Annotated in this window: 111 protein-coding genes, 1 pseudogene and 1 riboswitch (1 of these 113 running past the window's edge); of the genes and pseudogenes, 75 read left to right on the forward strand and 37 right to left on the reverse strand. The window is 39.1% G+C overall.

From position 1 onward, the window contains the following. Window positions 1-130: 130 nt before the first annotated feature. Both ade and ACFO3P_RS17160 read right to left on the reverse strand, forming a co-directional pair. On the reverse strand, window positions 131-1,906 hold the full coding sequence (gene ade / locus ACFO3P_RS17155; RefSeq protein WP_289584940.1) for an adenine deaminase: 1,776 nt from the start codon (window positions 1,904-1,906) through the stop codon (window positions 131-133). Window positions 1,907-1,927: 21 nt separating this feature from the next. Beyond that, window positions 1,928-3,244 carry an NCS2 family permease gene (locus ACFO3P_RS17160; protein WP_193063239.1) on the reverse strand — a complete coding sequence of 439 codons (1,317 nt, stop codon included), beginning with the start codon at window positions 3,242-3,244 and terminating at the stop codon, window positions 1,928-1,930. A gap of 155 nt (window positions 3,245-3,399) precedes the next feature. Continuing rightward, a riboswitch (purine riboswitch) is annotated at window positions 3,400-3,503 on the reverse strand. Window positions 3,504-3,685: 182 nt separating this feature from the next. Here ACFO3P_RS17160 and ACFO3P_RS17165 point away from each other — a divergent pair. Both ACFO3P_RS17165 and ACFO3P_RS17170 read left to right on the forward strand, forming a co-directional pair. Next, a complete protein-coding gene (locus ACFO3P_RS17165; RefSeq protein ID WP_193063241.1) occupies window positions 3,686-4,678 on the forward strand; it encodes a class I SAM-dependent methyltransferase in 993 nt (330 codons plus the stop codon). Window positions 4,679-4,699: 21 nt separating this feature from the next. Then, complete coding sequence (locus ACFO3P_RS17170; RefSeq protein ID WP_042535370.1) at window positions 4,700-5,884, forward strand: acetate kinase; 1,185 nt, start codon at window positions 4,700-4,702, stop codon at window positions 5,882-5,884. Between the two features lie 101 nt (window positions 5,885-5,985). Here the strand turns inward: ACFO3P_RS17170 and ACFO3P_RS17175 are convergent, their stop codons facing one another. Both ACFO3P_RS17175 and ACFO3P_RS17180 read right to left on the reverse strand, forming a co-directional pair. Next, on the reverse strand, window positions 5,986-6,417 hold the full coding sequence (locus tag ACFO3P_RS17175) for a universal stress protein (RefSeq protein ID WP_042535369.1): 432 nt from the start codon (window positions 6,415-6,417) through the stop codon (window positions 5,986-5,988). A gap of 211 nt (window positions 6,418-6,628) precedes the next feature. Further along, on the reverse strand, window positions 6,629-7,726 hold the full coding sequence (locus ACFO3P_RS17180; protein ID WP_379542562.1) for a M24 family metallopeptidase: 1,098 nt from the start codon (window positions 7,724-7,726) through the stop codon (window positions 6,629-6,631). 186 nt (window positions 7,727-7,912) lie between these two features. Between ACFO3P_RS17180 and ACFO3P_RS17185 the strand changes: the two genes are divergently transcribed. The 4 genes from ACFO3P_RS17185 (at window position 7,913) to ACFO3P_RS17200 (ending at window position 11,090) form a co-directional block, all read left to right on the forward strand. Continuing rightward, the gene (locus ACFO3P_RS17185) at window positions 7,913-8,581 is read left to right on the forward strand and encodes a PspA/IM30 family protein (protein WP_379542563.1); all 669 of its coding nucleotides are present in this window, start codon (window positions 7,913-7,915) and stop codon (window positions 8,579-8,581) included. 92 nt (window positions 8,582-8,673) lie between these two features. Beyond that, on the forward strand, window positions 8,674-9,360 hold the full coding sequence (locus ACFO3P_RS17190; RefSeq protein ID WP_042535366.1) for a metal-dependent hydrolase: 687 nt from the start codon (window positions 8,674-8,676) through the stop codon (window positions 9,358-9,360). A 122-nt stretch (window positions 9,361-9,482) separates the two neighbouring features. Beyond that, window positions 9,483-9,710, forward strand: a complete 228-nt coding sequence (locus tag ACFO3P_RS17195; RefSeq protein WP_042535365.1) for a hypothetical protein — start codon at window positions 9,483-9,485, stop codon at window positions 9,708-9,710. A gap of 72 nt (window positions 9,711-9,782) precedes the next feature. Next, on the forward strand, window positions 9,783-11,090 hold the full coding sequence (locus ACFO3P_RS17200) for a DRTGG domain-containing protein (protein WP_042535362.1): 1,308 nt from the start codon (window positions 9,783-9,785) through the stop codon (window positions 11,088-11,090). Between the two features lie 132 nt (window positions 11,091-11,222). Here the strand turns inward: ACFO3P_RS17200 and ACFO3P_RS17205 are convergent, their stop codons facing one another. Continuing rightward, window positions 11,223-11,516 (reverse strand): YtpI family protein, encoded by a 294-nt coding sequence (locus tag ACFO3P_RS17205; RefSeq protein WP_042535359.1) that lies wholly within the window; start codon window positions 11,514-11,516, stop codon window positions 11,223-11,225. 116 nt (window positions 11,517-11,632) lie between these two features. Here ACFO3P_RS17205 and ACFO3P_RS17210 point away from each other — a divergent pair, with 116 nt between their 5' ends. Next, window positions 11,633-12,577, forward strand: a complete 945-nt coding sequence (locus ACFO3P_RS17210) for a DHH family phosphoesterase (RefSeq protein WP_193063247.1) — start codon at window positions 11,633-11,635, stop codon at window positions 12,575-12,577. A gap of 134 nt (window positions 12,578-12,711) precedes the next feature. Here ACFO3P_RS17210 and ytrI read toward each other — a convergent pair whose 3' ends face one another. Together ytrI and ytrH are read right to left on the reverse strand one after the other, a co-directional pair. Then, complete coding sequence (gene ytrI / locus ACFO3P_RS17215; RefSeq protein WP_042535356.1) at window positions 12,712-13,215, reverse strand: sporulation membrane protein YtrI; 504 nt, start codon at window positions 13,213-13,215, stop codon at window positions 12,712-12,714. Then, complete coding sequence (gene ytrH, locus ACFO3P_RS17220) at window positions 13,215-13,547, reverse strand: sporulation membrane protein YtrH (RefSeq protein ID WP_042535354.1); 333 nt, start codon at window positions 13,545-13,547, stop codon at window positions 13,215-13,217. The genes ytrI and ytrH overlap by 1 nt, the downstream gene beginning before the upstream one ends. A gap of 235 nt (window positions 13,548-13,782) precedes the next feature. Between ytrH and dnaE the strand changes: the two genes are divergently transcribed. The 7 genes from dnaE (at window position 13,783) to ACFO3P_RS17255 (ending at window position 24,695) form a co-directional block, all read left to right on the forward strand. After that, complete coding sequence (gene dnaE, locus ACFO3P_RS17225) at window positions 13,783-17,100, forward strand: DNA polymerase III subunit alpha (RefSeq protein WP_193063249.1); 3,318 nt, start codon at window positions 13,783-13,785, stop codon at window positions 17,098-17,100. Window positions 17,101-17,393: 293 nt separating this feature from the next. Then, window positions 17,394-18,632: an NADP-dependent malic enzyme gene (gene ystJ / locus ACFO3P_RS17230; RefSeq protein WP_368900615.1), complete on the forward strand. Its 1,239-nt coding sequence runs from the start codon at window positions 17,394-17,396 to the stop codon at window positions 18,630-18,632. Window positions 18,633-19,292: 660 nt separating this feature from the next. Continuing rightward, complete coding sequence (accD, locus tag ACFO3P_RS17235) at window positions 19,293-20,147, forward strand: acetyl-CoA carboxylase, carboxyltransferase subunit beta (protein WP_368900616.1); 855 nt, start codon at window positions 19,293-19,295, stop codon at window positions 20,145-20,147. 6 nt (window positions 20,148-20,153) lie between these two features. Beyond that, window positions 20,154-21,107: an acetyl-CoA carboxylase carboxyl transferase subunit alpha gene (accA, locus tag ACFO3P_RS17240; protein ID WP_368900617.1), complete on the forward strand. Its 954-nt coding sequence runs from the start codon at window positions 20,154-20,156 to the stop codon at window positions 21,105-21,107. Between the two features lie 342 nt (window positions 21,108-21,449). Continuing rightward, window positions 21,450-22,409, forward strand: a complete 960-nt coding sequence (gene pfkA, locus ACFO3P_RS17245; protein WP_256704893.1) for a 6-phosphofructokinase — start codon at window positions 21,450-21,452, stop codon at window positions 22,407-22,409. 36 nt (window positions 22,410-22,445) lie between these two features. Further along, window positions 22,446-24,206, forward strand: a complete 1,761-nt coding sequence (gene pyk, locus ACFO3P_RS17250; RefSeq protein ID WP_212928478.1) for a pyruvate kinase — start codon at window positions 22,446-22,448, stop codon at window positions 24,204-24,206. Between the two features lie 93 nt (window positions 24,207-24,299). Continuing rightward, window positions 24,300-24,695: an FxsA family protein gene (locus tag ACFO3P_RS17255; RefSeq protein ID WP_212928479.1), complete on the forward strand. Its 396-nt coding sequence runs from the start codon at window positions 24,300-24,302 to the stop codon at window positions 24,693-24,695. 86 nt (window positions 24,696-24,781) lie between these two features. On the opposite strand, the gene ytvI is transcribed toward ACFO3P_RS17255, so the two are convergent. Further along, window positions 24,782-25,888, reverse strand: a complete 1,107-nt coding sequence (ytvI, locus tag ACFO3P_RS17260) for a sporulation integral membrane protein YtvI (RefSeq protein ID WP_212928480.1) — start codon at window positions 25,886-25,888, stop codon at window positions 24,782-24,784. Window positions 25,889-26,384: 496 nt separating this feature from the next. On the opposite strand from ytvI, the gene citZ reads away from it, so the two are divergent. The 8 genes from citZ (at window position 26,385) to ACFO3P_RS17300 (ending at window position 36,623) form a co-directional block, all read left to right on the forward strand. Beyond that, window positions 26,385-27,506, forward strand: coding sequence for a citrate synthase (citZ, locus tag ACFO3P_RS17265; protein WP_212928481.1), 1,122 nt, complete (start codon window positions 26,385-26,387; stop codon window positions 27,504-27,506). Window positions 27,507-27,560: 54 nt separating this feature from the next. Next, on the forward strand, window positions 27,561-28,835 hold the full coding sequence (icd, locus tag ACFO3P_RS17270) for an NADP-dependent isocitrate dehydrogenase (protein ID WP_042535339.1): 1,275 nt from the start codon (window positions 27,561-27,563) through the stop codon (window positions 28,833-28,835). A 152-nt stretch (window positions 28,836-28,987) separates the two neighbouring features. After that, window positions 28,988-29,926 carry a malate dehydrogenase gene (gene mdh / locus ACFO3P_RS17275; protein ID WP_212928482.1) on the forward strand — a complete coding sequence of 313 codons (939 nt, stop codon included), beginning with the start codon at window positions 28,988-28,990 and terminating at the stop codon, window positions 29,924-29,926. A 1,034-nt stretch (window positions 29,927-30,960) separates the two neighbouring features. Continuing rightward, window positions 30,961-32,373, forward strand: a complete 1,413-nt coding sequence (locus ACFO3P_RS17280) for a hypothetical protein (RefSeq protein ID WP_042535334.1) — start codon at window positions 30,961-30,963, stop codon at window positions 32,371-32,373. A gap of 209 nt (window positions 32,374-32,582) precedes the next feature. Further along, the gene (locus ACFO3P_RS17285; protein ID WP_042535333.1) at window positions 32,583-34,316 is read left to right on the forward strand and encodes a carbon starvation CstA family protein; all 1,734 of its coding nucleotides are present in this window, start codon (window positions 32,583-32,585) and stop codon (window positions 34,314-34,316) included. Between the two features lie 80 nt (window positions 34,317-34,396). Next, window positions 34,397-34,657, forward strand: coding sequence for a cory-CC-star protein (locus ACFO3P_RS17290; protein WP_042535332.1), 261 nt, complete (start codon window positions 34,397-34,399; stop codon window positions 34,655-34,657). Between the two features lie 48 nt (window positions 34,658-34,705). Beyond that, complete coding sequence (locus ACFO3P_RS17295) at window positions 34,706-35,662, forward strand: ArsA family ATPase (RefSeq protein WP_379542564.1); 957 nt, start codon at window positions 34,706-34,708, stop codon at window positions 35,660-35,662. Further along, complete coding sequence (locus tag ACFO3P_RS17300; protein WP_379542565.1) at window positions 35,643-36,623, forward strand: quinone oxidoreductase family protein; 981 nt, start codon at window positions 35,643-35,645, stop codon at window positions 36,621-36,623. The genes ACFO3P_RS17295 and ACFO3P_RS17300 overlap by 20 nt, the downstream gene beginning before the upstream one ends. 155 nt (window positions 36,624-36,778) lie before the next feature. Here ACFO3P_RS17300 and ACFO3P_RS17305 read toward each other — a convergent pair whose 3' ends face one another. From ACFO3P_RS17305 to nfsA, 8 genes are all read right to left on the reverse strand, one after another. Further along, entirely contained in the window at window positions 36,779-37,639 is an 861-nt protein-coding gene (locus tag ACFO3P_RS17305) for a DUF421 domain-containing protein (protein WP_042535326.1), read from the reverse strand. A gap of 12 nt (window positions 37,640-37,651) precedes the next feature. Further along, a complete protein-coding gene (locus tag ACFO3P_RS17310; protein WP_042535324.1) occupies window positions 37,652-37,855 on the reverse strand; it encodes a DUF1657 domain-containing protein in 204 nt (67 codons plus the stop codon). An 11-nt stretch (window positions 37,856-37,866) separates the two neighbouring features. Beyond that, on the reverse strand, window positions 37,867-38,217 hold the full coding sequence (spoVAE, locus tag ACFO3P_RS17315; protein WP_042535322.1) for a stage V sporulation protein AE: 351 nt from the start codon (window positions 38,215-38,217) through the stop codon (window positions 37,867-37,869). Continuing rightward, on the reverse strand, window positions 38,214-39,230 hold the full coding sequence (spoVAD, locus tag ACFO3P_RS17320; RefSeq protein ID WP_042535321.1) for a stage V sporulation protein AD: 1,017 nt from the start codon (window positions 39,228-39,230) through the stop codon (window positions 38,214-38,216). Before spoVAD ends, spoVAE begins: the two co-directional genes overlap by 4 nt. Further along, on the reverse strand, window positions 39,230-39,709 hold the full coding sequence (gene spoVAC, locus ACFO3P_RS17325) for a stage V sporulation protein AC (protein ID WP_042535319.1): 480 nt from the start codon (window positions 39,707-39,709) through the stop codon (window positions 39,230-39,232). Before spoVAC ends, spoVAD begins: the two co-directional genes overlap by 1 nt. Before the next feature lie 60 nt (window positions 39,710-39,769). Continuing rightward, entirely contained in the window at window positions 39,770-40,216 is a 447-nt protein-coding gene (locus ACFO3P_RS17330) for a hypothetical protein (protein WP_256704889.1), read from the reverse strand. Window positions 40,217-40,302: 86 nt separating this feature from the next. Next, window positions 40,303-40,506 carry a DUF1657 domain-containing protein gene (locus ACFO3P_RS17335; RefSeq protein ID WP_042535315.1) on the reverse strand — a complete coding sequence of 68 codons (204 nt, stop codon included), beginning with the start codon at window positions 40,504-40,506 and terminating at the stop codon, window positions 40,303-40,305. A gap of 270 nt (window positions 40,507-40,776) precedes the next feature. Beyond that, window positions 40,777-41,511 carry an oxygen-insensitive NADPH nitroreductase gene (gene nfsA / locus ACFO3P_RS17340; RefSeq protein ID WP_256704888.1) on the reverse strand — a complete coding sequence of 245 codons (735 nt, stop codon included), beginning with the start codon at window positions 41,509-41,511 and terminating at the stop codon, window positions 40,777-40,779. Between the two features lie 258 nt (window positions 41,512-41,769). On the opposite strand from nfsA, the gene ACFO3P_RS17345 reads away from it, so the two are divergent. Both ACFO3P_RS17345 and ACFO3P_RS17350 read left to right on the forward strand, forming a co-directional pair. Continuing rightward, window positions 41,770-42,177, forward strand: a complete 408-nt coding sequence (locus tag ACFO3P_RS17345) for a YwpF-like family protein (protein WP_226894806.1) — start codon at window positions 41,770-41,772, stop codon at window positions 42,175-42,177. Between the two features lie 186 nt (window positions 42,178-42,363). Then, window positions 42,364-43,728 (forward strand): TrkH family potassium uptake protein, encoded by a 1,365-nt coding sequence (locus tag ACFO3P_RS17350; RefSeq protein WP_042535309.1) that lies wholly within the window; start codon window positions 42,364-42,366, stop codon window positions 43,726-43,728. Window positions 43,729-43,800: 72 nt separating this feature from the next. On the opposite strand, the gene ACFO3P_RS17355 is transcribed toward ACFO3P_RS17350, so the two are convergent. The 3 genes from ACFO3P_RS17355 to ACFO3P_RS17365 form a co-directional block, all read right to left on the reverse strand. Further along, a complete protein-coding gene (locus ACFO3P_RS17355; RefSeq protein ID WP_193063269.1) occupies window positions 43,801-43,923 on the reverse strand; it encodes a YjcZ family sporulation protein in 123 nt (40 codons plus the stop codon). A 444-nt stretch (window positions 43,924-44,367) separates the two neighbouring features. Next, the gene (gene lepB / locus ACFO3P_RS17360) at window positions 44,368-44,829 is read right to left on the reverse strand and encodes a signal peptidase I (RefSeq protein ID WP_084613052.1); all 462 of its coding nucleotides are present in this window, start codon (window positions 44,827-44,829) and stop codon (window positions 44,368-44,370) included. Window positions 44,830-45,010: 181 nt separating this feature from the next. Further along, window positions 45,011-46,168 carry an aminotransferase A gene (locus ACFO3P_RS17365; RefSeq protein WP_042535303.1) on the reverse strand — a complete coding sequence of 386 codons (1,158 nt, stop codon included), beginning with the start codon at window positions 46,166-46,168 and terminating at the stop codon, window positions 45,011-45,013. Between the two features lie 116 nt (window positions 46,169-46,284). Between ACFO3P_RS17365 and ACFO3P_RS17370 the strand changes: the two genes are divergently transcribed. Both ACFO3P_RS17370 and ACFO3P_RS17375 read left to right on the forward strand, forming a co-directional pair. Beyond that, window positions 46,285-46,449 carry an FbpB family small basic protein gene (locus ACFO3P_RS17370; protein ID WP_084613003.1) on the forward strand — a complete coding sequence of 55 codons (165 nt, stop codon included), beginning with the start codon at window positions 46,285-46,287 and terminating at the stop codon, window positions 46,447-46,449. A gap of 184 nt (window positions 46,450-46,633) precedes the next feature. Then, window positions 46,634-46,954 carry a hypothetical protein gene (locus tag ACFO3P_RS17375; RefSeq protein WP_139089158.1) on the forward strand — a complete coding sequence of 107 codons (321 nt, stop codon included), beginning with the start codon at window positions 46,634-46,636 and terminating at the stop codon, window positions 46,952-46,954. A gap of 85 nt (window positions 46,955-47,039) precedes the next feature. Here the strand turns inward: ACFO3P_RS17375 and ACFO3P_RS17380 are convergent, their stop codons facing one another. The 3 genes from ACFO3P_RS17380 to ACFO3P_RS17390 all read right to left on the reverse strand — a co-directional run bounded on the left by ACFO3P_RS17380 (window position 47,040) and on the right by ACFO3P_RS17390 (window position 49,534). After that, window positions 47,040-47,510 (reverse strand): YkyB family protein, encoded by a 471-nt coding sequence (locus ACFO3P_RS17380; RefSeq protein ID WP_042535299.1) that lies wholly within the window; start codon window positions 47,508-47,510, stop codon window positions 47,040-47,042. A gap of 345 nt (window positions 47,511-47,855) precedes the next feature. Next, complete coding sequence (locus tag ACFO3P_RS17385; RefSeq protein WP_042535297.1) at window positions 47,856-48,428, reverse strand: SCO family protein; 573 nt, start codon at window positions 48,426-48,428, stop codon at window positions 47,856-47,858. A 257-nt stretch (window positions 48,429-48,685) separates the two neighbouring features. Next, window positions 48,686-49,534 (reverse strand): metallophosphoesterase, encoded by an 849-nt coding sequence (locus tag ACFO3P_RS17390; RefSeq protein WP_042535295.1) that lies wholly within the window; start codon window positions 49,532-49,534, stop codon window positions 48,686-48,688. A 503-nt stretch (window positions 49,535-50,037) separates the two neighbouring features. Here ACFO3P_RS17390 and cbpB point away from each other — a divergent pair. From cbpB to ACFO3P_RS17425, 7 genes are all read left to right on the forward strand, one after another. Next, the gene (gene cbpB / locus ACFO3P_RS17395) at window positions 50,038-50,487 is read left to right on the forward strand and encodes a cyclic-di-AMP-binding protein CbpB (protein ID WP_042535293.1); all 450 of its coding nucleotides are present in this window, start codon (window positions 50,038-50,040) and stop codon (window positions 50,485-50,487) included. Between the two features lie 320 nt (window positions 50,488-50,807). Then, complete coding sequence (gene dapD, locus ACFO3P_RS17400; protein ID WP_175297074.1) at window positions 50,808-51,515, forward strand: 2,3,4,5-tetrahydropyridine-2,6-dicarboxylate N-acetyltransferase; 708 nt, start codon at window positions 50,808-50,810, stop codon at window positions 51,513-51,515. Between the two features lie 16 nt (window positions 51,516-51,531). After that, a complete protein-coding gene (locus ACFO3P_RS17405; protein WP_212928492.1) occupies window positions 51,532-52,650 on the forward strand; it encodes an N-acetyldiaminopimelate deacetylase in 1,119 nt (372 codons plus the stop codon). Between the two features lie 153 nt (window positions 52,651-52,803). Continuing rightward, the gene (locus tag ACFO3P_RS17410) at window positions 52,804-53,244 is read left to right on the forward strand and encodes a TlpA family protein disulfide reductase (protein ID WP_212928493.1); all 441 of its coding nucleotides are present in this window, start codon (window positions 52,804-52,806) and stop codon (window positions 53,242-53,244) included. Between the two features lie 222 nt (window positions 53,245-53,466). Then, window positions 53,467-55,215 (forward strand): ABC transporter ATP-binding protein, encoded by a 1,749-nt coding sequence (locus tag ACFO3P_RS17415; protein ID WP_212928494.1) that lies wholly within the window; start codon window positions 53,467-53,469, stop codon window positions 55,213-55,215. 114 nt (window positions 55,216-55,329) lie between these two features. Next, window positions 55,330-57,060 carry an ABC transporter ATP-binding protein gene (locus tag ACFO3P_RS17420; protein ID WP_379542569.1) on the forward strand — a complete coding sequence of 577 codons (1,731 nt, stop codon included), beginning with the start codon at window positions 55,330-55,332 and terminating at the stop codon, window positions 57,058-57,060. 138 nt (window positions 57,061-57,198) lie between these two features. Beyond that, window positions 57,199-57,861 (forward strand): potassium channel family protein, encoded by a 663-nt coding sequence (locus tag ACFO3P_RS17425; protein ID WP_042535283.1) that lies wholly within the window; start codon window positions 57,199-57,201, stop codon window positions 57,859-57,861. 73 nt (window positions 57,862-57,934) lie between these two features. On the opposite strand, the gene ACFO3P_RS17430 is transcribed toward ACFO3P_RS17425, so the two are convergent. From ACFO3P_RS17430 to def, 4 genes are all read right to left on the reverse strand, one after another. Beyond that, the gene (locus ACFO3P_RS17430; protein WP_042535281.1) at window positions 57,935-58,558 is read right to left on the reverse strand and encodes a class I SAM-dependent methyltransferase; all 624 of its coding nucleotides are present in this window, start codon (window positions 58,556-58,558) and stop codon (window positions 57,935-57,937) included. A gap of 96 nt (window positions 58,559-58,654) precedes the next feature. After that, window positions 58,655-60,322: a ribonuclease J1 gene (rnjA, locus tag ACFO3P_RS17435; protein ID WP_042535279.1), complete on the reverse strand. Its 1,668-nt coding sequence runs from the start codon at window positions 60,320-60,322 to the stop codon at window positions 58,655-58,657. Window positions 60,323-60,324: 2 nt separating this feature from the next. After that, complete coding sequence (locus ACFO3P_RS17440; RefSeq protein ID WP_042535278.1) at window positions 60,325-60,534, reverse strand: DNA-dependent RNA polymerase subunit epsilon; 210 nt, start codon at window positions 60,532-60,534, stop codon at window positions 60,325-60,327. 451 nt (window positions 60,535-60,985) lie between these two features. Further along, entirely contained in the window at window positions 60,986-61,537 is a 552-nt protein-coding gene (gene def / locus ACFO3P_RS17445; protein WP_042535276.1) for a peptide deformylase, read from the reverse strand. Between the two features lie 379 nt (window positions 61,538-61,916). On the opposite strand from def, the gene ACFO3P_RS17450 reads away from it, so the two are divergent. The 5 genes from ACFO3P_RS17450 (at window position 61,917) to lpdA (ending at window position 68,231) form a co-directional block, all read left to right on the forward strand. After that, window positions 61,917-62,600 carry a YkyA family protein gene (locus tag ACFO3P_RS17450; RefSeq protein WP_042535274.1) on the forward strand — a complete coding sequence of 228 codons (684 nt, stop codon included), beginning with the start codon at window positions 61,917-61,919 and terminating at the stop codon, window positions 62,598-62,600. A gap of 864 nt (window positions 62,601-63,464) precedes the next feature. Beyond that, complete coding sequence (pdhA, locus tag ACFO3P_RS17455; RefSeq protein ID WP_042535273.1) at window positions 63,465-64,547, forward strand: pyruvate dehydrogenase (acetyl-transferring) E1 component subunit alpha; 1,083 nt, start codon at window positions 63,465-63,467, stop codon at window positions 64,545-64,547. A 3-nt stretch (window positions 64,548-64,550) separates the two neighbouring features. After that, window positions 64,551-65,528, forward strand: coding sequence for an alpha-ketoacid dehydrogenase subunit beta (locus ACFO3P_RS17460; protein WP_212928495.1), 978 nt, complete (start codon window positions 64,551-64,553; stop codon window positions 65,526-65,528). Window positions 65,529-65,549: 21 nt separating this feature from the next. Then, window positions 65,550-66,821: a dihydrolipoamide acetyltransferase family protein gene (locus tag ACFO3P_RS17465; RefSeq protein ID WP_042535268.1), complete on the forward strand. Its 1,272-nt coding sequence runs from the start codon at window positions 65,550-65,552 to the stop codon at window positions 66,819-66,821. A 3-nt stretch (window positions 66,822-66,824) separates the two neighbouring features. Further along, a complete protein-coding gene (lpdA, locus tag ACFO3P_RS17470; protein ID WP_042535266.1) occupies window positions 66,825-68,231 on the forward strand; it encodes a dihydrolipoyl dehydrogenase in 1,407 nt (468 codons plus the stop codon). A 343-nt stretch (window positions 68,232-68,574) separates the two neighbouring features. Here lpdA and ACFO3P_RS17475 read toward each other — a convergent pair whose 3' ends face one another. Together ACFO3P_RS17475 and ACFO3P_RS17480 are read right to left on the reverse strand one after the other, a co-directional pair. Further along, entirely contained in the window at window positions 68,575-68,955 is a 381-nt protein-coding gene (locus ACFO3P_RS17475; RefSeq protein ID WP_042535264.1) for a hypothetical protein, read from the reverse strand. A 282-nt stretch (window positions 68,956-69,237) separates the two neighbouring features. Beyond that, window positions 69,238-70,872 (reverse strand): BCCT family transporter, encoded by a 1,635-nt coding sequence (locus ACFO3P_RS17480; protein ID WP_374705733.1) that lies wholly within the window; start codon window positions 70,870-70,872, stop codon window positions 69,238-69,240. 763 nt (window positions 70,873-71,635) lie between these two features. Between ACFO3P_RS17480 and ACFO3P_RS17485 the strand changes: the two genes are divergently transcribed. Genes ACFO3P_RS17485 through ACFO3P_RS17495 form a run of 3 tightly spaced genes read left to right on the forward strand, consistent with a single transcriptional unit; the run spans window position 71,636 to window position 73,781 of the window. Next, the gene (locus ACFO3P_RS17485; RefSeq protein WP_042535260.1) at window positions 71,636-72,526 is read left to right on the forward strand and encodes a polysaccharide deacetylase family protein; all 891 of its coding nucleotides are present in this window, start codon (window positions 71,636-71,638) and stop codon (window positions 72,524-72,526) included. Window positions 72,527-72,546: 20 nt separating this feature from the next. Continuing rightward, window positions 72,547-73,509, forward strand: coding sequence for an NAD(P)H-dependent flavin oxidoreductase (locus tag ACFO3P_RS17490; RefSeq protein WP_042535258.1), 963 nt, complete (start codon window positions 72,547-72,549; stop codon window positions 73,507-73,509). 2 nt (window positions 73,510-73,511) lie between these two features. Then, on the forward strand, window positions 73,512-73,781 hold the full coding sequence (locus ACFO3P_RS17495) for a UPF0223 family protein (protein WP_042535256.1): 270 nt from the start codon (window positions 73,512-73,514) through the stop codon (window positions 73,779-73,781). Window positions 73,782-73,821: 40 nt separating this feature from the next. Here the strand turns inward: ACFO3P_RS17495 and ACFO3P_RS17500 are convergent, their stop codons facing one another. Beyond that, window positions 73,822-74,445 (reverse strand): YktB family protein, encoded by a 624-nt coding sequence (locus ACFO3P_RS17500; protein WP_244882408.1) that lies wholly within the window; start codon window positions 74,443-74,445, stop codon window positions 73,822-73,824. Between the two features lie 304 nt (window positions 74,446-74,749). Between ACFO3P_RS17500 and ACFO3P_RS17505 the strand changes: the two genes are divergently transcribed. The 3 genes and pseudogenes from ACFO3P_RS17505 to ACFO3P_RS17515 all read left to right on the forward strand — a co-directional run bounded on the left by ACFO3P_RS17505 (window position 74,750) and on the right by ACFO3P_RS17515 (window position 77,393). Then, a complete protein-coding gene (locus ACFO3P_RS17505; protein WP_256704879.1) occupies window positions 74,750-74,938 on the forward strand; it encodes a hypothetical protein in 189 nt (62 codons plus the stop codon). 232 nt (window positions 74,939-75,170) lie between these two features. Then, a pseudogene (gene tnpB, locus ACFO3P_RS17510) lies at window positions 75,171-76,369 on the forward strand (IS200/IS605 family element RNA-guided endonuclease TnpB). Window positions 76,370-76,586: 217 nt separating this feature from the next. Then, window positions 76,587-77,393 carry an inositol monophosphatase family protein gene (locus ACFO3P_RS17515; RefSeq protein WP_289584879.1) on the forward strand — a complete coding sequence of 269 codons (807 nt, stop codon included), beginning with the start codon at window positions 76,587-76,589 and terminating at the stop codon, window positions 77,391-77,393. On the opposite strand, the gene ACFO3P_RS17520 is transcribed toward ACFO3P_RS17515, so the two are convergent. Continuing rightward, the gene (locus ACFO3P_RS17520; protein WP_175297073.1) at window positions 77,394-77,567 is read right to left on the reverse strand and encodes a DUF5325 family protein; all 174 of its coding nucleotides are present in this window, start codon (window positions 77,565-77,567) and stop codon (window positions 77,394-77,396) included. It abuts the gene before it with no gap. Window positions 77,568-77,739: 172 nt separating this feature from the next. Here ACFO3P_RS17520 and ACFO3P_RS17525 point away from each other — a divergent pair, with 172 nt between their 5' ends. Beyond that, window positions 77,740-78,048 carry a YlaH-like family protein gene (locus tag ACFO3P_RS17525; RefSeq protein ID WP_042535249.1) on the forward strand — a complete coding sequence of 103 codons (309 nt, stop codon included), beginning with the start codon at window positions 77,740-77,742 and terminating at the stop codon, window positions 78,046-78,048. A gap of 129 nt (window positions 78,049-78,177) precedes the next feature. On the opposite strand, the gene ACFO3P_RS17530 is transcribed toward ACFO3P_RS17525, so the two are convergent. Then, window positions 78,178-78,381 carry a YlaI family protein gene (locus ACFO3P_RS17530; RefSeq protein ID WP_042535247.1) on the reverse strand — a complete coding sequence of 68 codons (204 nt, stop codon included), beginning with the start codon at window positions 78,379-78,381 and terminating at the stop codon, window positions 78,178-78,180. Window positions 78,382-78,780: 399 nt separating this feature from the next. On the opposite strand from ACFO3P_RS17530, the gene ACFO3P_RS17535 reads away from it, so the two are divergent. Further along, window positions 78,781-79,062 (forward strand): hypothetical protein, encoded by a 282-nt coding sequence (locus ACFO3P_RS17535; RefSeq protein WP_256704877.1) that lies wholly within the window; start codon window positions 78,781-78,783, stop codon window positions 79,060-79,062. 54 nt (window positions 79,063-79,116) lie between these two features. On the opposite strand, the gene ACFO3P_RS17540 is transcribed toward ACFO3P_RS17535, so the two are convergent. Then, window positions 79,117-79,563: a hypothetical protein gene (locus tag ACFO3P_RS17540; protein WP_256704876.1), complete on the reverse strand. Its 447-nt coding sequence runs from the start codon at window positions 79,561-79,563 to the stop codon at window positions 79,117-79,119. Window positions 79,564-79,853: 290 nt separating this feature from the next. On the opposite strand from ACFO3P_RS17540, the gene ACFO3P_RS17545 reads away from it, so the two are divergent. From ACFO3P_RS17545 to pyc, 3 genes are all read left to right on the forward strand, one after another. Further along, window positions 79,854-80,135, forward strand: coding sequence for an Fpa/YlaN family protein (locus ACFO3P_RS17545; RefSeq protein WP_042535242.1), 282 nt, complete (start codon window positions 79,854-79,856; stop codon window positions 80,133-80,135). 768 nt (window positions 80,136-80,903) lie between these two features. Then, the gene (gene ftsW / locus ACFO3P_RS17550; RefSeq protein WP_289584878.1) at window positions 80,904-82,088 is read left to right on the forward strand and encodes a putative lipid II flippase FtsW; all 1,185 of its coding nucleotides are present in this window, start codon (window positions 80,904-80,906) and stop codon (window positions 82,086-82,088) included. Further along, window positions 82,085-85,525, forward strand: a complete 3,441-nt coding sequence (gene pyc, locus ACFO3P_RS17555; protein ID WP_289584877.1) for a pyruvate carboxylase — start codon at window positions 82,085-82,087, stop codon at window positions 85,523-85,525. Before ftsW ends, pyc begins: the two co-directional genes overlap by 4 nt. A 224-nt stretch (window positions 85,526-85,749) precedes the next feature. On the opposite strand, the gene ACFO3P_RS17560 is transcribed toward pyc, so the two are convergent. Further along, entirely contained in the window at window positions 85,750-86,664 is a 915-nt protein-coding gene (locus tag ACFO3P_RS17560; RefSeq protein WP_256704873.1) for a COX15/CtaA family protein, read from the reverse strand. 602 nt (window positions 86,665-87,266) lie between these two features. Between ACFO3P_RS17560 and cyoE the strand changes: the two genes are divergently transcribed. The 7 genes from cyoE to ACFO3P_RS17595 all read left to right on the forward strand — a co-directional run bounded on the left by cyoE (window position 87,267) and on the right by ACFO3P_RS17595 (window position 93,995). Further along, window positions 87,267-88,211: a heme o synthase gene (gene cyoE / locus ACFO3P_RS17565; RefSeq protein ID WP_289584875.1), complete on the forward strand. Its 945-nt coding sequence runs from the start codon at window positions 87,267-87,269 to the stop codon at window positions 88,209-88,211. Between the two features lie 65 nt (window positions 88,212-88,276). After that, window positions 88,277-89,359 carry a cytochrome c oxidase subunit II gene (gene coxB / locus ACFO3P_RS17570; protein ID WP_042535233.1) on the forward strand — a complete coding sequence of 361 codons (1,083 nt, stop codon included), beginning with the start codon at window positions 88,277-88,279 and terminating at the stop codon, window positions 89,357-89,359. Between the two features lie 42 nt (window positions 89,360-89,401). Continuing rightward, window positions 89,402-91,249, forward strand: a complete 1,848-nt coding sequence (gene ctaD, locus ACFO3P_RS17575) for a cytochrome c oxidase subunit I (protein ID WP_042536354.1) — start codon at window positions 89,402-89,404, stop codon at window positions 91,247-91,249. A 1-nt stretch (window position 91,250) separates the two neighbouring features. Further along, window positions 91,251-91,874 (forward strand): cytochrome (ubi)quinol oxidase subunit III, encoded by a 624-nt coding sequence (locus tag ACFO3P_RS17580; protein WP_042535231.1) that lies wholly within the window; start codon window positions 91,251-91,253, stop codon window positions 91,872-91,874. Window positions 91,875-91,877: 3 nt separating this feature from the next. Continuing rightward, complete coding sequence (gene ctaF, locus ACFO3P_RS17585) at window positions 91,878-92,198, forward strand: cytochrome c oxidase subunit IVB (RefSeq protein ID WP_042535229.1); 321 nt, start codon at window positions 91,878-91,880, stop codon at window positions 92,196-92,198. Between the two features lie 207 nt (window positions 92,199-92,405). Next, the gene (ctaG, locus tag ACFO3P_RS17590) at window positions 92,406-93,311 is read left to right on the forward strand and encodes a cytochrome c oxidase assembly factor CtaG (protein WP_042535228.1); all 906 of its coding nucleotides are present in this window, start codon (window positions 92,406-92,408) and stop codon (window positions 93,309-93,311) included. A gap of 228 nt (window positions 93,312-93,539) precedes the next feature. Then, window positions 93,540-93,995, forward strand: a complete 456-nt coding sequence (locus ACFO3P_RS17595; protein WP_256704869.1) for a DUF420 domain-containing protein — start codon at window positions 93,540-93,542, stop codon at window positions 93,993-93,995. An 826-nt stretch (window positions 93,996-94,821) separates the two neighbouring features. Here ACFO3P_RS17595 and ACFO3P_RS17600 read toward each other — a convergent pair. Continuing rightward, on the reverse strand, window positions 94,822-95,187 hold the full coding sequence (locus ACFO3P_RS17600; protein ID WP_042535224.1) for a YugN family protein: 366 nt from the start codon (window positions 95,185-95,187) through the stop codon (window positions 94,822-94,824). Window positions 95,188-95,498: 311 nt separating this feature from the next. Here ACFO3P_RS17600 and ACFO3P_RS17605 point away from each other — a divergent pair, with 311 nt between their 5' ends. The 7 genes from ACFO3P_RS17605 to coaD all read left to right on the forward strand — a co-directional run bounded on the left by ACFO3P_RS17605 (window position 95,499) and on the right by coaD (window position 99,953). Further along, on the forward strand, window positions 95,499-96,566 hold the full coding sequence (locus ACFO3P_RS17605; protein ID WP_289584873.1) for a CAP domain-containing protein: 1,068 nt from the start codon (window positions 95,499-95,501) through the stop codon (window positions 96,564-96,566). Window positions 96,567-96,935: 369 nt separating this feature from the next. Next, window positions 96,936-97,358, forward strand: coding sequence for a YlbD family protein (gene ylbD, locus ACFO3P_RS17610; RefSeq protein ID WP_193063300.1), 423 nt, complete (start codon window positions 96,936-96,938; stop codon window positions 97,356-97,358). Window positions 97,359-97,368: 10 nt separating this feature from the next. Further along, window positions 97,369-97,602, forward strand: coding sequence for a YlbE-like family protein (locus ACFO3P_RS17615; protein ID WP_193063302.1), 234 nt, complete (start codon window positions 97,369-97,371; stop codon window positions 97,600-97,602). Window positions 97,603-97,773: 171 nt separating this feature from the next. Further along, a complete protein-coding gene (locus tag ACFO3P_RS17620; protein ID WP_193063304.1) occupies window positions 97,774-98,211 on the forward strand; it encodes a YlbF/YmcA family competence regulator in 438 nt (145 codons plus the stop codon). Between the two features lie 117 nt (window positions 98,212-98,328). After that, window positions 98,329-98,601, forward strand: a complete 273-nt coding sequence (locus ACFO3P_RS17625) for a YlbG family protein (protein WP_289584872.1) — start codon at window positions 98,329-98,331, stop codon at window positions 98,599-98,601. Between the two features lie 296 nt (window positions 98,602-98,897). Next, a complete protein-coding gene (rsmD, locus tag ACFO3P_RS17630; RefSeq protein ID WP_042535217.1) occupies window positions 98,898-99,467 on the forward strand; it encodes a 16S rRNA (guanine(966)-N(2))-methyltransferase RsmD in 570 nt (189 codons plus the stop codon). A 3-nt stretch (window positions 99,468-99,470) separates the two neighbouring features. Next, on the forward strand, window positions 99,471-99,953 hold the full coding sequence (gene coaD, locus ACFO3P_RS17635) for a pantetheine-phosphate adenylyltransferase (RefSeq protein ID WP_042536352.1): 483 nt from the start codon (window positions 99,471-99,473) through the stop codon (window positions 99,951-99,953). A 96-nt stretch (window positions 99,954-100,049) separates the two neighbouring features. On the opposite strand, the gene ylbJ is transcribed toward coaD, so the two are convergent. Next, a complete protein-coding gene (gene ylbJ, locus ACFO3P_RS17640) occupies window positions 100,050-101,258 on the reverse strand; it encodes a sporulation integral membrane protein YlbJ (RefSeq protein WP_193063306.1) in 1,209 nt (402 codons plus the stop codon). 288 nt (window positions 101,259-101,546) lie between these two features. On the opposite strand from ylbJ, the gene ACFO3P_RS17645 reads away from it, so the two are divergent. Next, window positions 101,547-102,566: a SepM family pheromone-processing serine protease gene (locus tag ACFO3P_RS17645; protein WP_289584943.1), complete on the forward strand. Its 1,020-nt coding sequence runs from the start codon at window positions 101,547-101,549 to the stop codon at window positions 102,564-102,566. 94 nt (window positions 102,567-102,660) lie between these two features. Here the strand turns inward: ACFO3P_RS17645 and ACFO3P_RS17650 are convergent, their stop codons facing one another. After that, window positions 102,661-103,866 carry a nucleotidyltransferase gene (locus ACFO3P_RS17650; RefSeq protein WP_193063308.1) on the reverse strand — a complete coding sequence of 402 codons (1,206 nt, stop codon included), beginning with the start codon at window positions 103,864-103,866 and terminating at the stop codon, window positions 102,661-102,663. 291 nt (window positions 103,867-104,157) lie between these two features. On the opposite strand from ACFO3P_RS17650, the gene ACFO3P_RS17655 reads away from it, so the two are divergent. The 3 genes from ACFO3P_RS17655 to ACFO3P_RS17665 all read left to right on the forward strand — a co-directional run bounded on the left by ACFO3P_RS17655 (window position 104,158) and on the right by ACFO3P_RS17665 (window position 105,531). Continuing rightward, window positions 104,158-104,688, forward strand: coding sequence for a YceD family protein (locus ACFO3P_RS17655; RefSeq protein WP_042535211.1), 531 nt, complete (start codon window positions 104,158-104,160; stop codon window positions 104,686-104,688). 46 nt (window positions 104,689-104,734) lie between these two features. Continuing rightward, window positions 104,735-104,908 carry a 50S ribosomal protein L32 gene (gene rpmF / locus ACFO3P_RS17660; RefSeq protein ID WP_042535209.1) on the forward strand — a complete coding sequence of 58 codons (174 nt, stop codon included), beginning with the start codon at window positions 104,735-104,737 and terminating at the stop codon, window positions 104,906-104,908. A 161-nt stretch (window positions 104,909-105,069) separates the two neighbouring features. Next, complete coding sequence (locus ACFO3P_RS17665) at window positions 105,070-105,531, forward strand: RsfA family transcriptional regulator (protein WP_042535207.1); 462 nt, start codon at window positions 105,070-105,072, stop codon at window positions 105,529-105,531. 60 nt (window positions 105,532-105,591) lie between these two features. Here ACFO3P_RS17665 and ACFO3P_RS17670 read toward each other — a convergent pair whose 3' ends face one another. Further along, entirely contained in the window at window positions 105,592-106,074 is a 483-nt protein-coding gene (locus ACFO3P_RS17670) for an N-acetyltransferase (RefSeq protein ID WP_042535205.1), read from the reverse strand. 329 nt (window positions 106,075-106,403) lie between these two features. Here ACFO3P_RS17670 and ACFO3P_RS17675 point away from each other — a divergent pair, with 329 nt between their 5' ends. From ACFO3P_RS17675 to ACFO3P_RS17710, 8 genes are all read left to right on the forward strand, one after another. Continuing rightward, the gene (locus tag ACFO3P_RS17675) at window positions 106,404-106,784 is read left to right on the forward strand and encodes a DUF3397 domain-containing protein (RefSeq protein ID WP_193063310.1); all 381 of its coding nucleotides are present in this window, start codon (window positions 106,404-106,406) and stop codon (window positions 106,782-106,784) included. A 283-nt stretch (window positions 106,785-107,067) separates the two neighbouring features. Then, window positions 107,068-108,696, forward strand: coding sequence for a bacillithiol biosynthesis cysteine-adding enzyme BshC (bshC, locus tag ACFO3P_RS17680; RefSeq protein WP_042535201.1), 1,629 nt, complete (start codon window positions 107,068-107,070; stop codon window positions 108,694-108,696). Window positions 108,697-108,891: 195 nt separating this feature from the next. After that, window positions 108,892-109,323 (forward strand): division/cell wall cluster transcriptional repressor MraZ, encoded by a 432-nt coding sequence (gene mraZ / locus ACFO3P_RS17685; RefSeq protein WP_042535199.1) that lies wholly within the window; start codon window positions 108,892-108,894, stop codon window positions 109,321-109,323. Between the two features lie 41 nt (window positions 109,324-109,364). After that, a complete protein-coding gene (gene rsmH, locus ACFO3P_RS17690; RefSeq protein ID WP_289584942.1) occupies window positions 109,365-110,342 on the forward strand; it encodes a 16S rRNA (cytosine(1402)-N(4))-methyltransferase RsmH in 978 nt (325 codons plus the stop codon). Next, entirely contained in the window at window positions 110,342-110,716 is a 375-nt protein-coding gene (gene ftsL, locus ACFO3P_RS17695; RefSeq protein ID WP_042535197.1) for a cell division protein FtsL, read from the forward strand. The genes rsmH and ftsL overlap by 1 nt, the downstream gene beginning before the upstream one ends. A 17-nt stretch (window positions 110,717-110,733) precedes the next feature. After that, a complete protein-coding gene (locus ACFO3P_RS17700) occupies window positions 110,734-113,007 on the forward strand; it encodes a penicillin-binding protein (protein ID WP_289584871.1) in 2,274 nt (757 codons plus the stop codon). A 192-nt stretch (window positions 113,008-113,199) separates the two neighbouring features. Next, window positions 113,200-115,134 (forward strand): stage V sporulation protein D, encoded by a 1,935-nt coding sequence (locus tag ACFO3P_RS17705; protein WP_042535193.1) that lies wholly within the window; start codon window positions 113,200-113,202, stop codon window positions 115,132-115,134. A 152-nt stretch (window positions 115,135-115,286) separates the two neighbouring features. Further along, on the forward strand, window positions 115,287-115,343 hold the 5' end (the start) of the coding sequence (locus ACFO3P_RS17710) for a UDP-N-acetylmuramoyl-L-alanyl-D-glutamate--2,6-diaminopimelate ligase (protein ID WP_193063314.1). 1,425 nt of this gene lie beyond the right edge of the window; only the first 57 of its 1,482 coding nucleotides appear in the window; it begins with the start codon at window positions 115,287-115,289; the stop codon falls past the right edge of the window.

The following is a 115,343-nucleotide window of genomic DNA, read 5'->3' on the forward strand; positions in this document are numbered from 1 at the left end:
CTTCTAGCGTATGTTTGGTTATTCTTTTAGACATTAAAAATACTCCCTTCCTAGTAGGAGAGAATTTTTATTATTTCTCTGTCTACTATAAAGGGAGCATATCAGCTTGGAACCATGCTTTTTTTATTGGTTATTCTACGGATTCAAATAATGGAATCATCTTTTGTGTTGCTACATCCAATAATCCTAAATCAGTAATTCGTACTTCAGGGATGACAGTTAAGGTTAAAGAAGATAATGCCATCGAAGGAGAGCGTCTGCCAACCTTTACTCCCATGGAATCTGCTGTTTGATTAAAGGAATCAATTTTTGGTGCAAGCTCTTCCACAGGTTCCGCTGCCATTAATCCGGCAATCGGCAAGTTAACTTGTGCTTTGACTTCTTGATTAGATACAAGGCAAAGTCCGCCGCCGGAAGCTTCTAATTGCTTGGCAGCTAGAAGCATATCCTTTGTATTTTTTCCAACAACGACAAGGTTATGGCTGTCATGCGCAATCGTAGTAGCATAAGCTCCTTCTTTTAATCCAGCATTTTTCAATATACCTACAAATGGTTTTCTACCTTGCCCATGTCTTCCAGTTACTGAAACATATAGGCAATCCTCTGGGAGAGATGAAATAACCCCATTTACAGCTTCCAGTTCCACCGTTCTTTTCTGTGTAGTACCGATTGGAAGCATCTCCATCGTATTGATTCTTACTTTTCCGTTCTGTACGGGTGAAGTAATTTGAAAATCTTCTTCTGTTAATACAGGGATGGAAACTGTATTTTTTGTTAGTGGCGGTACTTCACTGGATAGGGTTTCTGTTAAATGCTTCTCCTCCACCAATTGTTTTCCTTCGACAAATACATCGTTGATATCCATCTCATCAAGGGAGTTGACAAGGGAGAAGCTGGCGATATAGCCGGAGGCAATCGCTCCCTGATCTCTCAATCCGAAACGGACCGCACCATTTAAACTTGCATAGCGAATTGCTAATGGTGCGGGAATTCCTTCTTCAATACAGCGGCGGACGACCCGGCTCATTTGTCCGTTTTTCAGCATATCACTAGGTTCCACATCATCTGTACACATGGCAATATTGGAAGCGTAAGGAAGAACCTTCCATGCTTCTGCAGCAATGTCAGCAAATTGGCTGACACTGGATTCCCGGATATAGATCAGCATGCCAGCCCTTAATTTCTCAATAATTTCATCTGATTTACGGCTTTCATGATCTGTATTTACTCCAGCAGCAAGGTAGGCGTGCAAATCTTTTCCTGATACTCTTGGCAGATGGCCTTCGTTCAGCTTATTTTTTTGCAGACCAGCTTCCACAATGCCTGCCATTCGATCATCTTGGTTAATGACACCGACATAATCCATGACTTCAGCAACACCGACTGCTTCCGGCAAGTCTAATAGTTCATTAATATCTTCCGGACCAAATGCTGCCCCAGCTGTCTCCACACCTGGGACCGCTGGTACGCAAGAAGGAATGGTAAGTAAGAATTGTACGGGCAGATTTCTGCTGGCGGCTGCCATGTATTCCACACCTTCTTTTCCAAGGACATTTCCGATTTCATGCGGGTCGATAACTGCTGTTGTGGTGCCATGACGTAAAACTTCGCGGGCAAACATGTCTGGTGTAACCATTGTGCTTTCGATATGCACATGACAGTCAATCAATCCTGGAATGGCATATTTTCCTTTTGCATCGATTTCTTTTTCACCCTCGATAGGAAAGGAAGGTTTGCCATTTTCATACGCAGCAATTGCACTAAAACGATTTTCTTTTATGCCGATATCGGCAGGATATACTTCTGCAGTAAATACGTTAACCAGCTGTGCATTCCGGATAACTAAATCCATTTTGATATCTCCGCGTGCTGCAGCTACGATTTGGTTGCGACTATATTTCATCATTTTTTTCCTCCTTGTGTTGCTTTATTCTGCTAAGGTTATAAAATAAATAATCAATGGGATAACAAGAACAAACAGTCCCGGATGAACTTCTTTTATCCGGCCAGACAAGCTTTTTACAACAACATACATAATAATACCGGCAGAAATTCCGTTTCCGAAATTAAAAGTGAAAATGGTGATTACGATGGTAATAAATGCCGGCAATGATTCCGTAACTTCTGTGAAATCAATGTTTTTAACAGAAGAAAGCATGGTTAACCCAACTAAAATCAAGGCTGGAGCTGTTGCTTCTGTAGGAATAATCATAATAATCGGCGTAACGAATAAGGTTGCTAAAAATAAAATTCCTGTAGAAACAGCAGTTAATCCAGTACGGCCGCCTGCTTCGACGCCAGCTGCAGATTCCACATAGGTTGTCATGACAGGGACAGAGAAGAAGGAGCCCAAGGTGGTACCGCCTGCATCCACTAAGAAAGGCTTATCAATATTCGGCAGGTTTCCATTCTTGTCCAGCATGTTCCCTTTTCCAGCAACACCCAGCATGGTGCCGAGGCTGGAGAAGAAGTCCGGTACGAAAAAGGCCAGCATAAATGGGAAATATGCCATTTTTAATGCATCCATGATATCTAATTGAAATAATACTGGTCCCGGACTTTCAGGTAATGAAAATATGGATTCAGGAAGCTGAGTTACTCCCATTGGAATACCAATAATGGTTACAAGCGCAATTCCGATTAATAAATGTCCGCGCACATTTCGTGCTAAAAGAACACTCATAATGAGAAATCCAATTAAAGCGAGTATAGCACTGGGGGAGCTGACATCGCCTAATTGCAGAGAATTTGCACCCTCATCAGCAACCACCAGCCCCGCATTTCGAAAACCGATGAGTGCAATAAATAAACCGACACCTGCACCAATAGACAATTTGATTGCCGGCGGAATAAGGCGAACTATCAATTTTCTTAAACCGAAGATGGTAAATAATACGAATAGGATACCTGAGATAAATACCATACCCATCGCGGTTTGCCAAGGAATTCCTTCAGCGAGAACCAAAGTGACTGCTAAAAAAGCAACAGAGCCCAGGCCGGGAGCAAGGGCAAACGGACGGTTACTGTATAACCCCATTAGTATAGTGACTATTCCTGTCATCAGGATGACGGAAACAGTAATAGGCCCTACAGGCATCCCCGCTTCCTCCAGCATTCCAGGAACAATGATAAGAACGTATAGCATGGTCATAAACACAGTTAATCCTGCTGTCAATTCTGTTCGTGTATCTGTTTTGTTTTCCGTTAAATGAAAGAATTGATTAAGTTTGTTAGAAAACTTCATAAGATGACGATCTCCTTCTAAATGAATTGTTGGATGTGTCTCGTAAAATAAACAAAGTTCGGAAAAAACAGGATATCCCTGTATTTCCGAACTTTGTAAGTTAAAGTTATGTGTAACAGAATTGTACCAATTCAAAACCCAAATAAATGCTATAGTTAACATAGACTTTAACTACGTAGTCCGGTTCTTTGACGGGAACCAGGTAGAAACGCTCAGACCATATTACTGAGAATATACGAGTTAAATACACTTAAGTTACTATAGCAGACAGTGGTTGAAATATCAACATAAAAAATGAACGTTTTGAGGAAAAATAGATTTATTGTTCGTGTTTTCTGGGTAAACTGCTAACATATAAGAATATGTAAGAGAAATTCCTTTTACATCTGTCTCAAGTATTGTTAAAATAGAAAGTTGTCAGCTTGGATAGGAGGACATGCCATGGAGCAATCAAATGTTGAGAAATTATTTAAATCTATAGATGAAGTTACTGAAATCATACAAAATGCAAAAAATGAAACCTATCTGGAAAGTTTGATTATCGCTTTAAATATCATCTTAGATGATGGAGCTCAAGATGAGTTAGACGATGTTACAAAGCACAAGGTTGCAAAACCGGTTCAAACAGTTAATGAAGAAGAATTTGATGCAGAAACGTATCGAAAAGCGTTAAGCCTGTCTATTTTAAAAGGGATGAAAGGGGCTTCGCAACAGCAGCATTTAATGACGCCTGATACAGTCGGCTTTTTAATCAGCTACCTGACAAATAAGCTGATTGATAAAAAAGGGCAAATAAGTCTTTTTGACCCGGCTGGCGGGACAGCTAATCTGCTTACCATCGTCTTGAATCAATTGGAAAATCCTTTTAAAGCATATGCTTCTGAAGTCGATCCCGCGTTGATAGAGCTGGCTGTGTTAAATGCCAATTTGCAGAAAAAAGAAATCAGCTTTTATCATCAAGACAGTTTACGGCCTTTCCTGATAGAGCCTGTAGATATGGTTGTCACAGATCTTCCAGTAGGGTATTATCCAGATGATGTGACAGCGGAAGAATATCAATTAAAGGCTGATAAAGGAAATTCTTACGCACATCATTTATTTATAGAGCAGAGTTTGAAATATTTAAAAGAGGGCGGCTTTTTTATCGGTGTTATCCCGGAATTTTTATTTGACAGTGATCAATCGGACAAGCTGCATGCGTTTTTCCAGGAAACTGCACATATTGTCGGAGTCATCCGCTTGCCGGAAACATCTTTCAAGTCAAAAAATCAGGCGAAAAGTGTATTAATCCTGCAGAAAAAAGGGTATGGTACAAAAGAACCGAAGCAGCCGTTACTTGTACAATTGCCTTCATTTAAGAATGCGCAAGCAATGGCAGATATTATCAAACAAATCAATGAATGGTTTACATCCTATCCAAATAGGATTAAATGAAAATATAGGAGTGGAATGAAAATGAGTAATGTATTAGCAATTAATGCGGGGAGTTCATCTTTAAAATTTCAATTGATAAAAATGCCTGAAGAGGAAGTAGCGGCAATCGGCCTAGTAGAAAGAATCGGATTACCAGAATCTGTTTTTAAAATGGAAGCAAATGGAGAAGAAGAAAAAACAGTTACAGATATTCCAGATCATAGTGTAGCAGTAAAAATGTTATTAGATGCTTTAATTTCTCAAGGAATTATTCAATCATTTGATGAGATTGATGCGGTAGGACACCGTGTTGTTCATGGAGGAGAGTATTTCTCTGATTCGGTTTTATTAGATGATGAAGCAATTCAAAAAATTGAGGAAGTATCTGAACTGGCTCCTTTGCATAACCCTGCTAACTTGACTGGAATCAATGCTTTTAAAGAAATTCTTCCAGATGTTCCAATGGTGGCAGTATTTGATACAGCGTTCCATCAGTCTATGCCGGCATCTTCTTATTTATATAGCTTGCCAAGAAACTATTATGAAGACTATGGAATTCGTAAATATGGATTCCACGGAACTTCTCATAAATATGTTTCTGAGCGTGCGGCGGAGCTTTTAGGAAGACCGTTGGAAAGTCTTCGTTTAATTTCTTGCCATATTGGTAATGGCGCCAGTGTTACAGCAATTAAAGATGGGAAATCAATGGATACTTCAATGGGCTTTACACCGCTAGCCGGAGTAACCATGGGGACAAGATCTGGAAATATTGACCCTGCCTTGATTCCTTATATTATGCAGCGTACTGGGAAAACAGTTGACGAGGTATTGCATGTATTAAATAAAGAAAGTGGAATGCTGGCATTATCTGGGTTCTCTAGTGATTTACGTGATATTCAGGATGAAGCAGATACGAATGAACGAGCTGAGCTTGCATTAAATGTGTTTGCTGGGCGTATTCATAAGTATATTGGATCGTATGCTGCTAAAATGAATGGCGTGGATGCAATTATATTCACTGCAGGTGTAGGGGAAAATAGCATTGCTATACGTGAAAAAATTCTTACCGGTTTAGAATTCATGGGCATTTATTGGGACCCAAAACTAAATGATGTTCGCGGGAAAGAACAATTCATCAACTACCCGCATTCTCCAGTAAAAGTAATGGTCATTCCGACAAATGAAGAAGTAATGATTGCCCGGGATACCGTTCGTTTAAGTCAATAACATATACAGCCCAAAAAGCCTTTTTACTCATGAAGCTTATCGAGTAAAAAGGCTTTTTCAATACATTTTTAATAGGAAAATAAAAAGATTCTTAAAAAGTTCTAGCGCGTAACAAGCACGTCGCAGCTGGCATATCTCGTAATGCTTTCAGATACACTTCCAATTAAGAAGCGCTCTACAGCATTCATCCCGGTTGCCCCGCACATGATTAAATCAGCTTCAAAATTAGCCGCTATTTCTTTAGCAATTTTGACTTTAGGAGACCCATATTCAATGCAGCGGACAATATCTGTTAATCCGGCAGCTTCAGCCTGTTTGACGTAATCATCCAATAATTCTTTCGCATACGTCTCTGCTCTTTCGGATAAAGAACGGTCATACGCTTCAGCTGTTGAGAAATTACGAGAGTCCACGACATGAGCAAGAATCAATCGAGCATTATTTCGTTTAGCAACAGCGAGCGACTTAGTAAAAGCCTTTTCAGCTGCTTTCGATCCATCTACTGCGACAACAATATTTTTATATTCCATCATGATTCATCTCCCCTTTCTACTATTATTATATACCTGATTTGTAAGCGTTACAAACGAATAAATGTAAATTACATAACATTTCGAAAAAAAGTCAAAAAAGCAAATGAAATGATTCTAAAATTCGAAAAATGCTTGACAGTCGAGCTTAAAACAATTTTAGAATCAATAAAACCCCGGTCTTCTGCAGACCGGGGTTTTCGTAATTTAAAAACTAAGAAATAATTTGTAATGTTTTTGGATATTTTGTCAGCTCTAAAGGCATATAATTGGTCGTAAACAGCATATCTTCAATTCTTACGCCGCCAATATTTGGAACATAGATTCCAGGTTCAATCGTAAAACACATTCCAGGTTCGATAGGAAGGGTGTTTTCGCTGTGCATGGAAGGATATTCATGTGTTTCAATTCCCAATCCATGCCCAAGCCGGTGTGTGAAATAGTCACCGTATCCTTGCTCTGTAATATAATTTCTTGCGATTTTATCTAATTCGCCGACTGCAGTGCCGGTTCTGCTTGCATCTATCGCTCTTTCTTGTGCTTCCAACACCGTGTCATATATCTGTTTCTGTTCATCTGAGATATTACCAAAGGCAACAGTCCTTGTAATATCAGAGCAATAACCTTGATAAATAACTCCTAAATCGAAGAGAACGAAACTATTTTTCTCTAACTGCGTTTTATCAGGATTTCCGTGAGGGGAGGCTGTTTTTGAACCGAATAAAGCCATGGTCTGAAAGGACATCTCGCGTATACCCTGTTTTTTTAAGGTGTGCTCAATGGTCGCAACTACCTCTAGTTCGGAGACACCTTCTTTTAAGGCTTCCACACCAGTTTTAACACCTAAATCTGCTAATTCAGCGGCTGTCCGTAATAAATCATGCTCTTTTTTGGTTTTAATTAAACGCAGATTTTGGATAACTGGCGTGGCATCTATATAGGCCGTATCCGGGAAGATTTCTTGAAGCTGGTTATAACGGTAAAGCGTCAGATGGTCTTTTTCCACTGCCATGACAGCTGGTTCTTTTTCTTGTTTCTTTAAGAACGCCTGTAAGGAATGCCAAGGATTTTCATGGTCATAATAGCTTACAATCAAATGCTCCCATCCGGCATTTCTTGCATCATCTTCTTCCATTTTAGGTAATAGAAATATCGGGTCGATTCCGTCCATAACAAGGATTCCGATAACTCTTTCATGCGGATCAGTATAGTATCCGCTTAAATAATATACATTTGCTTTGGAGCTGATAAAACAACTGTCCGCTTGCTGTTTTTTTAGCTCGGCAAATAAATGGTTAATTCTGTCTGACATTATTTTTTGCCTCCTAGTTGATTAGTATTACTGCTGTTTGACATGAATAAATAGTATGCTCTAAAAAAATTATAGCAGATAGAAAGAAAAAATCCGATAAAAATGAAACTTTTTGCGAAATCAATCGTATTTCATACTGTACACGGACCGTACATTACTATTACTTATTCCAAGAGGAGGATTTGTATGTTTCAATTTTTTAATCGAATGAAAACAATTGTCAGTTCAGAACTGAATGCAATGATTGATAAGGCGGAAGATCCGGTCAAGATGTTAGATCAGTACTTGCGGGATATGGGCAAGGATATTGAAGAGGTTGAAGCTGCTGTAGCAAAACAAATGGCCAATGAAAAAATGCTGAAGCGCAAAGCGAATGATGCGAAAGCGATGGTGGAAAAGCGCCAGGAACAGGCTGAAAAAGCAGTAGAAGCAGATAATGAAGAATTAGCGAGAAAAGCATTAGAAGATAAAAGACATCAGGAGAAATCGTATGAGTCTCTACAAGCTTCTTGGGAGCGCGCGGATGAGGATGTCCGAATCCTGAAAGAAAAACTATCTGAAATGAAAAAAGAATACCAAGAAATGAAATTGAAAAAAGACTCCTTAAAGGCACGTGCAGAATCTGCGAAAACAAGAACGAAAATGAACCGTACCATGTCTTCCATTGGCGGCGATCAATCTCGTCAAGGATTTGAAAGAATGGAAGAAAAAGTACTGCAATACGAAGCAGAAGCAGAAACCTCAGAAGATTTAAATGAAAGTGCGCGTACGCTGGATGATGAATTCAAAGAGCTTGAAAATAATAATGGTGTGGATGATGAATTAGCTGCTTTGAAAAAGAAATTTAATAAATAATTGCTGAAAAAGATGCATAGAAATACCTGATAGCGGGAAGACACACTACGAAATCAAAATAATAATCCAAATCGTCAAAGGAGAGATTTTCAGTGAAAGTATCTTTTCATGGACATTCTGTAGTAAAAGTAGATACAGGAAAGCATCGCATCATTATTGACCCGTTTATCAATGGAAATGAAGCATGTGATTTAGATCCGAGTACGGAAAAGGCTGACGTTATTTTGCTGACACATGCTCATAATGATCATGTCGGAGATACAGTGGAAATAGCTAAAAATAACGATGCCTTGGTTGTAGCGCCGAAAGAACTTGCCGATTATATAGCATCAAAAGGTGTGGAGGCACATCCAATGCATATCGGCGGTTCCCGTGAATTTGAATTTGGGAAAGTGCAGCTTACGCAAGCTTTTCACGGCTCATCCTATGAAGAAGAGGATGGAACAGTCATTTACGGAGGAATGCCTGCAGGAATACTTCTTACAGTAAATGGAAAGACAATGTATCACTTAGGAGATACGGCATTGTTTACAGATTTAAAAATGTACGGTGAATTAAATGATATTGATATTGCCTTTATTCCAATCGGTGATAATTTTACGATGGGGCCAAGTGATGCACTGCTTGCAGCTGAATGGGTAAATGCCAAGACAGTTGTTCCTGTGCATTATAATACCTTTCCGCCGATTGTTCAGGATCCGGAAGATTGGGCATCTAAAGTGAAGGCTGGTAATGCCCGCGCAATGAAAGTTGGAGAAACAATCGATTTAACTTCTTAACGTGCGTGTTCAAAAAGTATATATTTTGCTAGAAAACCACAGAGATAGATTATATTCTGTGGTTTTCTGCTGCATAGAAATCATCCTCGCTCATACAATTATAAAAAAGGAGGATGCCAGCCTTGAAAACAAATATTATTCTAAGGTTATTATTAGTTTGCTTTTTTATCTATATTGCATGGCCGATGGTTCCGCAGTCTTCCAGCTCTTTAGAATTCCTCTTTTGGGGGTGCTGGTTATTATTTGCCTTTGTATTTATCGGCGCAAATCTTGCAACACTATTAAAAATGTCCCGGCCCCCGGTTATGGAACAGGAGGGGATAAATAAGAAGAAACTGCGCAGCCATTGAGTTTCTCCTGTATCAATTGTATAATAAGACTAATATGTTTTATATAGTACAGTTGAAAGAGGGTGATGGCAGATGGCGACCAAGCATGAACAGATTTTACAGCATATTTTATCATTGCCAGTTGGAAGCAAGATATCTGTCCGTCAAATTGCGAAAGATTTAAATGTGAGTGATGGGACTGCTTACCGGGCGATTAAGGAAGCAGAAAATCAAGGAATCGTAAGTACGATTGAACGTGTAGGAACGATTCGGATCGAGAAGAAAAAGAAAGATAATTTTGAAGAGCTGACGTTTGCTGAGATTGTTAATATCATTGATGGACAAGTACTTGGAGGCAGAGACGGGCTTCATAAAACACTCAGTAAATTTGTGATTGGCGCCATGCAGTTAAATGCCATGATGCGCTATACGCAAGCTGATTCGCTGCTGATTGTCGGAAACCGTTTTGAAGCGCATAAGCTTGCTTTAGAAGCGGGAGCAGCTGTCCTGATTACAGGAGGCTTCGATACGGATGATTCTATAAAACAGCTTGCCAATGAAAAAAAATTGCCTATTATTTCGACAAGCTATGATACGTTTACAGTTGCGGCTATGATTAACCGCGCGATTTATGATCAATTGATTAAAAAGGAAATTATTTTTGTAGGAGATATTTCAACACCGTTTGAGTCCTCTTATTATTTAGCGGCGAAACAGCAGGTGAAGGATTGGTATATTAATAATGAAGTTTCCTCGCACACACGATTTCCGGTTGTGGACGACCGTATGAAAGTAGTAGGAATGGTTTCTTCGAGAGATATCGTCGGGAAAGACCAAACTACATTTATTGATCGTATCATGAGCCGGAAGCCGTTAGTTGTTCAGGAAAAAACATCTTTAGCCTCGGTTGCACATATGATGGTCTGGGAAGGTATCGAGCTCGTTCCTGTGGTGGATAGTTCGCATGTATTAAAAGGCGTTGTTTCCAGACAGGACGTATTAAAAGCCATGCAGCAGATCCAGAGACAGCCGCAGGTCGGAGAAACAATTGAAGATATTGTTGCTAACAATATGTCGCAGAATCCGAGTGAGGAAGGGTTGTTTGAAGCGCATGTTATTCCGCAAATGACAAACCATTTAGGAACATTATCACATGGTGTATTTACAGCTCTCATCACAGAAGCAAGTGAAAAAATGATGAAAATAGAGAAGAAAGCAGAAATTTCGATTGAGAATATTACGGTTTATTTCAGCAAGCCGGTACCAATCGACAGTATTTTACTTCTTAAGCCAACACTTTTAGATGTCGGCCGTTTATATGCAAAGATAGATGTAGAAGTAATGCATGGACAAACTACTGTCGGACGGTCATTGATTATGGCGCAGCTGATCAATCGGTAACAGCGTAATTGATTTTTCTTTTGAAGACGAAAAAAACAACTGGAATACGATAATTCCAGTTGTTTTAAGCTGAAATGAAGCAATTTATTCAAAATGTAACGATCTGATTTGAAAGCTGTGCTTCTATTTTACCTAGTTTGGATGCAATCTTCTCCACTCTTTTTGATAGTGCCGTGCTTCTTTGAATCCACGAATCAATTGCATTAATCCTAATGCAAAGATAACAAGGCCGATAAACAAGCTGAGCTGTGTCAGATAAAGGGAGTATTGATTAATGGAAAAAGCGATTAAAAATGCTCCCAGGCTGGATCTCGCCCGGCCATTAAAGTATTTTTGTGTTAACGTATTTTTCTCTTTGAGGATTGCTACTTTATAATAGATATAAAAGACAGCTGAAATTATAATTATTATTGGAAAGATAACCATTTTAAATGCTCCGCTCCTAATTACATATTGTTTAATGCTACGTTTATTGTACCGTTTTTTTATCAATTAATCTAGGAAAAATCATAACTATATCATCAACAAAAAGGGAGATTGTCATGGAAATTACAAAAATTATTGAAGCGATTGAAGCAAGCGAGAGAATCATTATACATCGGCATGTCCGCCCTGATCCGGATGCAATTGGATCTCAGATGGGGTTAAAAGCATTGATTAGACATTCCTTTCCGGAGAAAGAAGTCTACGCTGCAGGAGAAGATATCCCGTCCCTGACTTTTTTAGCGCAGATGGATGATGTATCAGACGAGCTTTATCAGGGAAGCTTAGTCATTGTCTGTGATACAGCAAACCAGCCGCGGATTGATGATGATCGTTATAATAAAGGAAAACAGCTGATAAAAATCGATCATCATCCGGTCACAGATTCTTATGGAGATATCGAATGGGTGTCTACCGATGCCAGTTCTACTTCTGAGATGATTGTTGGTCTTGCATTGGAAGCGCGTCCCCGGGGCTGGAATTTAAATAATGAAGCAGCCCGTCTCTTATATGCAGGAATCGTTGGGGACACAGGAAGATTTAAATTTCCAAGTACAACTGTGAAAACATTTCAATATGCCGGTGAATTAGTTCGTTATGATTTTGACCGGACAGCTATATATGATGGGTTATACGAGGCGGAGGAAAAAGTATTGCGGTTAAGCGGCCACATTTTACAGCATTTTAAGATGTCTGAGAATGGGCTGTGTGTCATTAAATTAACTGCTGAATTATTGAAAGCATTTGATGTTACTGTGGAGGAATCAAACCAGCTTGTCCAGACGGTAGCAGATGTCAAAGGGATTAAAGCATGGGTATTTTTTATTGAAGAGCCTGACCAAATTCGGGTGCGTATCCGTTCGAAAGGAATTGTAATTAATCAAATTGCTAAGAAATATAATGGTGGAGGACATCCGTTGGCCTCTGGTGCAACCGTATATAACTGGGAGGAAGCAAATCATTTAGCAGCTGATTTAGAAAAAGTGTGCAGGGACGAAGTTTAAAACAGATGTAATTGCTGAAATTGGAGAGATATGAAACAAAGCTAAGGCTGTTATGCGAGAGGCAAGATAAAATAATTTGTCTGCGTTATAACAGCCTTATTGATTTAAAGTGGATAATGAAACGAATCATACTATCATCTTACGGATTCAGGCAGGACCACAACTCTTAATTCTGAACCAAATGCAATTTGTCGGACACGGAATTGGTAGCTCATGCCATCAAGAGTGAAGGCTTTATTTTCGATTGTTGCGATTAATAGCTTATCTGAACGTGATACAAGCTCTACTTCCTCTCCGATGACGTGGTTGATTTCTTCGCGAATCAAAGCCCGCAGCTGATCCTGCATTAATAAATCGATACGCATCGATTCCGGGTCTTCTATCTCAATGTCGATTCTTGAGATGGTGAGCGGCTGTTTGGTCTGCTCGCTTAAATCTTCTTTATCCTTCAGCAGGGTCTGATTTGTTTGCTCCAGCTCGGTTACCTCATTCGACAGCTCCATATTCTCTTTTAACATTTCTTCATACATGGTTCCGTACATATAGGTGAAGACCATATAGGAAATAATGCTGCCGAAAAAGAAACCGACAAAAATGAGCTGCCAGCTTGTTTTTTTATGATAATGCGGGATGTGCATCAGGGAGCATCTCCTTGTGAAAACCATTGAATAATAATCAGGCCAACCTTTACTCCGCCCATTGCAGATAGAATCAACAGGATCTGTTTTACTAAATCCATTGGAGTTCCGTCGAATAACCCTCTTTCAAAGTTGGCGATTGCGTCAAAGGTGCCTCCGATTGCAGCGACAATCCCCCATATTCTTAAGCGTTCTGCGATTCGATTCATAGAGGTCAGGGCAGCATCTCCGGTGGCGAAATCACCTATGCTTCCTATAATCGATCCTCCGATGATGACTCCTAACGCAATAAAAAAACAATGAATAAATGCTGCAAAAAATCTTTCCTCCATACTGTGACACTCCTCGCATGATAGCTTGTCTGCTAATTGGCAATCCTTATAATTGGAGGTTGCTATATTCTAGCTTATGAATGAAACAGACAAGTTATGAAAACTAAAACGATAGGCACATATGTACTATCTTGTTATAATAGATATAGAAATGCGTGTTCAAGAAGCAGGAAGACATTCGATTTCTCATTTTAAGGAGTTTTTTGAACATCCTCTAGAAAGAAGGCAGGGTAGAATGACGTACACACATATATCGGTGAAAAGCGGCTATAGTTTAATGGAGAGCACCATTTCTATACCAAAGCTTGTTCAAAAAGCAAAATATTTACAGTATCAAAGCCTCTGTTTAACAGATGAGGCTGTTCTTTATGGTGCTGTTTCATTCTATAAAGCTTGTATGGATCAGGGGATTAAGCCGATTATTGGCATGCGGATTTCTGTTCAGATGGATGATAATGAACAGGAGATTCCATGTATCGTTCTCGCTAAAAATAAAACAGGCTACCAGCAGCTTCTACAGTTAAGCACCTATCTGCAAACAAATCAGCTTGATAAGCTTCCGGTTGAACAGCTTGGGGAATATACAGACGGTGTCATCGGTGTACTCTCTGGAAAGGCATTCCTGAGGGCTGGCAATGATTCCTCCGAAACAGAAAGCCAACTACTCTTTCAACAGCTTAAAAAGGCAGAAGCTTATTTTGAAGAAGGTGACTTTTATGTCGGCATCGATTCAGCTTCACATCAGCTGCAAATATGGAAAAAGGCGGACTTCGCTTATGTGGCGATGCAGAATGTAGTGTATTTAGACGAACAGGATGTATTGGCTTATGATTGCCTGCAATCGATGCGGTTCGGGGAGAAATGGGCTCCAAAACGAAAGGAACAGCTGCCTGAAGGTCATCATTTTACTTCTCCGGAGGAAATGAAGCAATTATTTCATACTTGGCCGGAGCTGCTGGATAAGACTGAAGAAATCGCAGGAAAATGTACTGCCTATTTACATTTTGATGAGCAGCATCTGCCTTCCTTCCCCACGCCGGATCAGGTAACCGCAGATACCTATTTGCGGGAGCGCTGTGAAGAGGGTTTGCAGGAGCGGTACCCGGTCGTTACAGAAGCTCATCGAAAACGGATGGAATATGAGCTGAATACGATTATCAATATGAACTACAGCGATTATTTTTTAATTGTTGCCGATTTTATTCAATTTGCGAAAGATAAACATATCATGGTCGGACCGGGAAGAGGATCATCAGCTGGTTCCATTGTTGCTTATATTTTAGGAATCACAGAAGTTGATCCATTAAAATATAATCTTCTGTTCGAACGTTTTTTAAATCCGGAACGGCTGACCATGCCGGATATTGATGTAGACTTTTCTGATATCCGCCGTGATGAAGTAATTGATTATGTAAGAGATAAATATGGCAGGGAGCATGTTGCACAGATTATTACTTTTGGCACCTTTGCGACACGCTCGATTCTCCGAGAACTGATGAAAACAATGGATGTCCATGATCAGGATGTTGCTTATATTTTGCGGGAAATGAAGCGGGCATCATCCAAAAGTATTCAACGGCTGCTGCAGGATTCAACGGAATTAGCATCCTATGTAAAGGCCTCTGAAAAATTAAAGGTTTTATTTACCATCGCGATTAAATTAGAAGGCTTGCCAAGAAACGTGTCTACTCATGCTGCGGGCGTTGTGATTAGTGAGCAGCCTTTAATGAGAGATGTTCCGTTGACAAGCGGCACAGGGGAAACGTACTTGACACAATATGCAATGAACGAATTGGAAGCCGCAGGTCTGTTGAAAATGGACTTCCTGGGGCTCCGAAATCTTTCGTTAATAGAAAGAGTCATGAAAGGTGTGGCATATACCCAAAACAAAGGAGAAATATTGACCCATATTCCAGAACAGGATGAAAAAACGTTTGCCATGCTGCGACAAGGGGAAACCAGCGGTGTTTTTCAGTTAGAATCAACAGGAATGCAGCGTGTTCTAAAAGAGCTGCAACCATCCTCGTTTGAAGATATTGTAGCGGTTAATGCGCTTTATCGTCCAGGTCCGATGGATTTTATCCCTGTGTATATCCGGCGTAAATTTAAGCAAGAAGCTGTAACCTATCCGCATCCAGATTTAGAACCGATTTTAAAATCAACCTATGGTGTTCTGATTTATCAGGAGCAGATCATGCAGATTGCGCACCGTATTGCCGGTTTCAGTCTTGGTGAGGCGGATATTTTAAGAAGAGCGGTAAGTAAGAAGAAAGACAATATGATGCAGCAGCAGGAGGCAGCCTTTATCAAAGGGTGCTTAAAGAATGGCTACTCTCAGGCTGTGGCTGCGGAAATTTTCAGCTGGATTGTCCGCTTTTCCAACTATGGATTTCCAAGAAGCCATGCTGTCGCCTATAGTAAAATATCCTATCAGCTCAGTTATCTGAAAGCACATTATCCAGAAGTATTTTTTTCATGCCTGCTAACGGATGCTAAAAATCAGCCCGAAAAGCTGTCTATGTACCAGGAGTCGTTAAAAGAGCTTGCAATTAAGATACTCCCGCCACATATTAATAGAAGCTATCAGCAATTTACAGTGGAGAAAAACATGATACGTACCGGGTTAGCTGCTATTAAGTCTATCAGTTATCAAGCGTTGGTTCATATTTTAGAAATCCGAAAAGAGGCTTCTTTCACCAGCTTTTTTGATTTTTGTATGCGAATCGATATAAAAAAAGTAAATCGGGCCGCTATTAAAAACCTGATTTTAGCTGGTGCATTTGATACGTTTCATCCCAATAGGGCAAGCTTGATTGAAACGATTAATCCAGCGCTGGAACAAAAGGAATTGTTTCAGGGGATGTATGAAGATGCCTCCTTATTTCAGGATGCGTTGGAATATACAGAAGCGGAAGACTACTCCAAAATACAAAAGCTCACTTTTGAGAAAGAATTGATGGGTATCTATATCTCAAATCACCCATTTGAAAGTTACCGGAATGTATTAAGAGCGAATGGAATACTTTCTTTTAAACAGGCAGAGGAGTTCATCGGGAAGAGAAAAGAAATCTATACCGTCGGAGTAGTAGAAGAGATAAAGATTATACGCACAAAAAACAGAGAAAGAATGGCATTTTTAACAGTGTCGGACGAAGATAAAAAGATGGATGCTGTTCTTTTTCCGGATTTATTTCGGCAAATTTCGAATCAGCTGGAAGAGGAACAGCTGGTTTGGATGCGTGTTACGGTCGAAGAGAGAAACCAGAAGCGTCAGTTTATTTTAAAGGAAATAGCAGCACTGGATTTGTCTGAAGTGGATATACCAGAAACGAATAAATTATTTATACGAATGACAAACCAAGATAAAAGCAGTGTTTTGAAATATTTGCAGCAAATAGCTGAACAGCATCCGGGGAAGACGCCGGTAATCGTATATGATCCTGTAAACAGAGAAACCTACCAGCTTGCAAACAGCTATTCTCTTCAAGTGACAGAGAAAGAAATGAGACAGCTGAAAAATTATTTTGGAAATGATAATGTGGTTGAGCGCTGATTTTATACGCTATTAGAAAACACCCGAAATATATTTTGAAAATAGAGGAGAAGCCGAATTTTTTACCAGAAACCGGCTTCTTCTTTATTATATATTTTGAAGAGGGGAAGGCAGCAATTTTTCATGTATTTCGAGTGATAATGGCACAATATAAAAAACTGAAATTTTACGACAGCAGCTACTTTACACAAGCATACCATCTGTTATAATAAAGGGGATAAAAATGGCTTGGCCTAATATGTAAGCGCAATAATTATACATATTACTTACTGTATTCAAAGGAGCGGAATTCAATGGCAAACCTACGAGACGAAGCATTACATTTACACGAACAAAAGCAAGGGAAGCTGGAAGTGAAGACAAAGGTGCCGGTGAGGAATAAAGAAGATCTAAGCTTAGCTTATTCTCCTGGTGTAGCAGAGCCTTGTAAAGAAATCTATGAACGAAAAGAAACCGTCTATGATTATACGATGAAAGGAAATATGGTTGCGGTAGTAAGCGACGGTTCTGCCGTTTTAGGACTTGGTAACATTGGTGCAGAAGCTTCTTTACCTGTGATGGAAGGAAAAGCAGTATTATTCAAAGGATTTGCAGGCGTGGATGCTTTTCCAATCTGCTTGGATACACAAGATGTCGATAAAATTGTAGAGACTGTTAAATTGATGGAGCCGACCTTTGGCGGGGTGAATTTGGAAGATATTGCAGCACCTAACTGCTTTATTATAGAAGATCGGTTAAAAAGCGAAACCAATATTCCCATTTTTCATGATGACCAGCATGGCACGGCAATTGTCACAGTGGCAGGCCTGATGAATGCTTTAAAACTGGTAAATAAAGATTTCTCTAATATCAAAGTCGTAGCAAATGGAGCCGGCGCAGCTGGAATCGCAATTATCCGCCTCTTAAAGAGTCTGGGGGTTCATGACATGATTATGTGTGATTCTCGCGGTGCAATTTATGAAGGACGTCCTAAAGGGATGAACAACGTAAAAGAAATGGTCGCAAAATATACCAATGCGCAGAAGATAGAAGGAAGTCTGGAAGATGTATTAGAAGGTGCAGATGTATTTATCGGTGTTTCAGTAGGTGGCGCTTTAACAAAAGAAATGGTTGAAAAAATGAATGATGATGCAATTATTTTTGCAATGGCGAACCCGGATCCAGAAATCCTGCCTGAGGATGCAAAAGCAGCTGGAGCAAAAGTAATCGGCACCGGCCGCTCCGACTTTGCGAACCAAGTCAATAATGTGCTTGCTTTTCCAGGGATATTCCGGGGAGCTTTGGATGTCAGAGCAACGCGTATTAATGAAGAAATGAAGATAGCTGCTGCAGAGGGGATTGCTTCTTTAATAGAAGACAGAGAGTTGAATGAAGACTATGTAATTCCTTCTCCTTTTGACGGACGAGTTGCACCGCTTGTAGCTAAGCACGTAGCGGAAGCAGCAATGAAATCCGGAGTTGCCCGCATCCACGTAGATCCGGAAGAAGTAGCAGAGAAGACAAGACGTCTGACAAAGGAAATCAATAAATAATTTGACATTGTAAATATCCCCTGAGACATTTTAATTTTTATTCAAAGTGTTTTAGGGGTATTTTATGTAAAAAAATAAAAACTTAAAATGAGATATTAGTTATCCTGTCTAATTTAAATTATTTTTTAATCTGTTTGTTGAATCATCTGAAAGAAGGCTTGATATAAGGTTATCAGGAAGCTTTTATATCCGTTTATTTGATATATAATGATACATTTATAATGACAATCTGATTGCGCGACTTGCAAACAGGTGGTAATCTATTTGTTGGGTTTCTATTTGATTTCTGTAGAAGAACAAGTAAGTACGTGTTCAAAAGTTGCCAAAGGTTTATAATGGGACGAGTGTTTACAAATGTTTTCAATGAGGTGACCGCACAAAAAAAGCGAACTTTTTCACCTGCGTTTATGGGGTTGCGATTACTTGCCCCGCCATAACTCGTCCGCAGCGGTCGCATTAACCTGAAAAATATACCAGCTTTATTTTTTTATCATCCATTTTAAAACGCACTACTATAACTTGGGAAAATAGTTTACAATGGTAAGATAGGAAAAACGTTCTTACCTGAAAGCTCTATTTGAATGCTGGTTAATAGATGCAATTTATTTAATATATATTTTATACACAGTTAACCTGGCAGCAGAAAAAGGGGGGATAAACTTGCCACTTAAAGATTTTTTCGGCAAGCGTAAGAAGTATGCATCAATCCCGAGCGAGAAAGCAAAAGTAGATGTTCCAGAGGGGTTAATGCAGAAGTGTGATAATTGTAAGCAAATCTATTATCGAAAAGAGATAGTTAAGTCTTTATATGTTTGTCCAAACTGCGGATATCACCATCCGATGACAGCATGGACAAGAATTGAGAGTTTATTTGACGAAGGAACATTTACAGAATGGGATGCGGGCCTGACCTCTGCTAACCCGCTTGATTTTCCTGATTATGAGACGAAGATCAAGAAGGACCGTCAAAAAACAGGTCTGAACGAAGGAATTGTTACTGGTATAGGTGCGATTGAAGGAAATCAGGTTGCATTTGCTGTCATGGATTCCAATTTTCGTATGGGAAGTATGGGCTCTGCCATAGGTGAAAAAATAGCGAGAGCGATTGAAAATGCCAGAGAAGAGTCGATTCCTTTCATTATATTTACAGCATCTGGCGGAGCTCGTATGCAAGAAGGGCTTTTAAGCTTAATGCAGATGGCAAAAACATCCTTTGCTGTGAAACGATTTAGAGACAGCGGCAATTTAATGATTTCTGTGATGACTCATCCGACTACTGGCGGTGTATCTGCAAGCTTTGCATCTATTGGAGATTATAATTTTGCAGAACCGGGAGCGCTTATTGGTTTTGCCGGGCGGAGAATTATTGAACAGACAATCCGGGAAAAGCTTCCAAATGATTTTCAAACAGCTGAATTTCAATTAGAGCATGGCCAAGTAGACAAGGTTATTCACCGTCATGATATGAAAACAACGCTTGGAAAGCTTCTTTGTATGCACACGGATGGGAGGTAATCAAAAATGCCAATATTAGAATTTGAAAAGCCGATTGTGAATTTGAAAGAAAAGATCAAAGAACTGAAATCTTTTACAGAGAATAGTGATATTGATTTAAGAGACGAAATCAATAATCTGGAGGAACGTTTAGCAAAGCTGGAAGAGGATATTTATGGCAACCTGAAACCCTGGAATCGTGTGCAGATGGCCAGACATCCTGAACGGCCGACCACGCTGGACTATGTCGATAGATTATTTGAAGATTTTATTGAATTTCATGGAGACCGCTTATTTGGTGAGGATGAAGCAATCGTTTCTGGAATTGCTTATTATAAAAAGCAGCCGGTGACAGTGATTGGACACCAGCGGGGGAAAGATACGAAAGAAAATATTAAACGTAATTTTGGCATGCCGCATCCGGAAGGTTACAGAAAAGCCTTACGCCATATGAAGCAGGCCGAAAAATTTAACCGCCCAATTATTACGTTTATCGATACCAAAGGGGCATACCCTGGGAAAGCTGCAGAAGAAAGAGGGCAAAGTGAAGCGATCGCCAAAAATTTAATGGAGATGGCCGGTTTAACGGTTCCCATTGTATGTATTGTGATAGGAGAAGGCGGCAGCGGGGGCGCCCTGGGAATCGGTGTTGGAAATCATGTGCATATGCTGGAGAATGCTACATATTCTGTTATTTCTCCGGAAGGTGCAGCTGCGATCCTTTGGAAAGATGCAGGAGAAGCACAGCGTGCCGCTGAAACGATGCAGATTACAGCTCCAGATTTAAAAAAATTAGGTGTTATTGATGAAATGATTCCTGAACCAAAAGGCGGCGCACATCGAGATATTGATACACAAGCCGGTCTTATTGATCAAGTGCTAGAAAAATCACTGAACGAGCTGAAAGCATTGTCACCAGAGGATATAGTTGAAGAAAGATGGCAAAAATATAAAAAGATAGGTTCATTTCAAACGATATAATTGTTTATAAAGGCTGAGAATGAATGTCAGCCTTTATTTTAGTTTGGATTATAATGAAAGAATCATGTAAAATAGAGAATGTAGTGGACGAAAGATAAGAAACCAAGCCTTTAATGATTTTGGTTTATCATTGCAGTCTCAGATGATTTTCTTTATCTTTTATTTATGTAGGGATATGTTCAGGTGTTTTAAAAATGTAATAGAGGGAATTGGACAAACTAGTACAACAGAGCGGAGTTGGCTTGTTGTTTGAGAAACAGGCTGTATGTTAGAGGTCAGCACTTGAATATATTTAAAATAAGTTGGACATTGCAATATTTTAACTATAAGGTGGGAAAATAAATGAAAAAAATTGGTGTTTTGACTAGTGGTGGAGATGCCCCCGGCATGAATGCTGCAATCAGAGCAGTTGTAAGAAAAGCAATCTATCATGACATGGAAGTGTTTGGAGTCAAAAATGGCTATCAGGGATTAATGGATGGTAATTTTGAAAAAATGCATCTTGGTTCTGTAGGTGATATTATTCATCGCGGCGGGACGATTTTATTTTCAGCTAGAAGTGAAGAATTTAAAACTGATGAAGGTCAGCAAAAAGCAGTCGAACAACTGAAGAAAGCCGGAATTGAAGGGTTAATCGTAATTGGCGGTGACGGCAGTTTTAAAGGAGCACAAAAACTGACGGCAAAGGGAATTCCTTGTATCGGTGTGCCGGGAACGATTGATAATGATATTGCAGGAACGGATTTCACAATTGGTTTTGATACATCTCTTAATACGATTATAGACGCTGTGGATAAGGTTCGTGATACGGCTACTTCCCATGAGCGTACATACGTCATAGAAGTAATGGGCCGCAATGCAGGAGATTTAGCATTATGGGCTGGCTTATCCGTTGGAGCTGAAAGTATCCTTATCCCTGAACAAAACGATGAATTCTCTCAAATCGTTGATCGGTTAAACCGCGGACATAAACGTGGGAAAAAGCACAGTATTATCCTGCTCGCAGAAGGCGTCGGCAATGGGTTTGACGTAGGGAAACAAATTGAAGAGGCTACTGACTTGGAAACAAGGGTAACTGTATTAGGACATATTCAAAGAGGTGGTTCTCCAACTGGCCAAGACAGGGTATTAGCAAGCCGTCTGGGTGCTGCAGCTGTAGAATTGCTCTTAAATAATAAAGGCGGTCGTATGGTCGGGATTCAAAACAACAAAATTGTCGATAATGATATTGATGACATTTTAAAATTGAAGCATCATATTGATAATGAAATGTTCCAGTTATCTAAAGAATTGTCTATTTAATGAAAGATTGGTATTGAATTGAAGGAGGAAATAATAATGAGAAATACAAAAATTGTTTGTACGATAGGGCCGGCATCAGAATCGGTTGAAAAATTGGAGCAGTTAATCGATGCAGGAATGAATGTAGCCAGATTAAACTTCTCCCATGGAGACTTTGACGAGCATGGTGCACGAATCAAAAATATTCGTGAAGCAGCTGCCCGGAAAAATAAAACGGTAGCGATTCTTCTCGATACAAAAGGTCCTGAAATTCGCACAGGTAATTTTAAAGAAGGAAGAGCAGATATTGTTCAAGGGAATGAAGTAATTGTTTCCATGAATGATGTAGAAGGTACTGCAGAGCGATTCTCCATTACGTATGATGGATTGATCAATGATGTTCACCCAGGATCTAAAATCCTTCTGGATGATGGTTTGATTGAATTAGAAGTAAAAGAAATCAAGCAAGAAAGCGGAGAAATTGTAACGGTAGCGTTGAACTCTGGAGAAATCAAAAACAAAAAAGGAGTTAACGTTCCGAACGTATCTGTTAATCTCCCAGGAATTACAGAAAAGGATACCAATGATATCATTTTTGGAGTGGAGCAAGGTGTAGACTTTATTGCAGCATCCTTTGTACGCCGTCCTTCAGATGTATTGGAAATCAAAGAAGTACTGGAGCAGCATCAGGCAGAGCATATTAAAATTATCCCTAAAATTGAAAACCAGGAAGGCGTAGACAATATTAACAGCATTCTGGAAGTAAGTGACGGTTTAATGGTTGCCCGTGGAGACTTAGGTGTCGAAATACCTGCAGAAGATGTACCTCTAGTTCAGAAAAAGCTTATTACGCAATGTAATACAGCTGGAAAACCAGTTATTACAGCGACACAAATGTTAGATTCCATGCAGCGTAATCCTCGTCCGACCCGCGCAGAGGCTTCTGACGTTGCAAATGCTATTTTTGATGGTACAGACGCTATCATGCTTTCTGGTGAAACAGCAGCTGGTAATTATCCGGTGGAATCTGTTCAAACCATGAGTAATATTGCATTAAAAGCAGAATCTGCATTAAATCATAAAGTAATTTTAGAAGAACGTTCTAAAAATGTAGATATGGAAATTAGAGAAGCGATTACGCAATCTGTTTCACATACGGCATATAACTTAGGTATTGGTACAATCATTACACCGACAGAAAGCGGATCGACGGCCCGCATGGTTTCCAAATATCGTCCGAAAGCAACGATTATTGCTGTAACCGTGGATGAAGTCGTAAATCGTCAGCTTTCTCTTGTGTGGGGTGTTCATGCAGTAATGGGAACTCCGACAAAATCTACAGATGAAATGCTGGAAGTGTCTGTCAAACAGGGGCTTGAAGCGGGAGTATGCAAACGCGGAGAAACTGTCCTTGTTGTTGCAGGAGTACCGGCTGGAGAAAAAGGTACAACAAATCTGATGAAAGTTCATGTCATTGGAGATGTAGTTGCAAAAGGACAAGGTATCGGAAGAAGTAAAGCATACGGACATGTGGTCTTTGCTAAAAACAATGAAGAAGCATTGACCCGTATGAATGAGGGAGATATCCTTGTAACACATGCTACGGAAAAAGAAATGATGCCGGCAATTGAAAAAGCTGCTGCCGTTATTACAGAAGAAGGCGGTTTGACTTCGCATGCTGCCGTAGTTGGTGTCAGCCTTGGAATCCCTGTTATTGTAGGTGTAGAGAATGTCTTTGATTTATTGGAAGACGGTCAGGACATTACAGTAGACAGCAGCCGCGGACAAGTTTACGCAGGTCACGCAGGTGTATTATAATAGGTAAGCAAGCAAACAGAACCTCCGATTGTATTCGGAGGTTCTGTTTATACATTCCAAAAGTATAGCTGCACGATAGAAAGGATGTTAACAATGAGAAATAAATACCTTCTTCTGGCATTTATCATTATACCGGCAATCGAAATTGGAGTATTTCTATGGCTAAGCCAGCTTATAGGTGTGCTATGGGTAGTCGGATTAATTATTACAACAGCTATATTAGGGATTTTTCTGGCCAGATATCAGGGAATGGAAGTATTCAGACGTGCGCAGCTGCAATTACAAAGAGGGACCCCTCCGACAGAAGAACTTCTTGATGGCCTGGCAACCATACTTGGAGCATTCCTTTTGATTATCCCGGGCTTTGTTTTAGATATTGCAGGATTATTATTATTAATACCCTGGACAAGAAATCAATTTAAAAATCAGCTTAAGAAAATTGCTATGCAGTTAATGGGGAGAAATACAATTATTTATCGTCGCTGGTAGAGAGAGTTCAAAAGGGGTCCAAACGAAAAGTGCTTTTCTCTTTTTTCTTCTAATTTAGCCTCTTTTTGAACACAGCTTAGCAGGAATCACCCTTTAATATAAAGGAATAATTGCTGAAACACCCCAGATTTTTTGATGGCGAGCATCACAACTAAACTGATCGGGGCAACGATTAACCCCAGCACACCAAACCATTGGACGCCTAAAAACATCCCGATCAGCATCATTAAAGGCGAGATGCCAATGGAAGTTGCCACGATTTTAGGCTCTATAAACTGTCTGATAATAATAATCAGGCCGTACAGCACAGATAAACCAATGGTTAAGGAATAATTAAAGGTTAAAAAGCTAAACAGAATCCAAGGTATTATAATAATGCCGATTCCTAAATAAGGAATAAAGTCTGCGATTGCAGCAAACAATACAATGGTAAATGCATGCTCCACCCGAAGGATGAGCAGACCAATCCACAAAATAACCGCAGAAATACAAACCAGTATTACCTGTGCTTTAAAGTAACCAATCACAGCTTCTTTTAAATGAGAGACTATTTTTTGATAAAGCGTGTACCAATTAGAAGGCATCATGTCATGGATGCGGATTTGAATATTTTGGAAGTCGTAGCTGATCATAAAAGTAGCCAGTACAATAAAAACAAGAACAGTAAAAGAATTTGGCAGTATAATTAGAAAATTTGCTGTCTGCTGCATCAGTATTTGAAAGAAATGAGTAAAAGCAGACGTCATCGAATCTGTAAAAGAATGAATATATTCATAGACTTCCAAACGATAATTGACATGCAGCGTCGTCAGCAGAGAAAGCAATTTATCGTATAATGGCAGGATGTGCATATCTAATAACTGCTGAAACTGTTCCATTATATGACGGAAATAAGCAGGAAGCCTGTCCGATAAATAGCTGATACCTTGATAAACTTCGCTTATTAAAAAGTATAGAGCAATCGTAAATAAACTGAGAAAAAGACTGAATGTGCTGATTAGAGCAAGCAGCCTCGGCATTTTAAGTGTGTTTACAAACCATCTGATCAGCGGCTGGAAGAGTAAAGAAAGCAGGAATGCTATCAGAATAGGATAGATATAAGGAAATAATATATAGAATAGGAAAAGACTGCTGCATAAAGTGCTGATAACAATAAAAGAACGGATAAGTTGTCCAAGGATTTTTGATTGCATCATATTTCCTCCAGAAAAAAAGACCTAATTTAATCTATGATTGGAAGCGGCAAAGTAGAAGTAATAAGGTCTTTGCATCATGGATAAGTAGTAAAACGCCAGCAGGAAATGGAGGAATCTAACAGTTATTTAACATAATTTAAACGGTTTCAATTCACATTCTGCTTTTTATCATTTATAATGAAAGATGGGCAGATAATAAATATTGCTATAATCAAACTGAAGGGTACAAATGGAAAGGTAAAGTATTTCTATGTTTGTTTAAAAGTAGAATAATAAATTCATTGATACGTAATGGTCAAAAGACTCTGGTTCCACGTTTACATTGTCCGCGAAGCGCACGTTCCATCACTTGAATGATACGAAGTGAATGTATAGTAATTGCTCAATTTTATTCCTACATAGATTTAAACAATCAAAAAAGTTTGTCACCCTTGTATTATTTTATTTGAAATGAATATCTAATACTTTGATTAACTGGAAAGGGAGAGGTAATATGTCAACATCAAAAAAAGGATTAGAAAATATTGTCGCAACACAATCAGCAATTAGTTCGATCATAGATGATCAATTATCCTATGTGGGTTATAAAATTGATGATTTAGCTGAAAATTCCAGCTTCGAAGAAATTATTTATTTACTTTGGAATCAAAAGCTGCCGACTCAATCAGAATTAAATGCGTTAAAGGCTGATTTAGCAAAGAATATGAATATTTCAGATGCTATTGTCAATCATTTGCGTTCCTATGATTTGAACAGTGTGCATCCAATGGCAGCTCTTCGGACAGCGGTTTCATTATTGGGGATTTACGATGAAGAGGCTGATGTCATGGACGAAGAAGCAAATAAAAGAAAAGCTGTTCGTATCCAGGCAAAAATTGCTGCTGTTGTAGCTGCATTTGCAAGGATTCGTGACGGAAAAGACCCTGTTCAGCCAAAAGAAAACTTAAGTTATTCTGCCAATTTCTTATATATGCTGAACGGAAAAGAGCCCGAAGATATTGAAGTAGAAGCAATCAATAAAGCACTCGTGCTCCATGCTGATCATGAATTAAATGCATCTACGTTTACAGCACGGGTTTGTGTAGCAACCCTTTCAGATATTTACTCTGGACTTGTAGCAGCGATTGGAGCGCTGAAAGGACCATTGCATGGCGGTGCAAATGAAAATGTAATGAAGATGCTTCTGGAAATCGGCGAAGAAGAAAATGCTATCCCTTATATTAAAGAGAAGCTGGAAAACAAAGAAAAAATTATGGGCATGGGCCACCGTGTGTATCGTGATGGAGACCCTAGAGCTAAATTCTTGAGAGAAATGTCCAAACAGCTTACCAAACTGACAGGACAGGAAAAATGGTATAATATGTCCATTGCTATTGAAGATTATGTAAAAGAGCATAAAGGACTTCCTGCAAATGTCGATTTTTACAGTGCATCGGTTTATCACAGCCTGGGAATTGAAGAGGATTTATTCACACCAATTTTCGCAGTAAGCAGAACTTCCGGCTGGATAGCGCATATTTTAGAACAATATGCAGACAATCGGTTAATTCGTCCGCGTGCCGAATATAATGGACCGGATTTACAAGAATATGTATCTATTGAACAAAGAGGATAATATCGTTAAAATGTAGTAGAATAGATTAGGAATCATTAATAGGAGGTTTTATCTATGACACAAGGTGAAAAAATTGTAGTAGAAAATGGCGAAATGAATGTACCAAACAAACCAATTATTCCATTTATTGAAGGGGACGGAACTGGTCCAGACATTTGGGCTGCTGCTCGCCGAGTAATCGAAGCGTCTGTTGAAAAAGCTTATAATGGAGAAAAAGGAATTGATTGGTTAGAAGTATATGCCGGCCAAAAAGCATTTGATAAAACAGGTGAATGGCTGCCGCAGGATACGTTAGATAAAATCAATGAATATAAAATTGCAATCAAAGGACCTTTAACTACACCAATCGGTGGCGGGATTCGCTCCCTTAACGTTGCTTTGCGTCAGGAATTAGATTTATTTACCTGCCTGCGTCCAGTACGTTATTTTGAAGGCGTTCCATCTCCGGTAAAACGCCCGGAAGATGTAGACATGGTTATTTTCCGTGAAAATACAGAAGATATTTATGCTGGTATTGAGTGGCAGGAAGGCACTGACGATGTGAAGAAAGTACTTGACTTCCTGAAAAATGAAATGGACGTAAAAAATGTACGTTTCCCTGAAACTTCAGGTATCGGTGTGAAACCAGTATCGGAAGAAGGAACAAAACGTATTGTCCGTGCAGCAATTAACTATGCATTAACCGAAGGACGCAAAAATGTTACTTTAGTACATAAAGGTAACATTATGAAATTTACTGAAGGAGCTTTCAAAAACTGGGGTTATGAAGTTGCTGAACAGGAATTCGGTGATAAAGTGTTCACTTGGGCTGAATATGACCGCATTGTAGAAGCAGAAGGCAAAGAAGCAGCAAATAAAGCAGAAGAAGATGCATTAGCTGCCGGTAAACTTCTAGTAAAAGATTCGATTGCAGATATTTTCTTACAACAAATCCTTACTCGTCCAAAAGAGTTTGATGTTGTTGCAACAATGAACTTAAACGGTGACTACATTTCTGATGCACTTGCTGCACAGGTAGGCGGTATCGGGATTGCACCAGGAGCAAACATCAACTATGATACTGGACATGCTATTTTTGAAGCAACGCATGGTACTGCACCAAAATATGCAGGTTTAGATAAAGTAAATCCATCTTCTGTTATTTTATCTGCTGTATTAATGCTAGAGCATTTAGAGTGGAGAGAAGCAGCTGATTTGATTACAAAATCAATGGATAAAACAATTGGTTCTAAAGTTGTAACTTATGACTTTGCACGTTTAATGGATGGCGCAACTGAAGTGAAATGCTCTGAGTTTGCTGATGAACTGATCAAGAACATGGAAGCATAAGCACCAAAATAAAAAAGTGTAAATATAGGAAGGGCAGTATAACTGACCTGACCTAAACAAAAGAAAATGTTTGTGGTGACGAGAGGTATCGGTGCTGCAAGCATTTTCTTTAAATGTATGTTATTTAAAAGCGACTAGGGGAGGTATGTAAAATGAGTTCTGCACGAAAAAAAATTTCCGTTATCGGTTCTGGCTTTACAGGAGCGACCACGGCATTAATGGTTGCACAAAAGGAATTAGGGGATGTTGTTCTTGTTGATATTCCTGATATGGAGAATCCGACAAAGGGAAAAGCGCTGGATATGGCAGAAGCAGCACCGGTTCAAGGTTTTGATGCGAAAGTGACGGGCACGTCTGATTATGCAGAAACAAAGGATTCTGACTTAGTTATCATCACTGCAGGAATTGCACGGAAACCGGGAATGTCCAGAGATGATCTGGTCAATACAAATGCCAAAATAATGAATACGATTACAAAGGAAATTGTTAGGTATTCAGCGGATGCAACGATTATTGTGCTGACCAATCCGGTAGATGCGATGACTTACAGTGTGTATAAAGCTTCCGGGCTTCCAAAAGAACGTGTTATCGGACAATCCGGGGTGTTGGACACAGCCCGTTTTAGAGCCTTTGTAGCGGAAGAATTGAATATTTCCGTGAAAGATATTACCGGTTTTGTTTTAGGCGGTCACGGTGATGACATGGTCCCGCTTATCCGTTATTCTTACGCAGGCGGCATCCCGCTTGAAAAGCTGATTTCGAAAGAACGGTTACAAGAGATTGTACAAAGAACCCGGACTGGCGGCGGTGAAATTGTAAATCTGTTAGGAAATGGAAGTGCTTACTATGCGCCGGCTGCTTCTTTAACCGTAATGGCAGAAGCAATACTAAAGGATCAACGCCGGATATTACCATCCATTGCTTATTTAGAAGGGGAATACGGCTATGATGGTATTTACTTAGGTGTACCGACTGTTCTTGGCGGCAAAGGGATTGAAGAAGTGATTGAGCTGGATTTAACAGAGGAAGAGAAGCAGCAATTAGATAAATCTGCAGAATCTGTAAAGAAAGTAATCGACATTCTGGAATGAATTTTAATAAAAGCGCAATGGTTTAAAAATAGACCATTGCGCTTTTATTAATGACTCAACTTTTGCACATTAAAAAGTAACTTCATTTCCATAGAAACAGGAGTTGATCGTTCCTTCGAAAACACCCTTGACAAAGAATAGAAGGTGAAGTGTAAAGCACCGCTGCGGCGGACCGTTTTGCTTTCCTAGGGGCACGTTCTTCAGCTAACTTTTGCCAAGAAGATCGCTTGGCAAAAGTGGATCTTCAGATGGTGCTGATCCCTCAGGAGTCAAAACGGTCCGCCTCCGCTAGTAAGACGTTCTATACGTGAAAAAACAACTCACCAAATAGATGTCTAATCAGATAGAACATCTTTTTCATGCTGCATGGTAAAATGTTACGCCAAGATTACTTTCTGTGTTCTGTGAATAAATGCTATTCCCTGTATTTCATATTCATGTTGTCATGATTGGTTGTTCAGACAAAAGCTGCTATTTTTTCAAGCTCATTAAAATGTTATTTTTTTCATTCGCTGTAGAATCTATCAGAGCGCAGGCCAACCACTAAGACTCCTATGGGAACAGGGCGAGCTGAAGATCCACTTGAAAAGCGGTTTTCTTTTCAAGTTAGCTGAAGCCGTCCCCATGGCAGACTAAGACCGCAACCTCCTGGGGTTGCGATTACTCACCCCACCGAAAACATTTGTACGTCGGAAAGCGAAGTGGTTGGCCGGAGCGGAGCTATGCACCATCACCAATTCCAAAAAGGCCGGACATGTAACCAGCAAGCATGCTAATGGAGAACATGTTCATCTTGGAATAGCAAGATAAATTTGCTTATTCTTAGGTGCGAAAGTTGAGTTAATGAATAAGAATGTTTTAAAAAATAGCTGAAAACAGCCGCTCTAGCAAGAACACCAAGTTTTAGAGACAAAGTGATCATCTTGGTTTTTATTATGAGTAAAAATACATTTTCGATTGGTTATTATTTTGTACCCGCTGCCTTCATTATTGCATAGGCTACTATACATAATGAAGGAGAGGATCTGAATGAAATGAGTTTAACTATCCCGCATTTATTGTATGGATTTTTTACTTTGCTTATTTTAATAACAATGATTTTCCGGAGAGGCATTGTTCTTCCAAGCCTACTAGGAACATTTGTTATTGCCTGCTTTTATAAAGGAAGTATAGTCAGCGGATTTATGGCTATTTTTAACGCTAATTTAGTCGCAGCACGTGAGCTTTTTAGTATCTTTTTGATTATTACTTTTATGCTTGCGCTATTAAATGCCTTAAAAGATTTGAAAGCGGATGTACTGATGATTCAGCCAATTCAGAAGGTCATGGTCAATGGACATTTATCTTATTTTGTTTTAATCGCTGTGACGTATGTGGTTTCTTTATTTTTCTGGCCGACACCAGCTGTCCCGCTTATTTGTGCTTTACTTGTCCCTGCAGCGATACGTTCTGGGCTGCCGGCGATTACAGCGGCAGTTGCGATTACAATAGCAGGCCAGGGGATGGCTTTATCCTCTGACTATATTGTTCAGGTTGCACCAGCTCTTTCTGCAGCTGCAGCGGGTGTAGAAACTTCAGCAGTTGCTGATCGGGCACTGGTTTTATCTATTATTACCGGTGTGATTGCTTCTGTATTAGCTTATTTATTTTACAGAAATTCGATTCGTTCAAAAGTAGACCCTAGAAATCAGACAGAAGCAGAACAAATTCAAGATTATGATTCCTCCGGCCATAAGGCAGCTTCGAAGCATTTGAACAAGTGGAGTCGCGCGTTTGCCTGGCTGGTGCCAATTGTTTTATTATCCGTCGTCGGATATATGCTGTACAGTAAATTTTTTGGATCCAGTGATTTGGTCGGTGGAGAAGGAGCTGCCTTCGTTGGCGGAGTGGCAGTGATTCTATTATTATTGGCTACGGCTGTATTTGGAAAGCAAAATGCGTTAGATTATGTGGGGAATCATATCACCAATGGATTTGTATTTGCCTTTAAGGCAATGGGACCAGTTATCCCGATTGCAGGATTTTTCTTCTTAGGAAACGCGGAATTTTCACGGGAAATATTACTTGTAGAAGAAGCGCCATCCTTTTTATTCGATATCATTTCATCCATCCAGGCCTTTCTTCCGGAAAGCACGGTGTTTGTTGCTTTTAGCTTATTAATTGTAGGGATTATCACAGGACTGGATGGATCTGGCTTTTCCGGCTTGCCATTAACGGGAGCATTAGCTGCATCCTTAGAATCTGCTTCCATCGATGCAAGTACATTAGCAGCAATAGGCCAGCTTGGAGCAATTTGGACTGGCGGAGGAGCATTAATTGCATGGTCATCCCTAATTGCTGTTGCAGGATTTTGTGGTGTTTCAGCAATGGAACTAGTCAGGAAAAACTTTTTTCCGGTCATACTGGGACTATTTATAGCGACGCTTGCTGCGTTAATCATATTTTAATGGAAGAGAAAATATAATTGTATGGGTTAGGGTTGTTCATTCTGGCTCATACAATTTTTTAGCTGTTTTCCAATGGTATTATTTGAAATTTTTTAAATATAATGTGAATATATGTTTGAATATGTTAAACTGTTAAAAAATCCATAAAGGGGGTTTTTAATAAAAAATAATTTAAGCGCTTACAAAAATAAAAGGAGGGGAAGTTTTACATGAATGCAATTTTAATAGCTTTCATAGGGATTGTTGTATTTATTTTAGGCTATCGGTATTATTCCAAGTTTGTTGCAGAGAAAATATTTCGATTAGACCCGAATTATGTTACTCCGGCACACCGTTTCAAGGATGGTGTGGACTATGTCCCAACCAATAAATTTGTTTTGTGGGGGCATCATTTTACATCTGTAGCAGGTGCTGCTCCTATCTTGGGACCGGCAATTGCTATTTATTGGGGCTGGCTTCCGGCTTTTTTGTGGGTTGTTTTAGGAACCATTTTTGCAGCTGGTGTCCATGATTTTGGCACATTGGCATTATCTGTCCGAAATAAAGGGTATTCTATTGGAACAATTGCAGATCGCTTGGTCGGGAGAAGGGCAAAGCTATTATTTTTATTCATTATTCTTATTCTCGTATTGATGGTAAATGCGGTGTTTGCATGGGTTATTTCCAATTTATTTATTAGTTATCCTGCAAGTGTATTTCCTGTTTTTATACAAATTCCGTTAGCTATTTGGATTGGTTATGCAGCATATAAACGGAATATAAAAATGCTTCTTCCCTCTGTTATTGCATTAGTTATCATGTATGCAGCGGCTATTATGGCAAGCAGGGTCGGGTTCCTTCAAATTGATTTAGTCAGGTATATGGGAGGAGAGAATGGCACTGGTTTGTTCGGACTGGGTACTGTTTCAACGGCGTTCCTGATATGGATTGTTATTTTGATGGTATATGTATATATTGCGTCTACACTCCCGGTATGGAAATTGCTGCAACCGAGAGATTTTATTAATTCGCATCAATTAGTTGTCGGACTGGCTATTCTTTACTTGGGATTGCTTTTCACGTCTCCAAGTATGACAGCTCCTGTAGTAAATGAAAGTCCGGATAGAAGCTTTCTGCCGCTGCTATTTATCACAATTGCCTGCGGTGCGATTTCCGGCTTTCATGGACTAGTATCCTCAGGGACATCTTCTAAACAGCTGGATAAAGAAACCGATGCGCGTTTTGTAGGTTACTTTGGAGCAGTAGGAGAAGGCATTCTGGCCCTGGTTTCCATCATTGCGGTAGGGACATTCTTTGCAAATACCGATGCGTTTTCACAAGCCTATACTTCTTTTAATGAAGCGAATGCCATTGGTCTTGGAACGTTTATCGAAGGAGCGGCAACATTAGCGCAGGGGCTGGGAATTCCAACAGATATAGCAACGACAATCGTATCGATTATCGTTGTCAGCTTTGCTGCGACGACATTAGATACCTCGGTACGCTTGATGCGGTACATTATTGCAGAATTAGGGATTGAATATAAAATCCAGCCATTAACGAAAACACATGTAGCGACAACGGTTGCTGTGCTTTCCAGTGCGGCACTTGTGTTAATACCTGAAGGTCCAAATGGTTTCGGGTCAGGCGGCTACCTCATCTGGCCACTATTTGGCACTGCCAATCAATTACTGGCTGCCATTAGTTTATTCTTAATTGCTATTTGGCTAAAACGAAAAGGAAGTAATTATATGGTTGCGCTCATCCCGATGATATTCCTGATCTTTATGACTTTGTTTGCGATGTTCCAGCAGGTGGTCTTTGAATGGTCGTGGATGGGAACAGGTTCCAATATGCTATTGTTTGTTCTGGGCTCTATTATCTTTGTATTTGCGATTTGGATAGCTCTGACCTCCTTTTCAGAACTGATGAAAAAAGTAGAAGATCCGTTAAATAAAGATTGATTTTGCTTCCATACATATCTTCTTCAAAAGATATGTATGGAGGTTCGATATAAATAAATTATAGCCGGGAGGGCGGGAAAATGTTCACAGACAGGTTAAAACAGTTGATCCACTATTATGAGGAAGTAATCAGCTTGCCGCATAAAACAGAAGTAGCCAGAGAATTAAGAAACGAAGATGATTTTTTCTTGCTGCTTCTATATTCTGAAATGGTAGGAATACCGAACCCGGTTTATTATTATACGTTGGAATTATACCCGTATATCATTGAATCCTTCCATGATTGGCATTTACGAATGGGGATGGATAAATCACCACTTAACGGGATTCGCTGCTGTTAAAAAATTGGATGGGCACGCTGGCCATACATTGGAAGGAGGAGAGAAAGGATGCTTGGAGATAATAACCGGATTATTTTTGTAGGAGGCAAAGGCGGCGTCGGGAAATCCAGCTCGGCTGCTGCTTTGGCAACGGGATATGCAGAAAAAGGCTATCGTACCTTACTCATTTCAACGGATCCAGCTCACAATATAAGCGATATTTTTCAGCGGCAGATCGGTGGAAATATCACCTATATTGAAAAAAATCTATATGCGCTGGAAATTGATTCTGAAAAAGAAACAGACGCGTATATTCAAAAGGTTAAAGAAAACATACAGGGGGTTGTTCATGTTCAGATGATGGAAGAGGTACACCGTCAATTAGACACAGCAAAAGCCTCGCCGGGAGCAGATGAAGCTGCCTTATTTGATAAACTCATATCAATTATTTTGGAAGAAGGGACCAGGTTTGATAAACTAGTATTTGATACGGCTCCAACAGGTCATACGATTCGGTTGTTATCTCTTCCGGAATTAATGGGAATTTGGATTGAAGGTCTATTAAATAAAAGGAAAAAAACGAATACACAATATTCGCAATTGCTAAACGATGGACAAGCCGTAGATGATCCTATTTACGATACATTACAAGAAAGAAAACAGCGGTTTACCAAGGCAAGAGAAATTCTATTGGATAAGCAGGCAACAACCTTTCTATTTGTTTTGAATCCGGAGAAATTACCAATATCGGAAACCAAAAAAGCAATTCATCTCCTGGAGAAATTTCAGATAGATGTTCCTTACATTATTGTCAATAAAGTGTTGCCAGAGGAGACCGGCGCCGGTTTTTTTGAAAAACGGAAACAAAATGAAAAAATCTATTTAGAACGTATCGCCGTGGACTTTTCTGCTCAAACGATTTTGTATATTCCCTTTTTTTCTGAAGACATCACAAACCGTAAACAATTGAAGCAAATGGGAGCTTATTTGAAGGAGGTATTAGCGGATGAGAGCACTAGTACATGAAAATGGAAGCTTGCATATGAAAGAGATGGAGCTCCAAAGTCCGGGAGGATCAGAAGTTGTTGTAAAATTGAAAGCAGCAGGGCTTAACCGGAGAGATTTAACTATTCCGAACCGTCGTAAAGAAACGGAAGAAGCATTGATTCTTGGCTCAGATGGAGCGGGAATCATTGAAGAGGTAGGAAAAAATGTCAACGATGTAAAAGTTGGCGATGAAGTGATTATCAATCCGGCTTTACGCTGGGTACGAAATAGTGAGGCGCCGCCGAAAGAGTTTGATATTTTAGGCATGCCAGACCATGGTACGTTTGCTGAAAAAATTGTGATTTCTGAAGATCAGGTAGAACCAAAACCGGCATATATGAGCTGGGAGGAAGCGGCAGCCTTTCCGTTAGCTGCATTAACAGCATATCGGGCAATGTTTACTAAAGGGGAACTCGAAAAAAGAGAAACGGTATTTATTCCCGGAGCAGGCGGCGGTGTTGCGACTTATTTGATTGCATTTGCAAAAAATATCGGTGCCCGGGTAATTACAACTTCAAGAAGTGAACAGAAAAGAGAAAAAGCACGAGAGCTCGGTGCGGATGTCGTGATAGATACGGCAGATGATTGGGAAGAGAAATTAAGCAATGAAACCATTGATATGGTAATTGATAGTAACGGCAAAGCAACCTTTCAACGTTCTTTAGCCATTTTGAAAAAAGGCGGTAAATTTGTTACATTCGGTGCGACAACAGAGGATGTTATTGATTTTGATTTACGTGCTTTCTTCTATGGACAATACAAATTGATTGGTTCTACAATGGGGTGCCGGGAAGAACTTATGGCTGCGTTAGCACATGCAGAGAAATACCAATTGCATCCTGTTGTTGACCGTGTCTTTTCCTTGGATCAAAGTGTAGAAGCACTTAGTTATTTGGATGAAGGAAAACAGTTTGGAAAGGTAATTATTCGTATTTCTTAAAGCGGATATTTAAAAAAGAATTCCTATAGGAAGAAGCGGCAGATTGATGAAGAATAAAAGCAGAGAGACTGACGAGCGCTGATGTGCTATAATAGTCTCTCTGCTTTATATTGTATTGGCACTGGTCAAAGGAAAAGCAAGCATTAGAACGATATTTATGATTTTAAATAGGGCTCCATCCGGTTGACCGCTTCTTGCATCCGTTTTTGGTTCCGGTCATATACTTCCTTGGATGCAGGGTTATCAGTAGCTAAAGCAAACAGCTCTAAATCTGCTTGGCATTTTTTCATGCTGGCTAATAACAGAGCAGATTGTGCCGGCTCAGGAACGGTGATATGGTCGTCATAGAGATCAAGAAATAATTGTCCCTGATGGTCTACTTGACCGAGAAACACATTATCTATGGTAACATTTTGTTTTTCTAACTCTGCTTCCAGCCACGTCGGGTTTAAGGAAGCATTAGCCAGAGGCTCCAGCAGTATATTGCCGTCAGCAATAACCGTTTGCGGTTCTTTTGCTGGTGCTGGAGTGATATTTAAGTCTTTTAAAGTGATGGGCTGGTTTTCCTTTTTAGGCAAAACATTTAATTCCCCAGTCGGCTCTAATACGGCAAATTCAACATCGGAAACGAGGAATTGATTATTGTTTCGAAGCTTTTCTAATAAATCATCAGTAGAATAGCCTTCTTTTTTTAAGTTTTCCTCCATAATTTTTCCATTTTGTATAAAAACAGTACTTTTCCCATCCGTGAAATCTCGCATCCGTTTGCTTTTTAACGATAACTTTTCAATGGTGAAGGCAGCAATAAACCAGACAAACATCGCTAATAATGCATAATAAAAGCTATTATACGGATCCACTGTATGGAAGGCGGCAATTCCTCCGAGTACGATTCCCGAAATGGTTTCAAATATATTGAGCTGTGATAATTGCTTTGCGCCCAGCCACTTTACAAAGAAAAATAAGACGGTGATTAAAATAATGGAGCGAATAATAATGGATATCCATTCAGGCATGATTTTCCCTCCTTATGACTTATATTGTGGTTCTTGTTTGTCGATATGAATAACCTGCTGGTGTATATCATGGCGTGTTTCTTTGATTAGCTGCGAAGCTTCTTCAATTGCGGCTTTTAAATCCTGTTCCATGGAGGCGGCGTATAATAAATCTAATCCTGCTTCAATGGATTTTAATGTAGCGTAGCACGTCTTTACCTGTGATCCTACTGTCATAAAACATCTTCCTATCCTTTTGGTTTGAATATCATGGCGCCGATGACACCGAATATAATGGCGGCTGAAATACCAGCACTTGTAACCTCAAACATTCCAGTTACGACACCGATTAATCCGTGTTTATCCGCTTCCTGCATAGCTCCATGAACTAAAGAGTTCCCAAAGCTTGTGATAGGAACGGTAGCGCCTGCTCCTGCAAAATCAATAAGCGGTTCATACCAGCCGAGTCCATCCAAAATCGCTCCAGCAATAACCAGAATAGATAATGTATGTGCAGGAGATAGCTTAAATACATCAAACATAATTTGTCCGATAACGCAGATAAGTCCTCCTATTACAAATGCCCAGAAAAAAATCATAGATGTTCACCTCTTGCTTCGATTGACACTGCATGTGCAATACATGGGATAGGAGCTTTCTGCTGAATGCTCAAGGTTGAATGCAAAGACCCGGTTGCCACCACAAGAATTCGCTGTAAATTCCCTTTGATGACTTCTTGAAGATAATGGCCATATGTCACGATAGCAGAGCATGCTGCACCACTGCCTCCAGCAAGAACTGGCTGGTCTTCGCGGTAAATTGTAATCCCGCAATCCACATATTTTTCTGATTCAATCGGAATATTTCTGTCACGCAATAAATCAAAAGAAACCTCTCTGCCGACATGCCCCAGGTCGCCAGTGATGATTAGATCATAATAAGACGGATCTATCTGCAGGTCCCGCAGATGTGCTTCAATCGTATCAGCAGCAGCGATAGCCATCGCGCCCCCCATATTAAATGGATCTGTCATCCCCATATCAGCTACTTTTCCAATCGTCGCCGAAGTAACAGCCGGTCCTGTTCCGTTCTGAGCAACAAGCGCACAGCCGGCTCCGGTAACTGTCCACTGGGAGGTTGGAGGTTTTTGTCCGCCGTATTCTGTCGGATAGCGAAATTGTTTTTCCGTCGCTGCATTATGACTGGAAGCAGCACAAAGAATATAATTTGCTCCCTTTGCATTTATAATAGAAGCTGCAAGTGCCAGGCTTTCCATTGAGGTAGCACAAGCGCTGAAAGCTCCCAAAAAAGGAATGCTGCTTGTACTTGCTGCAAAGCTGGTCGGTGTCATTTGATTGATTAAGTCGCCGGCAATCAAAAATTCAATATTTTCTTTTTCGATGCGGGCTTTTTTTAATGTAGTCTGTATCGCTTCCTCCAGCATTTTTTGCTGGGCTTTTTCCCAGGAATCCTGATTGAGCCACATATCCTCATGAAGCGTATCGAATGCCTCGGGGATGTTCCCCTTTGCTTCAAATGGTCCACCGATTGTTCCTGTAGAAAGAATAGCCGGCCGATTTTCAAAAATCCAGGATTGATGTCCTTTTAGCATTAGAATCCCCCCCATTGCGTAAGTATGGTTTTAATAATGGCTACGACAAATGCAGAAAAAACACCATAAACAATTACCGGGCCGGCGAGTTTAAGCATATTGCTGCCCACGCCGAGAATAAAGCCTTCAGAACGATATTCGATTGCTGAAGAAATAACGGCATTACCAAACCCTGTCACCGGCACTGCAGATCCCGCTCCGGCAACCTGTGCAATACGGTCATAGACCCCAAATCCGGTTAACAGCATTGTAATAAAAATTAATGTAGCAATTGTCGGATTTCCAGCTGTTTTCTCTGTGAAATTAAATTGATAAATATAGAAAGTAGAGATGAGCTGTCCGATGAAACAGATAAATCCGCCTATAAGAAAAGCTTTGATGCAGTTTTTAAAGACAGGCCGTTTGGTCTCCCGCTTTTGTTGAAAAGCCTGGTAGCGCTGTTGATTTGGCTGTAGCTTTTGTTTCTTTTTATCTCCCATGGAAAGCACTCCTTTTCAGGTTAATACACGAAAGAAATGAAGATAGCTCGTCATCAACTATCAAGTCTGTTCCTTGGACAGATGGATGATTTCCTTCATTTTTTTCTTAATTTCTTCTTTTGTTAATGTTTGATTATCCATTTTTTCTTCCAGCTTTGCTGTTTCCAGGATGATCTTTTTATCCGTCGATAATTCTATTGTAAAATCAGGAAAGGTCTGTTCGAGTTCTTTTTGATAGACTTCCGTTTTATCTTGCAGCGAAAAACGCTCATGATGTGGAACTTCGATGGTAACGAGCAATGTATCATCTGTATTTACTGCATGAACAGCGGTAATATCATCTTTATTAATCAGCAATTCCTTTGCCTGTGTTGCGGGATCCTGAGAGGAATTGGTGGATAAATGCTTTATATTTGGATTTTCTGAATAAGAAGATTCGTTCTGATGATTACAGCCGACTAAAAAAAGAATAAAGAGGAGCAGCAGGGCTATTTTTTTATTTCGCATATATTCACATCCTGTTCTGTAACGAAATATGTAGGGCGGAGGACTAGACAGTCCTCCTGTTTTCCTGTATTTGCTGACATATCTTATTACTGTTTGTATTGAGGCTCTTCCTGCGTAATTTGTTGCATCCTCGGTTCTAATTGATCTAAAATACCCTGTGTTTGTTGTGCTGCATTTTTATATAGCTGTTTTGCTTGTTTATTATCTGTTTGAAGAGCAAATTGCTCCAGACTCGCCTGAGCACTTTTTAAACCTGCTACAGTTTGTTGAACTTGTGTGCCTACTGTCATCTTTCTCACTCCTTTTCATATCTTGCACTTATTATTTTGATGAAATAATTATATTTTATGCTTGTAAACAATTTCCAAAACCTATATGAACAGGAAAGCAGAAAGCAATGAAGACGTGTAAAAGCAGGTGACGGGAGGGAAAGTAAATAACAGGAATCGTGTTGACGTTGGAAGGATAATGAACGTAAACATAAAAAAACGACAGAAGGTACCTGTCGTTTTTAACATATATCGCAATAGATGGAAGCTTATCCAAATGTTAAATTTTATTTATTGTTTATTTAAGTTTTTTGATTTTACAAAAGGTCCTACATCCATGCGTGTTGGTTTTTTATATTTTTGGCTCATTTGTTCTGTCCATGTTTCCTGTTTGTTATTCGAATTTCGCGATTCATAATAATCTTTCATAGTCTGATCGTATTCCTGAATAAAGTGTTTTTGTTTGTCAAAAGGAATATACTGATTTTCGTGATAAATTGCCGGAAACGGCAAACGTGGTTTGATATCTGGTATTTCTGCCGGGTAGCCAATCGCCAGGCCGAACAATGGAACCACATGATCCGGTAATTCCAGAACATCGTTGAAGGCCTGGATATCATTACGAAGGCTTCCTAAGAAACAGATTCCCAGCCCCAATGATTCAGCAGCAACAACAGCATTTTGAGCAGCTAAAGCGGCGTCGATCGTTCCTACTATAAATTGTTCGGTGCTTTCCAGATTTTCGGTATGTTCGATTCCATCCAGTTGTTCAAGACGATGCAGATCCGCGCAAAATATAAGCAGATGACCATTTTTCTTTACATGCTTATGCCCCGAAATGGCATAGAGTTTTTCCTTGAGAACCTGGTCTGATACACCGATGATACTGTAGGCCATCACATTGCTGGAGGTAGACGCGCGTTGTGCACTTTCTACAATTGTTCTTATTTGAACGTTGTTTAAGGCTTTATCTGAAAATTTTCGAATAGAGCGATGATTCATTAATGTTTCAATGACTTGATTCATACGGGGTTCCTCCTCTTCATCTATACTGTTCCATAAGTTATTATAATGATTTATTTTGAAGACAATACTCGATAGTAAGTGTATCATGGGATTTACATCGGTTCCAAGAAACTTGCTCTGTTACAATGAATGGTGTAAAGAAATTATGTTATTATAAAGGCAATATAAATCTTTATAATAACATGGGCAGCAGCTGATGGGCAGCAGCTGATGGGCTGAGAACAGTAAAATTCAAAAGTTACATATGCTGGAGGGGCGATGTGTGTGAAAACATTTAAACTGCGTAAACTGGTTGTTTTAGATTATGATAAAGGATTAGAAGGAACAGAAGTGGAGCTGATTGACGGTCTCATTATTAATCGGGAAGATGATTATGATACATGGTTGATTGAAGGATTTATTAATCGTAATTACTGGAATTATTTTGAGAATAAAAAACATGAGGAACTGATGGTGCAAGCAACCATTACAAAAGAGAGCAATGAACCTGCTTCATTTATAACAAAGATGACTGAGATGCATGAAATCGGACAACAAATGAATGTAATGCTGATGGGGAAAATTATTGATAAACAAAAGAAAGATGTGGAGCAGCTATTAACTGCGCTGGTAGAGGATGGATATGAGGGAGAAGAGTTAATTCAAAAATTTAAAGAAATCTATTAGAGGATGTTCACAAATCCAATAAAAAATGATATGTCAGGAAAAGGAGCCTCTCCCAAGAAGATCCGCGACGTGCGGGCAGCGCAGAAATCATCGGAACACGATGTGCTCTGATGCGACTGGTCCTTTTCAGCGTACTGTTTAAACATGTACAAACAGTATTCACATGATAAGAAGAAGGGAAAAACAATGAATAAAGAACGAAAAAAATTTGAGACGCCCACCCGGCGTTCTCCATTTCAAATGCTAATGATTTATTATATGGCTGCGATAGCGCTATCGACTATATTGCTATCTTTACCTGTTTCGCATAAGCCCGGTATTGATATTCCTTTTATTGATATTGTTTTTACGGCTGTCAGTGCGATTAGTGTAACAGGATTAAGTACTATTTCCATTGCGGATTCATTAAGTACCACGGGAATTATTTTTTTAGCTCTGATGATGCAGATTGGAGCAGTAGGGATTATGGCAATTGGTACGATACTCTGGGTGGTGTTAGGTAAACGGATAGGTTTTAAAGAAAGAAGCATGATTATGACTGACCAGAATCAAACGCATTTTAACGGCATGGTACAGCTAATCAAGAATATTATATTCTTGCTGCTGGCGGTTGAAGCAGCTTTCTTCATTATATTAGGCATCTATTTTATGGGGTATTATGATTCCGTAGGAGAAGCATTCCTGCAAGGTTTTTTCATGGTTATCAGTTCGGTGACAAATGGTGGTTTTGATATTACGGGGCAATCCATGATTCCATTTCAATCTGATTATTTTGTTCAAATAATCAGTATGGTGCTTATTATCATTGGCGCTATCGGCTATCCGGTCATCATAGAGATAAAGGAATATCTTTTGCATAAAAGAAAATTAAAAAAACAATTTCATTTTAGTTTGTTTACGAAGCTGACAACTGTAACTTTTTTTAGCTTGGTTTTGGTTGGTGCGTTCGGCATTTATCTGTTTGATATAAATGGATTTTTTAAAGGTGTTGTCTGGCATGAATCCTTTTTTTATGCGTTGTTTCAGTCTGTTACCACAAGAAGCGGGGGATTGGCGACAATGGACTTAACTTTATTATCAGATACCAACCATTTATTCATGTCTGCATGGATGTTTATCGGGGCATCTCCAAGCAGTGCCGGGGGAGGAATCCGGACAACGACCTTTGCGCTGGTTTTGATTTTTCTATTTACGTTTATCCGCGGCGGAAGAAGTGTTAAAATTTTTCACAGAGAGGTCTACGAGGTAGATTTAAATAAAGCGGTGACTGTAACCTTTTTTGCAATAATGGTTGTATTTTCTTCTGTTATTATCCTTAGTTATTTAGAGCCGTATTCATTAGATGCGCTTATTTTTGAAGTTACTTCTGCTTTCGGAACAGTGGGGTTATCCCTGGGGGTTACAGGTGACTTAACCACATTCAGTAAAATAATATTGATGATATTAATGTTTATTGGACGAGTCGGTATTCTCACATTCCTTTTAGTATTCCGTCGTAAAAAGGATCCAGCGAAATTTAATTACCCGAAGGAAAGAATGATTATTGGGTAAAGGGCGTTAAGAAAGGAATAGTTAGTATGTAAAATAAAATGGCCTGTGCCTTTAGCACAAGCCATTTTGTGTTTAGCAGTAAAATGCAGCTCCTACGATGATTAGTAAAATGAAAAGAACAACAATCAACGCAAAGCCGTTTCCGTAGCCGCCACAATAGCCGCCACCGTAGCCGCCACCATATCCATAGCCCATGCTTTTCACCTCCTGAACTTACAGTATTACTGTATGCAGATAGATAAAATGTGTATAGACGTTTGCCTAGTTTTTTAACAGCAGCGTTCTGATACTCCCTCTGTTATTGTTTCAGCAGGCTTTATAAAAGACAGGAGATTTATACAGCAAGTAATAAAGAATACAGGAATTACTCAGCAAACAGCATGCAATTACATTTTCTACTTTATTTTATGTAGAGATATTGATAAAATGGAATTATATAAGTGAAATGAGTAATCATATTTTGTACATAGGCGAAGGGAGTGCTTCATGATGGAAATGCTTTTCGGTGTGGTTTGTTTTGCGATTCTTGTTTTGAATATTGGTTATTGCGTTATGGATAGAGAGTAGTCTTTCCGCCATTATAAAAGCAGAATGCTGTTTCTATTTTCTTGAAGAAAATAAGAATCCAGTGTTCTGCTTTTAGTCTATCCAGCCAAATTCGTTGAAAGGATAAATAATTAATTCAGATTTGCCGATAATATCATCTCGTGGAATAAACCCAAGTCCATTGCGGCTGTCTTTACTAATCAGTCGATTGTCTCCCATGACAAAATAATTATTTTCAGGAATTTCTAACGGACCAAAATTATTAGTTTGTGCAATGACTTCATCGCTTAAAAAATGCTGCTGATAGGCCTGACCATCGATATATAATTGACTGTTTTCAATTTCTATCGTTTCTCCGGGCATCCCGATAATACGTTTTACATAGTTTTTTGGCGGCTGATGGATGATGACCACATCGCCCCTGCCAGGGTCATCTATCGTGTAAACAATTTTATTAAAAATGACACGCTCTCCATCCTGAAGAGTGGGATACATGCTTTCTCCTTCTACAATGGAAGTGGCAAAAATAAATGTCCTGAGAAAGAAAGCAAGCATTATCGTAATAATAATTGCCTTCAGCCAGCCTACCCATTCTTTTTTTTGATCGGTATTTTCCACTAACTCATCTCCAAAACGTGCATAGTCTCCTTTTATCGTAGCATGTTTACGCGATTTTGCGCAAACATGCCAGTGGAAACAATTGAAAAATATATTGCGGAAGAGAAATAATATCCATTTACTTTTTATTTAACAGGTATGCTTCTAATCGATCCAATCCTTCTTTTAAAATGTCCTCGTGATAGGCATAGCTTAGACGCATATAGCCTTCGCCGTCTTTAGAGAAGCTGCTGCCTGGAACAAGAGCGACTCTGGCATTCCGGACCAGGGAGAGCCCTAAATCAAATGAACTCATATCATTTAATGTCAGCTTTGGAAAAATATAAAATGCGCCCTGCGGCTGCTCAACCTCCAATCCCATGCCTGTCAAACGTTCATACACATAATCCCTTCGTTTTTTAAACACTTCTTTTATATATGCCGTGTGTTCCTGATAAGTAGTCATTGCTTCTAAAGCAGCGTATTGGCTGATGGAAGCAGCACAAGATACATTGTATTGGTGAACCTTTAACATTTGCTCTGATATCCATTCAGGAGCAAGGGTGTATCCGATACGAAAGCCTGTCATGGAGTGTGATTTAGATACACCGTTGATAACGATGGTTTGATTTTTTAAATCGGAAATCGAAGCAATCGATGTGTGGGCAAAATCAAAAACAATCTCACTGTAGATTTCATCGGATAAAATAAATATTTCTTTCCCTTTAATCACTCCGGCAAGAGCTTCTAATTCTTCTCTAGAATAGGCTGCACCAGTCGGGTTAGAAGGGGAAGGAAGAACAATACATTTGGTATTTTCATTGATAACATCTGCCAATGCTTCCGGAGTAAACTTAAACCCGGTATTAGTTGTATCTACATGAACCGGTTTGGCGCCAGCGAGCGTAATCAGCGGTTCATAGCCCGGATAAATAGGACTTGGCAAAATCACTTCATCCCCAGGTGTAAGGATGGTCCGGAAAGTAATATCAATTGCCTCAGATGCTCCAGAAGTAACAATAATTTCCGAATCCGGCTGATAAGCCAGCTCATAATTTGTCTTGTAATAGGTATGTATGGCTTTTCGTAACTCCCAGATTCCTTGATTCGGTGTGTACGTTGTGAAGTTATTCTCAATCGCCTGAATTCCTGCATTTTTTACATTATCCGGAGTATGGAAATCCGGCTGTCCGATTGTTAAAGAAACGACGTCCTTTTCATCAGAAACCAGATTAAAGAATTTACGTATTCCCGATATTTCAATATTTTTTACATTGTTATTTATTAAATGCTTCAACATAATCACCTACGCTTAAAAAGTAAAATTTTCATTAAATGTTCAAATAATTTGGATTAATACGAATGAAATTGGGTATAATAAAAATATAGAATAAAATAAAAGGAGAATACAATATGCGACCAAGATCTCTTAATTTCGAACAGCTTGTTGACATGAATAGACAAGAATTATTAAACGATGAGAAAAGTATATCACAAATTGAAGAGAAGTTAGACAAGAAACAAGAAGCTTTTTTATTGAATCATAAAAAGAATAAAAACGAATTAACCGCTGAGTAGGAGAAATCCTTGCTAAAGCGGTTTTTTATTGGAGAGAGGGAAGAGGAATAAAAAAACGATTTTGAAGCAGCCCTGTTCTTATTGTATCATCTTTATAAAATAAGGGATTTTACCGCCGTATAAAATCGTTTCAACATGACGAAACTGAATAGCAGCGAAATCAGAAAGAAAAGGTGAGAACATGTTGCTGTCAGGGATAGTATCTATCGGAAATGTTGGAATTAATATTACTTATATTTATGTCATTATGATGCTGTTATGCAGTACAGCTGTGTACTATCTGACGAAAAAAATATATCAATGGGCGGTTAGAAAGCAAATGATGCGGTTTCTGGCATATATCGGTGCAAGCATTATTGTGATTAGCTTAACGATTATAACAGCTGTCATCCAGGAAAGGGATGCTTGGCACTTTCTAAGAGCTGCTATGCAAAGCCTCGCTTTTTTAGGCATCTGCTTAGCTATTTTTCCATTATTGCATCAATTTTTATTGAAAAGAAAATAATCTTCGGCAAATGTTATTTTCTTTTTAATACGGCAATAAAATGTTTATATACGATGGGCCAAAGATTAATGTCTGGCCAGCTTCCTTATTTCTTTTTAGAGCGTGCAGGAGGCCAATCCATTTTTCCTAACGAAGAAGGTACGTAATAGCTGGAGCGATGTTTTTTGGCAGGGGTCGATTTTGGTTTTTCCTGCTTCCAGTTAATATACTGACAAATTAGCCGTTTTGCTTGAGATAAAGACATTTTTACAGGCGGGTTGCGATAGCTTTGGTCTAATGCACCCAGATGCTTCAGATGTTTTAAATCCTCTTTGGCAGGAGGGATATGGAAGCAATATTCTCCAACCTTAATAAGCACTGTAGAATGTTGATTGCTAAGCTTGGGATGGTCAGAAAAATGCAACCCTTTTTTAGAAGCTTTTTTCTCTTTTAATAATTTTTCGATGGCTTGTTTTTTTAATTGATACAGCTGCTTCGGGTCAGGAGCCGTTTTTGCATGCTTATTAATAACAAATAAAGCCTGCGCCAGCTTTTCAACCTCAACGTCATGTTTCATTTTTAGTCTCTCCCTTTAAAAAAGGATTCAATCAATCTATATTTAATTAATACTCTAACTTAAAATTTATGGAATTTCAATACTATATCGAAAAAATACGAACAAATGCACTTGTTTTGTGCCGGGTGAAAAATAAAAGCTTGAATAATGCTTGCGCCAGCAAGGATTACGCGCATAAGCACGTGCTGAGAAAAATATACTGTAGATTATTAGGAAGGCATGATAGTAATTTCCGAATTCAGAGAAGAAAAAAGACCCTCGCATGGCGGCTAAGGTCTTTTCAGATGAGCAAGAAGAAATATCATTTTAGTGCTGTGGGAATGCTTTGTTGAAATATCGTGCTGTCTAATTTACTTTTTTTAAGTCATCAAGAATTGCATCCATGTTATCAAATTCCACTCCATCATAATTTTTGACAACTTCACCTTCCGGGCTGACTAGAAAGAAAGATGTCCCGTGGAGAACCTGATCATCTCCCTCTGCGGGGGCTTGAACAAGGTTTTTAAAATGCTTAATGGAAAATTCGCGGATCGTTTCAAAATCATAACCAGTGACGAAAGACCAATTATCGAAATTCACATCATAGTTAGAGGCATAATCCTTTAATACCTCAGGGGTATCGAAATCTGGATCTACGCTAAAAGAAACAATCTGTGCATCGATGCCTTCCTCTTCCATCATGGATTGCAGGTGAGCCATATTATATGTCATCGGCATACAGACGGTGGTACAGTTTGTAAAGATAAAATCAGCAATCCACCATTCTCCTTTTAAATCTTCAAGGGAGAGCTGTTCTTCATCCTGTGTCGTATACTCAAATTCCGGGACTTGTTCTGACATGGTTGTTTCAATAGCGTAACCCTGTCCGCAGCCTGCTAATACGAAAAATAAACCAATAAGTAATAAATAATGTCTCATATCATTAAACCCTTTCCTACTGTATCTTATGTTCATTATAGCATTGGGGAAAATGTTGAAAAAGTCTCTCATATGAAGGAATTATGACATTTTAAACCGGGCTGCCCGGATATCTTTCTTTCGATAAAATTTTACTGCAATCCAATTCTTTCAAGCTGAAGGATAATCGAGCCCTTTAATAGTGATTCTCCAATCGCTGCTGCAGGCGAAAATCGAGGTTATCCCATGAAGAAACAAAAAATTCTGCAGGTAAAGCATTAATTTGGATGTAATGTAAATACATGCAGCTCCGGTTTGCAGAAGAATCGATAAGGTAAACGGGTGGTTCCAATCCCGCTGTTCACGTATAATGTCAATCTATCTGAAACAGTGTATTTCCCTTGTACATATTTTTCTGCGTACGCCGGCGTATATAAATCGCCAATAAAAGGTAATCGGACCTGCCCTCCATGGCTATGACCTGATAATTGAATATCCACAGGATAATCCTTCACCATATCGGCAAGGTCAGGCTCGTGCGCAAGAAGAATGGTGAAATCAGAAGCTGTCCGATCTCTTAACGATTGACTGACATCCGGATTCCCAAGCATTGCATCATCCAGTCCAGCCAGCAGAAAGGAAGCATTCTCACGATGGATACGGGAGGCATTGTTTTGGAGCAAGGTAAAATCAGCTGCTTCAAAGGTTTCGTATAAAATATCCGTTCCATAGCCCCCATGATCATGATTTCCATAAATCCAAAACTTTCCTTCAGGCGCCTCCAGCTGCTGTAATATACGGATGAGACTGTCGTCCCAGTGATAATTATTAGGTTCGTCTACTAAGTCCCCTGTAAATAAAATCAAGTCGGGTTCCAGATTATTAATTTTTGTAACAAGAGTTTCGAGCTGCTCTAAGCTATAATGGAAACCTAAATGGGTATCGGAAAATTGCACAATTTTAAACTGATTAAAAGCGTTGGGAATTTGTGGAGATGTAATTGATTCTTCTGTGATTTTCAGGAGAGAAGGTTCTATCTCACGAGCATAAAAATACGTTCCGCCGCTCAAACCAAATAATGTTAATAAGCTTCCTAAAGACCTTTTTAAAAATGTTCTGCGATTCATTGTATAATTTCCTTTCTGCATATAAACCAATACGAAAATTATAGCACGGATAGAAGCTTTTTTTCATTTGGCAAATAGGTAAAGTTTTATACTTTTTTATTTAAGATACAGTAAAATCATTCTTACTGCTTTTAAAGACCTGATTTATCGCGTTTTACTCGGACATAATTCTTCTGTAGAAATATGTGAAGGCACTTTTTTAGGAGCAATATTCTTCCAAATGAGGAATCTGCTGATACAATCACTGGGAGAGAACCGCAGAAGTATGTTAAACTAAAAGTGTGTGTATAACGAAAAATCAAGTAATATACTTTAAGGTGACCGTTTATGGGTAATTATCCTCGCAGATAACACCCGTGAACTTTTATGATGAAGATAGAGCAGGTCTCGCAGAAACGTTTTGGAAGAAGATGTATCTACCGGGTTACTTTCACAGCATTTCTAATAAGTTAAAAGCATCTTTGAATTTCAATCGTCTTTATATGAAGAAGGGGGTAAATAAGGTGAGTACAACGCAAGATAAACAATTGTCAGATATGAAAATCAGTGAAGTCCTTATACCTGCTGAAAAGGTAGCGCATGTCCAGCTCAATAATCCTTTAGAACATGCATTGCTGGTATTAATGAAATCCGGCTATGCAGCAGTGCCAGTACTTGATGCAACCTATAAATTTGCCGGGATTATCGGAAAAACCGTTATCCTGAATGAAGTACTCGGGATTGAAAGCTTTGAAATGGAACGCTTATCAGAAATTCGGGTAATGGACGCCATGGCTGCAAATGTACCGACCTTAACCAGAGAAAATAGTTTACTAGACGGGCTGAATGCTTCCATTGACCATCCATTTGTATGTATAGTAGATAAAGATGGTTATTTTGATGGTATTTTAACAAGAAGAGCAATATTGAAGCAAGTAAAAAAAGATATTTATATGAATGCATATAAAAAATAATAACAATGTCTCCATGACGTGGAAGAGCGATAGTTTATTCTGCTTCATGGGGATTTTTTTGCATGTTAGGAAATATATATGCTGAATTTAGCGCTTCAACATGTTCCATGGGGGAATAATCTTAGGCACCAGAAATACACTCCGCTTTCGTAGGCCCCGAGCTCATCTCCTTTGAAGAAGACTTAGCGATTGGCAAGAACATCGATATTTTAAATAACAAGTGGTTTTCTTGGTTTTTCTTACAGTAATATTAGTTGCCGATGAAGATGGCGTCTGCTAAAGTAAGAAGGAGATTATAGAAAATGGAGGAGTAGTTGATTATGGATGCAAATGAAATTATACAATTTATTTCTAATAGTAAGAAAAGCACACCTGTAAAAGTATACGTGAAGGGAGACTTGGACAAGCTTCCTGAACAGAACGAAATAAAGGCATTTGTTGATGCGAAAAGCGGTACATTATTTGGAGAATGGAAAGCAGTAGAGCAATTCTTAAAAGATAATGAAGCTGTTATCGAAGATTATGTTATTGAAAATGATCGCCGTAACTCTGCTATCCCAATGCTGGATTTAAAAAATATCAATGCGCGTATCGAGCCGGGTGCGATTATTCGTGACCAGGTAGAAATTGGCGATGGTGTTGTAATCATGATGGGTGCATCAATTAATATTGGTGCTGTTATCGGTGAAGGAACGATGATTGATATGAATGCAGTTCTTGGCGGAAGAGCTACTGTAGGAAAGAACTGTCATATTGGCGCAGGTACTGTCCTTGCCGGCGTAATTGAGCCGCCATCTGCTAAACCAGTTATCGTAGAAGATGATGTGGTAATTGGCGCAAATGTTGTTGTCCTTGAAGGGATTACGATTGGAAAGGGCTCTATTGTTGCAGCAGGATCTATTGTTACCAAGGACGTAGAACCAAACACATTAGTCGGCGGTACACCTGCCCGAGTTTTAAAAGAAATCGATGAGCAGACAAAATCGAAAACAGAAATCAAACAAGAGCTTCGTAAATTAGATAATTAAGGCAGATGAAAACTTTATGACAGCAATTGATTTGCAAACGATCCGCAGGGAACTGCATCAGATTCCTGAATTAGGTTTCAGGGAGGAAAAGACGCAGAAGTACCTGCTCGCAAAAATTCAAGAAATGGCGACAGATTGTGTTGAAGTGAGAACATGGCGGACCGGTATTTTAGTACATGTATCTGGAACCGATCCAACAAAGCGGATTGGTTTTCGGTCTGATATCGACGGACTCCCCATTTTGGAAGACACAGGCTTCGACTTTGCTTCAACGCATAGGGGACAAATGCATGCGTGCGGACACGATTTCCATATGACCATTGCTTTGGCAGCACTCAACAGGCTGATTGAACAGCCTGTAAAGGATGATGTGCTATTTATTTTTCAGCCAGCTGAAGAAGGCCCGGGCGGCGCAAAGCCGATGATTGCGTCAGAAGAATTTCTTGCATGGAAACCAGATACGATTTTTGCACTGCATATTGCTCCAGAGCTGCCAGTTGGTCAGGTATCCTCTAAACCTGGACTTTTATTTGCTAATACGAGTGAGCTGTTCCTGGATTTTAAAGGACTTGGCGGCCATGCTGCCTATCCGCATTTAGCGAAGGACATGACCGTAGCAGCGAGTAATTTTGTTGTGCAGGCTCAGCAAATTGTCTCCAGAAGGTTAAATCCGTTAGACGGTTCCGTCGTTACGATTGGAAAAATGGAGAGCGGATTTGTTCAGAATGCCATAGCGGAGACAGCTCGTTTGGAAGGAACGATTCGAACGACAGAAGCTTCCTCCATCATATTGGTGAAGGAAGAGCTGGAGAAGCTGATCAAAGGATTTGAAATAGCCTATGATTGCCAGATAAATGTCGATTATGGAGCGAATTATTACCAAGTAGTAAATGAAGAAAAATATGTGGAGCTCTTTAAAACGTCTCTGGAAAACACGGACATTACTTATGTCCAGGCTTCTGCAGCAATGACTGGAGAGGATTTTGGAGATATGCTAAAAGAGATTCCAGGATTTATGTTCTGGCTTGGGGTAAATTCTCCATATGGACTGCATCATGCGAAGCTAACCCCGGATGAAGCTGCGCTTTCTGTAGGCGCGGAAGCTGTAGAAACCTATATCCGCTCCATTGGTTAGTATTTGACAGGTATATTATGGTTTAATAAAAAAGATTTTCTCTTGTGATGGGAGAAAATCTTTTTTATATGCTCTATTCTTCTAAAATCAAATGTATACATCTTCCTTCTTCATCATATATCAGTTAAAGAGAAAATAGGAAGGAGTGACCTCATGCAGATTTATGATGCCCTCCCTGATTTATCTAAATTCAAACCATTGCCCGGAAGTAATCAATCCCTGTTATTTTCTAGCGGAAAGCCGATTCTTGTTATCTTTTGGTCTGTTAGCTGTTCATCCTGTGGTTATTTCTTGCAAAAGCTGGCTGCTATTCCTCCAATCAAATCCCAAAAAGTGATTACCATATTGATTCACACATATTTAGATAGTGAACAAATCAGCCTGCCTGAAATAAAAAATAAACTAAATCAGCTGCATGTTGATGCTGTATATTTAGATGATGTAACTGGACAATTGGATGATATATTTCAGTTCCGTTATGTACCTGCGTTATACTTATTTGATAAACAGGAAAAGCTGCGGTTCAAACAAATTGGAAAATCTTCTACAAGTTTGGTAGAACAGCGTTTGAGACGATTAATCAATACAAAATAAATTAAATATATAGACTCTATTCTTTCCGGGATGGAGTTTTTTTGTGCAATAGGAGCAGATTATGGATGGTTTCAAAATATTTCACGGATAGAAATCACGCAACAAAAGCTGTCTTAAAAAATTTATCAAAAATTTTCAAAAAAATTTCACAAAACAGTAGAAATTTATTTCGGAAACCGTTATATTAGTTATTACGGATTAGTGGAAAGGGGGGAATTAATTTTGAATACCTTTAAAAAACTGAAGCATTTCTATTGGCCTTATAAAAAGTATTTTATTTGGTCGATTATCTGTATGCTTATCGTTACCAGCATTACGGTTGTTTATCCGATTATCCTGCAAATTACAATCGATGAAGTAGTTGCTGAACAGAGATATGGACTGATTCCTTATATTTGTGGTGTATTCTTAGGGTTAATGATGATAAAGGGTATATCTACTTTTTTCTTTCAGTACCTGGGTGATTTATTTGGAATGACCTCTGTATATAAGCTGCGTGAATCATTATACGATAAGCTGCAAGCGCTGGCATTTAAATATTATGATAATGCCAAAACAGGGGATATTATGTCCCGGCTGACTGCAGATGTCGAAGGATTTCGTTTCTTTCTTTCGGTAGGTTTTGCAGAATTGATTCGCGTTGTGTCGTTGATGCTGATAAGTATTTCGGTTATGTTTTATTATTCTATTCCTCTAGCACTTATAACAATGGCGGCGATGCCGTTTCTGGCATTTGTTGTTTATAAATTTGATAAGCAGGTTCATCCGGCCTTTCGAAATATCAGACGCTCCTTTGGAAAGTTAAATACAAGAGTACAGGAAAATATAAGCGGGATGAATACGGTTAAATCATTATCAAGAGAAGACTTTGAGATTGGCAGGTTTTCTGAAAGTAATGATAATTACCGCCAAAAATATTTGTTTACATCAGGTTTGTGGGCAAAGTATTTTCCGGTGATGGAATTTATCGGAAATGTCAGCGCCGTTGTTTTATTAGCGTTTGGCGGTTTTTTTGTCATAAATGGATCCATGACGACCGGACAATTAATGGCCTTTTTCAGTTTAGTCTGGTTTATCATGGGACCGCTTATGAACTTAGGATTTATCATTAATCAATTTTCACAGGCAAAAGCATCTGGAGAGCGGCTGCTGGAGATCCTCGAAGCGCCTGAAGATATCGAAGAAAAGACTGGTGCGATGGATGCTGATATTCAAGGCCATGTCACCTTTAAGGATGTCACATTAACATATATCGAAGAAGATGATGAAGCATTAAAACATGTCAGCTTCGATGCTCCGCCGGGCAAAACAATCGGGTTAATCGGCGCAACGGGCGCAGGAAAAACAAGTATTACCCAGCTGCTTACACGGTTTTATGAACCGGAAGAGGGGGAAGTTTTAATCGATGGACGCCCTGTTTCGGACTATAAGCTGAAAAGTCTCCGCAGCCAAATTGGTTTTGTTCTGCAGGAGCCGTTCCTGTTTTCCACAACCATTAAAGAAAATATTTCTTATGGTACACCAGGAATTCAGGAAGAAGAAATTGTTGCAGCGGCAAAAATGGCGCAAGCGCATGATTTTATCATGGAGCTTCCAAAAGGATATGATACGCTTCTAGGAGAAAGAGGAATGGGGCTGTCCGGGGGACAGAAACAGCGGATAGCTATAGCCAGAGCCATTTGTATCGATCCGAGTATTCTTGTATTAGATGATGCAACGTCTGCTGTTGATATGCAGACGGAGCATAAGATTCAAAAGGCATTGCGTGAAGTGATGAAGAACAGAACATCCTTTATTATTGCGCACCGTATTTCCTCTTTAAAGCATGCGGATGAAATTTTAGTGCTGGAAGACGGGGAAATCGTTGAACGGGGCACCCATGACTTCTTGTTGAAAAATAAAGGTCCTTATGAACGTATTTATAATATCCAATATCAAGACCGCGAAGAGATTATGAGTGTGGTCAATTAAGGGAGGCGGCGTATATTGGCAAAAGCAAAAGAAGCTAAAAAGCAAAGTAATCATCTGGAGCGATTTCACTATACAATAGACCAGACAATTGAAAAGCCGTTTAACTGGGAACAGATGTGGAGATTGCTTCAGTTCTTAAAGCCTTATTCCAAAACATACTTGCCCGGTGCGATTATTGCAATGATGATTGCTACAGCTGTCCGATTATCTATACCGATTCTGATCGGAAAGGTAGCTGTGGATATTGCGATTGCCCAGAATGATGGAAATCTGTTAGTTTATCTTGTTGCAGGGATTGCTATTCTTTATATTATCAGTTTTATTGCCAATCGATTCCGGATCAAATGGGTAAATATTTTGGGGCAGAATGTAATCTATGATTTAAGGCAAAAGCTTTTTTCCCATGTACAGAGGCTGTCACATCGTTTTTTCGATAACCGCTCGGCAGGATCTATCCTAGTCCGGATTTTAAATGATATTAATTCCTTGCAGGAACTATTTACCAACGGAATTATTAATCTGTTGATGGATATTTTAATGTTGAGCGGCATTATTATTATCCTGTTTATAATGAGCCCGCCTCTGGCGTTGGCGGTGGTAATCGTCATTCCGCTGATGTTTATTATATCAACTGCGTTAAGAAGAAAAATTAGAAGAGCATGGCAGCTGGTCCGCCTGCAGCAATCGAGAATGAATTCACATTTAAATGAAGGACTGCAGGGAATGCGTATTACCCAATCCTTCTCTCAAGAAAAAGAGAATGCGGAATTCTTTGATGGTGTAAATTCAGGCTTCTTTAACAGCTCCCGTGATGCAGCGAAGAAAAGTGCTTTTTTCCGTCCGCTTGTAGATATCTGTGACGCAGCCGGGACCATTATATTAATCGCTTTTGGCTCTTACTTAATTTTGAACGGAACGATTGAATTAGGGACGTTTATTTCCTTTGCATTCTTCTTAGGGATGTTTTGGGAGCCGATTTCCAGGCTGGGTCAGATGTATAATCAGCTGCTGATGGCAATGGCCTCCTCCGAGCGTATTTTTGAATTTTTGGATGAACAGCCTAATGTGGAAGAAAAAGAAGGCGCATATCAATTTGAAAAGATGGATGGCCAGATTGAATTTGATGAAGTCGAATTCGCTTATAATGCAGATCGGATGGCATTAAAAAAGATTTCCTTGAAGATGGAGGCAGGTCAGACAATAGCCTTGGTTGGTCATACGGGAAGCGGAAAGTCTACCATTGCCAACCTGATCAGCCGTTTCTATGATCCTACATCTGGAGCAGTAAAAGTGGACGGACATGATCTGCGGGACGTGACGTTAGACAGTCTAAGACAGCGGATTAGTGTTGTTCTTCAAGATACGTTTATCTTTTCTGGAACAATTATGGAAAATATCCGCTTCGGCAGACCGGACGCGAAGGATGAAGAAGTAAAGGAAGCGGCAAAGGTTGTTGGAGCAGACAGTTTTATCAGCCGGTTAGCCAATGGTTACGAGACAGAAGTGGAAGAGCGGGGGAATATTCTATCTGCCGGTGAAAGACAATTATTGTCCTTCGCAAGGGCGCTTTTGGCAAATCCGAGCATCATTATATTGGATGAAGCTACAGCAAGTATTGATACCGAATCGGAAGTGAAGATTCAAAAAGCATTGAAACGTTTATTAAAAGGAAGAACGTCGATTATAATTGCCCATCGTCTGTCTACGATTCGAGAAGCGGACTGCATCTATGTTCTGGAGCACGGAGAAGTTTTAGAATATGGAAATCATCAGGAATTAATGCAGCAGCACGGAAAATATTATGAACTTGTTAAATCACAATTCACGATGCTGGATGCTATATAAATAAAAGGGAGGGAGCAGCTGCAATTGTGGCTGTTCTTTTCTTCTTTTATCGCAATGCAAGATAAAGTAAAATTCCCCGCTGAATAATGTTTTACATTATGTTAATATATAGAAATGAAAGACTGGAGGTTGCTTGTCATGAAAAAAGATTTTGCAGTAATTGGTCTCGGCAGATTTGGCGGAAGCATTTGTAAAGAACTAAGCGATAAAGGAATGCACGTTCTCGCCATTGATTCAGATGAGACGAAGGTCAATGAATATAAAAATATTGCATATCATGCTGTCGGACTTGATGCGACAGATGAAGATGCCTTGAAAGAAATAGGGATTACCAATTTTGATCATGTTATTGTAGCTATCGGAGAAAACATCCAGGCAAGTATTCTCGCCGCGGTTATCTTGACGGATTTAGAAATAAGAAGGATCACGGTGAAGGCCCAGAATGATTATCATGAAAAAATTCTGAATCGGATTGGCGTTCATCATGTCGTCCATCCCGAAAGAGATATGGGCAAGCGGCTGGCACATAGCTTCATATCCAATAATATTTTAGAGTATCTGGAGCTATCCAATGAGCACAGCATCGTAGAGGTTATCGCAGGCAAGAAAATGATTGGTAAAAATTTAATTACACTGGATGTCCGGGCAAAGTTTGGGTGTAATATTGTTGCGATAAAAAGAGGATCAGAAATTGATGTATCCCCTGAAGCAGATGAGCCTCTCCATGAAGGAGATATACTTATTGTAATTGGGGCAGATCAGGATATTAATCGGTTTGAAAAAGCATTTATTTTTGATTAACTATAAGTTCGTCCTCTTTAAAAGACCCTTTCACATTGAATATCTTTGTAAAAGGGTCTTTTCTAATTATCAGCTAAAGCTGCTCATTGTCAAAGCGGTAGATAAGAAGGCGCTCGTCTGGATTCAGCCAGTATGCTTTTAGTTTTATTTCCTGCAATAATTCAAAAGGGCTATCATATTCAAGGAATTGAATATATGTATCATGAGGGTAATATAGAATAATATCTACCACCCTCGGGGCCTCTTCAACTGATTTTAAAATATTAGAGGTAATGCGCTTAAAAATTTGTACAGAAAAAGGATTGAAAAAATAAAAATGATTATCCTTTGCACGAATTTTATATTCCTCTGCCAAGCAGCAAATAAATTGAATATCGGTCTGCTTATCCTCAGCGTTTATTGAGTGTGTATATGTTTGTAAATTATGCTGGGCATCGTTAAAAAAATGCGTGTTCATTTCTATGCCAGTCACCGATATCTGCTGAAAAAAATCAAGATAAAAGGCTAAACGTCCTTTTCCACATCCAAAATCGATGACAGTGCCTTGTTTATCAAGCGTATAATTTTTCGTTAATTTTTCCAAAGCGCTGTATGGAGTCGGCTCATAAGGATTGTAATGATGTGATTCAGGATAGATTGTTTTCTTATCCTCGATGGTATGAATTTGCAACAGCTTATCATAATATTTATCCTTCATAAACAAGTACCTCTTTCTGGATAGCAGTGCCGCCTATTTTAAAGAAAAGCTCCATTCTCCAAAAATAATTTTTCAGGAGAATGGAGCTTCTGTTCTTTATATTTCCATAATGATTGGTAAGACCATTGGACGACGTTTCGTTTTTTCATATAAGAATGGAGCAATCGTATCTGTAATTTCATTTTTAATTTCAGACCATTGTGTTGTACGGCGTTCCATTACTTTTTCTAAATGCTTAGCGACAAGTTTTTGCGCATCGTTGATAAGGTCTTCTGATTCACGCATATAGACAAAACCGCGAGAAATAATATCTGGACCTGATTCAATTTTAAATTCTTTCATGTTGATACTTACAACAACAATTACTAAGCCTTCTTCAGACAGAATTCTGCGGTCTCTAAGAACAATATTCCCGATATCGCCAATTCCGCTTCCATCAACATAGATAGAGCCGGACGGGATTTTACCTGCAATCGCAGCTTGGTCTTTTCCAAGGGCCAGTACATCTCCATTGTCCATAATAAAGGAATGATTTTCTTTGACCCCGCATGATTCAGCTAATTTCATATGCTCGATTAACATACGATACTCCCCATGAATCGGCATGAAGAATTTCGGTTTGATTAAACGAAGCATCAGTTTTTGCTCTTCTTGACTTCCATGACCAGAAGTATGAATATTATTCAGTTTTCCGTGAATAACATCCGCTCCTGCACGGTATAATTTATTGATAGTTCTGCTTACGCTGACAGTGTTCCCCGGGATTGGCGAGGATGAAAATACAACGGTATCTCCAGGAATAAGTTGAATTTGCCGATGTGTTCCATTAGCAATTCGAGAGAGTGCTGCCATCGTCTCGCCTTGTGAACCAGTACAGAGGATCGTCACTTCATTTGCCGGAAGACGATTAATTTGGTTTCCGTCAATAAACGTATCTTTAGGTGCCTGGATGTAACCCAGCTCCTGGCCGATGTTTATCGCGGATTCCATACTTCTTCCGAAAACAGCAACTTTACGGTTATGCTTCACGGACGCTTCAACTACTTGCTGGAGGCGATAAATATTAGACGCAAACGTAGCAAAAATCAGTCTGCCGTCAACACGGCTGAATATATCCTGAATGCTTTCACCAACGACGCTTTCTGACATTGTAAATCCAGGTACTTCACTATTCGTACTATCGGATAGGAGGCATAATACTCCTTCTTCGCCAATTTGAGCCATTTTAGCAAGGTTTGCTGGTTCACCGACTGGTGTGAAATCAAATTTGAAATCGCCGGTATGAACGACATTTCCAGGCGGTGTTTTTACAACAATACCAAATGAATCTGGAATACTGTGTGTAACACGGAAAAAGCTAACGGAAGTTTTACGGAATTTTATCACATCGTCTTCTTGAATGGAAATTAGCTTGGTACTGCGTAATAAACCGTGTTCTTCTAATTTATTACGAATTAAACCGAGAGCTAATTTTCCGGCATAAATTGGCACATTAATTTGTTTTAATAAGAATGGGATTCCACCAATATGATCTTCGTGACCATGTGTAACAAAAAGACCCTTGATTTTATCTTGATTTTGCACAAGATAGGTGTAATCCGGGATTACATAATCAATACCAAGAAGGTCATCCTCAGGGAATTTGATTCCTGAATCAATAAGGATAATCTCATCCTGGAATTGAACTGCATACGTATTTTTGCCGATTTCCCCAAGTCCACCCAGGGCAAATACAGCCGTCTGATCATTTTTTACAAACTTCATTACTATACGTTCTCCACTTCAAAATTGCCGGTACTTTTTTCGTATTCGAGATGTGCCTCATCTAATACTTGAATGTACTCAATGTTAATATCGCGGTCACTAATTTTTGATCTTGCTTCTCTGACGGATTCAGCTTCTACATAGAGGCTCTCCGTACGTTCTCTTACAGGCACTTCTTTACGTGATGCCTGATATAATACTTTAAAAATCATTTCATCTCTCCTTTAAAATTTAAAAACTTTATTTAGTCAGGGTTATTCATACGATGTGTTGTATTCCGTTATAAAAGGCAAGTTTCCGTCAGCTCACCTGAAAAATGGCTTTTCTAATTAAGAATGATATTCTTATTTGGCTGTTCATTATTTATTAGTAGTTGGTACGCGTCCCTCTTTGCCTAGTAAATCCTTCAAACGTTTTTTTAGTTTCTCTTTAAGACGTTTCAGCATAAGGACTCACTTCTCCTTCCGATAATATAGAAAAGCAAATTTAACCCTCTACCGTCCAATCCTCTTATCTATAGTATAGTACGAAATTGGAAAGAATTAAATAAAAAACGATAAATAATAAAAAATATTCCTTTGTTCGTGTTTGCTAAACTATTTCTATCATCGTCTAAATCAGCAATTTTATACAGTTTGAAAAGAATTTTCCGGGAGCGCTAAATTAATTGATTTCAATGGAATTATCCGGAATGGCAAAAGGATTCTCCTCGTTGATCCGGTCAAAAAACATAATACCGTTTGTATGATCGATTTCATGTTGAAAAACAATAGCCGGATAATCTTTTAAACGCAATTTAACTGGATTATCATTTATATCTGTTGCAGTTATAGTAATACGAGCGTGTCTTGGGACATATCCTTCTATAACACGGTCAACAGATAAGCAGCCCTCTCCATTTTGTAAGTATGCCTGCTCTACAGAGTGACTGATGATTTTAGGGTTGGCCAGTCCCATACTGTATTTTTTTCCTTTGCTGTCTTCAAAATGCAGTGCAATCAATTGTTTTTCAATGCCAAGCTGAGGGGCAGCCAGACCTACTCCGGCTCTTAAATTATATTTTTCAGCTATTTCATCATCTTGACTGTTTTTTAAGAATTGAAGCATATCTTCTAATAATTGTTTGTTTTCCGCAGACAGCGGCACATCTACCTTAGCGGCTTTTTTTGTTAAAGAAGGATGTCCTTCTCTGACAATATCTTTCATTGTTATCATGTTTACGACTCCTTTATATCTGTTTATTTACGTTATAGAGGATGTTCAAAAGGTTCCTGAAGAATAAGCGGCAAACTCTTTTATTGACTTGGTTTTTCCTGGGCGCAGCGATTACTAGCTACATTGAAAATCGTTCGTTCCTTTTGAACACGATAGCTTAAATTATAAAATAATGCGAGACAAGTCTGTTGCTTATCATAACACATAAATTTAAACATGGATGATATTTCATATTATAAAATAGGAGGGGAGGATGTAAAAGGTTTTGCTCTAGTCTTTCCTGAACTTCGCATCATATGTTACAATTTTAGTCGTATATAGTTTAAAAAACGGATACATAGGAAAAACAAAAAGAAACGTACATATTGGAGGTTTTTTTGTGTCAAAAAAAGGTTATTTATACGCAATTATTATTTCTTCTTTATTATTCATTGCTGCATGCAGCAGTAAATCTGCTGAAGAACAAATACATGATCATCTTGAAGAAGCAATTCAAATAGAAGAAGGATATGAAACACAGCAGCAGGAAATTGAAGAACTGGAGCAGCAGGAACAGGAAATATTCAGTCAGATTGTGGAGCTGGATATGGAGCAATTTGATCAGATTCAAGAATTATCACAGGAAGCCATTTCTATCGTTGAACAAAAGCAGGAAAAGCTTGGTGAAGAAAGAGAAAGCATTGAAGCTTCTCAAGAAGAATTTGAACAAGTGGAGTCCCTTATCTCTGATTTAGAGGATGAAAATGTTCAGCAGGAAGCAGAAAGCATGTATGACATCATGATAGAGCGATATACAACATACTATGATTTAAATGATACGTACCAAACCTCCGTCGACCAGGAAAAAGAGTTATATGAAATGCTGCAGCAGGAAGAGCTTGAACAGGATGAAGTAACCAGTCATTTAGAAGCTTTAAATGAAAATTATGAAGGAATTATTGCATTGAATGAAGAATTTAATCAATTGACAGCTGACTATAATGAAGCAAAACGTACATTTTATGAAGTATCGGATTTAAATGTAAGTTATGAAGACGAATCAGATGCCGATACAGAAGAATAATTACCGTTAAGCACCTCCTGCTCAGGAAAAACCTGCGCAGGAGGTTTTTTGAAGAATAGGAAAGTATATAAAAAAAATGCTGAATATAGCCGCTCCAACAGGTTTCATGGGCTGAGTAATCTTAGGCCCCAGAAATACACTACGCTTTCCGTGAGCACCGAGCTCAGTCTCTTTTAAAGAAGACTTGCTGATTGGCAAGCCAATAGGTGTAGACAGAGCTAAAGTTGGGACTTCGATTACTAAAACCACTGCGCATTCCCACAGGAGTCTCTGTGTATTTCTTCTGGGACTGGGACTGCGATTACTCGTCCCATCAAAAAGCGTCGCTAGAATTAGCGTTATTTCCTTGTGAAAAAGCAAATAAAACATAATTCTTCTTAGATGGGAGCGACTTCCCGCAGCGGACATCTGCTCGGAAAGAATACCAGTATTTTAAAGACAAAGCGGTATTCTTGGTTTTTCTTAGCGGGTAGGATCGGATGTTCTTATAGAGCGCATGTATGCTGCAAAGAAAAAATTACAGCACAATGTTTTATGCAGGGAATGATACAAAATTGATACAGTTTTTTTACATAGTAATACAGTTTTTTCTTGATGGAACAGGGAGCAGCAAACCCTTGAATCATATATCAATGTACAAGAAACAAACTGATTGACCATCCATAAAAAATGAGCTAAGATAATAGGAGATAAAAATTGTATTACTTTCTATTGCTCGTCCTTTTAGAACAGTAGTGATAAAATAATACAGATTAAAAATTTCTGCATTAGGGTAAAGGTATTAGTATGTAATTTTTATTGTTTAAGGGTAGAATAGTAAAAGGATACTTAATTTTGATATAAGAAAGGAAGAGGTGAATCATTTTGAAACAGGTACTTGAAAATATTGAAAACCAATTCGAAATGTTCCAAGTTCTAGATGAAAATGGAAAAGTTGTAAACAAAGATGATCTCCCTGATTTATCAGATGATGAATTGAAGGAGTTAATGAGACGCATGGTATATACACGTATACTTGATCAGCGTTCCATTGCACTTAACCGCCAAGGACGCTTAGGTTTCTATGCGCCGACTGCCGGTCAGGAGGCTTCTCAGTTAGGAAGTCAATTTGCATTAGAGCAAGATGATTTTATTTTACCGGGATATCGTGATGTTCCACAGTTGATTTGGCAGGGACTTCCATTATACCAAGCTTTCTTATTCTCTAAAGGACATTTTCATGGAAACCAATATCCAGATGAAGTAAGAGCGCTAAGCCCGCAAATCATAATCGGTGCACAGTATGTTCAAACAGCTGGCGTAGCACTTGGTTTGAAAAAACGAGGCAAGAAGAATGTAGCAATCACTTATACAGGTGACGGCGGTACTTCTCAAGGTGATTTCTACGAAGGAATAAACAATGCTGGCGCATTTAAAGCTCCTGCTATTTTTGTTGTGCAAAATAACCGTTTTGCTATTTCTGTTCCTGTAGAAAAACAAACCAATGCAAAAACATTAGCTCAAAAAGCTGTTGCTGCCGGAATTGAAGGAATTCAAGTAGACGGCATGGACGTTTTAGCAGTTTATGCAGCAACTAAAATGGCTCGTGACCGTGCAGTAGCAGGTGAAGGTCCTACCTTAATCGAAACATTAACTTACCGTTTTGGACCGCATACCATGTCTGGTGATGATCCAACTCGCTACCGTACAGAAGATATGGACAAAGAGTGGGAGCAAAAAGATCCGCTTGTTCGTTTCCGTAAATACCTCGAAGGTAAAAAGCTTTGGACAGAAGAAGATGAGAACAAAGTAATTGACGAAGCGAAAGAAGATATTAAAAAAGCAATTAAACAAGCTGAACAACAGCCTAAACAAAAAGTTACTGATTTAATTGATAATATGTATGAAGAGCTTCCAACTCATTTACAGGAGCAAAAAGAAATCTATCAAGCAAAGGAGTCGAAATAAATCATGGCACAAATGACAATGATTCAAGCAATCACTGATGCAATGCGCGTTGAGCTGAAAAATGACGAAAACGTGCTTGTATTTGGTGAAGATGTTGGACAAAATGGCGGAGTTTTCCGTGCTACGGAAGGTCTTCAAGATGAATTCGGCGAAGACCGTGTATTTGATACGCCGCTTGCTGAATCAGGAATTGGCGGCTTAGCCATTGGTTTAGCAATGGAAGGGTTCCGTCCGGTTCCAGAAATCCAGTTTTTCGGCTTCGTTTATGAAGTAATGGATTCGATTAACGGCCAAATGGCTCGTTTGCGTTATCGCTCCGGCGGCCATTACAATGCGCCAATTACTGTTCGTGCACCATTTGGCGGCGGGGTTCACACGCCTGAACTGCATGCGGACTCTTTAGAAGGTCTTATTGCACAACAGCCGGGTATGAAAGTAGTTATTCCTTCTACACCATATGAAGCAAAAGGACTGCTTATTTCTGCAATTCGCGATAATGATCCGGTTGTATTTTTAGAGCATATGAAGTTATACCGTTCTTTCCGCGGGGAAGTTCCGGAAGAAGATTATACCGTAGAGCTTGGAAAAGCTGACGTAAAACGCGAAGGTACTGACGTTACGTTACTTGCTTATGGCGCAATGGTGCATTCTTCATTAAAAGCAGCTGAAGAATTAGAGAAAGATGGTATTTCAGCAGAAGTAATCGACTTGCGTACGGTTTCTCCAGTAGATTATGACACCATTTTAGAGTCTGTTAAGAAAACAAATCGTGTCGTATTTGTCCAAGAAGCACAGCGTCAAGCTGGTATCGCTGGACAAGTTATTTCTGAAGTGCAAGAGAGAGCAATTTTACATTTAGAAGCTCCTATTCTTCGTGTTACTGCACCGGACACAGTTTATGCATTCTCTGATGCAGAGGAAGCATGGCTGCCAGACCATAAAGACATTGTTGAAAGAGTAAACGAAGTAATCAATTTCTAAATTATTTAGGAGGTCAAATCCATGGCATTTAATTTTAAATTACCAGATATCGGTGAAGGAATTCACGAAGGCGAGCTCGTTAAATGGTTCGTTAAAGAAGGCGACGAAGTAAAAGAAGACGATGTGCTTTGTGAAATTCAAAATGATAAATCTGTCGTTGAGATTCCATCTCAGGTAGACGGAACAGTTACAAAAATCCATGTGGCAGAAGGTGAAGTTGCAGTTGTAGGTGATACGTTAATTTCATTTGATGCAGAAGGATACGATGATGAAGAAGAGGAAGATACTAAATCAGACGATGCTTCTTCGGAATCAAAAGAAGAAAAAGCGGAAGAAAATGCGGATCAAGCGTCTGACGACAATGCATCTGAATCAGATGACAAGCGTGTTATCGCAATGCCATCTGTTCGTAAATTCGCACGTGAAAATGATGTGAATATTAAAGATGTACAAGGATCCGGCAAAAACGGACGTATTACAAAAGAAGACGTAGAAAGCTTCTTAAGCGGAGATCAGCCTGAGGCTTCTTCTGAATCTGCAGAACCGGCAACTTCTGAAGATACACAAGCAGCTGCTGCTCCACAAGGACAGTATCCGGAAACACGCGAGAAAATGACAGCAATGCGTAAAGCAATTGCTAAATCAATGGTTAACTCTAAATCAAAAGCTCCACACGTTACGTTAATGGACGAAGTGGATGTTACAGAATTAGTAGCTCACCGTAAGAAATTCAAAGCAGTTGCAGCAGAACAGGAAATCAAGTTAACGTACATGCCATATGTCGTTAAAGCATTGGTATCTGCGTCTAAGAAATTCCCAATCCTTAACTCTTACATTGATGATGCAACGGATGAAATTGTAGAAAAACATTACTACAATGTCGGAATTGCTGCAGACACAGATCGCGGACTTTTAGTGCCGGTTGTGAAAGATGCAGATAAAAAATCTATCTTCCAGATTTCTGATGAAATCAATGAATTGGCAGTTAAAGCGAGAGATGGTAAACTGAAACCAGACGAAATGAAAGGTGCTTCCAATACGATTTCCAATATTGGTTCAGCTGGCGGTCAGTGGTTCACTCCAGTATTAAACTATCCAGAGGCAGCTATTCTCGGAATTGGTCGTATTGCTGAAAAACCTGTCGTTCGTGATGGTGAAATCGTAGTGGCTCCAGTTCTTGCTGTATCCCTAAGCTTTGATCATCGTATCGTTGATGGTGCAACTGCTCAAAATGCATTGAACCAAATCAAACGTTTATTGAATGACCCACAATTAATTATGATGGAGGCGTAAGTCATGGTAGTAGGAGATTTCCCGGTAGAAGTAGACACACTTGTCGTTGGTGCTGGTCCAGGAGGCTATGTTGCAGCAATTCGTGCAGCACAGCTGGGACAAAAGGTTACAATTGTTGACAAAGGTGAATTAGGCGGCGTTTGTTTAAACGTTGGATGTATTCCTTCTAAAGCACTTATTGAAGCAGGACACAAATATCAGAATGCAAAAGGCTCTGATGATTTAGGTATTACAACAGAAAACGTAAGTCTTGACTTCTCTAAAGTACAAGATTGGAAAGCATCTGTTGTAAACAAACTTACTTCTGGTGTTCAAGGACTGTTAAAAGGAAATAAAGTGGATATTGTAAAAGGGGAAGCTTACTTCGTAGATGAGCATACGGTAAAAGTTGCCGGCGAAAAAGACTCTCAAACTTACAAATTTAACAACTGTATTCTTGGTACTGGTTCTTCACCAATTGAAATCCCTTCTTTCAAATTCTCTGAAAGAGTATTGGATTCTACAGGAGCATTGGCTCTAACTGAAGTTCCTGAAAAATTAGTTGTTATCGGTTCTGGTTATGTTGGAACTGAGCTTGGTACAGCTTATGCAAACTTCGGCACAGAAGTAACGTTCTTAGAAGGTGCTAAAGATATTCTTGGCGGCTTTGAAAAACAAATGACACAAGTTGTTAAAAAAACGCTGGATAAAAAAGGTGCTAAAATTGTTACAGAAGCAATGGCTAAAGGCGCAGAAGAAACAAAAGATGGTGTAAAAGTGACTTATGAAGCAAATGGCAAAGAAGAAGTCATTGAAGCTGATTACGTACTTGTTACAGTAGGACGCCGTCCAAACACAGAAGAACTTGGCTTAGAACAAATTGGTGTTGAAAAAGATGACAGAGGCTTGATTAAAGTGGATAATCAAGGAAGAACTTCTGTAAGCAACATCTTTGCAATCGGCGATATCGTTCCTGGTCCGGCTCTTGCTCATAAAGCATCTTATGAAGCTAAAATTGCCGCAGAAGCAATCAGCGGTGAAAAAGCAGCTATTGACTACAACGCTATTCCGGCAGTAGCATTTACGGAGCCTGAATTAGCAACAGTAGGTCTGTCTGAACAAGCTGCGAAAGATGCAGGTTATGACGTAAAAGCTGCGAAATTCCCATTTGCAGCAAATGGACGTGCATTATCGTTAAACACTTCAGAAGGCTTTGTGAAGCTGGTTACCCGCAAAGAAGATGGTCTTATCATCGGCGGTCAAATCGCTGGTCCAAATGCGAGTGACATGATTTCTGAAATCGGACTGGCTATTGAAGCTGGAATGACAGCAGAAGATATTGCATTAACTATCCATGCTCATCCAACACTAGGTGAGATTACGATGGAAGCTGCAGAAGTAGGCTTGGGTACACCAATCCACACAATGTAATATTTGTTGAAAAAAAAGGCATGCTCCGGGTATATATCCGGGCATGCCTTTTTTAAGGAATAAGAAAGCAATAAATACACTCCCTGCGGAAAGCGACTTCCTGAGACTGGGATTGCGATTACTCGCCCCATCGAAAAGAGTTTGCGATTACCCGCCTCATCAAAAAACGCCGAAGCGTACATCTCCTGGGCAAGAACACTGGTTTTTGAAGATCAGGCGGTGTCCTTGCTTTTCTTAAATATAAAAAGGGAGTCAGGCACCTGCTTTAATAATCCAAGGTGCCTGACTCCCTTTTATCATGCAATAAATCTATTCTGAAGGGTTTTACTCCTTCATGCAGAAGCTAGTAAATAATTTGATCATTTGCGCTGACAATGGATTCTAATGTCTCCATAAGATCTCCGCGTGACATATGATTTTCAATCGAGTAGATAACATCTTCATCTTTAAGTAAGTAAACACTATTATTATTTAAAGTATAATCTGACGGCAGCTCTTGATTATCCATGGTGCGTTTTTCCGGACTGGAAATTTCATCTGGATATTTTGCCTTCAAATCAACAAATGTATTCATATAACTATCATTATCTTCAGCTGGAGGAACATATATAACATGATAGTCTGTAAATTCAAATTCAATAACTTGCATGTTCTCTTCATGTTGACAGCTATTTAATATGGGAATCATAGTAAATAATAGTAGAATGATACCAAATTTCTTCATTCTATGTCACCTCTTCCCGAAAATAAAAGCAATCACTGTCACTTTTGTTTTCGCTGGATATAAATAGTTTAACAAATAAAATCCACTATTTAAGAGATGTTATAAAATAGTAACGAAAATGATATTAGAGTAACATTCTTTTGTAGCAATGTGTAATACTTTAAAAGAAAAGTAATGATAAACGTGTTTTGGTGTCGAAAACTGGGTATAAAAAAGCTCTCCTTAATTTTAAGGAGAGCTTTTCTTTAACATTATTTCATTCTTCAGCACAGTTTTTATTAGTTAAGATTCAGGTCTATTTTCTTCCTGATCAATCTCGGGAAGAGTTTTTTTGAATCCTTCTTTCATTTCTTTTATTTCTTTTTTCTGTTTTTCCCGGAACTCCGGATCATATCTGCGCTGTCTGGCTTCCAATGTTAAAATTTTATGTTCACTTTTCAATGCTTTCAAGAGAGAGTAGCACATAAAAATCATTAAAATAGCGAATGGAAATGCTGCGATTAACATAGCCATTTCAAGTGCGCTTAATCCGCCAGACCATAACAGAACGGAGGCGATAGCAGCTAAAATCAGTCCCCAAATTACTTTTATACCCATGTTAGGGTTTAACTTTCCGCCGGTTGTAAGCATACTAAGCACAAAAGTACCAGAATCGGCTGACGTAATAAAGAAACATGAAATCAAGAGAACAGCAATACCGATGACAACTGAAGCCATTGGCATGGACTCAAGGAAAGCAAATAAAGCTACTTCATTCCCTAGTTCATTCATTAATTGATGAATCATGCCACCTTGGGATGCATCCATTTCTAAACCTGCGACACCAAAAACAGAGAACCAGATGGCGCTAAATATGACAGGCACAGCAGTTACACCAATAACGAATTCACGAATTGTTCTTCCTCTAGAAACACGGGCGATAAAGGTTCCAACAAATGGTGACCAGCCAATCCACCAAGCCCAATAAAATAGTGTCCAGGAATTTAAGAATTCTCTTTCTCCAATATATGCATTTGTGCTTAATGTCATACTGGGGAGATTTTGTATATAATTTCCTAATGTAGTTGTAAAGGATTCAATCATCTGGGTAGAAGAACCAAGGATGAACACAAAGACCATTAATCCAATTGCAAGTACAACATTGGTCCAGCTCAAGTATCGAATACCCTTGTTAATGCCTGTTGTAGCAGATAACATAAATAGTGCTGTGATAATGATTATAACGATTAAATTTGTTGTAAAGTTATTTGGAATTCCTTCAAATGTAAAATTTAACCCGGCTGTAATCTGTGTTGCACCTAGACCTAGTGATGTTGCAATACCAAATACAGTTGCGAAGACAGCAAGTGTATCGATGGAAATCCCTAAAATACCTTTTGTGCGATCACCAATCAATGGTGCAAAAACAGAACTGATTAAAGCAGGAGAACGATGTCGGAATTTAAAATAAGCCAGTGCCAATGCAAGTACTGCGTATACAGACCATGGGTGGAAACCCCAATGGAATAAAGTGTACTGCATCGATTGTTCTGCTGCAGCCAATGTTTCTGGTTCAGCTGAAGGAGGTGAATAATAATGTGTTACGGGCTCTGTCACACCGTAGAATACGAGGCCTACCCCCATACCGGCAGTAAATAAAAATGCAAACCAGGTGAAATAACTATATTCTGGTTTTTCATCAGGTTTTCCTAATTTTATTCTTCCATAAGGTCCAAAAATGAGAAATAGGGCAACTAGTATAAAACCAGTAGTAACGAGCATATAAAACCAGCCAAATGTGTCTGAAATAAAACCGTCAATGATGCCTAAAACATTTTCTACATTTGCAGGGAAAAAGGTTCCCCAAATAAGAAATACAAGTATCAACGATATGGATACCCAAAAAACAGGTGTAATTGTTTTTGATTTAATAAGTATGACCTCCTTATATTATAACATTTAAGTAATGTAAGCTAAGCAGCATCACTATTTTCTTATACATTTCAATGTTCATTCATTCTGGTGACTGTCATGTTTAAAAGTTCAACTAATTGGCGTTTATTATATTTCCCTTTATAAAGAGAGATTATCCAGACATTGATAATGAAATTAAAACAATACAAAAGATTGTTGTACAAATCCAAATCACATCAATTTTTCTGTAATTATGAATTTTAACTTTTGTAACGTTAGTTAGTAATTTAGCGTGAAATGGATTATGTTAGCGTCAGAACAACTAAACTGCTGCTTTTTTCCGTTTTTAGACTGGTTTTATACCGATTTATTCCCTCTTCTTTTGTTAAATACCTATAACAGACTAACAATCCTTTAACCTTATTGTCAACCTTTTGATTTAACACCTGTACAAGCAAACGGAAGAAGTATGTATCCTGTCAAAGCTATTTATCATCTAAATTAATTTCGTCAGCAGATAATCAAGAAGGCTTTTCCCAATGGAAGTTTGTATTCATTGTTTGCTGGTATGAAATTCAAATCATTTATTCCAGTTTCATGTCGAAAGAATGTAGATAGTGACACTTTATGTATTTTGTAATTTTAGCTTATTATTTAACTACCCAATATTAAAAAAATCAAACATATTTCATTCCCTTTCTTAATAAATACTTTGGTTGCTCATTGTAAAAAATTAACTTATAATAAAATCAGAATTTTATAATGGATTATGGGGGTTCTTGATAATATGTTACGAAAAAGCGGATTTATTGTCGTATTCATTCTGTTAGTCGGTGCGATGGCGGCCTGCAGTTCGAATGATAATGAGGAGAGCAGTGCAGAACAATCTGAGGAGGAGACAGAAGCGCCAGAAGAAAATACCGAGAACCAAGAGAATAAGGATTCGGTTGAAAATGAAACAAATGAACAAGAAACGGAAGAAGAAGGCAATGAGGAGGAAAACACAGAGGACCAGGAGCCGGCTTACTACATAGACGAAGAAACAGCAGCAATTCACCCTATTGATGATGCAGACGAGAACGTAGTCCTTCTAACCATTGATGATGCACCTGATGAGTATGCTCTGGAAATGGCTGAAACATTGCAGGAAAAGGATGCGAAAGCGATATTTTTTGTGAATGGACACTTTATTGAAGATGAAGAAGGACAAGAGGCGTTGAAAACCATCCATGAAATGGGATTCCCAATCGGTAACCATACGTATTCTCATCCGGTGATCCCGGAAATTCCTGAGGATGAGCAGACAGAGGAGATCGTCAGTCTAAACGATAAAATTGAAGAAATTATTGGTGAACGTCCGCAATTCTTTCGGGCACCGCATGGCGCGAATTCAGATCATTCACGCGAAGTTGTAAAGGAAGAAGGAATGGTTTTAATGAATTGGACGTACGGTTTTGACTATTTTGAGGAATATCAGGATGCAGATAAATTAAAAGAAGCTCTTATTTCTGGCGAAGCGCCTGAAATAGATATTAATTATTCCTTGCTCCAACCGGGCGCGAACTTGCTGATGCATGATCGTGAATGGACAAATGAAGCATTAGGAGATGTTATTGACGGTCTGCGGGATCAGGGTTATGAGATAGCTGATCCAAATTTAATTGAAACATTAGAATAAGATAATGTGGAGGGGAAACCGTGTATCAAACAAGGGTTACGAAGCTGTTAAATATTAAATATCCGATTATTCAAGGGGGATTGGCATACTTGGCTTATGCTGATCTTGCTGCAGCAGTAAGTAATGCTGGCGGGCTGGGACAGGTTACTGCAATGAGCTTGTCCTCTCCAGAAAAATTGCGGGAAGAAATTCAAAAAGTAAAACAGTTAACAGACCGGCCTTTTGGGGTTAACTTTGCTATTGGGCAGCACGGCAGAAAATTTGATCACATGGTAAAGGCGGCTGTAGAGGAGCAGGTGCCAGTAGTTTCAGTAACTGGAGGAAATCCTGCCGGTGTCTTTGACCTGTTAAAAGGTCACCCTATCAAAAAATTAGTCTTGGTTGCATCTGTAAGACAGGCTGTCAAAGCGCAGGAATTAGGAGCGGATGCCGTAATGGTTGTAGGGCAAGAAGGCGGAGGTCACTTGGGCAGAAGTGATACGGGTACCATTGTTCTTACGCCGCAGGTTGCGGATGAACTTAAAATTCCCGTCATTGCATCAGGCGGTATTGTCGACGGAAGAGGCTTGATGGCAGCACTAGCTCTTGGAGCAGAAGGCATTGAAATGGGGACAAGATTTATTGCAACAAAGGAAGTTCAGGCGCATATAAATTATAAAAAAGCAATTGTATCTGCCGGTGAAGGAGATACCGTAGTTATTAAACGTTCATTAGGCACGCCGGCAAGAGCATTACGTACGCCTTTTACAGAAAATATTCTCTCGCTGGAAGAAAAGTACGGGAATAATTACGAGCAGTTAAAGGATTATATTAGTGGAGAGGTAAATCAAAAGTATATCCATTCTGGCAAGGCGTCAGATGGATTTGGATGGGCGGGCCAAGGCGTGAGCCGTATCCGGCAGATTTTAAGTGTAGAAGATGTCATGGACTCCATTATAAGGGAAGCAGACGAGATTAAAGAAAAATGGAGTAAAGAGGTGTAAAAATGAATTATACGTACCCCATGGACGAAACGTGGTCGACAAATGAAATTATTGATGTAGTCAATTTTTTCTCATTAATTGAGCAGGCATACGAGAAAAAAGTCAGACGGTCTGATCTTCTTTCTTTATATCGGCGCTTTAAAGAGATTGTTCCGTCAAAAAGTGAAGAAAAGCAATTATTTGAAGAATTTAAGCGTTCTTCTGGATACTCCAGCTACCATGTCGTGAAAAAAGCAAGAGAGTCGGAAGAAGCTTTTATTTCGATAAAATGAAAGAAATCCCCTAAACTTTATGTCGTTTAGGGGATTTCTTTTATGCATCACGGCTGTCGATTGCCAATTTGTAAAGCGGGAGCAGCTGTTCATAGGTTTCTGTTATCGTTGTAAATAGTTCTTTATCATTTTGTAAAATCGGATCATCATAGGATAGATGTCTGCCGATCAAGAACTCGGCTTTTTTTACATCGCGGAAACGTTCTATCTCTTTTTCCGTTAGCGCTTCTAAGGAAATGGCATCCTTTTTAGTGTGATCTAATGAAACAACAAATGACGCAGGAAGAGTTTTTATTTCTTCAAAATGATCTAAATAGCTCGCTGCAATTTTTGATTTGTTCGGTAATTCATAAATAAGTGCCAGCCAAATGAATAAATGATCATCAAATAATCCGACTTGAAAGTGAGGGTGCTTTTTATAGCCCCTTTTGTTATCTGCAATTGCCAGCCATGTATCATTCGGCGGATTTACACTTCTGCGAGCGTGTCGGGCAATATGTAAATAAAGCTCCTGGTCTATTTTCTCAGACAAATAGGAAACAAGTTCTTCTCCGATAGCTTGAAATTTTGGCTGTATTCTATTCTGGATAGCTTCCATACGCTCATCTAATCCATCAATTGTAAATGTTTGAAAATCTTCTTTTGTAAAATGACGTAATTCCACAAATACCATCCTTTCCTTTGGTGTATATACCTTTTTAATATAAATTATTATTCTTTATCTGTAATAAGAAGTCAAGCGAGAGCAGAAGACGTTAAAAGAGGACGATTAAAAAGCAATTGTTTTTGCCCGGGAGAAATGTTTAATACTTCAAAAAGAGGGTATAGTGAGGTAAGAATAAGATTGATTTTTTAGTTTTTAGTGAACAATTTATCTCGTGAATCATAATATATAGCACATACATGAAACGAAAAGAAATGATAGGCTCTCAGGTGAAATGTGAATTTCCTTATAAAGGAGTGATAGGATGAAATATGTTATGGAAGCTCTCCGTCGAAAAGAAGCAGAAGAACGTCTCCCTGTCATCAAATTAGAAATTGATTATGAATTGGCTACGTTATATGATGCGATGCAGGAGAAAGACACTGTACAAATTATCAAATCTAAAGAGAGGCTGAAGCAGCTCAGTGAGCAGTGGATAAGCCTTATCGATTAAATAATATTAGAATACCCTAATATATAGCCGCTTTCTTTATCAAAAAAAGGAGAGAAAACTCCCTCTTCAAGCGCGTAGAGATAAGGGGGAGATGAATCTCCTAAGCACAAAAGATTGATTTGGAGTGTCACAACTGTTCAACATCGAATCGAACAAACATTCCGAGTTCGTCCTTCTTCTACTATAATAGACAGGAGGAGGTTAGAAGCTATGAAAATAACAAAAGCATTTCATCTATCCGAACAAAAAACAAATCACCTTCATCCATAAGACAATCGGCTGCTCCCGTTTTGTCTACAACTATTTTACAGGAAAACAAAAAGAAAAAGACCACTATTGGCATACGGTGAATGAAATGGTACAAACGGACAGCTTCTTCAAAATAATTGGAAGGGCGAATTTTTCAATAAAAATAAGGCAATCAAAGCGGTCCCAGAATTGAAGAAAACTTATCCCTTCCTCAAAGAAGTTGATAGCATTGCCCTTCAAAAAGCCGTTGAAAACGTGAACGATTCCTATACACGTTATTACAAGAAACAGAACAAGGCTCTCATTTTAAATCGAAGAAGAACCCTATTCAATCGTATACAACCAAATATGTCAATGGAAACATTGCTGTATTGGATAAACATATCAAACTGCCTAAGCTCGGATTGGTTCGTTTTGCCAAAAGTCGGGAGGTGGAAGGGCGTATTATGAGTGCAACGATCCGGCGCAATCCTTCAGGCAAGTACTTTGTGTCGATTGTAGTTGAAACGGAAATTGGACACGATGAAAAAACAGGTTCCTCTATAGGCATCGATGTCGGATTAACCGATTTTGCTACCCTTTCCGATGGGACGGAGTATGAAAATCCAAGGTTTTTCCAGACATTAGAAAAGAAGCTGGCAAAAGCGCAGGTGATTCTTTCAAGGCGACAGGTGGGCTCGGCGAATTGGCAGAAACAAAAACGAAAAGTAGCCCGGCTTCACGAAAAAATTGCTAATAAAAGAAAAGACATGGTGGATAAGATCTCCACCGATAAGGAGACAAGCTAAAACCGCCGCGTCCTGCGGCAACGCTTGCATGACCAACAACCTGTTGGCCTAAACCACAATATCATCGGGATAGAAGATTTGTTTATGAAAAACATGTTAAAGAATCAAAATCTTGCGAAAGCGATTAGCAAATGTATCCTGGTCAACGTTCCGAACGATGCTGGAATATAAAGCGGCCTGTTATGGAATGCAGGTTGTTGTAGTTGCGAAAAACTATCCATCCAGTCAGTTATGTTCTCATTGTGGACACCAAAACAAAGGAGTTAAAAACCTTGCTTTGCGTGCATGGACGTGTGATATCTGTCAATACCATCATCAAAGAGATAGGAACGCAAGCAGGAATCTTCGTAAGGAAGCATTGCGATTAACCGCAGGGACTGCGGGGCTAGTCTAATCCATAACTGACCGATAGGTTGGTGTTCTTAGGAATCTCTCACTTCAAGCACCTTGAAGGTTGGTAAGTGGGGGTAGTTCAAAAGAAAGAGCATATTAGGGTTGTTTATTGAATATTTCCATCCTCAATTATTCCTTTGTAGTAAGTTTAGGATTGGTTTAATAAAGAGGAGTCTGATAAAATAAGCTTACATGTAGTTTTTGGAGGCGATATATAAATGAATCAGCAACAAAGACAGAAAATTTATGAAACAGCAAAACGTTGGATATATGAGGCAGGGGCCGAAATTCGAGAGCATATGAATGATCCACTGGATATTGAAACAAAATCTAATCCGAATGATTTAGTAACGGCACTGGATAAACAAACGGAAAAATTCTTTGTAGACCGGATTCATCAAGCTTATCCAGAGCATCACATTATTGGCGAGGAAGGCTTCGGGGACACATTGTCTAGTGTCGACGGGACTATATGGATTATTGATCCGATTGACGGAACAATGAACTTTGTCCACCAAAAACGCTCATTTGCAATATCTATTGGTATTCTACATAATGGCATAGGTGAGATTGGTTTTGTTTATGATGTGATGGGTGATCAGCTTTACCATGCTAAGCGCGGTGAAGGTGCCTTTAAAAATGAAACCCGATTAGAACCATTGGATAAAAAGAAAAAATTGGAAGAATCTATTATCGGCATGAACCATTTTTGGTTATGTGAGAATCGTGTGGTAGCTTATCCAGTTATGCAAAAATTTGTGCGTACGGTAAGAGGTACACGGACAATTGGATCGGCAGCATTAGAATTAGCGAGTGTAGCTGAAGGGGTTCAAGATGCTTATCTTGCTTTAAGTCTGGCACCATGGGACGTTGCCGGCGGAATTATATTGAATCAGGAAGTTGGCGGTGTTGCCGGAGATGTAGACGGAAACCCTTGGAACCCGCTGGAAAGAGCACCGGCTGTCGTGGCTAATCCTGCAATCCATGATTCCATTATAGGATTTTTAAAGGAAGGAAGGAAATAATCATCCCTTCCTTTTTTTCTTTCTGGACATTGCAAATCCGAATACAGAAAATGCTAGGATAATACATAAAATGATGGCCCATACATTTCGGAAAGCAATAGCCAAGCCCACTAAAATAAATAACAGAACAACTAGAAATGCTAATAATAGCATGGAAATATCAATTTTCTTCATTTTTAACCGCCTTTACTATTTGTCCACAAACCAGTATAAAGGATAATAACGAGAACTTCAAAAAACAGACATATAATTTTTCATTTTTCTCTAGTCATATGAAAGCACTTTTAGTATGATTAAGGAAGCGTGTAAATGTGTATCTTCTATTAGATAAGGTGGCATGTAAGTTATGGTATTTGATTATGTCTTTGAATTGAATGGAACCGACAATATTTTCTGGATTTTTTATGTAATGAATCTAATTCTTTCAGCAATAGCTTACCAGCTGGGCTTTGCAAAAAAGCTCCCGATTGCAAAAAATATCATTGTATACATACTATTAATGGTTGGAACATTTGTTATAACTATCTTCTCCACGGTAATGAGAATGCCTACAATAGAATGCTTGATAATTATCATATTAGTGTTGGGTATATACCGTTTTCGTCTGCATCGAGAGAGAAAAAATCGCAGCGATGTACAAGAGGATAATGCATAAGCAAAAAAAGTATGAGAAGCCGTCCGTTTTTAAATCGGAGAAAGTTATTAGGAAAAAGTGGATATCACTAAAAAAGCAGAGAGTCGATAATCGGCTTCTCTGCTTTTTAATGGAATAAAAAAATACAGGTTATAGGAAATCATCTACTTTCTTTTCTTCTTGATAAAAGCGAAATTTTCCTGTTGCCAGTCTTTTTTTTGTATTTTCTTCAATGCGGTCATAGCAAGTAGTACATAAATGAATATTTTTTCTGCGATTGCGCAATCTTTTCGCATGTGGTGAATTATTTTCTATTTCTTCCACTTTATCGCATATGGTGCATTTAACCTGCATGTTTCCACCTCAATTCGGTAATAAGAGTAAAACAAATTCTTTAGAAAGTGCCTGTTCAAAAAGTATGATGAAAAAGACCGGCCAGCTATGAATGCGATGTTCCAGATTTGGGATTACGTACTTCATCGAAGCGTTCTGGCGCAATTCCGGCACTAGACTACCGCTGCGCATTGCCGTGTCATTTTTATTGGACTTTTTGAGCATTCTCTTATATAACACACTATAAGTATAGCATATTTTATAGAGCTAATTAAATAATCAAAGTTTGAAAAGGTGAGAAGTGGGAATGATAACAATAAAGAAGTACCTGATTTTCAGCAATCCTATTTTGCCTGAGGAAGCAGGGGAAAGGGATTTCTTAAGTAAAATGAAGTTTCAATTTATGGAAAGGATGATAACATGAAAAAAAGATATGTGGTATCAGCATTAGGAGCAGTCGGAGCGGGTGTTGCCGGTGTATTATTGACAGATAGAAAGAAACGAAAAAAAATAAAATCATCGCTGGGAACTTTAAGGGTATTTGAAAACGCCGGAAAACCTGATGAATTTGCGGAAGAAGAATTGGACCAATTGGAAAATGCTAAAATGGTTTCCGAGGGGTCGCAATTTGGAGTACAGTACTATAATGAAAAAAAGGCTGAAATGAATCAGCTGTCAAAAGAAGAAAATGAAAAAAGATAATAGAAAGTCCGCCCGCTGCTTATTTTATAGACAGCGGGCGGACTTTGTTAATGATTAATGAATATGAATTTCTTTAATATACTTAATTGGATTATCCTGATTAGAGCCATCTTTATAATAAAAGTGAACGGGACCATCTTCACGAAGCGGCTTTCCTTCTAAGGAAAAAAGCAAATAACCATTCTTAGCGTCTTCTAAAGCTATTTTTTCGTTTTCTCCATTGCTTTTAATAAATTCAACTTTCGCAGCGTCTGCTTTTGGTTCTGCATTATTCAGAAAATCATGCAATGGGATAACATAGCTGTTTTTTAAATACGCTTCCCCTTCCATCTTCGAGATACTCCGGTTTACAGGCGGTTTTTGAAAGTTTGAAGTAAATGTTTCTTGTTCTTCTGGTTCCGTAAAAGCATTTTCTAATTCCACTTTTCTATCATCAAAAATCCATACAGTTGGATCAAGTGTGATAGGATAGCCGACATTTCCTTTAATCATTACGATCATATTATTTTATCCCCCTACGTATATACATACATGCAGTGCAAATCAAGATAGGGAAGCGTTTGCTTCACAAATGCAGTTTGCACGTACTTCCAACTATTAGAATAGCAAAGATTAGGAGTACTTTCATCTATTTTAATTCAGAAAGCTGCAACATCTGCCTGCCCTTGATTTTAACAAAAAAAGGAATAAAAAGCGTATTTTTAACATTATACTTAAGTTATGTTTGCATTTTTGTGCTTGTAGCGATAATATTATATAAAGAATGTTAAAATGCGGAGGGGATTATATTGATGCCTGATGTAACGATTAATCACCGTGAAAAAGCCCACGCTCTTTTGAAAGCTGATGCTGATAAGATACTTCGTTTAATCGAGGTTCAGATAGAAAATTTGACGATGCCACAATGTCCTGTATATGAAGATGTACTGGATACGCAGATGTTTGGCTTATCTAGAGAAATTGATTTTGCAGTTCGTCTGGAATTGATTACAGAAGAAGAAGGACGAAATTTATTGGGAAACCTGGAGAAAAAGCTTAATATATTACATGAGGCTTCACAACGTACATTGTGAGTATATTTGCCGCTGCTGGGACAGTACCATAATAAAACTTTGCCAATTTAACAAACGGCAAGGTTTTTTTATAAGTTGGAGGATAACAATTGTCAGTGTGCATTGATTCTTATTCAGGAGTAGTCACGGCTGAATTTGAGCTTTGAATCCAAAAAAGTTCGGCAACAGCTTTCACTTTTTAGGCAGGATACATCGAAAGATGGCGGCTTTTAATGTGTATGCCCATGTTACCCTTACTATAATTGATAGAAAAATACATGAAGGCTGGCTGAATCTTAAATTAGGAAAGAAAAGATGAAGACGTTTCAAAAATGAAAATGAAATAATTACATATGTAACAAAAGGAAGCTGAAGAATGGTTGGAATACTAAAAAATGCGTAACCATGCAGGTTAGAATAAATTTTTAGAGCTTCCTGTTGTTTCCTATATGTTAAAAAATGTATACTGACAAATGAGAGATAATTATAACAGCTCTATTAAAAATATGATATACTGTTAAAAATCTCTTAAAAAAGGATGTTCAAAAAGTCCGCCAAAAATGACACATCGAATTTCTTCGTTAGCTTGCTTTTCCGCTGAGACCTGCGATTACTCGGTCTATTAAAGCCGTTGCTCATGTATTTAACGGCATACATTCCGCTGGGGACTGCGATTACTCGCCCCATTAAAATCGTTGCTCAAAGCTGCGCTGCCTCGAACTTCTCGGTCTTTTTTAACGGACTTTTTGAACACACACTTAAACTTACATAGTGACTAGGAGAAAAATAATGTTAAAAAATTGGAAGCACTTCGATTTCACATTGATGATTACGCCAATTCTATTAGCTGGTTTTGGAGTAGTAATGGTATATAGTGCAAGTATGGTATTAGCTGTTGTGGAAGGTTCAGACAGTAATTTTTATCTTAACAGGCAATTAGTCTTCTTTATTGTTGCACTTATTGGATTCGCGGTTACATCCTTCTTGCCGTACCAAATCTATCAAAGACTGATGAAGATAATCATTATATCTTGTATTATCTTACTTGTAGCTGTTCTTTTCTTTGGAGATACAGTCAATAATGCAAGGTCGTGGTTTCGGTTTGGTCCATTCAGCTTGCAGCCTGCAGAGGTCGCTAAGCTTGGTCTGATTATGTATTTAGCTGCAATATATTCTAAAAAGCAGGCTTACTTAGACCAGTTTAGCAAAGGAGTGCTGCCTCCGCTTATCATCACTGCCGTCGTTCTTGGATTAATTGTGGCGCAGCCGGATGTTGGAACAGCTGCTATTATATTTTTGATGGCATGCTCTGTTATCTTTGCTTCTGGTATCAAATGGAGACATTTATCTATTCTTGTTTTTGCCGGCTTGCTGCTGCTTGCATTTGCCATTCCAAACATGGTAACGGAAGAAAGACTCTCCCGTTTTACTGGTGCTTACCAGCCGTTTAATTCGCCGGATTTAAACGGGTATCAATTAATCCAGTCGTATGTTGCGATTGGTGTGGGCGGCTGGACAGGAGAAGGATTAGGACAAAGTATCCAAAAACTGGGCTTTCTGGTAGAAGGTCATACGGATTTTATTATGGCCATTATTGCAGAGGAACTCGGATTTGTAGGCGTAGCGATTGTATTAGGGTTACTTGCTGCCATTGTCTTTAGAGGACTCTATATTTCCAGACGATGCCAGGATAGTTTTGGTTCATTGCTTGCACTTGGGATTGCATCGATGATAGGCATTCAAACTTTTATTAATTTAGGCGCAATTAGCGGGGTTCTGCCAATTACAGGTGTTCCCTTGCCATTTATCAGTTATGGAGGATCCTCTTTGCTGTTTATGATGATATCCATGGGGATTCTTAATAATATAGCTATGCAAGTTAATAAGAAAGAAAGTGAAAGGGAAGAACTGGCTCCTAAGCCTAGTTTATTCCACAGAAAATCTATCAATTCGTACAGAGGTGGTAAAGCATGACAGACTTAAAGCAAATTAACAAAGTATTAGTTGCAAACAGAGGAGAAATCGCGATACGTGTATTCCGGGCTTGTACCGAGTTAAATATTCGCACTGTAGCTGTTTACTCCAGCGAAGATTCGTCTTCCTTTCACCGGTTTAAAGCGGATGAAGCTTATTTAATCGGGGAAGGGAAAAAGCCGATTGACGCATACTTAGATATCGAAGGAATCATTGCTTTAGCAAAAGAAGTAGATGTGGATGCAATCCATCCGGGCTATGGCTTCCTTTCTGAAAACATCGAATTTGCAAAGCGCTGTGAAGAAGAGGGCATTATTTTTATCGGCCCTACCAGCCAGCATTTAAATATGTTTGGAGATAAAGTAAAAGCAAGAGAACAAGCATTGGCTGCCGATTTACCAATTATTCCGGGTAGTGACGGCCCGGTTAACTCTTTAGAAGAAGTCAAAGCTTTCGGAGATAAGCATGGCTATCCGATTATTATTAAAGCTTCGCTTGGCGGCGGCGGAAGAGGCATGCGTGTGGTGCAGGATGCCAATGAAGTGGACAATGCTTATGACCGCGCAAAATCAGAAGCAAAGGCTGCCTTTGGGAATGATGAAATCTATGTAGAGAAATTAATTGAAAATCCGAAACATATTGAAGTACAGATTATTGGTGACAACCAAGGGAATATTATTCATTTATATGAAAGAGACTGTTCTGTACAGCGCCGTCATCAGAAATTGATTGAGGTAGCTCCAAGCTTATCTCTAAACGAAGAGCTGAGAGAAGCAATCTGTCAGGCAGCTGTCGATTTGATGAAAAATGTCGACTATCTCAATGCGGGTACGGTGGAATTCCTGGTAACCGAAAACGATTTTTACTTTATCGAAGTAAACCCGCGTGTGCAAGTAGAGCATACGATTACCGAGATGATTACCGGTGTGGACATCGTTCAGACGCAAATCAAGATTGCGGATGGATTTGGACTTCATGATAAGGAAGTAGGTATTCCAACACAGGATAAAATTTCAACACAAGGTTATGCGATTCAATCCCGTGTGACTTCGGAAGACCCGCTGAATGATTTTATGCCGGATACCGGAAAAATCAATGCTTACCGCAGCGGCGGCGGATTTGGTGTCCGTCTCGATGCAGGAAATGCGTACCAGGGAGCAGTTATTTCACCTCACTATGATTCATTATTAGTAAAAGTTTCTACCTGGGCGCTTGATTTTGAACAGGCTACCATTAAAATGGTGCGAAACTTAAAAGAATTCCGAATTAGAGGAATCAAGACAAATATTCCATTCCTGGAAAATGTGATGCTGCATGAACAGTTCTTATCCGGAGAATATGATACGACGTTTATTGATAAAACACCAGAATTGTTTATTTTCCCAGTACGCCGTGACCGCGGAACCAAAATGCTGACGTATATTGCAAACACCACGTTAAATGGCGTAGATGGTGCGGAAAAGCAGGATAAACCAGATTTTGATAAATTGATTATTCCGAACACAGAAAATATTGAAACACAGCCGGGATCGAAACAAATTTTAGATGAACGCGGTCCAGAAGGACTTGCTAAATGGCTGAAGGATCAAAAACAGGTGATGCTGACCGATACCACATTTCGTGATGCCCATCAATCTTTACTGGCTACACGCGTTCGTACCAATGACTTATTGCACATTGCAGAGCCGACAGCAAAATTACTGCCAAATCTATTTTCTGTAGAGATGTGGGGCGGTGCAACCTATGATGTTGCTTACCGTTTCTTGAAAGAGGATCCTTGGCAAAGACTGCTGCATTTGAGAAAGCGCATGCCGAATGTGTTATTCCAGATGCTGCTGCGTGCAAGCAATGCGGTTGGATACAAAAACTATCCGGATAATGTAATCGAATTATTTGTGAAGAAAAGTGCCGAAGCCGGTATTGATGTATTCCGTATTTTTGACAGCTTGAACTGGGTGGAGGGCATGCAGGTAGCCATCGATAACGTCCGCAAAACGGATAAAATTGCAGAAGCTGCAATCTGTTATACGGGTGATATTCTAGACACAGGCAGACAAAAATATGATCTTGACTACTATAAGAATATGGCTAAAGAACTGGAAACAGCTGGCGCTCATATTCTGGGAATCAAGGATATGGCAGGCTTGCTGAAGCCGGAAGCAGCCTATCAGCTGATCAGCACATTAAAAGAAACCGTCGATATTCCGATTCACCTGCATACGCATGATACCAGCGGCAATGGAGTGTACGCTTATTCGAGAGCGATTGAAGCAGGAGTCGATGCGGTTGATGTCGCGGTTGGTTCGATGGCAGGGATGACTTCTCAGCCAAGTGCACAGTCACTGTACTATGCTTTAGAAGGAAAAGCATATCAACCAGCGCTGGATATTGAAAAATTTGAAGAAATTGGCCAGTATTGGGAAGGTGTCCGCCAGTTCTATAAAGATTTCGAAAGCGGCATGAATGCGCCGCATACAGAAATCTATCAGCATGAAATGCCAGGCGGTCAATACAGCAACCTGCAGCAGCAGGCAAAAGCGGTAGGGCTTGGCGATCGCTGGAATGAAGTGAAAGCAATGTTCCGTACGGTGAATGATATGTTTGGTGATATTGTCAAGGTTACTCCATCCTCCAAAGTGGTCGGAGATATGGCGCTCTTCATGGTGCAAAACGATTTAACAGAGGAAACAATCTATGAAAAAGGCGAATCCATTGATTTCCCTGATTCGGTGATTGAATTCGCACAAGGATATATCGGACAGCCTTACCAAGGCTTCCCGGAAAAACTGCAAAAGCTGATTTTAAAAGATAAAAAACCAATCACTGTAAGACCTGGGGAGCTATTGGAAGACGTTGATTTTAAAGAGATGCGTGATACACTTTATAATGAACTGAATCGTCCGGTCAACAGCCATGATTTGATTTCCTATGCATTATATCCAAAGGTATTCAAAGATTACGAGGATTTCTTGAATACGTATGGCGATATGTCTGTATTAGACACACCGACATTCTTCTACGGCATGAAGCTTGGTGAAGTGATTGAAGTAGAAATTGAAAAAGGGAAAACCCTGATTGTGAAGCTGGTTTCTATTTCGGAGCCGAAAGAAGACGGCACCCGTGTTGTTTATTTCGAATTAAATGGGCAGAGCAGAGAAATCGTCGTCCGTGATAATAGTATTGAGTCTGCGATTGCAGCTAATCCGAAAGCAGATAAATCCAATCCAAAGCACGTAGGTGCAACGATGCCTGGAACCGTCCTTGAAGTACATTGTGCGAAAGGCGATACGGTTAAAAAGGGACAGCATCTGATGACCAACGAAGCAATGAAAATGGAAACGTCCGTACAGGCTCCGCTTGATGGAGTGGTTAAAGAAATCCATGCACAAGCAGGCAGCTCGATTGCGGTAAATGATCTATTGATTGAATTTGAATAAACAAAATTAAAACAGCCCTTTGGTGAATCAGCCAAGGGGCTTGTTGCGTAATGGATGATTATTGGGGTGAGGGGATACACCAACTCGTATAAATAGAGAAGGATAAACTCTCAATCGGAGCCGCTTCAGATTAAAGCTATGAATAAAAAAGAAGGAACCCTTGTTTAAGTGCAAGCAAGGTTCCTTCTTTTTTTTGCTGGAATATTGAAATATAATAGATTCGATTATTTTTCTTTTCTGCTGCTTCGGAAAGACAGATGGATAAAGTAAGTCAGCATTCCAAAGTAACATGTAATAAATAGTGCATGGGCTAGTGCAATAAATAAATTAAGCTGTGTAAAAATGATGAGCGAGCCGGAGATAACCTGCAATGTAATCAGTGACAGCGTAATTATCCAGCCCCATCTCATAACCTCGCTGCGGCTATATTTCTTTAGCATACGGACTGTTAAAAGGATTGTCCACAAAAATAAGATTCCAGCTGCAAAACGATGCCCCATCTGGACCCATTGATGAAAGGAATAGCTTGCAAAGGCAAATGGCTCTGAATTGGAACAAAATGGCCAATCGGTACAATCCAGGATGGAATTCGTATGACGTACCAGTGCCCCGCTGTATACCACACACATTGTATAAACCGTTATCGCATAGATTTCAATTCGGTGAGATTTATTAATATGGATATCTTCTGTATGTAATTTCTTATCAATTTCAAAGAATAATAGCATAAGTAAAAAAACAGCAGAAAAACAAATTAAAGATATCCCGAAATGGGTAGCCAATATAAAGTCAGACTGTCCCCAGACCACTGCTGCTGCACCGACCAGTGCTTGTACAATAATAAAAAATAATGCAGAAAAACTTAAAAAAATAACTTCCTTATGATGTCTGTATGCTTTCCAGGAAAGAATAGCAAGTAAAAGCACCAATATACCAACTGCGCCGCTGACCATTCGATGACTTAATTCAACAATCATTTCAAAATGAAGGTTAGCAGGGAGAAGTTCGCCTTCACACAGCGGCCAGCTGTCTCCGCATCCATCCGCTGAACCTGTTTTTGTAACAAGTGCTCCTCCTAAAAGAAGGGGAAGCATTCCAATGGCCGTTGTCACAGATAGTATTTTTAGTATTTTTAACATATCTATGCAACCTCACTTCTTATGTAAATTATCCAATATCTCCAGTGTACCAAAAATCATGCGGGAAACGCTTTCCAATTTTGAACAAAATCTAACATCCGCTTGTAATGCCTGAATAGAAGCACAGCTTTGCCTATTTGAAAAATTGTATCAGGGACGAATAAGATAAAGTTTTTGCATTGATTTTTGATATCATCAGTTTAACAAATAAAGACAGACAAAATGACTTTATTCCAAAAATAAAAACCAAAACCCGAATACCAATCTTAATAGTATCATGTTTTTTTGAAGTTTTCATCAGCAAATAAAAAAAGCTTGCATAATTCAGTTATGTTTGCTAGAAATATAGTATGGATTAGTATGCAGAAGAACAGTTGCTGTTTTATAAAAAATAGAAAATATACATAATTCATTTTCTTTATCTATTTTCCGAGACAACTTTTTAGCTGGATGTTCAAATAGTTGTAATATATTATATAAAAGTTCATTAGATTGTCATAGAAATCCATGCTATAATTAAAGTTGGAAACGGAATACATAGAAACAAATGCGTGTATTCTGTTTATTATTATGTCTTCCTACTGGTGCGAAGGGGGGAAATTATGGATAAAGTAGATATGACTTACTCGGAGCTGATCGGTAACACAACCATTTCAACCAAAGAAAAAATAACTGTTTTTCTGTCAGAAGTGAAGGCGCTTATAAAAATCGGAATTGTCAATTCTAATTTGATTACGGCAATTACAGGTTTTTTAGTAGCTATAGCTTTAACGAACGCCTCCTTTAGCAATCATTGGGGAACATTTCTTTTGATGATAATTGGAAGTGCTTTAGTAATTGCCGGCGGCTGCATTATGAACAACTGGTATGATGTAGATATTGATCCCAAAATGTCCCGAACGAAGAAAAGACCAACTGTGACCGGATTCTTTTCATTGCGGGCAGTACTGATAATGGGAATAGTTGTCAGCAGTCTTGGACTCGCAGTATTGATGTTTACCACTTGGTACGCGGCATTATTTGCTTTTATTGGCTGGTTTGGCTATGTCGTATTGTACACCATGTGGTCAAAGAGAAGATACACATTAAACACGGCTATTGGAAGCTTGTCTGGTGCAATGCCTCCTGTGATTGGCTGGGCAGCAGTCGATCCTTCTTTTCATGTGGTTCCGCTTATCATGTTTTTAATTATGTTTATATGGCAGACACCGCATTTTCTTGCCTTGGCAATGAAGAAAAAAGAAGAATATAAGGCGGCTGGAGTACCGATGCTGCCAGTGGTTAAAGGCATGGGCATAACGAAAAGACAAATTAATGTTTATATCGCTTGTCTTTTACCGTTGCCGTTATTCTTGCTTCCTACACTGGGCTTAACATTTACGATTGTAGCAACAATATTGAATATCGCATGGCTGGTGATTGGTTTTATAGGGCTGTTTACGGAGAAGGATATGAAATGGGCTAATTTAGTATTTATATTTTCCTTGAATTATTTAACAATTCTTTTTCCGTTAATGATTATTGTCACACTGCCGATATTTAATTAATGATTGTTATTCCTTAAAATTTAAATATAAAAGGAAAGAACAAGAAGAAAGAGAGGTATTCTTACATGAGAGGTTGGATGGGAAAAACCAAAGTATTTTTCGTATTCACATTACTTGCATTATTTCTTGCGGGCTGCGGAATCGAAAATCTGACTGCACTAAAGCCTAAAGGTTACGGCGCAGAACAAGCCATGGATCTTATTATTTTGACCACATTGATCATGACAGGTGTGTTTATTGTGGTTATGGTGATTTATGTGATTACACTTGTTCGCTTTCGCAGGAAAAAAGGACAGGAAGACCATATTCCTGAGCAGGTGGAAGGGAACCACAAGCTGGAAGTAATATGGACAGTAATCCCGATTATTTTGGTGTTGATTATTGCTGTGCCTACTGTTCTGGCGACTTTTGATTTGGCAGATGACTCCAGTGCAGATGAACTCATCAATGTTAATGTAAAAGGAAATCAATATTGGTGGCATTTTGAGTATCCTGGAGAAGAAGTTCAAACAAGTCAAGACCTGTATATTCCTACAGGCGAGCGCGTTTATTTACATATGCTCTCTTCTGATGTTATTCATTCATTCTGGGTTCCATCAATTTCCGGGAAAATGGATGTCAATGCAGAGAATGTAAATACAATGTATATCGAAGCTTACGAGGAAGGTGTGTACTGGGGCAAATGTGCTGAGCTATGCGGACCTTCACATTCATTAATGGACTTTAAAGTCATTGCTGTTTCACCTGAAGAGTATGAACAGTGGGTTGATGATATGCAGAACATAGATGCAGAAGCAGAACCTGAAACTGCGGATGCTCAGGAAGGTCAAGAGTTATTTGAAGCAAATAACTGTATGAATTGTCATGCGACAGATGCAGCTGCTTCCGGCATTGAAGCTGGTCCAGAGAATAACGGACCTTTTGGACCGAATTTATCAAACTTTGGAGACCGATCCAATGTTGCCGGTGTGTTAGAGCATAACGAGGAGAACCTTGTAGACTGGTTAATGGATCCTGAATCTATTAAGCCGGGCAACCAAATGACGGGTCAATATCCAGAGCTGAATCAAGATGAAGCAGAAAGTATTGCAGCATATCTATTGCAATTACAGCCTTCAGAAATTACACCTGAAAACGCAGGAGATTAAAAAGTGAATGACTGTTACAAAAGGGAGGTTTAAAATTTGGGTATGACTAGTGCTCAAAAAAGCGGTTTCGGGGCTACCTTATGGGATTGGCTGACAACTGTCGATCATAAAAAGATCGGTATTCTATACCTTGCAGGCGGAGGATTCTTTTTCCTGTTAGGCGGTCTTGAAGCTGTAATTATTCGTATTCAACTTATTTCACCAGAGAATAATTTTATTAGTGCAGGGCTTTATAACGAAATGATTACCATGCACGGTACAACGATGATTTTTCTTGCAGCAATGCCAATATTATTAGGATTGATGAACTTTATTATGCCGCTGCAAATCGGAGCGCGTGACGTTGCGTTTCCGTTTCTAAACTCTTTAGGTTTCTGGTTGTTTTTATTTGGAGGATTGCTATTAAACCTTAGCTGGTTTACTGGTGCACCCGATGCCGGCTGGACCAACTATGCTCCTTTGTCAATACAATCACCGGGTCATGGGATTGACTTCTACATTATGGGGCTGCAATTATCCGGAGCAGGAACATTAATGGGCGGAATCAACTTTATTGTTACGATTGTTTTAATGCGCGCACCGGGTATGACTTATATGAGGATGCCATTGTTTACATGGACGACTTTTGTGGCTAGTATCTTAATACTATTTGCTTTCCCTGCATTGACGGTTGGATTATTTTTAATGATGTTTGACCGCATGTTTGGTTCTGCATTTTTCGATGCTGCATTAGGCGGGAATGCTATCATTTGGCAGCATTTATTCTGGATATTCGGACATCCGGAAGTATACATTTTGATTTTACCGGTTTTTGGTGTATTTAGTGAGGTTTTCCCGACATTTGCTAAGAAACGTTTGTTTGGATATACAGCAATGGTATTTGCGACATTTTTAATTGCATTTTTAGGATTTATGGTGTGGGCTCACCATATGTTTACAGTTGGCCTGGGGCCAGTTGCAAACTCTATCTTTGCAGTAGCAACGATGGCAATTGCTGTTCCGACGGGAATAAAAATATTTAACTGGCTGTTTACCCTTTGGGGTGGCAGTATCAAAATCAATACAGCAATGTTATGGTCATTAGCTTTCATTCCATCATTTACTATCGGAGGAATGACTGGTGTTATGCTTGCTTCAGCTGTTGCTGACTATCAATATCATGACACTTATTTTGTTATTGGACACTTTCATTATGTTATTGTCGGTGGAACAGTGTTTGGTATATTAGCTGGACTTCATTATTGGTGGCCAAAAATGTTTGGCAGGTATTTACACGAAGGGTTAGGACAGTTATCGTTTTGGACATTCTTTGTTGGGTTCCATTTAACATTCTTTATTCAGCATTTCTTAGGTTTAATGGGGATGCCACGCCGTTACTGGGTATTCTTGGAAAATCAAGGGCTGGATACAGGTAACTTAATCAGTACCATTGGTGCTTTCTTTATGTCATTTGGTGTTATTGTATTTTTGATTAATATAATCTACACAACCATCAAAGGGAAAAAAGCCTCTGGCGATGCTTGGGGAAGCGGGCGCACACTTGAATGGGCAATTTCATCCCCGCCTGTCCATTATAACTTTAAACAATTGCCATTAGTTCGCGGGTTAGATCCATTATGGATTGAAAAAACGGAAGGTAATAAAAAAGTGACTCCGGCAGAACCATTAGATGAAATTCATATGCCTAATGGGTCTATTCTCCCTTTCATTATGACTATTGGGTTTACGATTGCTTCCTATGGTTTTATTTATCAAACAGAAAGTAAATATTGGCTAATTGCTGTATATGCAGGAATGGCAATTGCATTAATCAGTATGTTAATCCGTTCATTAAAAGATGACCACGGACATCATATTTCTAAAGAAGAACTAGAAAGGGTGGGTGATTAATATGAGTCATGATCATTCCATTGATCCAAAGAATATGCCAAAAGATCCTTCAAAAGCAACAACAGAAGGTAAACATAAATTTATGGGCTTGTGGATATTCCTTGGTGGCGAGACAGTTCTTTTTGCCTGTTTGTTTGGTACGTACCTTGCCTTAAAAGATTCTGCTGCAGGCGGTCCGACAACGCAGGAATTATATGGCCTGGGTCTGGTATTCTTAATGACAGTTTTGCTTTTAACAAGTTCTTTAACAAGTGTGTATGCTATTTATCACATGAAAAATAATGACTTTAAAAAGATGCAGCTATGGATGGGAATTACAGCATTACTAGGTCTTGCTTTCCTTGCGTGTGAGATTTATGAATTTGCACATTATATTCATGATTATGGGTTTACATTTCGTTCTTCTGCATTTGGATCAGCCTTCTATACATTAGTTGGTTTCCACGGCGGGCACGTTGTATTCGGATTATCTTGGATTATTACATTGATGGTTCGCAATGCGAAGCGAGGACTGGATTTGTATAATGCACCAAAATTTAATACATTTGCGCTATATTGGCACTTCATCGATGTAGTGTGGGTATTCATCTTTACAGTTGTTTATCTGATGGGGATGGTGAGTTAATTTATGACAGATGAAATGAGTACAAGAAAAATTAATTCGTTCCAAAAGCAAAAGAATAAAGAAGAAATGCAAAAAATGGTAGTCAGCTTTGCTTTAATGATTTTCTTTACCTTAGTTGCATTTGCTCTTGTTATGTTAGAGGTACCATCTACGTATGTTATTCCAATATTACTGCTTCTTGCCTTTGTACAGGTAGGGTTTCAGTTTTTCTACTTTATGCACTTAAAGGATAAAGGACATGAGGTACCTGCCCAGATTATCTATGGGGGAATTTTTATTACAGTGATGGTAGCATTGACTTTTACTATCATTACTTGGTGGTAAGTAAGACAAATTGAAATCAATCCTTTTGAAATGACAAACGCTATGATGATTTATTTATTAAATCATCATAGCGTTTTGTTTATCATATGGAAAATATAGTGCGTAAAATAGAAAGATATGTTTTAAAATCGTCACAATCCCACTAGAGAATTCTTGTTTATTTTAAGGTATAATAGATAAAGTAGACTAAACTGGAGATGATTAGGTATGTGGTTAGATATACAAATATTCGGGTTTCGGGCATTATGGAGCCCTTACTTTATGATATTTACAGCTCTTATTGCACTAGCTTATTTTCTAATTACAGGACCGTACCGGCATAAGTTTGGCAATCATGATAAAGTTCCTGTGAAGCAGCAGATTTCTTTTTATACGGCAATAGTGTGTTTATACTTAGTAAAAGGCGCTCCAATTGATTTACTCTCACATATAACGCTGACTGCTCACATGATTCAAATGGCTGCTTACTTGCTGATTATCCCGATACTGGTTATCAAAGGGATACCTTCCTGGCTATGGCGAAAAGCAATTGACCGGCCTGTTATTAGACCGATTGTGGAAATAGGTACAAAACCGTTAATATCCTTATTGCTGTTTAATGGTTTATTTTCTCTTTATCATATACCATCTTTCTTTGAGTTTGCAAAGTCTTCGCCAGTCATTCATACGGTGATTCACGGGATTCTATTAATTGCAGCCTTCTTTATGTTTTTCCCGCTGCTGGCCCCTTTAAAGGAATTCGACCGGATGCAGCCGCTATTAAAAATAGGTTATATTTTTGCAAATAGTGTATTAATCACACCGGCCTGTGTATTGATTATTTTTGCACCTGAACCTCTTTACGCTACCTATACACAAGGAGGAGCATGGATGCAGGCGATGAGTCTTTGTGTACCGACTGATGTTTTACAGGGACTTGCTCCCGGTTTAACTGGACCGGAAATGTTTACACCGCTCAGTACACTGATTGATCAGCAGCTCGGCGGTATTATTATGAAGGTTATTCAGGAAATTACTTATGGAGGGGTTCTAGCAACAATTATTTTTTCTTGGGTTAACAAAGAAAAAAACACGATTGATCCGTTGCCGGCAAAACCAGCAGAATCACATTAAAAAGAGATATTTAGAAGTGGAGCTGAAGTAAAAGGCTAGAAAGTATGTAGCGTATATAACGGGAGGGCAAAGCCTTAAACATCTATAATATATGGCTGCAATCTGTGTTCATATAATTATCGTTATACTAGACAAAAGCATGCTTTAAAAATGGTCACTGTATGGGCATGGTTTCAAACTTTCTGAGAACTTTAGAACGCATAATTAGAAATACTGGAGGATAAAGCAATGCATTTACTACCAACAATCAGTACATTTTTTATTGCTTTGAGTGCAATACTTGTAGCAATAGGCTGGGTTTTAATCGTTAAAAATAAAAGAAAAGAACATAAAGCTGTGATGATATCAGCAGCTGTCAGTGCCCTTCTTTTCTTCATTATTTATGTATCACGTACCGTATTTATAGGAAATACAAGCTTTGGAGGACCTGAAAGTATACAGACTTACTTTACGATTTTCCTGATTTTCCATATTATTTTAGCTACAGTTGGAGCTGTATTTGGAGTTGTAACGCTTGTATTAGCATTTAAGCGGAATATTAAGAAACACCGTAAAATCGGCCCGATAACAAGTATTATTTGGTTTTTCAGTGCGATTACGGGGATACTTGTTTATATTTTTCTATATGTAATGTACGATCCGGGTGAAACCACGAGTATGATCAAAGCTATTCTTGGTTTTTAATCTGCGGATGGGATAACATATAGGCAGCATTTAAAGGATACAGTGCTTTATAAAGGAGCATGTATCCTTTTTTGAAGAATAAGAAAGTATATAAAAAATGCTGAATATATCCGCTCCAACGGGTTTCATGGGGTGAGTAATCTTAGGCCCCAGAAACACACTCCGCTTTCCGTGGGCCCCGAGCTCATCTCCTTTAAAGAAGACTTAGTGATTGGCAAGCCGACAGGCGCAGACAGAGCTAAAGTCGCACTTATGCCCCGAGGGTGAAAAGAAGACTTAGCGATTGGCAAGCTGACAGGCGCAGACAGAGCTAAAGTCGCACCTATGCCCCGAGGGTGAAAAGAAGACTTAGCGATTGGCAAGCCGACAGGTGCAGACAGGGCTAAAGTCGCACTTATGCCCTGCGGGTAGAAAAAAAGAAGGTCACTTTTTTCCTGCGGGATCTTCCCACTGGGACTGGGACTGCGATTACTCGTCCCACCGAAAACCATTGCGATTACTCGCCCCATCAAAACCGTCGCTGGTATTAGTGTCATTTCTTTATAAAAAAGCAAATAAAACATAATTCTTCTTAGATGGGAGCGGATGTTGTCGTCCTGCGGGAAAAGAAACAGGTAGACCTGAGCAGGAAGCGGTTTTCTTACCGTGCGGCTGAACGTTGCCCGCGGAAAGCGACTTCCCGTAGCGGACATCTCTTCGGCGAGAACACCGATGTTTTAACAAGCGGTATTCTTGGTTTTTCTTATCTGATTAAATCATTCAGAATATAAAAAGAGCTGACATATTAACTGGAGATAATATGTCAGCTCTTTTGAATGATGTCTTTTTATTTTTTGTAATATTGCAGTTCGTCGCTAAGTTTTGCGAGTAATGTGTTCGTTCTTTCTACAACGCTTTCAGGAAAGTTCTCTTCTTCGCCATACTCAACGCCGTGTGGATAATAATGTTTACCAAGTAAAGGAGTCATTAATTTAATAACGGCGTTGCGCTTATCCACATCACCTTCGATAGCATAACCTTGTACGCGGATATAGTATGTAATACCTTCTTCGTTGGATCCGATTTTGTAATCATAGGTAACGCGTTCATAATCCCATTGCCCGGCCCGGATAAAGGCAAGATTTGCTGTTACGTGATCCAATACCTGTACATCAATAATTGTGTCTTCTATCCCAGTGTTTTCAAATCTCATTTTACTTTCACCTCATCAATAATATTCTGCTTAATTTAAGGATAATACGAAACGGTAATAGATGCAATAGAAACCATGGACGATAGCAAAGAAAGGGTATAATATTATGATAATAGGGTATAAAATAGATAAGTAGATTATACATAGAAAGTTCAAAAAGTCCCCGAATGATAAAACAGCAATCGCTTTAGCTGACGCGTTGTGTCAGATAGGAAAGAAGGATACAGGCACCCGCCTATCGGAAATCGCCGGCTGCTTTTTGAACATGCATTGATAATGTTTTATTTATCTGCTGGATGGGGGTTCCAATCATGAAAAGGCTTCGTAATGTAATGATAATCATGATTATTGCACTCCTTGTATTTATTGTTATATACCAGATGAATTCATCACCTGTAGAGGTTGTAAGAGAAGCAGCGTCCTATCTTGATGAGGATGAAGAAACGATAGAGCCTAAAGGAACAGCAGCAGAGCTTCCTCAGATGAATTTGGAAGGCGATTTATATCAATGGATAGGAAAGACGTCAAATGAACTTACAGAAGAGCTGGGAGAACCGGACAGAATTGATGTTAGTGCATATAATTATGAATGGTATGTATATAATGACTCAGAAAGCCAATATGGTCAGTTTGCTATTTTAGAAGATGAGATTGTATCTGTTTATGCCATTGGGGATAATTTAGAGATATCTCCAATTGACTCTGGAGCGGATTATATCGAAGTGGCAGATACATTTCCTTTTTTAAACGAAGTAACTTATACGGAAGGCGATTCTTCGTTTACTTTCCGGTTAAACACAGAAGACCTTCAGACGAGACCGCTGGTGAAAATAAGTGACTCTACTTTTATTCAATTTTATTTTGATACGTTTACAGAAAAGTTGTCGTCTATGAGGATTTCTACAGGAGATGCGCTTTTATTGCAAAGGCCATATGAAATTGAATATCAGGGAGATCTGCCTGAACAGCCTGAATTTAATGAAGAGGAATGGAGAGAAATTCAGGAAGGGATGGAGCAGCAGGTTTTTGATATTTCTAATATCATGCGTTATAAACATGACTTGCCGCAGTTAGAATGGGATGATCAAGTAAGTCTTGTTGCATATGACCACAGCAAAGATATGTACGAGAATGATTATTTTTCTCATGTTAGTTTAGATGGAGATGGTTTAAGAGAACGTCTGGAGGAAAAGCAGGTTGCCTATGTTGCCGCTGGAGAAAATATCGCAGCGCAATATCCGGACGCTCCTGCGGCAATGGAGGGCTGGTTAAACAGTGAAAGTCACCGGGAAGCATTACTTAGTGATGAATACAGTTTCCTTGGAGTTGGTGTATACCGTTTTTATTATACCCAAAACTTTTTAGGAAAACCTTTTTAACGTACTTATGTTTGTTTAACAGAGAAAGGAGCCGCACACCTGTGGCTTCTTTATTTTTTGTAGAGTAATAAAGTAAGGATAGCCGCTCCAGCGGACATCTCTTTGGCGAGAACACCGGTATTTAAAAAAACAAGCGGTATACCTAGTTTTCTTGTACAGAAAATAATAAGCGATAGCACATTTTCAACCGATTTACATAGGTTATTGTAGGGTTATAAATAACGCTTAGCAGGCTGAGCCTCACAAATAAAGGATTACTTTCAATGGGACTGGTAGTAGAAACGCGATTACTCGTTCCAACAAAACCATGCACAAACTGTAGCTTTCATAACTGTATGCCCCTAAAGTGTAAAAAGGACGGTGAAAAAAATGAGTCAATTACATCCTAGTGTTGCAGCATTTAAAGCCTTTGTGAACCGCCATCCTAAGTTGTTGGAGGAAATCAGAAAAAGCGGCAGGGGGTGGCAGGAGTTTTATGAAAAGTGGGCAATTTTAGATGAAGATGACCCGTTTTGGGATGAATATAAAACGGAAGAAAAAGCGGCAAAAACAGAATCAAAGAGTCAGGGCGAATCAACAAATCAAGAAAGCAAAAAAAGTAAGAAAACGGATCATTCCGATATTATCCGGCAGATTGTAGACTATACGCAAAACTTAGATTCGGAAAAAGTACATGGACAAATCGAACAATTAAGTAAAGCGATTGGTGTTGTTCAGGAAATGATTGGTGATATGAAAAAGCCTTCCGCTAATAAAGCGCCCCGGGCTCCTTTTTCACTAAGAAAAGATTAGAGGGGATAACATGGATAATGACGTCATTGCCTACCTTAGAAAAAATCCGGAACTTGCTGAATTTATCCGATATCATCCTATTTGGTATCGTTATTTGATGCGCGACCCCGGCCGTCTGACAGAGTTGAAAAAAGAAGCAAAAAAATTTTATGGAAAAACATTTCCTCAAAAAGTGAATACCTTCTCGAATCAATTACAAATGGTAAGAATGTTCGCAGAGATGGCTAAATCGATGAAAGATTGAAGTCAGCTCTGTTTTCTTTCGAATAATAAAATGGTATGATAAAAAGGATAACTATTAATTGAGGATGCAGTAAAATGAAAGAACATCTATTTTAATAGGAAATGGCATAAACCTTACTAAGAGATTGTTTCTCTTGTTTACATTTATTCATTTATTCGCGGAGGTGTGGAAATGATTGCTACAATGGAATATGTAGATATATTAGATGAGTCGGAGCATGTCGGAAAAATGATCCTGCAGTCCGATATCATGCAGCAATACCAATCGGCTAAGAAAGTATTGGATGAAGATAAAGAAGCACAGAAACTGATTAGAACATTTGCAGATGTTAAAGAGCACTATGAAGATGTGCAGCGGTTCGGCAGATATCATCCGGACTATTATGATATTATGAAGCAGGTCCGTTCCAAAAAAAGGGATATGGATTTGAACGACAAAGTAGCTGCTTTTAAAATTGCTGAAAGAAATTTGCAAAATTTATTGGATGAAGTCAGCCAGTTCGTGGCAGAGAGTGTCAGTGAGCAAATTAAAGCTCCTAAAGACGGCGCAGCGTTAACAGACAGCGGCTGTGGCTGCGGGAGCGGCGGAGCTTGCGGCTGTGCCTCGTAAAATGAAACTTCCTTCCGCAAGGGGTTCCAGACGGTTATTTGTGATAAGACGTAGAGCAGGGGCCAGAAAGCGGGCTTCCTGCTTTATACATATAGAAATAAAAGGAGGGATGACAGCATGGTAGAAAGGCAAGGAATTGTTGTCTGGTTTCAACATATGAAGAATGTCAGGCAGCTAAAAAAACATGGTCATCTTATTCACGTATCTAAAAAGCATCGCTATGCGGTTATTTACGTTAATCGCGGGGATATTGATGCTATTGAGAAAAAATTTAATCAGTTTGCTTTTGTTTCTAAAGTGGAACGTTCTCAAAAGCCGTTTATTCCGACAAACTATGAAAACGCGAAGCCGGATAAAGCGAAGCAATACGATTATAAAATGGGAATTTAAACAAGACGTCTAAAAAGAAATATATCAAATAAAAAGAAAAAACCTGCAGTCAAAATTACTGCAGGTCCTTTTATTTTTATAAAAAATAAAAGGCTAAAGGGAGAGGAGAAACCGGATGAAGAGCTTATGGGGAAGAATAAGCCTTCTTCCGTTTCAACTAAATCATATTTAGCTGAATCATTATGATAGTATAGACAAAGTAAAAAATAATATACATAACGAATAAAAATAATTTGCTAAAGCGGCGAATCGTGGTAGACTATTGACGAGCTAAAAGAAGCTGAGGTGATTCAGAAGTGCGCGTTATAGCAGGAATACATAAAGGAAGAGTGTTAAAAAGTGCAGCTGGTGAGTCTACAAGACCGACTTCTGATAAAGTAAAGGAAGCTGTGTTTCAAGTAATGGGTCCTTACTTTTCAGGAGGACTAGCTTTAGATTTATTTGCGGGAAGCGGGTCTCTGGGAATCGAAGCATTAAGCAGAGACATGTCTAAGGTGATTTTCGTAGATAAACATCCCAAGGCAGTTCAAATCATTAAAGAAAATTTGAAATCGCTCCAATTAGAAGCGCAGGCAGAGGTCTATCGAAATGACGCAGAACGTGCTTTAAAAGCCATCGCTAAACGAGAATTACAATTTGATTTAGTGCTTTTAGATCCGCCGTATAAAAGTAAAGATTATATGAAATTACTTGATTATCTGCTCGATAGCAAAATGCTGAATAAGAATGCGATTGTCTATTGTGAGCATGATAAGACAAACATGCTGCCAGATACGTATAAATCCTTGAAAGCAATCAAACAAGCAGATTATGGCGGTTTAGTTCAAGTAACGATTTACCAATCAGATAAAAGAGAGGAAGCATAAATGATGAGGAAATTAGCGATATGCCCCGGGAGTTTCGATCCGGTAACGAATGGCCATCTGGATATTATCAGACGTGGTGCTAAAGTGTTTGAAGAGATAGTAGTTACCGTGTTTAATAATCAATCCAAATCTCCACTCTTTACAGTAGAAGAAAGAATGCAGTTATTAGAAGAATCATTGAAGGACCTGCCAAATGTACGGGTCGATTCTTCGAGCGGATTACTCATGGATTATGCGGAAGAAGTAGGAGCTACTGCAGTTATTAGAGGATTGCGGGCAGTCAGTGATTTTGAATATGAGATGCAGATTACGTCGATGAACCGGAAGTTAAACGAAGACGTGGAAACCTTATTTATGATGACAAACACAAAATATTCTTTTTTAAGCTCAAGTATGGTAAAGGAAGCGGCTAAATACCAGGGAAATATTTCTGGTCTTGTTCCAGAAGTGGTGGAAACGGCACTGAAGCAGAAATATAATCAATAAAAAAATAACGAACGGATGCGGATTTCATTCGTTACATATTTTCAGAAGAAGAGAGAGTCAGCGGTCAAGCGGCTCTTTCTTCTTCTTTAGGGAGAATTATTTTTTTCTGACTTTATTAATAAGGATGAAAATAGCAGCCCCTAAACTGATGATTGTCAGGCTTGGCCCAATTGCCTGTAATAGATAGTATATTTGTATCCCGATGGGGGTCTCTTGTATTGTGCCGGCAGGAATCTCGTTAGAATGAAAAACAATTCGATCCAGGTATAACGGTTTGTATAGTAAAATAGTTAAAATCACAGCAAAAGTTCCGTGTAAAAGCCGGGCGAAGAAATAAGGGTAGAAACGGATATCTGTCTTGGCTAAGATGCTGGCTACCTGTGCTTGGATGGATAATCCATTAAAGCCAAGGATGAAGCTGATCAAAATTGCTTTTTGTAATAAAGAATCCGTGGTGACCTGTGAAATTAAGTTTGATCCGACGGTAATTTCAAATAAACCAGAAATAAACGGAAGTCCCAGCTCTTTTGGCAGATCAAAAACAGGAAAAATCGGTTCAATAAATGCAGATATAAAGGATGTGATGTCCATCAGGAAAAGCAATTTAATAAGAACGGAAAAGAGAATAATAAATCCTCCGACCATCACAAGAGTCTGAATCGAATTTAATACCGCATCCCCTAATATTTCTCCGAAAGGCCGGGGATTTCTTAACCGATTTCGATGCATCTCTTGAAATGCTTTTTTCAGTGAAAAGGGCTGTCTCTTTTGTTTGGTAATCTGCTTTTCCTGCTTTCTGCCATGAAAACGCATAACAACCCCGACAATCGTATTAGCTCCGTAATGACACACAGCCAATAGAAGCCCCAGTTTGATATTATAAAAAAAGCCTGCAGAAATGGCACCGAATATAAAGAGCGGGCTTGAATTATTGGTAAAAGACACTAATCTTTCAGCTTCTATCTGTGTGACTTGCTTTTCTTCACGGAGTCTTGCTGCTATTTTGGCACCGGTAGGATAACCGCTGGCCATTCCCATAATCCAGCCGAAGCTGCCGGCACCGGGGATATTAAAAAGCGGCCGCATGATCGGTTCAAATAAAATGCCTAGAAATTTCACAACGCCAAAAGCTAATAATAATTCAGCGGTTATGAAAAAAGGAAGCAAAGATGGAAATACGACCTCCCACCACATATTTAATCCACGGATGGCTGCTTCTAATGCTTGATCTGGAAAACGTATTAAACTAAAAAACAAAAAAATGGATATGCCGCCATAGCCTAGTGTTTTCAGCTTTTGCTTCAATCTGATGTCCCCCTATTAGTGCGTGTTTAAAAAATGGATGTATTATTTTAATTCGTTTTTTGAACATCCTTTATTCGTTAGAAGAAAGCATCCTCATGCTGTTTTTATCTTCCTGTTATGAAGTCTCATTCTGTACAATTATGGTAGGAAGTAGTAGAATAATGCTAGCTTGTCCGATGTATCGTTTTAATAAAAAAGTTGCTATATATGATATATACGCGAATACCATCTGAAAATATGCCATAGATATATTTTTAGTAAGGGTGTCAGGAAGGGGAATAAGCAGTGTTGCGATTATCAAAACGGAGGATTATAGGATTATTAGCGGTTGTACTGATTGTTTATTTTTTGGGAGTGTATCAATTGCCGTATTATATACAAAAACCAGGCGGAGCCGATGCATTAGATCCCATTGTCGAAGTGGACGACGGCTATCCAAGTGAAGGGGATATGCATTTAGTGACCGTCAGCGGAATGCAGGCAACTCCCATTTTATATGCTGCAGCCTTTGTCCTTCCACATCAGGATATTCTTCCTTTAGATCAGGTTTTCCCGGAAGGAATGTCTCAGGAAGATTATATGGCAGCACAGCTTCAGGTAATGGAAAGCTCTCAGGAAGCTGCAACTGTGGTGGCCTATGAAACAGCAGAAAAAGATATAGATATCCATTTTAATGGCGTCTATGTGGTTGCTGCGGTGGATGGCTTGCCGGCAGATGGTAAATTAGAGAGTGGAGACCGTATCATCGGAATTGATGATGCAGAAGTGCATGAATCTCAAGATTTAATTGATTATATTGATGGAAAAGAAGCCGGAGATACAGTGACAGTTTTGTTTGAAAGAAATGATGAAGAACACACTGCCGAGATGGAATTAGAACCGTTGGATGACGAAGGAACTCGTGTGGGCGTTGGAATAAATCTTGTAACAGATCGTGAAGTAACTGTAAATCCAGAAGTTCATTTTTCCAGTGGTAATATTGGCGGGCCGAGTGCAGGGCTCATGTTTTCATTGGAAATCTATGATCAGTTAACAGAGGGCGATTTAACCGGCGGCAAGCAAATCGGCGGAACTGGTGAAATTGACTATGAAGGAAATGTCCATCGAATTGGCGGGATAGATAAAAAAGTTGTCGCTTCCGATAGAGAAGACGTTGATATTTTCTTCGCTCCGAATGAAGGCGGCCGCGAAGACTCCAATTACCAAGTGGCAGCAGAAACAGCAGAAAGTATCGGGACAGATATGGAGGTTGTTCCGGTGGATACGTTTGAAGATGCTGTAGAATATTTAGAAAGTGTTAATGAATAAATGAATTAAATAAAAGAGGATTTCCGTATTATAATGAAGACGGAAGTCCTCTTTTTTGTAACGTCAGAAAGAATTGCTTCAACAAAATGAAGTTTCACTTTATAATAATCGGTGATTTAATCTCCTGTAAAAAGAAGTCTCTTTGCTTCTTGCCGGGTAAAATACTGTAATACGCCTTCGCAGCCCGTTCCTCGATTTCCAGGAAGGGGTGTTTGATTTGATTTATTTTTGTAATAAACGGGAGGTCCGCTTTCTTTTTCTGCTGATTAAGATAAGCCTGGCCGGTTTTATTCATGGCCAGTACCCGTATATAACCTGTCTGGGTACCAAGTATATTATCTTCTTTTCTTGTATTGGTTAAAATATGGACAAAAATACGTTGAAGCCTTGTCCATGTATAACGTTTTGTTTTTAAAGCAGTCATCCATCCTTGAAAAGAGGAAGCCTCCATAGCTGTGCGTACAATACGATGCTCCAGCCCCTCAACAATCCCTTCGATCTGCTGCAATTCTGCTAACGTCATTGTTTGTACTCGATATTTCAAAAAAGAGAAATATAACTCCCAATCATGCCAGTACCCTGAGGCATGTTTATAGCTCTGTAAAATATCTGATGTGGTCTCCGGCATAGCTTCAGCAGCTGCTTTGCTGGCAGTCGGGTTATTCAGCACTTCTTTACGGATACTTGTTGCACTTGCTATATTTCCAGTAATAGCAGTGTCGTGATAATTATTTTCGATTCGTTTTATAGTGATTGGTTTTATTGGATAATGGGCGTCTTTAATTGCCCGGACATAGCTTAATCCTAAAATATTATTTGGTCTGGACACATCCAGTATATCAGATATACCAAAAATATGCTGATATGCTTTTGTTGCTGCGTCTGGATAGGCATGTCCCTTATTTAAATATTTTTTAACAAAGGATTCGTATTGATTCTGATGCTCTTTCTGGAGCTGATAAGCATCGGAAAAAGAATCGATTATGCCTGCTTCACTTCCAAAGCATACAGCACTGACGCCGGAATGATAAAGCATATCGATTGCTCCTTTGGCGAAATAATCGCTGTGCTGTACAGCATAGGCATACGGCAGCTCAACAACTAAATCAGCGCCACCGAGAATGGCCGCTTTGGCCCGGTTATATTTATCCATAATGGCCGGCTCGCCACGTTGCAAAAAATTCCCGCTCATAACCGCAACAATACAGTCTGCATCAGTTTTTTCCCTGGCTTGTTTTAAATGATATTGATGTCCGTAATGGAAAGGATTGTATTCAACTATTAAACCGCAAGCTTCCATACACTCACCTCTATTTTTTCAAGTAGCTTTATTTTAACATATTCCGGAATTTGTAGGACGAAAAGAGAAATAGAATGACAAAAAGAAAAACTGCGGTTAGAATAGTTTTAACTGTTGTTTTTTATACACTGTAACAGGGAATACTACGTATGTATGGAAGATTTAGCAATTGGCAAGCCGACAAGGGCTGTCTGAGCTATAGTCGAACTTATACCTGTGGTGTAAAGAAAATATATTGACAAACGAAGCATTTTCTTTTATCATTTATCTTGTTGCCTAGAGGTGATTTTAATGAAATTGACTGTTAATCAGATTAGAAAAGGTTCCGTAAATGAGCCATATTTCTTTGATAGCCAAGCCGATGTGTCAGAACTGGAAACGATGAGTAATGATATACGAAAAATACCTCCAGTACATGTGACCGGACAAGTAACTGTGCATGGTGAAGAATTCTATGTGAATTTTCATGTGACCGGAGAAATGACACTCCCGTGCGCACGTACATTGGTGGATGTTCCTTATCCATTTGAAATAGATGCAAATGAGGTCTTCTCTGCATCTGCTTATTATGGAAGAGAGGAAGAAGAACAAGAAATTCATCCTATTCAGGGAGAAGTTCTTGACTTAACACCATATATCAAGGAAAATATATTATTGGAAATTCCATTCCGCGTTTTTGCTGAAAACGCTGATTCGGATGAAGCAGCTCCTTCCAGCGGGAAGGACTGGGAATTTGTATCTGAGACAAAGGAAGAGAAGCCCATCGATCCAAGATTGAAAAAATTGGAATCTCTCCTTAATAATAACCAGAAAGAAAAATAAGAATCTGATTCAAGTTTTACTTTCATTTTTGAAGGAGGTGTAAGTCATGGCAGTACCTAAAAGAAGAACTTCCAAAAAAGTAAAGAACCAACGTCGTACGCATAAAAAACTACATGTACCTGGTATGGTAGAATGCTCCAACTGTGGCGAATTAACGAAACCTCACCATGTTTGCAAAGCATGTGGAAATTATGATGGAAAAGAAGTTATCAGCAACTAATTTTAATTAACGAAAACAGATCACACTGCGTGGTCTGTTTTTTTCGTTTTCCTCCACGTATATATTTTTTTAAGAGCTTTCTGGATATTTTTAATATAAAACGATTCTAGCATACCTATTTTTTGCATACATTGATAGCAAACCCTAATAGGAGGTATGTTATGAACGATACAAGGCAGGACGCGTGGACAGAAGAAGAGGACAGATTGTTAGCAGATACCGTACTTCAATGTATTCAGGAAGGGAGAACCCAATTAGAAGCTTTTAAGGAAGTTGCTGAAAAGCTATCCAGAACATCTGCAGCATGCGGATTCCGCTGGAATGCGAAAATAAGAAAGCAATGCCAGGACCAGGTGCAGGCTGCAAAGGACAAAAGAAAAGCAGGGTTAAAGCAGCGAATTGCCTATCCGGCTATCGAAACCTCATCGATTCAATCTATTGATGCTGCTATTCAGCTGCTAGAAAAAATGAGGACAGATATTCCGCAGCAGGATGATTTTGTGAAGCGGGAAGAAGTAGATAAAATCTTAAAGGAAAACAAAGAGTTAAAAAAGCAGATGGAGAAATATGAAATGGTGTGGGGAAAAATAAATCAACTTATTCATACGGTCTCCAATCCATAAGAACCCCAGATAAAGGGGACGCCTTCATTTAATCTTATATGATGCAAAAAAGCACGAAGCTTATTGCTTCGTGTCTTTTTCTTCAACGCCCTCAGGCAGCCAGAGCAGTGGATTTTCTCCTAAATCGCGTTCCATTTCATAATGTGGTTTGATGAAATCCATCTTTTCCCAAAATCCATGCGAATTAATACGTGGGCTTGTTTTAATAGGAAGGTTAAAGCTTTTTGCAAAATCTACAAGCGCTTTTCCATAGCCTTTTCCTTGATAATCGGGAAGCACTTCTAATTTCCAAAGTGTCAAATAATCCTGAGAAGGCTTAAAGTAAAAATCATACTTCCTGCTCACTTCATAAAGACTCATTCTGGCTACTAAATTATCCCCGATATAAATTCCATAAAAAGGAGACTTACTATTATTCTCGATAATCTTATTCTCTAAATCTTCCATCATGGTCAATTCCTGGTTTCCATATTCACGAAAACGCTTAAATTTTTCTAGTGTTTTAAAATTAATCAGTAAATTTTCTATCTTTATATTTCCCATGTTAACCCCTCCTGAATAATTATCCTGTTATCAAAGATGAATGTAGATTTCCTTCTCTGTCTAAATTATAATACATAGGAGACAAATTTAAAATTATTTCTGTTATATTTATATTAGAAAACTTTTGCATTCATTAAAAGGAAGACTTGAAAGCGGGCTTAGTTTTCTAAAAATCGCTTCTGTTCAGAAGTGCATTTATAGGCGGACAGACGCCGGGGTTATGCAGTGGATGCCGATGCTGGTGCATTATGTCAAAATAAACTTGCATACATCAAAGCGGTCATCTTAACTTGATAGAAATAAATTGTTTAAAAGCAGGGAGGAAAAGGATGAGAGATTATATATATTATACAATAGCTCTTTTTATTGCATTCCCATTCATCATTACTTTTTTAGCATATGGGATAACGAAGCTCCGGAAACAACATACATGGAAAGCCGTACATAATGCTGTCCAGTGGTCAGCGATCTTTTTTATCTTAGGTGTAGGTGTCTTGCTGCAGCTTTTGTTTGATCGAAGCTTTTTTGGCTGGATAATCCTGCTGTTTCTGATAAGTTTGACGGGAATATTGATTCATCAATATCAGAAGCAAAGTGATATAGAGATTTCAAAAGCAATTAAAATTGTTTGGAGAAGTGCATTTTTATTATTCTCTTCTGCTTATCTTGTTTTAAGTCTTGTCTATATTATCAAAGAAGTATTATCTTAAAATGCGGCAGTAAGAATATAGGTAACCAGTTAAGGGCGCAGAGCCTGGAAGAAAAGCTGTCTCTACAAGCTTTTTTTGCTTTCCGGAGAATGCTGCGCCAGCCCTGCCAAGATACGGGGAGTGAAAAGCTCTCGTTGAATAGAGATTCTCTTTCTCATTTGAGATAAAATAAACTTCTTCTGAAAAAAGTTTATTCGTTTCCCCGGAAGCAGATTAGTTTGATTCTTGCTGTTTTTTCTGTACAATACGGAATGTATTCAAATCGATATAAGGGGAAAATGATATGCAGATAAATTCGTTAACTTTGCCTGCTGCCAACAGGTTAGTAGCTGATTATAAAAAAGAAGCAGAAAATATAACACAGTTGTTTGATTACCATCCATATAATGATTTTCATAAACGATTACAAGATGTAGCTGAAAAAGATTTTGACCGGCATGGGCTGACGAATGTATTACATACATTAAACAAAGAATGGGGAGCGCCGGAAGAAACACTTAAACAAATTGAACGTTTAAACGATAAACAGAGCACCGTTGTTATCGGCGGACAGCAAGCGGGCCTTTTGACAGGACCTAGTTATACAATCAATAAAATTATTTCTATTCTTGAACTGGCGAAACAGCAGGAAAAACTATTGGAAGCACCAGTTGTCCCGGTTTTTTGGATTGCTGGTGAAGATCATGATTTTGAGGAAATCAATCATATTTATTGTCCGAAAGACGATGGAGATTTTCATAAGCTAAAGCTGCGGACTAAAAATATAGATGCGGGGAGAAAGGCTGTTTCGGAATTAGAAATGGATAAGAAAGAACTCTCCAAATGGGTGGAAGCTGTATTTGAAGCTTTGCCTGAGACAGCATATACAAGAGACATCTACACAGTGATTCAGGAAATACAACAAAAAGCTTCTAATTACATTGATTTTTTTGCTCGTCTTATTTTTGCACTATTTCCAAATCAAGGGATTGTATTAGTGGATTCTGGCAACGCAGCATTTCGTAAACTGGAATCAGAGTGTTTTGTGGAATTAATTCAGAATCAATCTCAAATCAGCGGTTCCGTAGTCAAGACGCTGAAAACGTTAGAAAAGCATCAATATCCGCTTGCTATTGAAGCAGATACATCAGATGGGAATATATTTTACCATGATGATATACAAGGAAGAATTTTGTTAAACGTAGACGAGAGTGGAAACTGGGTCGGTAAGCAGCAGGAGATTTCCTTCAATGTGGAGGAGCTCAAGGATATTGCCAGAAATACACCGTGGAAACTAAGCAATAACGTGGTAACAAGACCAATTATGCAAGAGTATATGTTTCCTACGCTGGCTTTTATAGCCGGTCCTGGGGAGATAGCTTATTGGGCTGGATTAAAGGCGGGTTTTCATGTAATGAACCTGCAAATGCCACCAGTTGTGCCAAGGCTTTCCCTGACTTTTTTAGACGCAGCTACGAAAAAATTAGTCACAAAATATCAGCTGACGGTGAAAGATGTTATCTTAAATGGCGTTCAAGCAACGGTGAAAGATTACATGGAGAGAAATGGTCAGCGGGAAATTGATCAAATAACAGAAGACGTGGCGGAGAAAATTAAAGAAGCGCACCAGCCAATCCGGGAGATGGCTTCTGAAATGGGTGACGATATTCAGGCGCTGAGCAAAAAGAATTTAGCTTACTTATTAGAGGATATTCAATTTATGAACAAGCGGTTCCATAAGGAATTTGAAAAGAAGCATGCTAAAGTTTTATGTGAATTTAATCAGCTGGAGCAAGTGCTTCATCCGCATGGAGGCTTGCAGGAGCGCGTTTGGAATCCGTTATTCTTATGGAACCATTATGGTACAGAATTTATTTCACAGCTGACTGCCTTTTCATTTGATATGGAACAAGGGCATTGGGTGGTTGAATAAAATCCCCCACAACTCTCCCCCACAACTATATAGTTGGAAGAAAAACTGTCTATCTATTGATACGGCAGTTTTTTTCATGTCTTAAAAAGAGATATAAAACACAATGGAAAAGAGAAATAAAATATTTTTGAAGAAATAGTGGAGCATAGTGGGGGGATGTGGTATTATGAATTTACGAAAGTAGGGGGCGTCTATATGTTCATGGGAGAATTCCTGCATAGCATTGATACAAAAGGACGAATCATTGTCCCTTCCAAGTTCAGAGAAGAATTAGGGACAAGTTTTGTATTAACGCGTGGACTCGATAAATGTTTATTCGCATACCCTAAGCAAGAATGGGAAATTTTAGAAGGAAAGTTAAAGCAACTCCCACTGACTAAAAAGGATGCCCGGGCTTTTACACGTTTCTTTTTCTCTGGTGCTGTGGAATGCGAAGTGGATAAACAGGGAAGAATAAATATTCCTGCGAATCTTCGGACCTACGCTAATTTGGAGAAGGATTGCAATGTGATTGGTGTTTCCAATCGTGTGGAGCTTTGGGCGAGCGATCATTGGAATACGTATGTGGAAGAATCTGAAGAATCGTTTGCCGAGATTGCTGAGAACCTAATGGATTTTGATATTTAATTAGAACACGCATTATAAGGATAAAAAAGTTGGTGGCTAAAATGTTTGAGCATTACAGTGTTTTAAAAGAAGAAACAATAAAAGGATTAAAAATAAAGCCGGATGGTACTTATGTAGACTGTACGGTTGGAGGCGGCGGTCATTCCTTAGAAATTGCCTCAAGATTGAATGAAAACGGCAGGCTTTTTGCTTTTGATCAAGATATTCAGGCATTAGAAGCTGCCCGGGAACGCTTACGTATACATCAAGAAAAAATTACATTTATACACTCTAATTTTCAAGGGCTGGAAAAAAGTCTGTCAGAGCTCGGGGTGGTACAAGCTGATGGAATTCTTTTTGATTTAGGGGTTTCTTCCCCGCAATTAGATCAGGCAGACAGAGGTTTCAGCTATCATCAGGATGCAAAATTAGATATGCGTATGAACCAATCTCAGGTTCTCACTGCATATCAAGTGGTAAATGAATGGACCTATGAACAATTGGTATCTATCTTTTTTCGATACGGTGAGGAGAAATTTTCCAAAGGGATTGCCCGTAAAATTGAAAAAGCAAGAGAGGAAAAACCGATTGAAACGACCGGAGAGCTGGTAGATATTATTAAAGACGCGATACCTGCACCCGCCAGAAGAAAAGGCGGTCATCCGGCAAAACGTATTTTCCAGGCGATAAGAATCGCTGTAAATGATGAGCTGGAAGTGTTTAACCAGGCACTTCATCAGGCTGCGGAATTGACAGGTGTAAATGGAAGAATTGCAGTCATCACATTCCATTCATTAGAGGATCGTCTTTGTAAGCAGGCTTTTAAAACATGGAGTACAGATAAACCTGTACCCAGGAACCTTCCTATTGTCCCGGAAACACACCAGGCTCCATTTAAATTAATAACCAGAAAACCAATAATAGCTCATACGGATGAGCTGGATGAAAATAGACGATCGCGTTCGGCCAAGCTGCGGATTGTCGAAAAAATAAATGAATGGAATAATGATTTCCGTTATGAAGAAGGGTGGAAAAAGTAATGAGTGAAAATCAGGCTAGAAAGTGGCAAGTAAATCCCCAATATAATCCCCAAGAAGAAACGAAAACGATAGTCAAAAAGGTAAAGAAAACACCTTGGATCAGTAAAGGCGAAAAAGTGATTTATTCGGTTACCAGTGCTGCGATTTTAGTATTTGGAATCGGAATGGTCTCCTACGCTTCTGGGACAGATAGCTTAAATCGGGAAGTACAGCAATTAGAAAACTCCATAAATCAGCAAAAAATCGTAAATGAAAACTTAAATTTTGAGAGAGAGGAACTGTCGCGTCCAGAGAGAATCACAGAGATTGCAGAGAAAAACGGTTTAAAAATCCAAAATTCGGAAGTGAAACAAGCAGAAACAGTTAACAACTAGCAAGGGGTTTCTTGAACATGAAAAAAAATAAGACGGCAAATGTCATGGCTAGCATTTATATGCTAGTTTTCGTTGCTTTATTCCTTGTGCTTGCAGGCAGGTTTATGTATATACAGGCAACGGGTGAAGTTAGCGGCGTTGCATTGGATGAATGGGCAGAAAACCAGCGGACAACCTCCTATAAGATGAATGCAGAGCGTGGGCAAATCATGGATAAGAATGGCATGGTATTAGCTTATGACCGTCCGGCGTATCGGATGTACGCCATCTTAGATGAAGGATACTCAGAAAATTCACCGGAAGCCCTGCACGTTTCAGACACGGAGGAAACAGCGGAAGAATTGGCATCTATTTTAGATGAGGATGAAAGTGAAATAAAAGGGATACTGGATGAAGCGGTAGAGGCGGAGAGATTTCAGGTTGAATTTGGTCAGCTGGGACGTCAGCTGTCTCAACAAGAAAAAGAAGCCATTGAAGAAGCAGAAATTCCAGGTATCTACTTTGACGAAGAGCCGATGCGGTATTATCCAAATGGTATGTTTGCTTCACATATTATTGGTTTTGCCCGCGAAGTGGAAGAAGAAACCGAGGATGGCATTGAACACAGCATCACCGGTGTAACTGGAATGGAAAATGTCATGAATGAGGTCCTTGGAGGAAAGGATGGATTTATTTCCTATCAGCGTGACCGTTTTAACAGCAAACTATTGGATCCTGATGAAATTATTCAAGAGCCGGAGGATGGGGATCAGGTTTATTTAACCATTGATCAAAAAATCCAAACCTTGCTGGAGGATTTAATGACACAGGTAGATGAACAATATAATCCTGTGAAAATGAATGCAATTATTATGGATCCAAAAACGGGTGAGATTATGGCGATGAGTACACGGCCAAGTTTTAACCCAAATAGCCCTGAAAATGTAGAGAACTGGTATAATGATCCGATTTCTTCTCCATTTGAGCCGGGATCAACATTTAAAATATTTACTTGGGCAGCAGCGATTGAAGAAGGTGTCTATAATGGAGAAGATACATTTGAATCGGGAACGTATCAGCCCAATGAAAGAATTGAGGAAATCAGAGATCATAATCAAGGAGAAGGATGGGGGACGATTTCCTACGATGAAGGCTTTATGCGTTCTTCCAACGTAGCAGCTTCTAAATTGCTTTGGGAAGATATTGGCGCAGATGAATTCTATGAATATATCCAGGCGTTCGGTTTTGAAGAAACTACCGGAATTGACCTTCCTGATGAATCTGTCGGCCGGATACAATATAATTGGCCATCAGAGAAGTTAAGAACGGCTTTTGGTCAAGGGACAACTGTTACCCCGATACAGCAGATGAGAGCTGCTTCAGCCATCGCAAATGACGGACAAATGGTAAAGCCGTATGTAGTGGATAAAATTGTTGATTCTACGACAAACAATGTACTGGAAGAAACCGAAGCAGAATACACCGGTCAGCCAATTTCACCGGAAACTGCGGAAGAAATGAAAGAATTGCTTGCTTCTGTAGTGAATGATGAGGATGGAACCGGCGCCCCATATAAATTAGATGATTATGTGGTTGGAGGCAAAACTGGAACCGCACAAATGCCGGACCCTGAAGGCGGCGGCTATTTAACTGGAAAAGAAAATCATGTGTTTTCCTTTTTAGGGATGGCTCCAATGGATGATCCTCAGTTAATGGTTTATGTATCTATTCAGCAGCCGGAATTGGAGGATACAGAATCAGGTTCCGCCCCGCTTGCGTTTATCTTTAATAATGTAGTTGAAAATAGTCTTCATTATTTAGATGTAGAGCCCGAAGAAGATGAATCTAACAAGATTCAAGAGGTGGAATTCCCTGAAGTAGCAGAGCACTCTGCAGAAAGTGTTCAGTCTGAATTAGAGGAACAAGGAGTCCAGCCAATTCTGATTGGCGAGGGAGAAACCATTGTTGCCAGTAATGTGGAAGCAGGAGAGAGAATACTGCCAAATGAAAAAGTTCTGTTGCTTACAGATGAACCAACAATGCCTGATATAACAGGATGGTCGTTAAGAGAAGTGATGAGCTTTGCTGATCTGCTGAATCTGCAGACAGAAAGATTCGGTAATGGTTATGTCACTTCACAGGGTATCGAAGTTGGAAAACCGATTCAGGAAGGTGACTATTTAGGTTTTGAATTAGAAGTTCCTTCCGGAGAATCATCTGATGAAAATGATGATGATAATGCAGGTGAAGAGGAAACAGAAGAAGGAAATAACAACGACGAAGCAGGGAACGAAGAAACTGAAGAGGAATAGAGAGAAGGCTTGCTGAAAAAAGGATTACTTTTTCAGCAAGCCTTTTTTTACGACAGTCATACTATAAGCCTAAGTTTAGGAGAATCTGTTCTCAATAGAAATACATGAGGGACAAGTAGAAAAGATAGCTTGTTCTATTCCATTTTTTACATTCATATAGTGGATACAAAGCAGGTTGAAAGGAGTTCTTTCATGAAACGCGCATCCACCATTATCATAAAAAAACGAATGATTACTGTTTTTTTATTTGCGATTTTAATTTTTCTGGTTATTATTGCAAGATTAGCCTATGTTCAACTGGTATTAAGTGATGATTTATCTGACAGTGCCAATGATTTATGGACAAGAGATATCACTTTTGCTGCAGAAAGAGGGTATATCCTTGATTCGGAGGGAGAAATCCTTGCAGAGAATGTAACTGCTCCTACGGTATTACTGATGCCGCGGCAAATTAAAGAACCAGAAAATACAGCGAAGCTTCTGGGGGAGGTCCTTGACGTGCCAGAGGACAGAATGCTGGAATTAGTTACACAGAATTCATCCAGTGTGATGGTGCGCCCTGAAGGTATTAAAATAAATAATGAGCAGGAACAGGCGATTCGAGAACTGGATTTGGATGGTGTTTATTTAGCGAAGGATTCCAAGCGTCACTATCCAAATAACAGTGCTTTATCACATGTGCTCGGATTTACAGGGATTGATAATCAGGGGTTAATGGGACTTGAATTGTACTATGATGATAAATTAAAAGGAGAAAATGGGAGGCTGTCATTTTATTCCGATGCCAAAGGTGGAAGATTAGAGCAGCTGGCAGACGAATATACATCTCCAAAAGATGGTTTGAATTTAAAAACAACGATTAATAACAAAGTAACCACCATTATGGAAAGAGAGTTAGACCAGATTGTAGCGGAATATAATCCGGATGGGGCGATGGCCATTGCAGTTGACCCTAAAACAGGCGGTGTGCTGGGGATGTCCAGCCGTCCCAATTTTGATCCGGAAAATTATCAGGACGTGGATGCATCTATATTTGGCAGGAATTTGCCTATTTGGAGCACCTATGAGCCAGGGTCAACCTTTAAAATCATTACGTTAGCTGCTGCTTTAGAAGAGGGAGTCGTTGATTTAGAAAAAGATCGTTTCTACGATGATGGCGATATTAAAGTCGGCGGAGCAACGATTCATTGCTGGAAACGCGGTGGGCATGGAGATCAGTCGTATCTTGAGGTTGTTCAGAATTCCTGTAACCCGGGATTTGTTAATTTAGGACAAATGCTTGGTACGGAAAAGCTTTTTTCTTATATTGATGCTTTTGGTTTTGGGAGGAAGACAGGGATTGATTTGCAGGGAGAAGGAAACGGAATCCTATTTAAACCAGAAAATGTCGGTCCTGTGGAGCTGGCAACCACATCCTTTGGACAGGGTGTTTCGGTAACGCCGATTCAGCAGGTGATGGCTGTTGCAGCAACGGTAAACGGCGGTTATTTATACGAACCGATGATTGCGAAAGAATGGGTGGACCCTGTGACCGGAGAAGCGGTTGAAACCTATGAGCCGCAGTTAAAGGAACAGGTTATCTCCCAGGAGACCTCCGAAACGATTCGAGAAACCTTAGAGACAGTAGTTGCTCAGGGAACAGGAAGACCTGCTTATGTCGATGGATATCGTGTCGGCGGGAAAACGGGGACCGCTCAAAAGGTAGGACCGAACGGCGGCTATTTAGAAAATAACTATATTGTATCCTTTATTGGCTTTGCACCGGCGGACGATCCGGAAATTGTTGTTTATCTTGCTGTCGATAATCCAAAGGATACGATTCAATTCGGCGGTGTTGTTGCTGCGCCAGTTGTCGGAACGATTATTGGTGACAGCCTGCGGGCGATGAATGTAGAACCGCGGACAGATGGATTAGAAAAAGAATATGCCTGGCCGGATCAGCCTAAAATTGAAGTACCGGATTTTATAGGTGAAAGTACAGATAAACTGGCGGAATATCCGTTAGATCTTTCCATTGAAGTAAACGGTGAAGGGGATGAAATCATTGATCAATCCCCAAGTGCGGGAACAATGCTGGAATCTGGAAGTACGATTCGATTAATATTAGGTCATAAAAATAATCGTTAAATCGTTAAAAATTTGCTATAATAGATTCTGTTGTAAGAGGATGTTTAACAAGTCCAGCAAAAATGTGAACAGAACATTCATGACAACCCTCTTAAACGATAGTTTTTTCGAGAATACATTAAAAGGAAAAGAACAGAAATAGGGTGTAAAAAATGAGACTAAAAGAATTATTGGATGGAATCGAATTCTATCAAACATCAGAATCTATT

Source organism: Oceanobacillus aidingensis (assembly GCF_042654105.1).
Taxonomy (GTDB): Bacteria; Bacillota; Bacilli; order Bacillales; family Amphibacillaceae; genus Oceanobacillus; species Oceanobacillus oncorhynchi.

Bases quoted from the DNA above. Each gene is read 5' to 3' on its own strand.
- ade (WP_289584940.1), bottom strand. From the start codon at position 1,906: ATGATGAAATATAGTCGCAACCAAATCGTAGCTGCAGCACGCGGAGAT.
- ACFO3P_RS17160 (WP_193063239.1), bottom strand. From the start codon at position 3,244: ATGAAGTTTTCTAACAAACTTAATCAATTCTTTCATTTAACGGAAAAC.
- ACFO3P_RS17165 (WP_193063241.1), top strand. From the start codon at position 3,686: ATGGAGCAATCAAATGTTGAGAAATTATTTAAATCTATAGATGAAGTT.
- ACFO3P_RS17170 (WP_042535370.1), top strand. From the start codon at position 4,700: ATGAGTAATGTATTAGCAATTAATGCGGGGAGTTCATCTTTAAAATTT.
- ACFO3P_RS17175 (WP_042535369.1), bottom strand. From the start codon at position 6,417: ATGATGGAATATAAAAATATTGTTGTCGCAGTAGATGGATCGAAAGCA.
- ACFO3P_RS17180 (WP_379542562.1), bottom strand. From the start codon at position 7,726: ATGTCAGACAGAATTAACCATTTATTTGCCGAGCTAAAAAAACAGCAA.
- ACFO3P_RS17185 (WP_379542563.1), top strand. From the start codon at position 7,913: ATGTTTCAATTTTTTAATCGAATGAAAACAATTGTCAGTTCAGAACTG.
- ACFO3P_RS17200 (WP_042535362.1), top strand. From the start codon at position 9,783: ATGGCGACCAAGCATGAACAGATTTTACAGCATATTTTATCATTGCCA.
- ACFO3P_RS17205 (WP_042535359.1), bottom strand. From the start codon at position 11,516: ATGGTTATCTTTCCAATAATAATTATAATTTCAGCTGTCTTTTATATC.
- ACFO3P_RS17210 (WP_193063247.1), top strand. From the start codon at position 11,633: ATGGAAATTACAAAAATTATTGAAGCGATTGAAGCAAGCGAGAGAATC.
- ytrI (WP_042535356.1), bottom strand. From the start codon at position 13,215: ATGCACATCCCGCATTATCATAAAAAAACAAGCTGGCAGCTCATTTTT.
- ytrH (WP_042535354.1), bottom strand. From the start codon at position 13,547: ATGGAGGAAAGATTTTTTGCAGCATTTATTCATTGTTTTTTTATTGCG.
- dnaE (WP_193063249.1), top strand. From the start codon at position 13,783: ATGACGTACACACATATATCGGTGAAAAGCGGCTATAGTTTAATGGAG.
- ystJ (WP_368900615.1), top strand. From the start codon at position 17,394: ATGGCAAACCTACGAGACGAAGCATTACATTTACACGAACAAAAGCAA.
- accA (WP_368900617.1), top strand. From the start codon at position 20,154: ATGCCAATATTAGAATTTGAAAAGCCGATTGTGAATTTGAAAGAAAAG.
- pfkA (WP_256704893.1), top strand. From the start codon at position 21,450: ATGAAAAAAATTGGTGTTTTGACTAGTGGTGGAGATGCCCCCGGCATG.
- pyk (WP_212928478.1), top strand. From the start codon at position 22,446: ATGAGAAATACAAAAATTGTTTGTACGATAGGGCCGGCATCAGAATCG.
- ACFO3P_RS17255 (WP_212928479.1), top strand. From the start codon at position 24,300: ATGAGAAATAAATACCTTCTTCTGGCATTTATCATTATACCGGCAATC.
- ytvI (WP_212928480.1), bottom strand. From the start codon at position 25,888: ATGCAATCAAAAATCCTTGGACAACTTATCCGTTCTTTTATTGTTATC.
- citZ (WP_212928481.1), top strand. From the start codon at position 26,385: ATGTCAACATCAAAAAAAGGATTAGAAAATATTGTCGCAACACAATCA.
- icd (WP_042535339.1), top strand. From the start codon at position 27,561: ATGACACAAGGTGAAAAAATTGTAGTAGAAAATGGCGAAATGAATGTA.
- mdh (WP_212928482.1), top strand. From the start codon at position 28,988: ATGAGTTCTGCACGAAAAAAAATTTCCGTTATCGGTTCTGGCTTTACA.
- ACFO3P_RS17280 (WP_042535334.1), top strand. From the start codon at position 30,961: ATGAGTTTAACTATCCCGCATTTATTGTATGGATTTTTTACTTTGCTT.
- ACFO3P_RS17285 (WP_042535333.1), top strand. From the start codon at position 32,583: ATGAATGCAATTTTAATAGCTTTCATAGGGATTGTTGTATTTATTTTA.
- ACFO3P_RS17290 (WP_042535332.1), top strand. From the start codon at position 34,397: ATGTTCACAGACAGGTTAAAACAGTTGATCCACTATTATGAGGAAGTA.
- ACFO3P_RS17295 (WP_379542564.1), top strand. From the start codon at position 34,706: ATGCTTGGAGATAATAACCGGATTATTTTTGTAGGAGGCAAAGGCGGC.
- ACFO3P_RS17300 (WP_379542565.1), top strand. From the start codon at position 35,643: ATGAGAGCACTAGTACATGAAAATGGAAGCTTGCATATGAAAGAGATG.
- ACFO3P_RS17305 (WP_042535326.1), bottom strand. From the start codon at position 37,639: ATGCCTGAATGGATATCCATTATTATTCGCTCCATTATTTTAATCACC.
- ACFO3P_RS17310 (WP_042535324.1), bottom strand. From the start codon at position 37,855: ATGACAGTAGGATCACAGGTAAAGACGTGCTACGCTACATTAAAATCC.
- spoVAE (WP_042535322.1), bottom strand. From the start codon at position 38,217: ATGATTTTTTTCTGGGCATTTGTAATAGGAGGACTTATCTGCGTTATC.
- spoVAD (WP_042535321.1), bottom strand. From the start codon at position 39,230: ATGCTAAAAGGACATCAATCCTGGATTTTTGAAAATCGGCCGGCTATT.
- spoVAC (WP_042535319.1), bottom strand. From the start codon at position 39,709: ATGGGAGATAAAAAGAAACAAAAGCTACAGCCAAATCAACAGCGCTAC.
- ACFO3P_RS17330 (WP_256704889.1), bottom strand. From the start codon at position 40,216: ATGCGAAATAAAAAAATAGCCCTGCTGCTCCTCTTTATTCTTTTTTTA.
- ACFO3P_RS17335 (WP_042535315.1), bottom strand. From the start codon at position 40,506: ATGACAGTAGGCACACAAGTTCAACAAACTGTAGCAGGTTTAAAAAGT.
- nfsA (WP_256704888.1), bottom strand. From the start codon at position 41,511: ATGAATCAAGTCATTGAAACATTAATGAATCATCGCTCTATTCGAAAA.
- ACFO3P_RS17345 (WP_226894806.1), top strand. From the start codon at position 41,770: ATGTGTGTGAAAACATTTAAACTGCGTAAACTGGTTGTTTTAGATTAT.
- ACFO3P_RS17350 (WP_042535309.1), top strand. From the start codon at position 42,364: ATGAATAAAGAACGAAAAAAATTTGAGACGCCCACCCGGCGTTCTCCA.
- ACFO3P_RS17355 (WP_193063269.1), bottom strand. From the start codon at position 43,923: ATGGGCTATGGATATGGTGGCGGCTACGGTGGCGGCTATTGTGGCGGC.
- lepB (WP_084613052.1), bottom strand. From the start codon at position 44,829: ATGCTTGCTTTCTTTCTCAGGACATTTATTTTTGCCACTTCCATTGTA.
- ACFO3P_RS17370 (WP_084613003.1), top strand. From the start codon at position 46,285: ATGCGACCAAGATCTCTTAATTTCGAACAGCTTGTTGACATGAATAGA.
- ACFO3P_RS17380 (WP_042535299.1), bottom strand. From the start codon at position 47,510: ATGAAACATGACGTTGAGGTTGAAAAGCTGGCGCAGGCTTTATTTGTT.
- ACFO3P_RS17385 (WP_042535297.1), bottom strand. From the start codon at position 48,428: ATGAGACATTATTTATTACTTATTGGTTTATTTTTCGTATTAGCAGGC.
- ACFO3P_RS17390 (WP_042535295.1), bottom strand. From the start codon at position 49,534: ATGAATCGCAGAACATTTTTAAAAAGGTCTTTAGGAAGCTTATTAACA.
- dapD (WP_175297074.1), top strand. From the start codon at position 50,808: ATGGATGCAAATGAAATTATACAATTTATTTCTAATAGTAAGAAAAGC.
- ACFO3P_RS17405 (WP_212928492.1), top strand. From the start codon at position 51,532: ATGACAGCAATTGATTTGCAAACGATCCGCAGGGAACTGCATCAGATT.
- ACFO3P_RS17410 (WP_212928493.1), top strand. From the start codon at position 52,804: ATGCAGATTTATGATGCCCTCCCTGATTTATCTAAATTCAAACCATTG.
- ACFO3P_RS17420 (WP_379542569.1), top strand. From the start codon at position 55,330: ATGTGGAGATTGCTTCAGTTCTTAAAGCCTTATTCCAAAACATACTTG.
- ACFO3P_RS17425 (WP_042535283.1), top strand. From the start codon at position 57,199: ATGAAAAAAGATTTTGCAGTAATTGGTCTCGGCAGATTTGGCGGAAGC.
- ACFO3P_RS17430 (WP_042535281.1), bottom strand. From the start codon at position 58,558: ATGAAGGATAAATATTATGATAAGCTGTTGCAAATTCATACCATCGAG.
- rnjA (WP_042535279.1), bottom strand. From the start codon at position 60,322: ATGAAGTTTGTAAAAAATGATCAGACGGCTGTATTTGCCCTGGGTGGA.
- ACFO3P_RS17440 (WP_042535278.1), bottom strand. From the start codon at position 60,534: ATGATTTTTAAAGTATTATATCAGGCATCACGTAAAGAAGTGCCTGTA.
- def (WP_042535276.1), bottom strand. From the start codon at position 61,537: ATGATAACAATGAAAGATATTGTCAGAGAAGGACATCCTTCTTTAACA.
- ACFO3P_RS17460 (WP_212928495.1), top strand. From the start codon at position 64,551: ATGGCACAAATGACAATGATTCAAGCAATCACTGATGCAATGCGCGTT.
- ACFO3P_RS17465 (WP_042535268.1), top strand. From the start codon at position 65,550: ATGGCATTTAATTTTAAATTACCAGATATCGGTGAAGGAATTCACGAA.
- lpdA (WP_042535266.1), top strand. From the start codon at position 66,825: ATGGTAGTAGGAGATTTCCCGGTAGAAGTAGACACACTTGTCGTTGGT.
- ACFO3P_RS17475 (WP_042535264.1), bottom strand. From the start codon at position 68,955: ATGAAGAAATTTGGTATCATTCTACTATTATTTACTATGATTCCCATA.
- ACFO3P_RS17485 (WP_042535260.1), top strand. From the start codon at position 71,636: ATGTTACGAAAAAGCGGATTTATTGTCGTATTCATTCTGTTAGTCGGT.
- ACFO3P_RS17495 (WP_042535256.1), top strand. From the start codon at position 73,512: ATGAATTATACGTACCCCATGGACGAAACGTGGTCGACAAATGAAATT.
- ACFO3P_RS17505 (WP_256704879.1), top strand. From the start codon at position 74,750: ATGAAATATGTTATGGAAGCTCTCCGTCGAAAAGAAGCAGAAGAACGT.
- ACFO3P_RS17515 (WP_289584879.1), top strand. From the start codon at position 76,587: ATGAATCAGCAACAAAGACAGAAAATTTATGAAACAGCAAAACGTTGG.
- ACFO3P_RS17520 (WP_175297073.1), bottom strand. From the start codon at position 77,567: ATGAAGAAAATTGATATTTCCATGCTATTATTAGCATTTCTAGTTGTT.
- ACFO3P_RS17525 (WP_042535249.1), top strand. From the start codon at position 77,740: ATGGTATTTGATTATGTCTTTGAATTGAATGGAACCGACAATATTTTC.
- ACFO3P_RS17530 (WP_042535247.1), bottom strand. From the start codon at position 78,381: ATGCAGGTTAAATGCACCATATGCGATAAAGTGGAAGAAATAGAAAAT.
- ACFO3P_RS17535 (WP_256704877.1), top strand. From the start codon at position 78,781: ATGAAAAAAAGATATGTGGTATCAGCATTAGGAGCAGTCGGAGCGGGT.
- ACFO3P_RS17540 (WP_256704876.1), bottom strand. From the start codon at position 79,563: ATGATCGTAATGATTAAAGGAAATGTCGGCTATCCTATCACACTTGAT.
- ACFO3P_RS17545 (WP_042535242.1), top strand. From the start codon at position 79,854: ATGCCTGATGTAACGATTAATCACCGTGAAAAAGCCCACGCTCTTTTG.
- ftsW (WP_289584878.1), top strand. From the start codon at position 80,904: ATGTTAAAAAATTGGAAGCACTTCGATTTCACATTGATGATTACGCCA.
- pyc (WP_289584877.1), top strand. From the start codon at position 82,085: ATGACAGACTTAAAGCAAATTAACAAAGTATTAGTTGCAAACAGAGGA.
- ACFO3P_RS17560 (WP_256704873.1), bottom strand. From the start codon at position 86,664: ATGTTAAAAATACTAAAAATACTATCTGTGACAACGGCCATTGGAATG.
- cyoE (WP_289584875.1), top strand. From the start codon at position 87,267: ATGGATAAAGTAGATATGACTTACTCGGAGCTGATCGGTAACACAACC.
- coxB (WP_042535233.1), top strand. From the start codon at position 88,277: ATGAGAGGTTGGATGGGAAAAACCAAAGTATTTTTCGTATTCACATTA.
- ctaD (WP_042536354.1), top strand. From the start codon at position 89,402: ATGACTAGTGCTCAAAAAAGCGGTTTCGGGGCTACCTTATGGGATTGG.
- ACFO3P_RS17580 (WP_042535231.1), top strand. From the start codon at position 91,251: ATGAGTCATGATCATTCCATTGATCCAAAGAATATGCCAAAAGATCCT.
- ctaF (WP_042535229.1), top strand. From the start codon at position 91,878: ATGACAGATGAAATGAGTACAAGAAAAATTAATTCGTTCCAAAAGCAA.
- ctaG (WP_042535228.1), top strand. From the start codon at position 92,406: ATGTGGTTAGATATACAAATATTCGGGTTTCGGGCATTATGGAGCCCT.
- ACFO3P_RS17595 (WP_256704869.1), top strand. From the start codon at position 93,540: ATGCATTTACTACCAACAATCAGTACATTTTTTATTGCTTTGAGTGCA.
- ACFO3P_RS17600 (WP_042535224.1), bottom strand. From the start codon at position 95,187: ATGAGATTTGAAAACACTGGGATAGAAGACACAATTATTGATGTACAG.
- ACFO3P_RS17605 (WP_289584873.1), top strand. From the start codon at position 95,499: ATGAAAAGGCTTCGTAATGTAATGATAATCATGATTATTGCACTCCTT.
- ylbD (WP_193063300.1), top strand. From the start codon at position 96,936: ATGAGTCAATTACATCCTAGTGTTGCAGCATTTAAAGCCTTTGTGAAC.
- ACFO3P_RS17615 (WP_193063302.1), top strand. From the start codon at position 97,369: ATGGATAATGACGTCATTGCCTACCTTAGAAAAAATCCGGAACTTGCT.
- ACFO3P_RS17620 (WP_193063304.1), top strand. From the start codon at position 97,774: ATGATTGCTACAATGGAATATGTAGATATATTAGATGAGTCGGAGCAT.
- ACFO3P_RS17625 (WP_289584872.1), top strand. From the start codon at position 98,329: ATGGTAGAAAGGCAAGGAATTGTTGTCTGGTTTCAACATATGAAGAAT.
- coaD (WP_042536352.1), top strand. From the start codon at position 99,471: ATGAGGAAATTAGCGATATGCCCCGGGAGTTTCGATCCGGTAACGAAT.
- ACFO3P_RS17650 (WP_193063308.1), bottom strand. From the start codon at position 103,866: ATGGAAGCTTGCGGTTTAATAGTTGAATACAATCCTTTCCATTACGGA.
- ACFO3P_RS17655 (WP_042535211.1), top strand. From the start codon at position 104,158: ATGAAATTGACTGTTAATCAGATTAGAAAAGGTTCCGTAAATGAGCCA.
- rpmF (WP_042535209.1), top strand. From the start codon at position 104,735: ATGGCAGTACCTAAAAGAAGAACTTCCAAAAAAGTAAAGAACCAACGT.
- ACFO3P_RS17665 (WP_042535207.1), top strand. From the start codon at position 105,070: ATGAACGATACAAGGCAGGACGCGTGGACAGAAGAAGAGGACAGATTG.
- ACFO3P_RS17670 (WP_042535205.1), bottom strand. From the start codon at position 106,074: ATGGGAAATATAAAGATAGAAAATTTACTGATTAATTTTAAAACACTA.
- ACFO3P_RS17675 (WP_193063310.1), top strand. From the start codon at position 106,404: ATGAGAGATTATATATATTATACAATAGCTCTTTTTATTGCATTCCCA.
- bshC (WP_042535201.1), top strand. From the start codon at position 107,068: ATGCAGATAAATTCGTTAACTTTGCCTGCTGCCAACAGGTTAGTAGCT.
- mraZ (WP_042535199.1), top strand. From the start codon at position 108,892: ATGTTCATGGGAGAATTCCTGCATAGCATTGATACAAAAGGACGAATC.
- rsmH (WP_289584942.1), top strand. From the start codon at position 109,365: ATGTTTGAGCATTACAGTGTTTTAAAAGAAGAAACAATAAAAGGATTA.
- ftsL (WP_042535197.1), top strand. From the start codon at position 110,342: ATGAGTGAAAATCAGGCTAGAAAGTGGCAAGTAAATCCCCAATATAAT.
- ACFO3P_RS17700 (WP_289584871.1), top strand. From the start codon at position 110,734: ATGAAAAAAAATAAGACGGCAAATGTCATGGCTAGCATTTATATGCTA.
- ACFO3P_RS17705 (WP_042535193.1), top strand. From the start codon at position 113,200: ATGAAACGCGCATCCACCATTATCATAAAAAAACGAATGATTACTGTT.